Origin of the sequence: Bradyrhizobium sp. CCGB20, assembly GCF_024199855.1 — a bacterium.
In the GTDB taxonomy this organism is placed as follows: domain Bacteria; phylum Pseudomonadota; class Alphaproteobacteria; order Rhizobiales; family Xanthobacteraceae; genus Bradyrhizobium.
Genome location: NZ_JANADN010000001.1, coordinates 7,470,965 through 7,580,050 on the forward strand (window position 1 = coordinate 7,470,965; position 109,086 = coordinate 7,580,050).

The 109,086-nt window shown below is 65.1% G+C and carries 116 protein-coding genes, 1 other RNA gene and 1 riboswitch (2 of these 118 only partly in view); of the genes, 58 read left to right on the forward strand and 59 right to left on the reverse strand.

Features of this window, described 5'->3' with window-relative positions:
• The 7 genes from murD to rsmH all read right to left on the reverse strand — a co-directional run.
• Positions 1–560, reverse strand: the beginning of a protein-coding gene (murD, locus tag NLM15_RS35085; protein WP_254122487.1) for a UDP-N-acetylmuramoyl-L-alanine--D-glutamate ligase. It extends 841 nt beyond the left edge of the window; only the first 560 of its 1,401 coding nucleotides appear in the window; its start codon is at positions 558–560; its stop codon lies off the left edge, out of view.
• A gap of 10 nt (positions 561–570) precedes the next feature.
• Positions 571–1,674, reverse strand: a complete 1,104-nt coding sequence (mraY, locus tag NLM15_RS35090; RefSeq protein WP_014492955.1) for a phospho-N-acetylmuramoyl-pentapeptide-transferase — start codon at positions 1,672–1,674, stop codon at positions 571–573.
• Between the two features lie 152 nt (positions 1,675–1,826).
• Positions 1,827–3,206, reverse strand: a complete 1,380-nt coding sequence (gene murF / locus NLM15_RS35095) for a UDP-N-acetylmuramoyl-tripeptide--D-alanyl-D-alanine ligase (RefSeq protein WP_254122488.1) — start codon at positions 3,204–3,206, stop codon at positions 1,827–1,829.
• Positions 3,203–4,660, reverse strand: a complete 1,458-nt coding sequence (locus NLM15_RS35100) for a UDP-N-acetylmuramoyl-L-alanyl-D-glutamate--2,6-diaminopimelate ligase (protein WP_254122489.1) — start codon at positions 4,658–4,660, stop codon at positions 3,203–3,205. The genes murF and NLM15_RS35100 overlap by 4 nt, the downstream gene beginning before the upstream one ends.
• A gap of 83 nt (positions 4,661–4,743) precedes the next feature.
• A complete protein-coding gene (locus NLM15_RS35105; RefSeq protein WP_254122490.1) occupies positions 4,744–6,492 on the reverse strand; it encodes a penicillin-binding protein 2 in 1,749 nt (582 codons plus the stop codon).
• The gene (locus NLM15_RS35110) at positions 6,489–6,881 is read right to left on the reverse strand and encodes a hypothetical protein (RefSeq protein ID WP_254122491.1); all 393 of its coding nucleotides are present in this window, start codon (positions 6,879–6,881) and stop codon (positions 6,489–6,491) included. Before NLM15_RS35110 ends, NLM15_RS35105 begins: the two co-directional genes overlap by 4 nt.
• 3 nt (positions 6,882–6,884) lie before the next feature.
• The gene (gene rsmH, locus NLM15_RS35115; RefSeq protein ID WP_254122492.1) at positions 6,885–7,874 is read right to left on the reverse strand and encodes a 16S rRNA (cytosine(1402)-N(4))-methyltransferase RsmH; all 990 of its coding nucleotides are present in this window, start codon (positions 7,872–7,874) and stop codon (positions 6,885–6,887) included.
• Positions 7,875–8,303: 429 nt separating this feature from the next.
• On the opposite strand from rsmH, the gene NLM15_RS35120 reads away from it, so the two are divergent.
• The gene (locus NLM15_RS35120) at positions 8,304–9,167 is read left to right on the forward strand and encodes an N-acetylmuramoyl-L-alanine amidase (RefSeq protein ID WP_254122493.1); all 864 of its coding nucleotides are present in this window, start codon (positions 8,304–8,306) and stop codon (positions 9,165–9,167) included.
• 152 nt (positions 9,168–9,319) lie between these two features.
• Here the strand turns inward: NLM15_RS35120 and NLM15_RS35125 are convergent, their stop codons facing one another.
• Positions 9,320–10,552, reverse strand: a complete 1,233-nt coding sequence (locus NLM15_RS35125; RefSeq protein WP_254122494.1) for an RNA polymerase sigma factor — start codon at positions 10,550–10,552, stop codon at positions 9,320–9,322.
• Positions 10,553–10,574: 22 nt separating this feature from the next.
• Positions 10,575–10,928: a YciI family protein gene (locus NLM15_RS35130; protein ID WP_254122495.1), complete on the reverse strand. Its 354-nt coding sequence runs from the start codon at positions 10,926–10,928 to the stop codon at positions 10,575–10,577.
• A gap of 150 nt (positions 10,929–11,078) precedes the next feature.
• On the opposite strand from NLM15_RS35130, the gene rnpB reads away from it, so the two are divergent.
• Positions 11,079–11,510, forward strand: an RNA gene (gene rnpB / locus NLM15_RS35135) — RNase P RNA component class A.
• A gap of 184 nt (positions 11,511–11,694) precedes the next feature.
• Here the strand turns inward: rnpB and NLM15_RS35140 are convergent.
• Together NLM15_RS35140 and NLM15_RS35145 are read right to left on the reverse strand one after the other, a co-directional pair.
• On the reverse strand, positions 11,695–12,408 hold the full coding sequence (locus NLM15_RS35140) for an alpha/beta fold hydrolase (RefSeq protein WP_254122496.1): 714 nt from the start codon (positions 12,406–12,408) through the stop codon (positions 11,695–11,697).
• A 72-nt stretch (positions 12,409–12,480) separates the two neighbouring features.
• On the reverse strand, positions 12,481–12,915 hold the full coding sequence (locus NLM15_RS35145; protein ID WP_254122497.1) for a DUF983 domain-containing protein: 435 nt from the start codon (positions 12,913–12,915) through the stop codon (positions 12,481–12,483).
• Positions 12,916–12,994: 79 nt separating this feature from the next.
• Here NLM15_RS35145 and NLM15_RS35150 point away from each other — a divergent pair, with 79 nt between their 5' ends.
• Complete coding sequence (locus NLM15_RS35150) at positions 12,995–14,365, forward strand: PLP-dependent aminotransferase family protein (RefSeq protein WP_254122498.1); 1,371 nt, start codon at positions 12,995–12,997, stop codon at positions 14,363–14,365.
• Between the two features lie 5 nt (positions 14,366–14,370).
• On the opposite strand, the gene NLM15_RS35155 is transcribed toward NLM15_RS35150, so the two are convergent.
• Entirely contained in the window at positions 14,371–14,628 is a 258-nt protein-coding gene (locus NLM15_RS35155) for a hypothetical protein (protein ID WP_254122499.1), read from the reverse strand.
• A gap of 231 nt (positions 14,629–14,859) precedes the next feature.
• On the opposite strand from NLM15_RS35155, the gene NLM15_RS35160 reads away from it, so the two are divergent.
• Positions 14,860–15,603: a sulfite exporter TauE/SafE family protein gene (locus NLM15_RS35160; RefSeq protein ID WP_254122500.1), complete on the forward strand. Its 744-nt coding sequence runs from the start codon at positions 14,860–14,862 to the stop codon at positions 15,601–15,603.
• Positions 15,604–15,798: 195 nt separating this feature from the next.
• On the opposite strand, the gene NLM15_RS35165 is transcribed toward NLM15_RS35160, so the two are convergent.
• From NLM15_RS35165 to NLM15_RS35180, 4 genes are all read right to left on the reverse strand, one after another.
• Positions 15,799–17,205, reverse strand: coding sequence for an MATE family efflux transporter (locus NLM15_RS35165; RefSeq protein WP_254122501.1), 1,407 nt, complete (start codon positions 17,203–17,205; stop codon positions 15,799–15,801).
• Between the two features lie 55 nt (positions 17,206–17,260).
• Positions 17,261–19,060: an ABC transporter ATP-binding protein gene (locus NLM15_RS35170; protein WP_254122502.1), complete on the reverse strand. Its 1,800-nt coding sequence runs from the start codon at positions 19,058–19,060 to the stop codon at positions 17,261–17,263.
• 499 nt (positions 19,061–19,559) lie between these two features.
• Positions 19,560–21,143: a DHA2 family efflux MFS transporter permease subunit gene (locus NLM15_RS35175; protein ID WP_254122503.1), complete on the reverse strand. Its 1,584-nt coding sequence runs from the start codon at positions 21,141–21,143 to the stop codon at positions 19,560–19,562.
• 29 nt (positions 21,144–21,172) lie between these two features.
• Positions 21,173–22,510, reverse strand: a complete 1,338-nt coding sequence (locus NLM15_RS35180; RefSeq protein ID WP_254122504.1) for an HlyD family secretion protein — start codon at positions 22,508–22,510, stop codon at positions 21,173–21,175.
• Between the two features lie 197 nt (positions 22,511–22,707).
• Between NLM15_RS35180 and NLM15_RS35185 the strand changes: the two genes are divergently transcribed.
• Together NLM15_RS35185 and NLM15_RS35190 are read left to right on the forward strand one after the other, a co-directional pair.
• Positions 22,708–23,343 carry a TetR/AcrR family transcriptional regulator gene (locus NLM15_RS35185; protein ID WP_254122505.1) on the forward strand — a complete coding sequence of 212 codons (636 nt, stop codon included), beginning with the start codon at positions 22,708–22,710 and terminating at the stop codon, positions 23,341–23,343.
• A 54-nt stretch (positions 23,344–23,397) separates the two neighbouring features.
• On the forward strand, positions 23,398–23,739 hold the full coding sequence (locus tag NLM15_RS35190) for a DUF6665 family protein (RefSeq protein ID WP_254122506.1): 342 nt from the start codon (positions 23,398–23,400) through the stop codon (positions 23,737–23,739).
• Between the two features lie 16 nt (positions 23,740–23,755).
• Here NLM15_RS35190 and NLM15_RS35195 read toward each other — a convergent pair whose 3' ends face one another.
• A complete protein-coding gene (locus tag NLM15_RS35195) occupies positions 23,756–24,337 on the reverse strand; it encodes a histidine phosphatase family protein (RefSeq protein WP_254122507.1) in 582 nt (193 codons plus the stop codon).
• 102 nt (positions 24,338–24,439) lie between these two features.
• Positions 24,440–25,639 (reverse strand): extensin family protein, encoded by a 1,200-nt coding sequence (locus NLM15_RS35200; RefSeq protein ID WP_254122508.1) that lies wholly within the window; start codon positions 25,637–25,639, stop codon positions 24,440–24,442.
• 39 nt (positions 25,640–25,678) lie between these two features.
• Between NLM15_RS35200 and NLM15_RS35205 the strand changes: the two genes are divergently transcribed.
• Entirely contained in the window at positions 25,679–25,909 is a 231-nt protein-coding gene (locus NLM15_RS35205; RefSeq protein ID WP_254122509.1) for a hypothetical protein, read from the forward strand.
• Positions 25,910–25,975: 66 nt separating this feature from the next.
• Here NLM15_RS35205 and NLM15_RS35210 read toward each other — a convergent pair whose 3' ends face one another.
• Entirely contained in the window at positions 25,976–26,854 is an 879-nt protein-coding gene (locus NLM15_RS35210) for a DUF2147 domain-containing protein (RefSeq protein WP_254122510.1), read from the reverse strand.
• A 196-nt stretch (positions 26,855–27,050) separates the two neighbouring features.
• Between NLM15_RS35210 and NLM15_RS35215 the strand changes: the two genes are divergently transcribed.
• Together NLM15_RS35215 and NLM15_RS35220 are read left to right on the forward strand one after the other, a co-directional pair.
• Positions 27,051–27,830: a DUF2147 domain-containing protein gene (locus NLM15_RS35215; RefSeq protein ID WP_254122511.1), complete on the forward strand. Its 780-nt coding sequence runs from the start codon at positions 27,051–27,053 to the stop codon at positions 27,828–27,830.
• Between the two features lie 222 nt (positions 27,831–28,052).
• Entirely contained in the window at positions 28,053–29,492 is a 1,440-nt protein-coding gene (locus NLM15_RS35220; RefSeq protein ID WP_254124586.1) for a FecR domain-containing protein, read from the forward strand.
• 193 nt (positions 29,493–29,685) lie between these two features.
• On the opposite strand, the gene NLM15_RS35225 is transcribed toward NLM15_RS35220, so the two are convergent.
• Both NLM15_RS35225 and asd read right to left on the reverse strand, forming a co-directional pair.
• Complete coding sequence (locus NLM15_RS35225) at positions 29,686–30,255, reverse strand: NUDIX hydrolase (protein WP_254122512.1); 570 nt, start codon at positions 30,253–30,255, stop codon at positions 29,686–29,688.
• A gap of 66 nt (positions 30,256–30,321) precedes the next feature.
• Positions 30,322–31,185 carry an archaetidylserine decarboxylase gene (asd, locus tag NLM15_RS35230; protein ID WP_254122513.1) on the reverse strand — a complete coding sequence of 288 codons (864 nt, stop codon included), beginning with the start codon at positions 31,183–31,185 and terminating at the stop codon, positions 30,322–30,324.
• 35 nt (positions 31,186–31,220) lie between these two features.
• On the opposite strand from asd, the gene NLM15_RS35235 reads away from it, so the two are divergent.
• Complete coding sequence (locus NLM15_RS35235) at positions 31,221–32,885, forward strand: aminotransferase class III-fold pyridoxal phosphate-dependent enzyme (protein ID WP_254122514.1); 1,665 nt, start codon at positions 31,221–31,223, stop codon at positions 32,883–32,885.
• Positions 32,886–33,175: 290 nt separating this feature from the next.
• Here NLM15_RS35235 and NLM15_RS35240 read toward each other — a convergent pair whose 3' ends face one another.
• The 3 genes from NLM15_RS35240 to NLM15_RS35250 form a co-directional block, all read right to left on the reverse strand.
• Entirely contained in the window at positions 33,176–33,835 is a 660-nt protein-coding gene (locus tag NLM15_RS35240; RefSeq protein WP_254122515.1) for a hypothetical protein, read from the reverse strand.
• 155 nt (positions 33,836–33,990) lie between these two features.
• Complete coding sequence (locus tag NLM15_RS35245; protein ID WP_254122516.1) at positions 33,991–34,680, reverse strand: methyltransferase domain-containing protein; 690 nt, start codon at positions 34,678–34,680, stop codon at positions 33,991–33,993.
• A 33-nt stretch (positions 34,681–34,713) separates the two neighbouring features.
• A complete protein-coding gene (locus tag NLM15_RS35250; RefSeq protein ID WP_254122517.1) occupies positions 34,714–35,766 on the reverse strand; it encodes a glycosyltransferase family 1 protein in 1,053 nt (350 codons plus the stop codon).
• Positions 35,767–36,040: 274 nt separating this feature from the next.
• On the opposite strand from NLM15_RS35250, the gene NLM15_RS35255 reads away from it, so the two are divergent.
• Complete coding sequence (locus NLM15_RS35255) at positions 36,041–36,757, forward strand: L,D-transpeptidase (RefSeq protein ID WP_254122518.1); 717 nt, start codon at positions 36,041–36,043, stop codon at positions 36,755–36,757.
• A 111-nt stretch (positions 36,758–36,868) separates the two neighbouring features.
• A complete protein-coding gene (locus NLM15_RS35260; RefSeq protein WP_254122519.1) occupies positions 36,869–37,288 on the forward strand; it encodes a cytochrome c family protein in 420 nt (139 codons plus the stop codon).
• A gap of 9 nt (positions 37,289–37,297) precedes the next feature.
• On the opposite strand, the gene NLM15_RS35265 is transcribed toward NLM15_RS35260, so the two are convergent.
• Positions 37,298–37,693, reverse strand: coding sequence for a nuclear transport factor 2 family protein (locus NLM15_RS35265; protein ID WP_254122520.1), 396 nt, complete (start codon positions 37,691–37,693; stop codon positions 37,298–37,300).
• Between the two features lie 132 nt (positions 37,694–37,825).
• On the opposite strand from NLM15_RS35265, the gene NLM15_RS35270 reads away from it, so the two are divergent.
• Positions 37,826–38,305 (forward strand): Lrp/AsnC family transcriptional regulator, encoded by a 480-nt coding sequence (locus NLM15_RS35270; RefSeq protein ID WP_254122521.1) that lies wholly within the window; start codon positions 37,826–37,828, stop codon positions 38,303–38,305.
• Positions 38,306–38,307: 2 nt separating this feature from the next.
• Positions 38,308–38,817: a GNAT family N-acetyltransferase gene (locus NLM15_RS35275; RefSeq protein ID WP_254122522.1), complete on the forward strand. Its 510-nt coding sequence runs from the start codon at positions 38,308–38,310 to the stop codon at positions 38,815–38,817.
• A gap of 13 nt (positions 38,818–38,830) precedes the next feature.
• On the opposite strand, the gene NLM15_RS35280 is transcribed toward NLM15_RS35275, so the two are convergent.
• Together NLM15_RS35280 and NLM15_RS35285 are read right to left on the reverse strand one after the other, a co-directional pair.
• On the reverse strand, positions 38,831–39,106 hold the full coding sequence (locus tag NLM15_RS35280; protein WP_254122523.1) for a hypothetical protein: 276 nt from the start codon (positions 39,104–39,106) through the stop codon (positions 38,831–38,833).
• Complete coding sequence (locus NLM15_RS35285; RefSeq protein ID WP_254122524.1) at positions 39,099–39,893, reverse strand: DUF899 domain-containing protein; 795 nt, start codon at positions 39,891–39,893, stop codon at positions 39,099–39,101. The genes NLM15_RS35280 and NLM15_RS35285 overlap by 8 nt, the downstream gene beginning before the upstream one ends.
• Before the next feature lie 150 nt (positions 39,894–40,043).
• Here NLM15_RS35285 and NLM15_RS35290 point away from each other — a divergent pair, with 150 nt between their 5' ends.
• The 8 genes from NLM15_RS35290 (at position 40,044) to NLM15_RS35325 (ending at position 49,684) form a co-directional block, all read left to right on the forward strand.
• On the forward strand, positions 40,044–41,264 hold the full coding sequence (locus NLM15_RS35290) for a helix-turn-helix domain-containing protein (RefSeq protein WP_254122525.1): 1,221 nt from the start codon (positions 40,044–40,046) through the stop codon (positions 41,262–41,264).
• Positions 41,265–41,295: 31 nt separating this feature from the next.
• The gene (locus NLM15_RS35295; RefSeq protein WP_254122526.1) at positions 41,296–41,934 is read left to right on the forward strand and encodes a PQQ-binding-like beta-propeller repeat protein; all 639 of its coding nucleotides are present in this window, start codon (positions 41,296–41,298) and stop codon (positions 41,932–41,934) included.
• 136 nt (positions 41,935–42,070) lie between these two features.
• The gene (locus NLM15_RS35300; protein WP_254122527.1) at positions 42,071–43,639 is read left to right on the forward strand and encodes a DUF4403 family protein; all 1,569 of its coding nucleotides are present in this window, start codon (positions 42,071–42,073) and stop codon (positions 43,637–43,639) included.
• A gap of 136 nt (positions 43,640–43,775) precedes the next feature.
• Positions 43,776–44,900 (forward strand): ABC transporter ATP-binding protein, encoded by a 1,125-nt coding sequence (locus NLM15_RS35305; protein WP_254122528.1) that lies wholly within the window; start codon positions 43,776–43,778, stop codon positions 44,898–44,900.
• 69 nt (positions 44,901–44,969) lie between these two features.
• Positions 44,970–46,028, forward strand: a complete 1,059-nt coding sequence (locus tag NLM15_RS35310) for an ABC transporter substrate-binding protein (protein ID WP_254124588.1) — start codon at positions 44,970–44,972, stop codon at positions 46,026–46,028.
• A gap of 220 nt (positions 46,029–46,248) precedes the next feature.
• A complete protein-coding gene (locus NLM15_RS35315; RefSeq protein WP_254122529.1) occupies positions 46,249–47,502 on the forward strand; it encodes an ABC transporter permease in 1,254 nt (417 codons plus the stop codon).
• On the forward strand, positions 47,499–48,329 hold the full coding sequence (locus tag NLM15_RS35320) for an ABC transporter permease (RefSeq protein ID WP_254122530.1): 831 nt from the start codon (positions 47,499–47,501) through the stop codon (positions 48,327–48,329). The genes NLM15_RS35315 and NLM15_RS35320 overlap by 4 nt, the downstream gene beginning before the upstream one ends.
• 140 nt (positions 48,330–48,469) lie before the next feature.
• Entirely contained in the window at positions 48,470–49,684 is a 1,215-nt protein-coding gene (locus tag NLM15_RS35325; RefSeq protein WP_254122531.1) for an ABC transporter substrate-binding protein, read from the forward strand.
• 220 nt (positions 49,685–49,904) lie between these two features.
• On the opposite strand, the gene NLM15_RS35330 is transcribed toward NLM15_RS35325, so the two are convergent.
• Entirely contained in the window at positions 49,905–50,435 is a 531-nt protein-coding gene (locus NLM15_RS35330) for a PRC-barrel domain-containing protein (protein WP_254122532.1), read from the reverse strand.
• 218 nt (positions 50,436–50,653) lie between these two features.
• On the reverse strand, positions 50,654–51,223 hold the full coding sequence (locus NLM15_RS35335; RefSeq protein ID WP_254122533.1) for a hypothetical protein: 570 nt from the start codon (positions 51,221–51,223) through the stop codon (positions 50,654–50,656).
• 180 nt (positions 51,224–51,403) lie between these two features.
• Between NLM15_RS35335 and NLM15_RS35340 the strand changes: the two genes are divergently transcribed.
• Positions 51,404–52,144 carry a response regulator gene (locus NLM15_RS35340; RefSeq protein WP_254122534.1) on the forward strand — a complete coding sequence of 247 codons (741 nt, stop codon included), beginning with the start codon at positions 51,404–51,406 and terminating at the stop codon, positions 52,142–52,144.
• Positions 52,145–52,155: 11 nt separating this feature from the next.
• Positions 52,156–53,481 carry an ATP-binding protein gene (locus tag NLM15_RS35345; protein WP_254122535.1) on the forward strand — a complete coding sequence of 442 codons (1,326 nt, stop codon included), beginning with the start codon at positions 52,156–52,158 and terminating at the stop codon, positions 53,479–53,481.
• Positions 53,482–53,556: 75 nt separating this feature from the next.
• On the opposite strand, the gene NLM15_RS35350 is transcribed toward NLM15_RS35345, so the two are convergent.
• Complete coding sequence (locus tag NLM15_RS35350) at positions 53,557–53,757, reverse strand: hypothetical protein (RefSeq protein ID WP_254122536.1); 201 nt, start codon at positions 53,755–53,757, stop codon at positions 53,557–53,559.
• A gap of 229 nt (positions 53,758–53,986) precedes the next feature.
• Between NLM15_RS35350 and NLM15_RS35355 the strand changes: the two genes are divergently transcribed.
• The 12 genes from NLM15_RS35355 to NLM15_RS35410 all read left to right on the forward strand — a co-directional run bounded on the left by NLM15_RS35355 (position 53,987) and on the right by NLM15_RS35410 (position 64,161).
• Positions 53,987–54,523: a lytic transglycosylase domain-containing protein gene (locus tag NLM15_RS35355; protein ID WP_254122537.1), complete on the forward strand. Its 537-nt coding sequence runs from the start codon at positions 53,987–53,989 to the stop codon at positions 54,521–54,523.
• 133 nt (positions 54,524–54,656) lie between these two features.
• Positions 54,657–54,785, forward strand: a riboswitch (TPP riboswitch).
• A complete protein-coding gene (locus tag NLM15_RS35360; protein WP_254122538.1) occupies positions 54,773–55,783 on the forward strand; it encodes an FAD-dependent oxidoreductase in 1,011 nt (336 codons plus the stop codon). (Overlaps the previous riboswitch by 13 nt.)
• Positions 55,774–55,971 (forward strand): sulfur carrier protein ThiS, encoded by a 198-nt coding sequence (thiS, locus tag NLM15_RS35365; protein ID WP_063981493.1) that lies wholly within the window; start codon positions 55,774–55,776, stop codon positions 55,969–55,971. Before NLM15_RS35360 ends, thiS begins: the two co-directional genes overlap by 10 nt.
• Positions 55,972–55,975: 4 nt before the next feature.
• Complete coding sequence (locus tag NLM15_RS35370) at positions 55,976–56,758, forward strand: thiazole synthase (protein WP_254122539.1); 783 nt, start codon at positions 55,976–55,978, stop codon at positions 56,756–56,758.
• Positions 56,745–57,353 carry a thiamine phosphate synthase gene (locus NLM15_RS35375; protein ID WP_254122540.1) on the forward strand — a complete coding sequence of 203 codons (609 nt, stop codon included), beginning with the start codon at positions 56,745–56,747 and terminating at the stop codon, positions 57,351–57,353. The genes NLM15_RS35370 and NLM15_RS35375 overlap by 14 nt, the downstream gene beginning before the upstream one ends.
• A gap of 180 nt (positions 57,354–57,533) precedes the next feature.
• On the forward strand, positions 57,534–59,432 hold the full coding sequence (thiC, locus tag NLM15_RS35380; protein ID WP_254122541.1) for a phosphomethylpyrimidine synthase ThiC: 1,899 nt from the start codon (positions 57,534–57,536) through the stop codon (positions 59,430–59,432).
• Positions 59,433–59,620: 188 nt separating this feature from the next.
• Complete coding sequence (locus NLM15_RS35385; protein ID WP_254122542.1) at positions 59,621–60,202, forward strand: hypothetical protein; 582 nt, start codon at positions 59,621–59,623, stop codon at positions 60,200–60,202.
• Between the two features lie 90 nt (positions 60,203–60,292).
• Positions 60,293–60,805 (forward strand): mismatch-specific DNA-glycosylase, encoded by a 513-nt coding sequence (locus NLM15_RS35390; protein WP_254122543.1) that lies wholly within the window; start codon positions 60,293–60,295, stop codon positions 60,803–60,805.
• A 255-nt stretch (positions 60,806–61,060) separates the two neighbouring features.
• A complete protein-coding gene (locus tag NLM15_RS35395; protein ID WP_254122544.1) occupies positions 61,061–61,711 on the forward strand; it encodes a glutathione S-transferase family protein in 651 nt (216 codons plus the stop codon).
• A 218-nt stretch (positions 61,712–61,929) separates the two neighbouring features.
• A complete protein-coding gene (locus tag NLM15_RS35400; RefSeq protein ID WP_254122545.1) occupies positions 61,930–62,322 on the forward strand; it encodes a hypothetical protein in 393 nt (130 codons plus the stop codon).
• Positions 62,323–62,333: 11 nt separating this feature from the next.
• Entirely contained in the window at positions 62,334–63,026 is a 693-nt protein-coding gene (locus NLM15_RS35405; protein WP_254122546.1) for a glutathione S-transferase family protein, read from the forward strand.
• Between the two features lie 310 nt (positions 63,027–63,336).
• Complete coding sequence (locus tag NLM15_RS35410) at positions 63,337–64,161, forward strand: hypothetical protein (protein WP_254122547.1); 825 nt, start codon at positions 63,337–63,339, stop codon at positions 64,159–64,161.
• 62 nt (positions 64,162–64,223) lie between these two features.
• Here NLM15_RS35410 and NLM15_RS35415 read toward each other — a convergent pair whose 3' ends face one another.
• Positions 64,224–64,658 (reverse strand): hypothetical protein, encoded by a 435-nt coding sequence (locus NLM15_RS35415; protein ID WP_254122548.1) that lies wholly within the window; start codon positions 64,656–64,658, stop codon positions 64,224–64,226.
• A gap of 62 nt (positions 64,659–64,720) precedes the next feature.
• Here NLM15_RS35415 and NLM15_RS35420 point away from each other — a divergent pair, with 62 nt between their 5' ends.
• From NLM15_RS35420 to NLM15_RS35435, 4 genes are all read left to right on the forward strand, one after another.
• Positions 64,721–65,068 (forward strand): hypothetical protein, encoded by a 348-nt coding sequence (locus tag NLM15_RS35420; protein ID WP_254122549.1) that lies wholly within the window; start codon positions 64,721–64,723, stop codon positions 65,066–65,068.
• A gap of 78 nt (positions 65,069–65,146) precedes the next feature.
• Positions 65,147–65,530 carry a RidA family protein gene (locus tag NLM15_RS35425; RefSeq protein WP_254122550.1) on the forward strand — a complete coding sequence of 128 codons (384 nt, stop codon included), beginning with the start codon at positions 65,147–65,149 and terminating at the stop codon, positions 65,528–65,530.
• 154 nt (positions 65,531–65,684) lie between these two features.
• Positions 65,685–65,945 carry a hypothetical protein gene (locus NLM15_RS35430; RefSeq protein ID WP_254122551.1) on the forward strand — a complete coding sequence of 87 codons (261 nt, stop codon included), beginning with the start codon at positions 65,685–65,687 and terminating at the stop codon, positions 65,943–65,945.
• Between the two features lie 236 nt (positions 65,946–66,181).
• A complete protein-coding gene (locus tag NLM15_RS35435) occupies positions 66,182–66,433 on the forward strand; it encodes a hypothetical protein (RefSeq protein ID WP_254122552.1) in 252 nt (83 codons plus the stop codon).
• Between the two features lie 213 nt (positions 66,434–66,646).
• On the opposite strand, the gene NLM15_RS35440 is transcribed toward NLM15_RS35435, so the two are convergent.
• Positions 66,647–67,132, reverse strand: coding sequence for a J domain-containing protein (locus NLM15_RS35440; protein WP_254122553.1), 486 nt, complete (start codon positions 67,130–67,132; stop codon positions 66,647–66,649).
• 111 nt (positions 67,133–67,243) lie between these two features.
• Here NLM15_RS35440 and NLM15_RS35445 point away from each other — a divergent pair, with 111 nt between their 5' ends.
• The 3 genes from NLM15_RS35445 to NLM15_RS35455 all read left to right on the forward strand — a co-directional run bounded on the left by NLM15_RS35445 (position 67,244) and on the right by NLM15_RS35455 (position 69,088).
• Positions 67,244–68,011: an SDR family NAD(P)-dependent oxidoreductase gene (locus NLM15_RS35445; RefSeq protein WP_254122554.1), complete on the forward strand. Its 768-nt coding sequence runs from the start codon at positions 67,244–67,246 to the stop codon at positions 68,009–68,011.
• Between the two features lie 214 nt (positions 68,012–68,225).
• On the forward strand, positions 68,226–68,474 hold the full coding sequence (locus NLM15_RS35450) for a helix-turn-helix domain-containing protein (protein WP_247330096.1): 249 nt from the start codon (positions 68,226–68,228) through the stop codon (positions 68,472–68,474).
• 113 nt (positions 68,475–68,587) lie between these two features.
• The gene (locus tag NLM15_RS35455) at positions 68,588–69,088 is read left to right on the forward strand and encodes a collagen-like protein (protein WP_254122555.1); all 501 of its coding nucleotides are present in this window, start codon (positions 68,588–68,590) and stop codon (positions 69,086–69,088) included.
• 9 nt (positions 69,089–69,097) lie between these two features.
• Here NLM15_RS35455 and NLM15_RS35460 read toward each other — a convergent pair whose 3' ends face one another.
• Positions 69,098–69,313, reverse strand: a complete 216-nt coding sequence (locus tag NLM15_RS35460; protein ID WP_254122556.1) for a hypothetical protein — start codon at positions 69,311–69,313, stop codon at positions 69,098–69,100.
• Between the two features lie 97 nt (positions 69,314–69,410).
• On the reverse strand, positions 69,411–69,677 hold the full coding sequence (locus tag NLM15_RS35465; protein ID WP_254122557.1) for a DUF2277 domain-containing protein: 267 nt from the start codon (positions 69,675–69,677) through the stop codon (positions 69,411–69,413).
• A gap of 123 nt (positions 69,678–69,800) precedes the next feature.
• On the opposite strand from NLM15_RS35465, the gene NLM15_RS35470 reads away from it, so the two are divergent.
• Complete coding sequence (locus NLM15_RS35470) at positions 69,801–70,862, forward strand: alpha/beta fold hydrolase (RefSeq protein ID WP_254122558.1); 1,062 nt, start codon at positions 69,801–69,803, stop codon at positions 70,860–70,862.
• Between the two features lie 132 nt (positions 70,863–70,994).
• Positions 70,995–71,348 (forward strand): hypothetical protein, encoded by a 354-nt coding sequence (locus tag NLM15_RS35475; RefSeq protein ID WP_254122559.1) that lies wholly within the window; start codon positions 70,995–70,997, stop codon positions 71,346–71,348.
• Between the two features lie 26 nt (positions 71,349–71,374).
• Here the strand turns inward: NLM15_RS35475 and NLM15_RS35480 are convergent, their stop codons facing one another.
• Together NLM15_RS35480 and NLM15_RS35485 are read right to left on the reverse strand one after the other, a co-directional pair.
• Positions 71,375–71,617 carry a hypothetical protein gene (locus tag NLM15_RS35480; RefSeq protein ID WP_254122560.1) on the reverse strand — a complete coding sequence of 81 codons (243 nt, stop codon included), beginning with the start codon at positions 71,615–71,617 and terminating at the stop codon, positions 71,375–71,377.
• Between the two features lie 45 nt (positions 71,618–71,662).
• Positions 71,663–73,060, reverse strand: a complete 1,398-nt coding sequence (locus NLM15_RS35485) for a S8 family serine peptidase (protein ID WP_254122561.1) — start codon at positions 73,058–73,060, stop codon at positions 71,663–71,665.
• Between the two features lie 192 nt (positions 73,061–73,252).
• Here NLM15_RS35485 and NLM15_RS35490 point away from each other — a divergent pair, with 192 nt between their 5' ends.
• Entirely contained in the window at positions 73,253–73,855 is a 603-nt protein-coding gene (locus NLM15_RS35490; RefSeq protein WP_254122562.1) for a pyridoxamine 5'-phosphate oxidase family protein, read from the forward strand.
• Positions 73,856–74,068: 213 nt separating this feature from the next.
• Here the strand turns inward: NLM15_RS35490 and bfr are convergent, their stop codons facing one another.
• The 3 genes from bfr to NLM15_RS35505 all read right to left on the reverse strand — a co-directional run bounded on the left by bfr (position 74,069) and on the right by NLM15_RS35505 (position 75,430).
• A complete protein-coding gene (gene bfr / locus NLM15_RS35495; protein WP_008556076.1) occupies positions 74,069–74,557 on the reverse strand; it encodes a bacterioferritin in 489 nt (162 codons plus the stop codon).
• Positions 74,558–74,690: 133 nt separating this feature from the next.
• On the reverse strand, positions 74,691–74,963 hold the full coding sequence (locus NLM15_RS35500) for a bacterioferritin-associated ferredoxin (RefSeq protein WP_254122563.1): 273 nt from the start codon (positions 74,961–74,963) through the stop codon (positions 74,691–74,693).
• A gap of 161 nt (positions 74,964–75,124) precedes the next feature.
• Positions 75,125–75,430: a hypothetical protein gene (locus NLM15_RS35505; protein ID WP_254122564.1), complete on the reverse strand. Its 306-nt coding sequence runs from the start codon at positions 75,428–75,430 to the stop codon at positions 75,125–75,127.
• Between the two features lie 137 nt (positions 75,431–75,567).
• Between NLM15_RS35505 and NLM15_RS35510 the strand changes: the two genes are divergently transcribed.
• Positions 75,568–75,894: a hypothetical protein gene (locus NLM15_RS35510; RefSeq protein ID WP_254122565.1), complete on the forward strand. Its 327-nt coding sequence runs from the start codon at positions 75,568–75,570 to the stop codon at positions 75,892–75,894.
• Between the two features lie 211 nt (positions 75,895–76,105).
• Complete coding sequence (locus tag NLM15_RS35515; RefSeq protein WP_247323010.1) at positions 76,106–76,390, forward strand: hypothetical protein; 285 nt, start codon at positions 76,106–76,108, stop codon at positions 76,388–76,390.
• A gap of 101 nt (positions 76,391–76,491) precedes the next feature.
• Here NLM15_RS35515 and NLM15_RS35520 read toward each other — a convergent pair whose 3' ends face one another.
• Both NLM15_RS35520 and ettA read right to left on the reverse strand, forming a co-directional pair.
• A complete protein-coding gene (locus tag NLM15_RS35520; RefSeq protein ID WP_254122566.1) occupies positions 76,492–77,718 on the reverse strand; it encodes a lytic murein transglycosylase in 1,227 nt (408 codons plus the stop codon).
• A 7-nt stretch (positions 77,719–77,725) separates the two neighbouring features.
• Complete coding sequence (ettA, locus tag NLM15_RS35525) at positions 77,726–79,375, reverse strand: energy-dependent translational throttle protein EttA (protein WP_254122567.1); 1,650 nt, start codon at positions 79,373–79,375, stop codon at positions 77,726–77,728.
• A gap of 234 nt (positions 79,376–79,609) precedes the next feature.
• Between ettA and NLM15_RS35530 the strand changes: the two genes are divergently transcribed.
• Positions 79,610–79,825 (forward strand): hypothetical protein, encoded by a 216-nt coding sequence (locus NLM15_RS35530; RefSeq protein WP_254122568.1) that lies wholly within the window; start codon positions 79,610–79,612, stop codon positions 79,823–79,825.
• Between the two features lie 132 nt (positions 79,826–79,957).
• The gene (locus NLM15_RS35535; RefSeq protein WP_254122569.1) at positions 79,958–80,920 is read left to right on the forward strand and encodes a D-2-hydroxyacid dehydrogenase family protein; all 963 of its coding nucleotides are present in this window, start codon (positions 79,958–79,960) and stop codon (positions 80,918–80,920) included.
• Between the two features lie 57 nt (positions 80,921–80,977).
• Here the strand turns inward: NLM15_RS35535 and NLM15_RS35540 are convergent, their stop codons facing one another.
• Positions 80,978–82,180, reverse strand: coding sequence for a L,D-transpeptidase (locus NLM15_RS35540; RefSeq protein WP_254122570.1), 1,203 nt, complete (start codon positions 82,178–82,180; stop codon positions 80,978–80,980).
• Positions 82,181–82,544: 364 nt separating this feature from the next.
• Between NLM15_RS35540 and NLM15_RS35545 the strand changes: the two genes are divergently transcribed.
• Entirely contained in the window at positions 82,545–83,342 is a 798-nt protein-coding gene (locus tag NLM15_RS35545) for a hypothetical protein (RefSeq protein ID WP_254122571.1), read from the forward strand.
• Between the two features lie 2 nt (positions 83,343–83,344).
• Here NLM15_RS35545 and sseA read toward each other — a convergent pair whose 3' ends face one another.
• From sseA to NLM15_RS35560, 3 genes are all read right to left on the reverse strand, one after another.
• Positions 83,345–84,196 (reverse strand): 3-mercaptopyruvate sulfurtransferase, encoded by an 852-nt coding sequence (sseA, locus tag NLM15_RS35550; RefSeq protein WP_254122572.1) that lies wholly within the window; start codon positions 84,194–84,196, stop codon positions 83,345–83,347.
• 195 nt (positions 84,197–84,391) lie between these two features.
• Positions 84,392–84,805: a rhodanese-like domain-containing protein gene (locus NLM15_RS35555; RefSeq protein WP_254122573.1), complete on the reverse strand. Its 414-nt coding sequence runs from the start codon at positions 84,803–84,805 to the stop codon at positions 84,392–84,394.
• A gap of 110 nt (positions 84,806–84,915) precedes the next feature.
• Positions 84,916–86,091: a VWA domain-containing protein gene (locus NLM15_RS35560; RefSeq protein WP_254122574.1), complete on the reverse strand. Its 1,176-nt coding sequence runs from the start codon at positions 86,089–86,091 to the stop codon at positions 84,916–84,918.
• A gap of 123 nt (positions 86,092–86,214) precedes the next feature.
• On the opposite strand from NLM15_RS35560, the gene NLM15_RS35565 reads away from it, so the two are divergent.
• The 3 genes from NLM15_RS35565 (at position 86,215) to NLM15_RS35575 (ending at position 88,147) form a co-directional block, all read left to right on the forward strand.
• Positions 86,215–86,460: a GlsB/YeaQ/YmgE family stress response membrane protein gene (locus tag NLM15_RS35565; protein WP_128927390.1), complete on the forward strand. Its 246-nt coding sequence runs from the start codon at positions 86,215–86,217 to the stop codon at positions 86,458–86,460.
• Between the two features lie 96 nt (positions 86,461–86,556).
• The gene (locus NLM15_RS35570) at positions 86,557–87,399 is read left to right on the forward strand and encodes a MoxR family ATPase (protein ID WP_254122575.1); all 843 of its coding nucleotides are present in this window, start codon (positions 86,557–86,559) and stop codon (positions 87,397–87,399) included.
• A gap of 118 nt (positions 87,400–87,517) precedes the next feature.
• Positions 87,518–88,147 (forward strand): hypothetical protein, encoded by a 630-nt coding sequence (locus NLM15_RS35575; protein WP_254122576.1) that lies wholly within the window; start codon positions 87,518–87,520, stop codon positions 88,145–88,147.
• A gap of 125 nt (positions 88,148–88,272) precedes the next feature.
• On the opposite strand, the gene NLM15_RS35580 is transcribed toward NLM15_RS35575, so the two are convergent.
• The 4 genes from NLM15_RS35580 to NLM15_RS35595 form a co-directional block, all read right to left on the reverse strand.
• On the reverse strand, positions 88,273–89,919 hold the full coding sequence (locus NLM15_RS35580) for a GMC family oxidoreductase (RefSeq protein ID WP_254122577.1): 1,647 nt from the start codon (positions 89,917–89,919) through the stop codon (positions 88,273–88,275).
• Positions 89,920–89,935: 16 nt separating this feature from the next.
• Complete coding sequence (locus NLM15_RS35585) at positions 89,936–90,529, reverse strand: GNAT family N-acetyltransferase (protein WP_254122578.1); 594 nt, start codon at positions 90,527–90,529, stop codon at positions 89,936–89,938.
• Positions 90,530–90,742: 213 nt separating this feature from the next.
• Positions 90,743–91,669, reverse strand: coding sequence for an SMP-30/gluconolactonase/LRE family protein (locus tag NLM15_RS35590; protein ID WP_254122579.1), 927 nt, complete (start codon positions 91,667–91,669; stop codon positions 90,743–90,745).
• Between the two features lie 133 nt (positions 91,670–91,802).
• Positions 91,803–92,648 (reverse strand): AraC family transcriptional regulator, encoded by an 846-nt coding sequence (locus NLM15_RS35595; protein WP_254122580.1) that lies wholly within the window; start codon positions 92,646–92,648, stop codon positions 91,803–91,805.
• Positions 92,649–92,816: 168 nt separating this feature from the next.
• Here NLM15_RS35595 and NLM15_RS35600 point away from each other — a divergent pair, with 168 nt between their 5' ends.
• Entirely contained in the window at positions 92,817–93,920 is a 1,104-nt protein-coding gene (locus tag NLM15_RS35600; RefSeq protein WP_254122581.1) for a mandelate racemase/muconate lactonizing enzyme family protein, read from the forward strand.
• 9 nt (positions 93,921–93,929) lie between these two features.
• On the opposite strand, the gene NLM15_RS35605 is transcribed toward NLM15_RS35600, so the two are convergent.
• Entirely contained in the window at positions 93,930–94,286 is a 357-nt protein-coding gene (locus NLM15_RS35605) for a hypothetical protein (RefSeq protein ID WP_254122582.1), read from the reverse strand.
• Positions 94,287–94,471: 185 nt separating this feature from the next.
• Here NLM15_RS35605 and NLM15_RS35610 point away from each other — a divergent pair, with 185 nt between their 5' ends.
• Positions 94,472–94,696: a hypothetical protein gene (locus tag NLM15_RS35610; protein ID WP_254122583.1), complete on the forward strand. Its 225-nt coding sequence runs from the start codon at positions 94,472–94,474 to the stop codon at positions 94,694–94,696.
• Positions 94,697–94,976: 280 nt separating this feature from the next.
• On the opposite strand, the gene NLM15_RS35615 is transcribed toward NLM15_RS35610, so the two are convergent.
• Positions 94,977–95,633, reverse strand: coding sequence for a glutathione S-transferase family protein (locus tag NLM15_RS35615; protein ID WP_254122584.1), 657 nt, complete (start codon positions 95,631–95,633; stop codon positions 94,977–94,979).
• Positions 95,634–95,802: 169 nt separating this feature from the next.
• On the opposite strand from NLM15_RS35615, the gene NLM15_RS35620 reads away from it, so the two are divergent.
• Positions 95,803–97,026 carry a polyhydroxyalkanoate depolymerase gene (locus NLM15_RS35620; protein ID WP_254122585.1) on the forward strand — a complete coding sequence of 408 codons (1,224 nt, stop codon included), beginning with the start codon at positions 95,803–95,805 and terminating at the stop codon, positions 97,024–97,026.
• A gap of 41 nt (positions 97,027–97,067) precedes the next feature.
• On the opposite strand, the gene NLM15_RS35625 is transcribed toward NLM15_RS35620, so the two are convergent.
• On the reverse strand, positions 97,068–100,445 hold the full coding sequence (locus NLM15_RS35625) for an adenylate/guanylate cyclase domain-containing protein (protein ID WP_375166951.1): 3,378 nt from the start codon (positions 100,443–100,445) through the stop codon (positions 97,068–97,070).
• A 188-nt stretch (positions 100,446–100,633) separates the two neighbouring features.
• Complete coding sequence (locus NLM15_RS35630) at positions 100,634–101,230, reverse strand: hypothetical protein (RefSeq protein WP_254122587.1); 597 nt, start codon at positions 101,228–101,230, stop codon at positions 100,634–100,636.
• A 470-nt stretch (positions 101,231–101,700) separates the two neighbouring features.
• On the opposite strand from NLM15_RS35630, the gene NLM15_RS35635 reads away from it, so the two are divergent.
• On the forward strand, positions 101,701–102,627 hold the full coding sequence (locus tag NLM15_RS35635; RefSeq protein ID WP_254122588.1) for a catalase family peroxidase: 927 nt from the start codon (positions 101,701–101,703) through the stop codon (positions 102,625–102,627).
• A 22-nt stretch (positions 102,628–102,649) separates the two neighbouring features.
• On the opposite strand, the gene NLM15_RS35640 is transcribed toward NLM15_RS35635, so the two are convergent.
• The 6 genes from NLM15_RS35640 to NLM15_RS35665 form a co-directional block, all read right to left on the reverse strand.
• On the reverse strand, positions 102,650–103,576 hold the full coding sequence (locus NLM15_RS35640; RefSeq protein WP_254122589.1) for an AraC family transcriptional regulator: 927 nt from the start codon (positions 103,574–103,576) through the stop codon (positions 102,650–102,652).
• Between the two features lie 274 nt (positions 103,577–103,850).
• Positions 103,851–105,719, reverse strand: a complete 1,869-nt coding sequence (locus NLM15_RS35645; protein WP_254122590.1) for an ABC transporter ATP-binding protein — start codon at positions 105,717–105,719, stop codon at positions 103,851–103,853.
• A 9-nt stretch (positions 105,720–105,728) separates the two neighbouring features.
• Positions 105,729–106,655, reverse strand: a complete 927-nt coding sequence (locus tag NLM15_RS35650) for a glyoxylate/hydroxypyruvate reductase A (RefSeq protein ID WP_254122591.1) — start codon at positions 106,653–106,655, stop codon at positions 105,729–105,731.
• Between the two features lie 7 nt (positions 106,656–106,662).
• Positions 106,663–107,991 (reverse strand): FAD-binding oxidoreductase, encoded by a 1,329-nt coding sequence (locus NLM15_RS35655; RefSeq protein WP_254122592.1) that lies wholly within the window; start codon positions 107,989–107,991, stop codon positions 106,663–106,665.
• A 40-nt stretch (positions 107,992–108,031) separates the two neighbouring features.
• The gene (locus NLM15_RS35660) at positions 108,032–108,907 is read right to left on the reverse strand and encodes an ABC transporter permease (RefSeq protein ID WP_254122593.1); all 876 of its coding nucleotides are present in this window, start codon (positions 108,905–108,907) and stop codon (positions 108,032–108,034) included.
• Positions 108,908–108,909: 2 nt separating this feature from the next.
• Positions 108,910–109,086, reverse strand: the 3' portion of a protein-coding gene (locus NLM15_RS35665) for an ABC transporter permease (RefSeq protein WP_254122594.1). It continues 774 nt past the right edge of the window; 177 of the gene's 951 nt are visible here — the last part of the coding sequence; its start codon lies off the right edge, out of view; it ends in the stop codon at positions 108,910–108,912.

A 109,086-nucleotide genomic window follows, 5' to 3' on the forward strand; every position in this document is an offset into this window, starting at 1 on the left:
AAAATGCCGACGGAGGGATCGAGCGAGGGCGTGAGGTCGATCTGGTAGGACGACATCTCGATGACGTGGACGCGGCCCATGCGCGGCGGCTCCAGCGACAGGATCGCGGTGCCGATATTGCCGCCCATCTGGGTGTCGTAGCCGGCGACCTTGGTGAGATGCGCGATCAGCGCCGTCGTGGTCGACTTGCCGTTGGTGCCGGTGATGGCGACGAACGGCGCGTTCGGCGCGTGCCGTCGGCGCTCACGGCAGAACAGCTCGATGTCGCCGATCACCTCGACGCCGGCCTCGCGCGCCTTCAGCACGCTCCAGTGCGGGACAGGATGGGTCAGCGGCACGCCGGGCGCGAGCACGAGTGCTGCGAAATTCGCCCAGGAGACGTTGCGCAGATCCGCGGTGATGAAACCGGCCTGCGCGGCCTTGGCGACGTTCTCGGCATTGTCGTCGGCGGCGATCACCTCGGCGCCGCCGGCCTTCAGCGCGTGGCAGGACGCGAGCCCCGAGCCGCCGAGACCGAACACCGCGACCGTCTTGCCGGCGAAGGATGTGACCGGAATCATCGTGGTACCGTCAGCGCAGCTTCAGGGTGGACAGGCCGGCGAGCGCCAGCATCACCGAGATGATCCAGAACCGGATCACGATCTGCGGCTCGGTCCAGCCGAGCTGCTCGAAATGGTGATGGATCGGCGCCATCCGGAAGATGCGCTTTCCCGTGAGCTTGAACGACACCACCTGCACGATGACGGAGACCGCTTCCAGCACGAACAGGCCGCCGATCACCGCGAGCACGATCTCGTGCTTCACCGCGACCGCGATCGCACCCAGCATGCCGCCGAGCGCGAGCGAGCCGGTGTCGCCCATGAAGATCGAGGCCGGCGGCGCGTTGAACCAGAGGAAGCCGAGACCGGCGCCCAGCAGCGCGCCGCAGAGCACCGCGAGCTCGCCGGTGCCGGCGACATATTTGATCTGGAGATAGTCGGCAAACACCGCGTTGCCGGCGAGATAGGCGATCATCGCAAAGCTCGCGGTCGCGATCATCACGGGAACGATGGCGAGGCCGTCGAGACCGTCGGTGAGGTTCACGGCATTGCCGGCGCCGACGATGACGAAGGCGCCGAACACGACGAAGAACCAGCCGAAATGCAGCACGGTGTCCTTGAGGAACGGAATCGTCAGCGCGGTCGACGCGGGATCGCGGTTCAGCCGCACCAGCGCGTAACAGGCGACCAGCGCGATCGCCGCCTCGATCAGCAGGCGCAGCTTGCTGCCGAAGCCGGTCGTGGTCTGCTTGGTCACCTTGAGGTAATCGTCGTAGAAGCCGACGAAGCCGAAGCCGAGCGTCACCGCCAGCACGATCCAGACATAGGGGTTGAGCGGATTGGCCCACAACACCGTGCCGACCGTGAGGCCGGACAGGATCATCAGGCCGCCCATGGTGGGCGTGCCTTTCTTGGCGAGATGCGATTGCGGGCCGTCGGTCCGGATCGGCTGGCCCTTGCCCTGGCGGATGCGCAAGTGATCGATGATCCAGGGTCCGAACAGGAACACGAACAGCGCGCCGGTGACGACGGCGCCGCCGGTGCGGAAGGTGATGTAGCGGAAGACGTTCAGGAAGGTGCGAACGGCACCGAAGCCCGGAAATGTGTTGGAGAGCTCGATCAGCCAGTAAAACATTCAGACGGTCCTATGGCGCCTTTGCACGCGGCCTTGGCTTGGCCTTTGCCTCACGCGCATTCGCTGGTCTTCATCATGCGGTCTGGCGGCCTCTGGGAAAACGCTTCGCGCCGCAAAAGGGTGGGATTCGGGAACAGCGCCTTCCAAGCAGTTTACGCCTTTGCCTGCAAGGCGGCCACTAGGCCCGGCACAAACTTGTTGATCCAGAACATCTTCTTGCTGCCCTTGACAACCACGACATCGCCTGCCCTCAGCAGATTTGCGACCTCGCCCGGCTTCAATGTGGCGGGATCGTCGTGCCAGCCGAGGCCCTTGCCAGCCGGCAGCACATCGTAGAGGTGGCGCATCAGCGAGCCGACACAGTAGACGCCGTCGATGCCGTCGAGATGTTTGGCGAGGCCGGTATGGTAGCCCGGTGCATCATCGCCCAGTTCCAGCATGTCGCCGAGCACCGCAATGCGGCGGCCGCCGCTCATGTTGCGCGCCTGGAGGCTTTGCAGCGCAGCGGCCACGCTGGCCGGATTGCCGTTGAAGCTGTCGTCGATCACGGTGACGCCGCCGACCGCCTGCTCGACGCCGCGGCCGGTCATGATGCCGACCCGGTCGAGCTTGATCGCGAGCGTCGCGGCATCGAGGTTCGCGGCGCGAATCGAGGCGAGCGCTGCGAGCGCATTCTGCACGCGATGCGGCGCGCCCGGCGTCAGGCTGAAGGCGATCTCCTTCTTGCCGAGCGCGGCCACGACCTGCCAGCTCTCGCCGTGCGGCGCGTGCGCGACCTCGTGCACCTCGGCCTTCTCGCCGAAGCGTACCACCTTGCCCTTCCAGTCCGGCGCCTTGATCCCGGCAGGCAGCACCAGCACGCCATCCTCGGGCAGGCCGAGCGCGATCGACACCTTCTCGCGCCGGATGGCTTCGAGCGAGCCGAGCTTTTCCAGATGCACGGGCTGGACGTTGACGACGAGCGCGACCGTCGGCCGGGTCAGTTCGCTGAGCCGCGCGATCTCGCCTTGCTGGTTCATGCCCATCTCGACGACCCAGAGACTGGCGTCGGGCCTGGCATTGCACAGCGTCAGCGGCACGCCCCAGAAATTGTTGAAGCTCGACGGGCTCGCATAGGCGTTAGGGTAGGCGGCGAGGAATTCCTTGGTGCTGGTCTTGCCCGCGCTGCCGGTGAGCCCGATCACCGGACCGTTGAAGCGCGCGCGTGCGGCGCGCGCGAGGCCCCAGAGGCCGTCGATCAGCGTATCCTTGACGACGATCTGGGGAATGCGGATGCCCGCGATCTCGTGCGGCACGATCATCGCGACGGCGCCCGAGGCTTCCGCCTTGTCCGCAAACTCCCAGCCGTCACGCGCACTGGCGAAGGCCGAGATGAAGCCGCCGCTCGGCGTGCCGCTGAGCGCGACGAACAGGCTGCCCGGTTTCACCAGCCGGCTGTCCTGCGTAATGAAATCGATCGGCGTGTCCGGGAATGACCCCGCAGCGCCCAGCGCGCGCGCCACCTCGGCCACCGTCCATATTGGCGCGCTCATGCAATCCTCGACGTCAATGCTGCGGCGACCGCCTCGTGATCACTGAAGGGCAGCACCTGGCCGCCGACGATCTGCCCGGTCTCGTGGCCCTTGCCGGCGATGAGCAGCGCATCGCCGTCTTGCAACTCCTCGATCGCCGCGCGGATCGCCGCGGCACGGTCGCCGATCTCGCGGGCACCTTTTGCAGTTGCGAGGATTTCGGCGCGAATGGCTTCCGGCTTCTCGCTGCGCGGATTGTCGTCGGTGATGATGATGCCGTCGGCGTTCTCCGCCGCGATCTCGCCCATGATCGGACGCTTGCCGGCGTCGCGGTCGCCGCCGGCGCCGAACACGACGACCAGCCTGCGCCTGGCGTAAGGACGCAGCGCCTGCAGCGCCTTCGCCAACGCATCCGGCTTGTGCGCATAGTCGACGAAGATCGGCGCGCCATTGCGCTCGCCGACGCGTTCCAGCCGACCCTTGGCGCCTTCGAGATGTTCGAGGCTCGCGAACACATTGGCGGCATCGCTGCCGGTGCCGATGGCAAGACCGGCAGACACCAGCGCGTTCTCGATTTGAAATTCTCCGACCAACGGCAACCGGACGGAATAGCGCTTGCCGCGATGCTCGAGCGCGAGCAGTTGCGAAAATCCTTCGACCTCGGCGCTTGCGAGTCGAATGCCCTCGCCCGCCCCATCGCCGATGCGGCCGACCGCCATCACGCGCAAGCCGCGCGACTTCGCCGCATCCATCGCTTCCGCCGAGCATTCGTGATCAGCCGAGATCACCGCCGCTCCATGAGGGGCGACCAGCTCGCGGAACAGCCGGAGTTTTGCGGCGAGGTAGTGCGCGACGGTTGGATGGTAATCCATGTGGTCGCGCGAGAGGTTTGTGAAGCCGCCGGCGGAGACGCGCACGCCGTCGAGGCGGTACTGGTCCAGCCCGTGCGAGGAGGCTTCGAAGGCGAGATGCGTCACACCCTCGCGCGCGATCTCGTCGAGCTGCCGGTGCAGCGCGATCGGATCGGGTGTGGTCAGCGAGCCATAGACCGTGCGCTTGGGCGAGACGAGGCCGATGGTGCCGATGCTGGCGGAGGCATGCCCCAGCCGTTCCCAGATCTGGCGCGTGAACGCGGCGACCGAGGTCTTGCCGCTGGTGCCGGTCACCGCGGCAATCGTTGCGGGCTGGGCGGGGAAGAATCTTGCCGCGGCCAGCGCCAGCGCGCGGCGGGGGTTGGCGACGGCGATGAACGGCACCTTGCCGGCCGGCGGCGCGTGGTCGCCGACGACCGCCAACGCGCCTGCGGCCATCGCGGCATCGATGAAGCGCGCGCCGTCGGTCTTGCTGCCCGCGAGTGCGAAGAAGAGATCGCCTGGCCTGACCACACGGCTGTCGAGCGCAATACCGGTCACCTCGAGCGCCGCGACAGCGGGCTCGAGTGCGGCATCATTGCCTAGAAGTTCGCGCAGCTTCATGGTCGTCCAGTCGACATGCCGCGCCGGAAAGCCGAATCGTCAGGAAAAGCCGACTCAGCACCGGCGATGGCCACCCCGGTTGATTACTGGGTTGTCCTGGATGCTGCAAGAATAAGGCGGTCGGACGGCGGCAGGTCGAACCGTGGCTCGACGCCCAGAAGCGGCGCGATCCGCTCGATCACCTTCCCGCCGGTCGGCACCGTGTTCCAGCCCGAGGTGATGAAACCCTTCGTTTCGGGAATTGCCTGCGGCTCGTCCAGCATGATCAGTATCTGATACTTTGGATTGTCGGAGGGCATGATCGCCGTGAAGGAGTTGAGCACCCGCTTCTTGGCGTAGCGGCCATTGATGACTTTCTCGGACGTGCCGGTCTTGCCGCCGACATAGTAGCCCTTGACGTCCGCTTGCCGCGCCGAGCCGACCTCGGCGTTGAGGCGCATCAGGAACCGCATCTTGTCGCTGGTCTCCGGCTTGATGACGCGTTTGGCCATCGCCGCCGCTTCGGCCTCGCTGCGCTTCATGAAGGTCGGCGGAATCAGATAGCCGCCGTTCACCAGCGCGTTGATCCCCATCACCGCCTGGAGTGGCGCCACCGACATGCCCTGCCCGAACGCGATGGTCACCGTGTTCAGCTCACCCCAGCGGCGCGGGATCAGCGGCGCCGCGCTCTCCGGCAGCTCGGTGCGCAGCCGCGTCAACTGCCCCATCTTGGCGAGGAACGCCTTGTGCGCCTCGACGCCCTGGCCGAGCGCGATCCGCGCAGCGCCGATGTTGGAGGAATAATAGAACACCTCCTTGGTGTTGATGAAACGTCCGAGCGGATGGCTGTCGTGGATGGTGAACTTGCCGTAGTGCAGGTTCCCGCGTGCATCCCACATCGAGTTCAGATTGATCTTGCCGGAGTCGAGCGCCATCGCCAGCGTGAACGCCTTGAAGGTCGAGCCCATCTCGTAGACGCCCGTCGTCAGGCGGTTGATGCGATCGGGGTCGTGCGCTTCCTTCGGATTGTTGGGATCGAAGTCCGGCAGCGAGACCATCGCCACGATCTCGCCGGTCTTCACATTGGAGACGAGGCCGGAGGCGGCCTTGGTATGGTACTTCTCCTTGGCCTTGAGCAGTTCGTCGCGCAGCGCGTGCTCGACGCGCAGATCGACCGAGAGCTCGATCGGCTTTTGCAGCCGGTCGGTCGCAAAGCCTGCGCGATGGAGATCGGCGAGGCCCTGATTGTCGAGCCACTTCTCCATGCCGGCAATGCCCTGGTTGTCAATGTTGACGAGACCGATGAGGTGGGCGACCTCGTTGCCGGTCGGGTAGACGCGCTTGTTCTCGCGCAGGAAGCCGACGCCGGGAATGCCGAGCTTGTGGATGTCCTGCTGCTGCTTCGCCGTGACTTCGCGCTTGAGCCAGACGAAACCCTTTCGCCCCGACAGGCGCTCGCGCACCTCGGCCTCGTCGAGATCGGGCACGGTCGCGGTCAGCAGCTCGATCGCCTCGTCCTTGTCGATGATGCGACGTGGCTCGCCGAACAGGCTCGCCGCCTTGACGTCGGTCGCGAGGATCGCACCGTTGCGGTCGACGATGTCGGGGCGTGCGGTCGCGACCACCTCCTGCGAGGCGGCGCGGCGCGCACTGTGGGCGTCGGCGCCGATCGCGAACATCACGAGCCGGCCACCGATCAGGACATAGACCGAGGTGAAGGCCAGCATCGCGAGGCCAACGCGCGCGCGGGCCTTCGCCTGGCGGTCGACGTTGCGCCCGTAGAGCAGGCTGCGGATCAGCCGCTGCCGCCAGGGTTCAGTCGGCTTGGGTTTGGCCGGAGTCGCAGCGCTCATTGCTTGTCCTCGGGCTGAGGCAGGGAGCCCGTCACGGTGTCAGGGTCGCTCGCGGCTTCGATGGTGTTGAGCATGGCCCCGATCGGGTCGGGCTCGCCCGGCCTGAACATCCGCGGCGGACGCTCGGGCAGGTTCTTCAGCGAATCATATTGCGTGGCGTTGACCGGCTTGAGCGGCAGGTGCCGGTCGGACAGGCCCTGCAGACGCAAGGGCGCATCGAGCTTGGCCCATTCGGAGCGCAGCGATGCGATCGCATCGCGCTGCTCGCGGATCTCCGCATGCAGCCGCAGCACCTTCTCGGTGCGCGCCGTGGAATCCATCTTGATCCGGTAGACATAGGCCGCCGCGAAGATCAGCGCGCCGATGACGAGGAGGTGGATGAAGCGCATGTGCTAGCCCCCCCTCATCACGTCGGAGAGTTTTGGCCAGGACGATGGCTCGCCGTCGTCATGCGCGGGCGCAGACGTGCGCTCGGCGGCGCGCAGTTTTGCGGAACGCGCGCGCGGGTTATGGGCGACTTCCTCTTCACCGGCGACCACCGGCCGTCGCGTCAGGAGCTGGAAGCTGGGAGCGACTTGCGCCACTTCCGGCAGATGCCGCGAGCCGCCGCCGGTCTTGCTGCGCTCGGCCAGGAAATTCTTGACGATGCGGTCTTCCAGCGAGTGGAACGAGACCACCACGAGGCGGCCGTCCGGCTTGAGCACGCGCTCGGCCGCAGCGAGCGCGGTCTGGAGTTCCTCGAGCTCTTCATTGACGAAGATGCGCAGGGCCTGGAACGTCCGCGTCGCCGGATGAATGTCGCCGGGTTTTGAGCGCACGACCCTGCCGACGAGATCGGCGAGCGCGCGGGTGGTCGTGAACGGCGTCTCCTGCCGGTCCGCCACGATGGCGCGGGCGATGCGCCGCGACTGCCGCTCCTCGCCGAACAGATAGATGATGTCGGCGAGATCGCCCTCGGAGGCGCGCGCGACGACATCGGCCACGGTCGGCCCCGTCTGCCCCATCCGCATGTCGAGCGGACCGTCGAGACGGAACGAGAAGCCGCGGCCAGCCTGGTCGAGCTGCATCGAGGATACCCCGACATCCATCACGACACCGTCGACTGCATCGACGCCCTGCGCCGCGCAGACCTCGGCGAGATTGGAGAAGCGGTCCTCGACCAGCGTCAGCCGACCCTCGGAGCGTTCGACCAGCTCGGCGCCGCCGGCGATCGCGGTACGGTCGCGGTCGATCGCGATCAGCCGGGTTCCCGGCACGTCGAGGATGGCGCGGCTATAGCCGCCGGCGCCGAAGGTGGCATCGACATAGACACCGCCCTCGCGCGGGGCGAGATGATCAATGGCCTCGCGGCCAAGAACGGGGATGTGCGGAACCGAGCTCATGCGCCAAGCCTGCCGAACGTCCAAACGAGATCGGGGACGAACAAGCCCATAACGCCTCGAATAATTCCGCGTCGCGGCGGTTCCACGACAAAGCCCTTGTCCAGCATGGTTACCTGGCCCGGTCGTCCCGGGCCGCCAGCCCAGTGTTCCCAGTGGAATTTGTCGGGCAGCCATGGGATTTCGAGCCAAAATACGCTTTGGCCGCCTCCGGACGCGGGTCGGCTCTTCATCTCTCAGTAACGGCCCTTAGCGTTAAGAAAGCGTTGATCGGCTCGTTACAAGTCGAAAAGGTGACGCGTCGGTGATGCCTCATCCACACACTGCGCCAAAATGCATCCGTTAACCGCGCCGCACGATTGCGCGCGGCGGAGGGTAAAGGAATAGTAAAGAGAAGGGCTTGGCCCACTCTCTATCCGACTTGAGCTGTCTATGTCGTCCGGTCCGTCTACGCCGTCTGGATCTGATTCGAAGCGTCAACGCGTTCTCCCGGTTCCCAAGGCCGCGGCGAACACGCGGACGTTCGAGCCGGATTCCTCGATCGTCTCCGACATCATTCCCTCGCCGAACCATGGCGACCGCAACAAGGGACGGCAGCCGGATATGATCGTGCTGCACTACACCGGCATGCCCGATGTCGAGGGCGCGCTGGCGCGGCTGTGCACGGCGGGCACCGAAGTGTCGGCGCATTACGTCGTGCTCGAGGACGGCCGCATCGTGCAATGCGTGCCCGAGGCCAGGCGCGCCTGGCACGCCGGCGTCTCGGCCTGGGCCGGCGAAGACGACGTCAACTCCTGCTCGATCGGCATCGAGATCATCAATCGCGGCCATGACTGGGGCTATCCGGAATATCCGCTGCGCCAGATCGCCGCCGTGATCGCGCTGTGCCGCGGCATCATGCTTCGCCGCAAGGTGCCGGCGCACCGCGTGCTCGGCCATTCCGACGTCGCGCCTGCGCGCAAGAAGGACCCCGGCGAAAAATTCCCGTGGCATTCGCTGGCCAATTCCGGCGTCGGCCACTGGGTGACGCCCGCGCCGGTCGTGCGCGGCGAGAGCCTGATGCTCGGCACCATCAGCGACGAGGTGCTGAGCCTGCAGCAGGCGCTCGCCCGATACGGCTACGGCGTGCCGCTGACCGGCAAATACGACGCCGCGACGATGGAAGTCGTCACCGCGTTCCAGCGCCATTTCCGCCCGGCGCGGCTGGATGGTGTCGCGGATCATTCGACGCTGTCGACATTGCAGGCGTTGCTGGAAAGTTTGCCGGCGGATGCGGCGGTCGTCGCGACGAAGTGACGGCAGCAGCCGCACCTTCCCTCATTGCGAGCGCAGAACCTAGACCTCACCCTGAGGAGCCGCGCTTGCGCGGCGTCTCGAAGGGCGAGGCCACCAGCCGGGCCTTCATCCTTCGAGACGCGTGTTCCGCGCTCCTCGGGATGAGGAATGACCTAGCCCATCTCCCTCACCCGCCGCGCATACAAACGCCGCAACGGCTCCAGCTGCGTCGCCTCCGTCGCGAGACGATACGCCTCGCGCGCTTCATCTTTCCGCCCCAACCGCCGCAGCAAATCCGCACGCACCGCTGGCAACAGCTCATAGCCACGAAGCCCGCCGCGCGCGGCGACCGCATCGACGAGAGCGAGCGCGCGCCCCGGACCGTCGACCATCGACACCGCCGCGGCGTGGTTGAGCTCGATCACCGGAGACGGGCTGATGCGCAGCAGCACCTCGTAGAGTCCGGCGATCTGCGGCCAGTCGGTCTCCTCGAAACTCGGCGCACGCGCATGCAGCGCGGCGATCGCGGCCTGCACCGCATAGGCTTGCGGCAGCCCGGGCAGGCGCAGCGCATCGTCCACCAGTCGCAGACCGTCCTCGATCTGCGCGCGATCCCAGAGCGTGCGGTCCTGCTCTTCCAGCAGCACGATATCGCCGGCCGGCGTCTCGCGCCCGGCGCGGCGCGCATCGTGAAGCAGCATCAAAGCCAGCAGTCCCTTGATCCCGGCCCGATCGGGCATCAACCGGTCGAGCAGCCGGCAGAGCCTGATCGCCTCGGCCACGAGATCGGGCCGCATCAGATCCGCACCCGACGTCGCCGCATAGCCTTCGGTGAAGACGAGATAGATCACGGCGAGCACGCCGTCGAGCCGCGGCGCCAGCGCGTCGCGCTCGGGCACCTCATAGGGAATGCCGGCGAGCCTGATCTTCTGCTTGGCGCGGACGAGGCGCTGTGCCATCGCCTCTTCGCCGACCAGGAAGGCGCGCGCGACCTGCGAGGTCGAGAGCCCGCCGACGGTGCGCAGCGTCAATGCGACCTGGACCTCGGGCGCGAACGCGGGATGGCAGCAGGTGAAGATCAGCCGCAGCATGTCGTCATCGAGCATCGCCGGCGGCTCGTCGGGCGCTTGCGCGTTCAGCTCGAGCTCGTGCACGAGCGCCTGCTGCCTGCCGCGAAAGGCGATCTGGCGGCGAATCCGATCGATCGCTTTGTTCCGTGCGACGTTGACAAGCCAGGCGCGCGGATTGTCCGGCACCTCGCACGCCGACCAGCGCTCCAGCGCGACCGCAAAGGCGTCCTGGAGCGCATCCTCGGCGAGATCAAAATCGCCGACGAGGCGGATCAGGGTGGCCAGCGCCCGCCCCGCCTCGTCGCGGAAGATTTTTTCGATCTCGCTGGGAGTCATGCGGCGATGCGCGGCTGCGCCGTCACTTCTCATACACCCAGATCGGCCGGACCTCGATCGAGCCGATCCGCGCCGACGGAATCCGGGACGCGATCTCGATCGCAGCATTGAGATCCCTGGCCTCGACCAAGTAATAGCCGCCGAGTTGTTCCCGCGTCTCCGCAAACGGCCCGTCGGTCGTCAGCAGCTTGCCGTCGCGCACGCGCACCGTCGTCGCCGTCGTGGTCGGCTGGAGCCGGTCGCCGGCCTTGAAATTGCCGCTCTGGACGATGCCTTGCGTGAAGGTCTGGTATTCGGCCATCATCTTCTGGGCCGTGGCAGCGTCGTTCTTCGCGTATTCGACCTCGTTCTGGTAGATCATCAGCAGATATTGCATGGCTCAACTCCTGTTGTCCGGCTGTGTCGCCGACATCCAGTCGAACGGGGCGCGCTCCAAACGACATCTTCAGGATAAATTATTTCGGGCAAAGCGTGCCCTTCGATATCGGCTTGACGGAACCGTCACAAATGCTCCATGCGTAACCGGTCAGTCGGCCGGACGGCCGCTCCAGCAAGTGCCGAAAGGCCGCCGGGGAGGAAAGTCCGGGCTCCCTTGACATGCGGTGCCGGATAACGTCCGGCGGGGGCGACCCCAGGGAAAGTGCCACAGAGAACGAACCGCCCGCCTTTGCAGCGCAAGCTGCGCAGACGGGTAAGGGTGAAAAGGTGCGGTAAGAGCGCACCGCGGATCCGGCAACGGAGCCGGCATGGTAAACCCCACCGGGAGCAAAACCGAATAGGGACGGCGTAGCGGGCTGTTCGCTTTGAGCGATAACGCCGCGGGGCGATGTCAGGCCCGCCGTCCGGGTAGGTTGCTCGAGGCCATGTGCAAACATGGTCCCAGAGGAATGGCCGTCACGTATCGTTCGCGCAAGCGGACGGTGCCCTACAGAACCCGGCTTACAGGCCGGCTGATATCTTGCAACGAGGGGTTCGATGCCAACGCATCGGGCCCCTCACCATTTTGGCGCGAGCGCGCAGCCATTCAAATGGCGTCATTCCGGGGCTCGCGAAGCGAGAGCCCGGAATCCATCGTGCGGTAGTGCCAGTCGGTGAATGGATTCCGGGCTCGTGCTGCGCACGCCCCGGAATGACGGCGAAAGTTACGCGACGATCTTCTCCAACACGCCCATCAGCGCCTCCGGCGCCGTCACGTTCGGCGCATGACTCGCATCGAGCTCGAAATAGCGCCAGCCATCTTCGCTCTTCGTGCGCTTGGCGAATTGCCCGAACACGTCACCCGGCGGAATGCGCGTGCAATAGATGTAGCTGCGCGGCATTGCGGGTTCGCCGTGGTCGAGCTTCAGCCTGGTCTCGAAACATTTGATCGGCATCGCGACCCGGCGCGCGTTGAGCCAGTCGAGATCGGCTTGCGGGGTGTCAGGCGGCGGCGGATTCGGCGGGATACGGTAGCCGTCAGTCGAGGCTGCGGCCTTGCGCATCGGCTCGCGCCCGCCTTCGTTGAGATCGAACAGCGACTGTCCGTCGCGCGGCACGAAGGCGTCGAGATAGATCAATTGCGTCACGCGCTCGCGCGCGCGATCGGCAACGCCGGTCGCGACCATGCCGCCATAGCTGTGGCCGAGCAGCACGATGTCGCCGAGATCCTCGAACTTGATGACGTTGAGGATGTCCTGAATGTGCGTGTCGAGATCGACCGCGGGACTTGCGAGATGCGCGCGCTCGCCGAGCCCGGTGTAGGTCGGCGCGATCAGCCGATGACCGGCCTGCGCCATCAACGGATGCATCTTCTTCCGGGCCCATCCGCCGGACCATGCGCCATGACAGAGCAGAAAAGTCTTCGAGCGTGCGGCCATCGGCATTTCCATCGTTCTTGCTTGTACGATGGAGTGTAGCGGCCGAACGCGCGATGTAAACGCTGCGGCCGCTCAGGCCGCGCGCGTGTCCGCCTTCACCAGCACCGGCGCAAGCTCAGCAGCCTCGCGCCGCAGCTTGCTCGCCTCGAAGCCGTGCATGCCGACCTGCCATTGCAGGCCGACGATGGCGCCCTTGGTCGGTTGCAGCAGTGCGAGCGAAGCGAACAGCGTCACCGGCAGCCACACCGCCAATTGCAGCCAGACGGCCGGCGCATAGGCGGTCTCGACCGCGAGGATCGCCGGCACCACGAGATGGCCGACCACGACGATCACGAGATAGGCGGGAAAGTCGTCGGCGCGCTGATGAAACAGCTCCTCGCCGCAATGGTCGCAGCTGTCTGCGACCTTCAGGAAACGGCCGAACAGATGACCCTCGCCGCAGTTCGGGCACTTGCCCCGGAAACCGCGCCACATCGCCTTCGCCAGAGAGATTGAACCGGTCGCCATGACCACACCTCTTCCTTTTCACCGATCCATACAATAATATCTTGCATCCATACATTCAAAGGATATGGGCCCAAATTGCATGGATTGGACTCCTACAATCTCGGAGCTGAGCGGGCCGCGCTACCAGCGCATCGTCGAGGCCATGGAGGCCGACATCGCTGCGGGCCGGCTGGTGCGAGGCCAGCAGCTGCCGACCCAGCGCGCGCTGGCCAAGGCCCTCGGCATCGACCTCACCACCGTGACGCGCGCCTACACCGAGGCGCGGCGCCGCGGCATCATGGAAGCCCGGGTCGGCCAGGGCTCGTTCGTATCCGAGACCAGCGCGCGCCGCGCGGTCGACCTGCCGCATCCCGTCGCGATCGACCTCTCGATGAACGTTCCGCCGCATCCGCTGGAAGCGCAGCTCGACGAGCGGATCATCGCCGGGATGGAAGCCATCCGCGCGCAATCGGGCCTGACGGCGCATCTCAACTACCAGCCGCCGGGCGGCAGCGCGCATGAGCGCGAGGTCGCGGCGCGCTGGATGCGCGCACGCGTTCCGCACGCGCATGCCGACAAGCTCGTGATCTTTCCCGGCGCGCAGACGATCCTGTTCAACCTGCTCGCTCATCTCGCGCGGCGCGGCGACGTCGTGCTGACGGAAGCCCTCACCTTCCCCGGCATCAAGGCCGCCGCGGCGCGGCTCGGCGTCAAGCTCGTGAGCGTCGCCATGGATGACGGCGGCATCCTGCCCGATGCGCTGGCGAAGGCCTGCCGCACCCACAGGCCGAAGGCCGTCTATCTCATTCCGACGCTGCACAATCCGACCACCGCGACGCTGTCAGCCGAGCGGCGTAGCGCCATCGCGAAGATCATCAGCGATGCCGATACGATTCTGATCGAGGACGACGCCTATGGACTGCTCGACCGCTCGGCATCGCCGATCGCCAACCTCATTCCGGAACGGACGTATCTGGCGACCACGCTGTCGAAATGCATCGCGCCGGCACTGCGCGTCGCCTATCTCGTGACGCCCGACAGCGCCGCGCAGCAGGAGATGCGGACTTACCTGCAGGCCACCGTGCAGATGCCGGCGCCGCTGATGGTCGCGCTGGTGACGCATTGGATCGAGAGCGGCATTGCTGATCGCATCATCACCGCCATCCGCAACGAAGCCATCGGCCGGCAGCAGCTGGCGCAGCGCGCGCTGAAAGGATTTCAGTTCCTGGCCAGGCCCGCCGCCCATCATCTCTGGCTACGGTTGCCGGACGACCGTCCCGACGTCGCGTCGCATCTGTTGCGGAACGGACTCGCGATCGTCGCCGGCGATGCCTTCACCGTGGACGGAACACCGCCGCACGCAGCGCGGGTCTCGCTCGGCGCAGCGCGCAACAGGGCGGAATTGACGGAAGCACTGCGCATCCTGGTCGGCGCGCTGCACAGGCCCGCCGACACCAGGCAGATCGTCTAGGCGAGCTAATGATGGCGGCGATGGCGCGGGCGGACCGCCGGCGCAACGGCTGACGGATAGGATGCGTAGGCATCGCTCGGCGTTCCCTGCAGGCCACGAGCCGCTCGGCCTGCAGGCGTGAGCTGGCCGCCATTCAGCACGTCGCGGTCGGGATGAGCGGCCTGATAGGCCGCAGGCTCGGAAAACTGCGCTTGCGCCATCGTCGGCATCAGGGCCGCCGCCGACAGGAGGGCGGCCGCAACGGCAATCTTCGCGCGGGACATGGTCATTCTCCATCATCTCGTTCGGGAACAGGCCAATCGGAGCGCATCATGGCGTCGGGCGGGCCCCCAGATTGAAGTACGACCATCATGTAGGCCCGTCCTCCGCGAACGCCCGCCTCCGGGGATCACGCTTGCGTGCGGTTTTGAAATTGACCTCCACGGCAGCGGCTGTGCTATGCGGGCAGTGGCGATCAACAATTCGGGATCGCCCATTGCGACAAGGACAATCGGTTGGAAACGCTTCACTACGCGCTGCTGCTGTTTGGCGCATTGGCCGGCGGCTTCGTCTCGGGCCTGGCCGGCTTCGGCACGGCGCTGATGGCGCTCGGCATCTGGCTCTACGTGCTGCCGCCCTCGCTCGCGGTGCCCCTGGTGCTGATCTGCTCGGTGATCGCGCAGACCTCGACGCTGCCGTCGATGTGGAAGAGTTTTGACCTGTCGCTGGTCTGGCCGTTCCTGATCGGAGGACTGATCGGCGTGCCGCTCGGCACCATGCTGATCGCCTCGGCCGATCCAAAAATATTCAAGCTGAGTGTCGGCGTGCTGATCCTGATCTTTTCGAGCGCGCTGTACCTCAACAAGACGCCGCTCGCCGTCAAATTCGGCGGACGCATCGCCGACGGTGCGATCGGCTTTGCCGGCGGCATCCTCGGCGGCCTTGCCGGATTGTCCGGGCCGCTGCCGATCCTGTGGGCCAACATCCGCGGCTGGAACAAGCATGAGCGGCGGGGCATCTTCCAGCTCTTCAATTTTACCGTGCTCGCCACCGCTTTGGTGTTGCAGACGGCCTCGGGCCTCGTCGAATTCAAAGTGGTCTGGCTCGCGCTGGTTGCCTTTCCCGGCACGCTGATCGGCGCATGGGCCGGCGCGCGCGTCTACCACGCGCTGAACGACAAGCATTTTGGCGACGTCGTGCTCGGCCTGTTGTTCCTGTCGGGCCTTACCCTCGTCTGGAACAGTATTGCCGCGCTCTAGCTCCGTGTCTTCTTCGCGGCGAGCGCCATGCCGCCGGCGACGCCGACACCGAGCACGTAGATCCAGCCCGGGGTGAAATCGAGTCCCTGCTCGTTCAACATTTCGGTCATTCAGGTCCTGAGCAGATTTTGGCCACCCACGGCGCGGCAAAACTAGCCGGAGCCGTGGGTGGAGGACAAGCGCGTCTGCAATCCGCTATGCGGGCTCGCGTACGGCAGGCACGACCGGCTCGGGATTTTCCGGCTCCGCAACCTTCTCCTGTGCTGGCAGCGCGAGACGTTTTCCGAACTCGCGGTGCAACAGCCACACGCTCAGGCCGGCCTGTAGCGTGGTCGTCGCGATCGACAAATACCAGACATGCTCCATCCGGAAGCCCGGCCACGTCGAAAGCCAGATCGACGGCAGGGAATAGGTGAGGACCCGCGTTGCCGAGGTCCACAGCACCGGCTTGGTGTTGCCAAGCCCCTGAAACATGCTGGAGCAGGTGAAGATCAGTCCCTGCGCCACCATGTTGAGCGAGACGATGCGCAGAAAAAGCGACGCAACCGCCATCGTCTCCGGATCGTTCGAGAAGCCGGCGAGCAACAGACCAGGCGCGAGCTGCGCGAGGATCAGGAAAACGATCATCACGGCGGTCGCGATCAGCGCCGCCTTGACGAACGTCTCCCGCACGCGCGCGCCGTTGCCAGCGCCGAAATTCTGGCCGGCGATCGGCCCTGCCGCGAGGGCGACCGCGAGCGCCGGCATCTGGATCAGGCCAAGGAGACGCGTCCCGATGCCAAATCCGGCCTGCGCCGCCGGACCGAAAACGCTCAGCACGTAATAGCCCACGGCCATGATGATGAAGACCATCACGAACTCGCCGCCCGCGGGCAGGCCGACATTCAGGATCCGCTTCCATTGCCGAAGCTGCGGCCGCCATTGTGCCGGATGGAAGGCGACATAGCGCTCCAGCTTCAGGAAATACGCGAGCAGCATCAGCACGCCGATGAAGACCGCGATCGAGCTGGCGAGGCCCGCACCGGCAACGCCGAGCGCGTGGCCGGTGCCCCAGCCCGAGATCAGGACCGGCGCCAGCGCGATGTTGATGACCACGGCGACCGCCTGCACCAGCATGCTTGGCCGCACGATGCCGGTCGCCCGCAACGCGGAGGCCATCACCTGCGTTGCGAATTGCAGCGCCAGCGCCGGCATGAACCAGAGCAGATAGATCGTGCCGGCTTCAACCGTAGCCGCGTCGGCCGCAACCGCGCGCATATAGGGGCGCGACAGTGCGAAGCCCGCCACCAATGTCAGCAGCCCGAGCAGCACCGACAGGACGACCGACTGGTTGAAGACGAGATTGGCATCGTCGCGGTCCTTGCGGCCCACGGCGTGCGCGATCAACGCCACCGCGCCGACGCCGAGCACCTGCATCAGCGCGTTGACGAGAAAGCCGGCATTGCCGGCCGCAGCAACGCCGGCGATCGCCGCCTCGCCCAGCCCCGAGACGAAGTACAGGTCGACGAGCTGGCAGATCATGATCGTGATCATGCCAACCACGATCGGAGGCGCCATGCTCAGGATATGGCTCACGATGGAGCCGCGCGTCAGGTCCTTCATCTCATTCCATCCTTGACGGCGTGACCGCGGGACTTGCGCCCCGCTGCCGCGCGCCTCACTCCGCTGCTGCGATGTGTCCGAGCTCCACCACTTGGCGCTCGAACAGACCGCGATAGATGCCGCCTGGCTTGCCCGCGAGCACGGCATGCGTTCCCTGCTCGACGATCTCGCCGCGGTCGAACACCAGGATCCGATCGAGGCTGCGCACCGTCGACAGCCGGTGCGCGATCACGATCGAGGTACGGCCCTTCATCAGCCGCTCCATCGCCTGCTGGATCAGCGCCTCCGATTCCGAATCGAGGCTCGATGTCGCCTCGTCCAGGATCAGCACCGGAGCGTCCGCCAGGAAGGCGCGCGCCAGGGCCACGCGCTGCCGCTCGCCGCCCGACAGCTTCACCCCGCGCTCGCCGACGAGCGTGCCGTAGCCCTTCGGCAGGCGCAGGATGAAGTCGTGCGCATTGGCGAGCCGCGCCGCCTGCTCGATCGCCTCGAGGCTGGCACCGGGCCGGCCATAGGCGATGTTCTCGGCGAGCGAGCGATGAAACAGGATCGGGTCCTGCTGCACGATCGCGATCTGGCTGCGCAGCGATTGCTGCGTGGCCAGCGCGATGTCCTGCCCGTCGATCAGCACGCGGCCGCCGGAGACGTCGTAGAGCCGCTGCACCAGCTTGACGAAGGTCGTCTTGCCGGAGCCCGAACGGCCGACCAGACCGACGCGTTCGCCGGCGCGGATCGTCACCGACAGCCCGTCATAAAGCGGCGCGGGATGGCCGCCATAGTGGAACGTGACGTCGTCGAACACGATCTCGCCGCCCTCAATCGCGATCGGCCGCGCGGCGGCCGCATCGGCAATGCCGATCGGCTCGTCATGGATCGCCACCAGCTCCTCCATGTCGTTCACCGAACGCTGGAGGTTGTTGATGTGCATGCCGACGTCGCGCAGATAGGCGTGAATGACGTAGTAGCTCGTCAGCACATAGGTGACGTCGCCGGGCGAGGCGTGCCCGTACATCCACAGCAACACCGAGCCGCCGATCACGGACGCCCGCAGGCATAGCAGCAGCGAGAGCTGCGCCGTGGCGGTGTAGTTGTAGCGGAACCAGGTCCGTCGCACGCGCACGCGCCAGCGGCTGATGACGCGGGCGAGCCGCGTATCCTCGCGCGCTTCCGCACCGAAGGATTTCACCACGGCATTGCATGTCAGCGCATCCGCCAGCGTGCCGCCGACCTTGGTGTCCCAGGCATTGGAGACACGCGCGGCCGGCGCGATGTAGCGCGTCGAGAACAGCACCGTCATCGTGACATAGGCGAGCGCGCCGAGCGCGATCACCGCGCCGAGCGAAGCCCAGTGCACGCCGAGCAGCACCATCGACCCGATCAGCACGACCAGCGAGGGCAGAAGCGCCAGCAGAATGGTATCGTTGAGCAGGTCGAGCGCCCACATGCCGCGCGTGATCTTGCGCACGGTGGAGCCTGCGAACGAGTTGGCGTGCCAGTCGGTCGAGAAGCGCTGCACACGCATGAAGGCGTCCTGTGCGACCTCCGACATGGTCTTCAGCGTGAACGGCACGATCGCCTGCAGGCCTGCCAGCCGCAGCACCATCGAGGCCGCGCCCAGCACAACGATGGCGCCAAACGCAACAAGTGCCGCGTGGCGCGCCTCGGGATCGGACGGTCCGCGGATCAACGCGTCGATCAGCTGCCCCGAGAAGACCGGCATGAACAGGTCGGCGGCGGTCGCACCCAGCAGGCCGGCGACGATGGCAATCGTCCGCCCCGGCTGCTTCAGCCAGTGCCTGAACACGAAGGGCAGCACCACGCGTATCGCCGCGGGCTTCTTTGACAGAATGGTCATGGCGTCATCCGGCCGCTGTTGGCGCGGGCCGGCTCCATCGATGGACGCAGGCCGGCCGCGAGGGCCGGGACGGCGTCACTTCAAGCTGATTTTGACTTGGGAAGCGGGGCGATCGGGACGCTTGGTCGAAACCTTGGCCCAATCGAAGCTGGCGAAAATGGACCCTAGAGGGTCGAGCACATACCGAGCCAGAACATCATCGAGCGCGGGCGTGCGATCTGCGAATGCGACGAAATCATGCAAATCTCTCCCCGGTTCGATTGAATAAGGTGCGCTTTATAGATGTGTCGTTCGCGCTTTGCAACGGGGCTTCCGCGAGATCACGGACGAGTGTTGCAATTTGGTTCGGTGGTGGCGCGCCACTCTCCGCTGTCATGCCCCGCGAAGGCGGGGCATCCAGTACGCCGGGACGGATGTGGTGAGAGCGAGCTCTCCAACGCCGGCCTCTGGAATACTGGATCGCCCGGTCAAGCCGGGCGACGACACTGAATGTGTGGCGTCAGTGCGCGTCGCCGCCGCCGGTCATAGAGGCCGGCTTGTTCAGGAGCGTGACCAGCAGGCTGAGGCCGAGATAGAACACGGTCAGCACGAAGAAGGCATCGCCAAAGCTCATCACCACGGCCTGGCGGTGCACGATCTGGCTGAGCTGCTTCATCGCCATCAGCGTGGAATCGCCGAGCCCCTGGAACTTCTGCATGAACATGGTCAGGGTTTCGGTCGCGGTGGCGTTGCCCCAGGTCACGCGCTCCTGGAGGCGCGTGATGTGCAGATCGGTGCGGTCGTTGAGCACGGTGTTGATGACGGCGAGTCCGACCGCGCCGCCGAGATTTCGCATGAGGTTGAACAGGCCCGAGGCGTTCTTCACCCGGTCAGGCGCCAGCGTGCCGAGCGCGATGTTGTTGGTCGGCACCATCGCGAACATCATGCCGACGCCGCGCAGGATCTGCGGCACGAGCAGCTCGTAGAAATCGTAGTCGCGCGTGATCCAGGTCATCTGGTAGGAGCCGATCGCGAACACGACGAGACCGAACGCGATCATGTAGCGCATGTCGATCTTCACCATGAGGCGGCCGACCAGCGGCGCGACCAGGAACATGGTGATGCCGGACACGAACATGGTCTCGCCGATCATCAGCGCGCTGTAGCCGCGCACCTCGGCGAGGTAGCGCGGATAGATGTAGGTCAGGCCGTAGAGGCCGATGCCGATGCAGAACTGCAAGACGCAGCCGACCGCGAAATTGCGGTTGGAGAAGGTGCGCAGATTGACGATCGGCTCCGCCGCCGTGAAGACGCGCCAGAAGAAGGCGATCGCCGCGATCGCGCAGATCCAGGCGCAGATCGCAACGGACGTGTCCTGCATCCATTCGTGCTGAGGACCCTCCTCCAGCACATATTCCAGCGTGCCGAGGAAGCCGGCCATGAACAGCAGGCCCCACCAGTCGAAGCGATCGAGCAGCTCGAAATGCGGCTCGTCGAAATCGACCAGCGCCAGCACGCCGAGGGTGATACCGATGCCGGGCACGACGTTGATGAAGAACAGCCAGTTCCAGGACATCAGATCGGTGATGTAGCCGCCGACCGTCGGTCCGATCGTGGGAGCCAAGGTCGCAACAAGTCCGATGATGGGACCGACGATGTGGAACTTGGAGCGCGGGAACACGGTATAGGCCGAGGCGAACACCGTCGGGATCATGCCGGCGCCGAGGAAACCTTGCAGCGCGCGCCAGAGGATCATCTCCTCGATGGTCGAAGCGAAGCCGCACAGCAGGCTCGAAACGGTGAAACCCGCCGCCGAGATCGCGAACAACAGCCGCGTGCCGAACGCGCGCGAGAGAAAGCCCGACAGCGGGATCGCGATCACTTCGGCGATCAGATACGCGGTCTGGACCCAGGCGACTTCGCTGGAGCTTGCCGACAGGCCGGCCTGGATCTCACTCAGCGACGCCGAGACGATCTGGATGTCCAGGATCGACATGAACATCCCGAACACCATGATGATGAAGGCGAACAATCGCTTCGGCGCGATACGCTCCGAGGCGGGGTCCGCCATCATGGCAGGTGAAGCAGTCGTGGCGTTCGCCATGGTCCGGCCTCGCAGCGCTCGTAGCGCGCCTACTGCGGATGGATCGCGGTGGGATCGTCGAGATCGACCTCGCTGTCGGCGTCGGCCGCGCCCTTGTTGGTGTCGACGGTCGCATAGACCGACATGCCGGCGCGGAGCAGGTTCTGCTTCGCCACCGACTTCGGCACGCGAATGCGGACCGGCACGCGCTGCACGATCTTGGTGAAGTTGCCGGTGGCGTTGTCAGGCGGCAGCAGCGTGAACACCGAGCCCGCGCCCGCCGCGATGCTGTCGACGACGCCGGAGAACTTGCGCATGCCGTAGGCATCGACCTTGATCGTCACCGGCTGGCCGGGACGGATGCGCTTGAGCTGCGTTTCCTTGAAATTGGCGTCGATATAGACGTCATTGAGCGGGACGATGTTGCCGAGCCGCTGGCCTACCGCGACGAAGTCGCCGGCGCTGACCAGGCGGTTCGAGAACGTGCCGTCGACCGGCGCGCGCACCGCGGTGAAGGCGAGATCGCGCTCGGCCTTGGCGAGCGAGGTCTTGAGCTCGGCGAGCTGCGCCTGCGCTTCGGCCTGCTGTGCCTTGGTGACATCGACATTGCTGACCGCGACGTCGTAGGCGGCCTGCGCGGCCTTGACCGCGGCGGCGCCCTGGTCGCGTCCGGCTTCCGAGCTTTCGAACGTGGCGCGCGAGGCGAAGCCCTTGCTGCTCAGCGCCTGCTGGCGCTCATAATCGAGATCGGCGCGCTTGAGACCGGCTTCCGCCGAGACGAGCTGCGCCTTGGCCTGCGCGACCTGGCTTTCGAGCGCCGCAATCTGGCGGCCGATGCGATCGATGGTGGCCTGCTGGGTCGCGATCCTGGTCGCGGCGGCATCGACCGCGATCTTGTAATCGCCGTCGTCGATGCGGAAGACGATGTCGCCGGCGCGCACGGTTGTGTTGTCGCCCGCGAGGATCGAGGAGATGTGGCCGGCAACGCGCGCGCCCAGCATGGTGTTGTTGGCGCGGACATAGGCGTCGTCGGTGGCGACGTAGAAGCGGCCGACCAGCGTGTAGTAGCCGGCATAGCTCGCGACCGCGAGCGCCAGCAGGAGGCCGACGCCCATCAGGACGAATTTGCGCTTGCCCGACTTGGGCGTATCGGACTTGGGCGCGCCGGCAGCGGCGGGCCCGTTCGGCGCAGGCGCGGCCGGCTTGTCGGTCACGGGCTTCTCCGGCGCCTCGGCGATGCGGCGCTTGGTTTCGTCGGCCACATGAGAGCGCAACTGCTCGGCAAGGGCGGCGGATTTCTCGGTCGCAGCCTCACTGCCCGCCTGCTCCGGCGTCTCCACCGTGTCCTGGCGAAGAACGCGCGCAGCCTGGTCTCTCGATACGGCCATAACGGCCTCCCCAACAAAAAAGCGCGATCGAGGACGGCCGTCCAGCGGACGGTTCCCTCTCGCCTGCTCCAAATATCATTGACCGAACGGTTCGGTCAATATACATAATGTTCCCGTGCAGACCCTACTGGCCCGAATCCTTTATTTGGGTTTCATGGGTCGGGCCCGATCCAAAAACCTTCCGAGACGCTGAACCAATGGTTGTAGCTGCCAGCGAACATCTGCACGTCATCCAGGAGGAGGACAGTTCCAAGCGCCGCCAGATCCTGGACGGAGCCCGCAAGGTGTTCATGGATCTTGGTTTCGACGGCGCCAGCATGGGCGAGATCGCGCGTGCCGCGCAGGTCTCCAAGGGCACGCTCTACGTGTACTTCGCCGACAAGAGCGCGCTGTTTGAAGCCATCCTCGAGGAGGAAGCGCTCTTTCACGGCCAGGTCATGTTCAATTTCGATCCGGCGCGCGACGCCGAGACCACGCTGAAGGATTTTGGCCAGGTCTACATCCACTTGCTGTGCCGGCCCGGCGGCGGATCGGCGATCCGCACCGTGATGGCGATCGCCGAGCGCATGCCCGATGTCGGCCGCCGCTATTATCTGCGCGTGCTGGACAAGACGATCAACCGGCTCTCCGAATATCTCAAAATCCATGTCGCCGCCGGCGATCTCAAGATCGACGATTGCGACCTTGCGGCCTCGCAGTTCATGGAACTGTGCAAGGCCTCGCTCTTCCTGCCGTTCGTTTTCCAGGCCGCGCCCGCGCCGTCGGAAGAGCGCATGACCGAAGTGGTCGACAGCGCGACGCGGATGTTTCTCGCGGCGTACCGGGCGAAGTAGCAGCAGCAGGCCACGCGTTGCGCGGGCCTGTCCCGCGGCACTATATTGAGTGCCATGTCCCGTGATCTTCGCCCGCCGGTCGATATCCTTCATTACGAAATTGTCCAGGAACAGGCCTCGGCGCTTGGACGGATGGGCCACACACTCGAGCAGAGCCTTGCGCGCTTGCGCGAATTCGATGCCGCTCATGCGCTTCCGGAGACGCCGGCCTCGATGCAACCGGCAAGGCGCAAGCTTGTGCTGGAAGCCGGCCAGGCGCTCTGGATGTTCGTGGTGCAGCGTGAGGCGTCCGGCTTGCGCGACAGCCGCCATATCATGCGGACCTACAACGTCCCGGGCGAGGTGCAGCGGTGCATGGGGCTGGTCCCGGCACCGTCGAAGCCGACCGCGAAGTGACGGTGGCGTCCTGTAGCTAGGCCCCGATCTCTTCCATCTTGCGCCACCCATGCAGGACACGGCGCCCCTCCAGCGTGAACGCGAAGCAGTTGCCGCCGCCGCCCAACTGATCGTGAACGCGATCGATGGGATGGCCGGCAGTATGGCAGAACAGTAGTGTGCCGACGGCACCGTGGCCGACGAAGAGAACGTCGCCGGGACGCTTGCGCGCCAGCACCGCCTCGGTCTCGCGCACGATGCGCGCCTGCGCATCGACGGCGCGCTCCCAGCCGCGGACGCTGAGATGGGGCTGCGCGAAAAACTGGTCGGCGACTTGCTCGAACTCTGCCGGCTTCAGGAAGCCCGTCGCCGAACGATCGTTCTCGTGCATGGCCTCGCGGATCTCGATCATGATGCCGAGCCTGCCCGCGATGATCTCGGCGGTCTCGATCGCCTTGCGTTCGGCACTGGAGATGATCTGAGTGGTGTTTGCGAGCCAGCTCGCATTCACCAGGGCTTCGGTGCGCGCGCGGCCGACCGGGCTGAGGCCCCATTGCGGCACCGGCACATCAGGATCGATTTGCACCTGCGGATGCGTGAGATAGCGGACGATGGACATTCGAGTTGACGCGATCGTAGCCCGCATGAGCGAAGCGATATGCGGGAACACGGCCCCGGATATCGCTTCGCTCATCCGGGCTACAAGAAAAGCTTCCTCTGCCTATTCGTCGGCGTAGTCGTCTTCTTCATGCTTGCGCGTCGTTATCTTGCGACCGAGCGAACCGGTCACGGACGGCTCACGCGCGCTCGCATAGGGCCGGCGCGATTGCGCGCGCGCGGCGACCTCGTCGCCGGAGACGGCAGCCGGCTGGCAGATCAGGCGGCGGCTGGCGCGGCGCATCAGATCAACGTGAATGTGATCGTAATGATAGACGTTCGATCCCGGCGCCAGCACCGTGGTGAAATGCGCGCAGGCACCTGACTGCACATCGCGCAAGAATCCCTGCTCTTCCGGCATGCCCCGCCAGCCGTCCTTCACGGTGACGCGGCGGCCATCGGCGAGCACGAAGGCCGCGATGTCGAGCGCGTTGCCGAAGGCATGCTCGGAGATGTGAGCATGCGAATTTCCGTTCATGCCGCGGCAGGAATAGGCCGAGATCTGCTTGATCTCGGCAACCCGAACGCCGAACCAGCGCATCGCCGAGGGCTGCACGGTGTCGGCGAGCCAGCGGTCGAGCTCGGACACGATCGGACAGGCCAGCGTCGCAGTCGGCTTGATCGCAACGGGGCCGACGGCGGTGACGGGATTGCCCTGCGCGGGACCGAGGCGCGGCAACGGCTGCTGCACGGGCGCCTGCGAGTAAGGCGCCGGTCGCGCCGGATAGCTCGGCGCATTCATGTAGCGCGCAGCGCCCGCAGCATCGGTGCCATCGGGCGGCAAATCGATCTCGTCCTCCTGCGCCGCCACGCCGGGCGCATTCAGCGGCATCGGTCCGGACGTTGCGCCATAGCCGGAAGGCTGGCGCACCGCGCTCTCGGGATAGTTCGATCGCTGCGGATAGGACGATGGATAGTTCTGGCTCTGCGGAGTGTTCGATCGCGGCTGCGTCACCGGCCAGCGCGGCTGGTTGCCGATGCTGCCCGGCGGGCGCAGTTCCTCGTCGGCAAAGCCATAGCTGCTCGAGGCTTCGCCGAGCGCTGCGACCTTCAACGGGAACTCGGCGCCGCACTGTCCGGGGCCGGAGATCGGGTCGATGCGGACGATGTCGGCGCTCTCTTTCACCGCGCCCGATTTCAGGCAAGCGGCTTCGGCCTCGGCCCGCCACGGTTCACGCTCGGCCTGGAAAAAGCCACGTCCGCAACCCGCAAGCGAAACAAGGACGATGGAGCCGACGAGATACAAACGAACTCCGCGCGTCATGCACGCACGTTCGGTGAATTTACTTAAAGACTCTTCAACGTGTTGATTTCAGTGTTCTTTAACCATACCGGCGCGCATGCATCTGCGCGGCCCGGCACGAGCGGCAGCGAGGCTGCCTTTTTCGGAGAGAGACTTCCTGTTAACCATGATGCTCTCGCGCAGGGCGGCAACAGAGGGAGCGACCTCATGACGTTTGCCGGAAGACTGAGCGTGATCACCGCGTACATTGCCCTGGCCTTCGTCGGCGCCATCGTGCTCGGCATGATCTAGCGGCACATCAAACGCATCGAAGGCTGCCGCTCTTCACGTCCCTTCTTGGGCTTGCGTCGCGATCCGTTACGACCGCGCGCCCCATTGCCGCGAGGTCGTGACCACTTCCTCCCGCGGCTCCTCGACCCGCCTCCAGTCGTTCCCGGAGCACCAGAAGCGGCCGAGCGCGCAGGCTTCGACATGGAGCCTGCCGGAGGCCTTCAGCGTCATCGTCGCATAATAGGTGCTGCCGCTGGAGCGGCTGTAGATGCTGCCGGTCCAGACGTCGTGTGTTTTCGGCTTCATGTTGACGAGCACGCTCTCGCCCCGGTTAGACGCTTCGGCCAGCGCATAGCCGCACAGCGCGGGGCCGCAGCGTTCGATGCGAACCGTGCCCTTGGCGCCTGCGCTCTCCCATTCACCGAGCGGCGAATAGGCCGGCTCGTCATTGCCGCGCTGTGCGATCGATGACGTTTGCTTGATCTCGGGACTCGGGGCGATAACCGGCGGATCGAGCGTAGCAGCCTTCGGCGGATCGACGCGTTGGAGATCAACACGCGGTGGATTGGGGCTCAGCACCTCGGCTCTTGGTGCCTCCAATCTTGGCGCAGGCGCCGGCACAACGGACTGCGACGTCGCCGCGGCCAGAACGGGGGCAGGCGGCGCCGGGGGCGGTGCAACGGCGACGGTCGGTTGTGGCGGCCGGACCGCGGCCGGATAGACCGGCTGCGGCGCTTGGACGACCGGCGCTGGCGCAGGCGGCGGCGCCGGTGCCTTGCCGACATCTTCCTTAGGCCTGAAGCTGCGACTGGAGATCGACACGCAGGAAGCCGATCGGCAATTCCTGGGCGCCTCGACACGAAACCGGTGGCCACCGATCGAGAAGCTGTAGGAACCGGCCTCGGCGGAGGGCGCAATCGCCATCAAAGCGATCAATGTGCCAAGCGATGTCGCAAGCCGCTTCATCGGCGCCTCCTTCTGTGTCGCGACGACGTTACGCGGGATGGATCGCGGCTGAATGTGCGCTGGCTCACCCAGGCGGCCGCGAGCCGTAGTGACGTCCATCACAGAAGGCCGGACGGAGCAGGCCTAGGGTCGAACCACGCCTCATCCACCCGCGACACCAGTCCATACCGGGCCCGCACAAATTTCGGAGGTTGTCATGAGCAAGCTCACCATCGCCGCCACCGCGCTCTTCCTCGCTTCGGCCACCGCCGCGCATGCCGGCAATTCGATCTCGTTCCAGATCGAGGGCCAGCACATCCGCATCGAGACACCGCGCAACTGCGCCTCGCTCAATTGCGTGACCATCGTCGCGCCGGGCCTGTCGAACAAGCCGATCAAGCTGAACAACATCAACCTCAACGGCCTCGGCTCCAAGGACGATGACGTCGACGACACGCCGGCTCCCACCACGACCGCGCCGCCCGCACCGGCTCCGGTGCAGCAGCAGCCCGTGCAGCAGGCACCGATCCAGGCAACCGTGCCGGCCGCGCCTGCGGTCGTCGCGCCCACGGCTCCCACCACCACCGTTACCGCTGCTCCGGCCGCCAGCTACGACACCACCGCGCAGCCCGCGCCCGTCGCGGCTCCCGTTGCTGCGCCGGTCGCTGTTGCACCCGCTCCGGCTCCGGTGGCCGCCACGCCCGTGGCGGTTGCCAACTCGCCGATCGGCGTGTGGGCGACGGAGGAGAACAAGGGCAATGTCCGCGTCGAGCAGTGCGGCGCCAATCTCTGCGGCTACGCCGTGAAGTCCAACGAGCGCATCCTGATCAACATGAAGCCCGACGGCGCGAAGTGGAGCGGCCGCATCCACGATCCCGACTCCGGCCGCAATTACGACTCGACCGTCACGATGAAGGGCCCGAACGCGATGCGCGTGCAGGGCTGTGCCTTCGGCGGCATGTTCTGCGGCGGCCAGACCTGGAAGCGCGTGAGCTGACGCGCTGAGCGCGTCATCCCGTACGATCGTCATCCCGGGCGATGCAGAGCATCGACCCGGGATCTCGCGCGACAGCCTCACTCTATCTCCTCACCCTGAGGAGCCTGCCCTTGAACGTCCGCCCCTCCCCTGCGACAATATGTTCATCCACCATTCAGCTGCCCCCGGCTGAAATCCGCCGCTCTCGCCTCGCGTTCTCACCGGGATCCCCTCGTGACTTCATTGGTAGCCTGGCGCCGCTTCGCCGTTGCGCTTGCCCTGCTGGCCTTGCCTCTGGCCGGCGCCGACGTGGCGCTGGCATCCGACGCCATCGAGCTTGCGCAGGCGCAGACACAAGCGCAGCCGACGCCCGCCCCCTCGCCGACGCCATCGGCTTCGCCTGCGCCCGCCGGGGACGCCCAACCCGCCGCCGTCGAGCCGATCGGCAACGTCGCGACCGTGACGGGAATCGCGACCGTGGTCCGCGACAAGAACTCGTATCCGCTGCGCGCGCGCGACGACATCTATCTCAACGATATCGTGCAGACCTCGTCGAACTCCACGCTCGGCATCACCTTCAATGACGCGACCACGTTCAACCTCTCCGCCAGCTCGAAGATCACCATCGACAACTACGTCTATGAGGACGGCGGCAAGCAGAACTCCGGGATATTCGACATCGGCAAGGGCACGGTCGCCTTCGTCGCGGCAGCCGTGGCGAAGACCGGCGACATGAAGATCACGACGCCGACAGCAACGCTCGGCATCCGCGGCACCACCGGCGTCGTCGACGTGCCCGAAGGCGCCGCGGCGAACAGCGCGAGCAACGTCAACATCAAACTCTATCCCGATGCCGATGGCCGCGTCGGGCACATCGACGTCGACGACCGCAGCAGCGGCACGCGGCTCGGCGCGCTGACGCAAGCCTCCAGCGGCTTTGCGATCCGGCCGGGCGCAGCCACGGCAGGCGTCATGCGCTTTGCCGCGGTGCCGATCACGATTCCACCGCAGCAGATCGCGCGCGACCGCGGCTTCGTCAGCCAGGTGCATCTGGCGCAGACCACGGGCCGCCAGATCGTCACCGAGCAGCGCGACTTCCGCCGCGCCAATCCGACCGCGAGCCCGCGCATCCCGCGGCCGTTCCAGCCGCAACAGCAGCAATTGCGGCCGAGCACGACGCCGGGTCAGCAGCCGCAGCGGCCGAACGGCCAGCCCGGTCAGGACAACCGACGAGGTCAGCAGCAGCCGGGCACGCCAAACCGTCAGGGCGCGCAGCCGCCGCAGCGGCAGGGCCAAGGACAACAAGGCGGCGCAGTGCAGCCGGCCGCCCCGCGCGCGGGTCAAGGTCAACAGCGGCAAGGCCAGCAGCAACAGGGCAAGCCGCAGCCCGGCCAGCAGCAAGGCGCGGGAGGTCCGCCGCGCGCCGGACAAGGCACACCGCAAACCCAGCCACAACGCGGGCAGAATCAGCCCGGAGGAGTCGTGCCGTCGCAGCCAGGCGGACCGCAGCAGCAGCCGGCCACGCAGCCGCACACCGGCGCGCAGCCCGGCCAGCCGCCCGCGGCTCAACAGCCGGGCCTGCAACGCCCCGGCGGATTGCAGCAACGCCTCCCCGCCGCGCAACGTCCTGCGGCACCACGAAGGCCAACGCCCGCTCCGAAGGAGAAGAAGGAGCGGCGGTAACCCTTCGCTCTCTCGTTGCGGGAAAAGGCGCCTCGTCAGCGTGGCGGCGGCTTCTGAGGAAATAGTGCGAAAGAGGCTCGCTCAGCCACGTCCCCGTCATTGCGAGGAGCCCTTGCGACGAAGCAATCCAGAATCTTTCCGCGGATAGATTCTGGATTGCTTCGCTGCGCTCGCAATGACGACTTGGAGAGACTCACGCGTCGCCGCGCAGCCAAGCCTTCACCTTCTGCAACAAGCCGTGCCGCAGTTCGTCGACAGAAGCAGCTTCCGCCGGCGTCAGTGTCTGCAGGGCTGCATCGATGTGGTCTGCCGCCAGCGGCGGCGTCGGCTCCGGATCGGGCGACGACGCCAGCCCAGCCGCCGCAAGCGCGATCGGGCCGATCTGGGTCAGGAACGCGCGCTCGTATTCGCGCGACAGGCGCGCGAGCGCATCCTCCAGCGTCAGCCAGTCCACCGCCTTGATGTCGTTCATCAGCTTGCGGACGGGACCGCCATTGGCCTCCATGCGCCAGAAATGCACGACCTTGGAGCGGCCACCGGATTGATAAACCAGCGTGCCCAAAAATTCGTGGATGGCGACGTCGTGGCCGGTCTCCTCCAGCACCTCGCGATGCGCGGCTTCCTTCGGCGTCTCGCCATCGTCGAGCTTACCCTTGGGCAAGACCCATTCATTACGCTTGCGCTGGCGGACGACAGCAACCAGCGGCGGCGCACCACGCCGCAGCACAATACCACCCGCCGCCATGACCGGCGCCCGCGCCATCACCAAATCCGTATCGTCGAAGTGCCCCCGCCGACCATATAGGCGGCGGGGACGGCGGATTGAAGGCTAGTTTCGCTTCAACAGCGCTTGACCTGCACGAATGCGCGTACCCTCGGCGATACCGTCGCAAAACGTGAAATCGCCAGGCGCCAGGATGATGATGGTCGAGCCGTGCTCGAACCAGCCGAGCTCCTCTCCTTTGGTGACGTTGACATCGCAGGGGAAATTGACCGGACCGCGTGTCTGCGCGTTCAGCACCATGTCGAGGAAGTGCAACCGGATGCTCGCGACCAGGATCGCGGCAACCGGCACGAGCGTCACCGCCTCGCCCGTCGACAGATGGGTACGGATCACGGCGCGCTCGTTCTTGCAGAACAGGCGCTCGACCCGCTTCAGCGCGATCGGATTGACGTTCCAGACGTCGCCATGGATCAGCGTGACGCGCTCGATATGCGCGTCAAAGGGCGCATGGAAGCGGTGATACATGCTCGAGGTCAGCCGTAGCGTGACGAAGGAGCCGTTACGGTGCTGGTCGACCAGCGCGGAATCGCCGACGAGGTCCAGCAGCGAATAGGGCGCGCCCTTGACCTGGAACAGCTCGGTGTCGGCGATGCGTCCGTGGGCGCCGACGATGCCGTCCGACGGGCTGGCGACGACGGAGGGATCAAGATCGAACGGCCGCAATCCCGGCTTGAGCTCCCGGGTGAAGCAGTCGTGCAGGCTCTTGAAATGGGACTTGCGCGCCTCCGACAGATCGAGGTCGGAGAACAGCTTCCACAGCGCGATCGAGCCGTCCCGCACCAGGGGATTCTCGATCTTGGAAAACCAGCCCATGAAGCGGGTGAGCGCCGCGCGGGGGATGCGGTTGGTCAACAGGAAGTTGAGGTCTTCCTGCTGGGTGAAAGAGGCGATGAGGGCTTTGACTGTCATGAATCTGTCAGCTCGCAGGGTTAGCGCTTGTTGTCATGGAAACGACACTCCCGATTCTCTCATTTTCCGTGGCCGCCGCAGCGTCCGCTGCCGCCGTCCTCCCGAAGATCAAGGCGCGGGTCGAGTTGTCCCGCGCCAAGCATCGCTCGCTCGCCGGGCACTCCAAGATGTCGCGACGGGTGGCAAAGCTGCTCCCGTTCTACGAGTTCGAGGGTGATCGCTATTTCGGCTGCGACGGTGCGCCGGCGAATGTGGTGACGCAGCGCAAGGACGCCTTCTTCCGTCTCGCAGCTCTCTACGCCGAGCGCTACCCCAAGGGTCGCGCGATGACGAAGGAAGCGGCGGAGACGATCTCCGACCTGCACTTCACCGAGACCTACCGCGTGCCGTTCCAGTTCTCGCGTCTCGTTCGCGAGCATCTGGGCACCTCGACCTTCATGGAAACGTCCAGCGGCGTCACCGTCACGGATGTCGACGGCAACACCTCCTACGACCTCACGGGGTCCTACGGCGTCAACATCTTCGGCAACGACTTCTACAAGGAGTGCATCGAGGGCTCGGAGAAGCGGGCGCACGCGCTCGGTCCCGTGCTCGGCCCCTACCATCCCGTCATCCTCGAGAACGTGCAGAGGCTCTGCCAGATCTCGGGCCTCGACGAAGTCTCCTTCCACATGTCCGGCACCGAGGCCGTGATGCAAGCGGTGCGGCTGGCGCGCTACCACACCAAGCGCACGCATCTGGTTCGTTTCGCCGGCGCCTATCACGGCTGGTGGGGCGACGTGCAGCCCGGCGTCGGCAACCCGATCGCCGCGCACGAGACCTACACGCTGTCCGAGATGTCCGAGAAGACTCTGCACGTCCTGCGCACGCGCAAGGACATCGCCTGCGTGCTGGTCAATCCGCTGCAGGGCCTGCATCCCAACGCCAACGCGCCCGGCGATTCCTCGCTGGTCGACAGCTCCCGCGGCGGCAATTTCGATCGCGCGGCCTACACGGAGTGGCTCACGAAGCTGCGCGAGGTCTGCACCGAGCGCGGCATCGTGCTGATCTTCGACGAAGTCTTCGTCGGCTTCCGCCTCGCCGCCGGCGGCGCCCAGGAATATTTCGGCGTCAAGGCCGACATGGTGACCTACGGCAAGAGCCTCGCCGGCGGCCTGCCGGTCGGCGTGGTCTGTGGCAAGCGCGAGCTGATGCGGCGCTTCCGCGACGATCGTCCCGCCGACATCTGCTTTGCCCGCGGCACCTTCAACTCGCATCCCTACGTCATGACCGCGATGGACGAGTTCCTGAGCCGGCTCGCCAGCCCGAACTTCCGCGCCATCTATGACGGGCTGGACGCGACCTGGAACGGCCGCACGCAAAAGCTCAACCAGATGATGACCGATGCCGACCTGCCGGTGCGGTTCGCCAACTTCTCGTCGATCTGGACGGTGAAGTACACCACGCCGTCGCGCTACAACTGGATGCTGCAGTATTATCTGCGCGCCGAAGGCCTGTCGCTGAGCTGGGTCGGCACCGGCCGGCTGATCTTCAGCCTGAACTACACCGACGCCGACTTCACCGAGGTCGCCGAACGCTTCGTCCGCGCCGCCGGGAAGATGAAAGCCGACGGCTTCTGGTGGCACGACGGCGTGCTCACCAACAAGAACATCAAGCGGCAGATCCTGAAAGAGATGCTGGCTAAGCGCTTCGGGCGCTGAGGCTGGTTCGTCCGCCCCGAACACCGCCCTCTCCTCTCCCTCTCCCCGCCTGCGGGGAGAGGGTCGGGGTGAGGGGGACTCTCCGCGAGCGCGGTGAGAGTTGGCGGACACCCCACTAGCAACGCCCCCGCGGATAGCCCCCCTCACCCGAATTCGCGCTGCGCGCAAATTCGGCCTCTCCCCGCACGCGGGGAGAGGCGAAGAAGAAGCCCCCAAGACGTGGATGCCCGGCACGAGGCCGGGCATGACGTAACCATCAGACATCGGAGTGTATTGTGTACGCGGCGCGCTCAGGCGTGCTGCTCTTCGAGCGTGGGCTCGGAGATGAGGCCCAGCGTGTGCTCGGGGTTGAGGTGCAGGCCGGGGTCCATCAGCTCGCCGCGCATCAGGGCGAGCGGAGCACTGCGATAGAGCATCAGATCGTGGAAGGGGTCGGTCAGGATCTTGGTCATCCAGACGAGGCCGGTCTCGACGTCGCGGATGAAGAACAGGTGCACGGTGCGGAACAGAAGACCGCCGCCGCCGATCACCAGCCAGATCTTGGCGACCTGACGCATGAAGTCGGTCGCGGAAGCCCAGGGCGTGAACAGACCGAACAAGGTCGGATCGACGACCAGCACCAGCGGCGACAGCGCCCAGACCGCCATCAGCACGACCTTGCGCTGAAGGTTGTAGCCGACCTTGATGTCTTCCTTGTACTCATGCGTCGCCTGGTTGATGTGGTCGTAATCGTGCGGTTCGAAGAAGAAGTGACCGGCCTGGCGCGAGGTCATTGAGACCAGCCAACCGACCAGCGCGGAGATCATGGGATCGACGAACAGCCAGACATAGGCGAAGAGGAAGCTCAGCGCGCTGACGAAGTGCAGGCTCTGATTGATGCGGCTGTGGTGATAGTAGCGATGGTCGTCCCAGCGCTGGATCCGCAGCTGCTCGAGATAATTCTTGATCATGCTCTCCCCCAAAATGCTTTCGGGTTCTGGATTTACAGGGATTCGATGTAGGCCGTGTGACATCATCATTTTGTCATGTGACGATGTGCAGCGGCGCGATGACGCACGTGAACGCGTGAGCGGCGGATCGCACCGCCGCTCCTACGCAGCCTCGCTCAGGCCGCCTTGGCGACGTCGACCTTGCGGAAGCGCACCAGCGAGAAATGGCCGAGCGGCGGAATCAGGCGGCGCTCGGCGAGCTCGATGCCCTTGGCACCGGAGAGCCACTTCGCATAGCGCGACCAGGCGAACTCGGCGGTACGGAAGCCGAGCGGACGCACCACCGGCTGGAGCTTCTGCTCGATGAAGCGGCGCACGCCGGTGTCGGCGCTGACGCGGGTGAGGATGATCAGCTCGCCGCCAGGGCGCAGCACGCGGGCGAATTCGTCGAGCGCCACTTCCGGATTCGGCACGGCGGTGACGACATACTGCGCCATCACGACGTCGAATGAATTGTCGGGGAATTCGAGCTTCTCGGCGTCCATCACCGCGAGGCCCTCGACGTTCTTCAGATTGCCCTCGGTAACGCGCTGGCGCGCCTTGTCGAGCATCGCTTCCGAAATGTCGGTCCCGAAGATGCGCAGATGCGGCGCGTAAAGCGGCAGCGAGATGCCGGTGCCGACGCCGACCTCGAGCACGCGGCCGCCGATCTTGTTGGTGGCCGCGATCGCGGCCTGACGGCCCTTGGCGAACACGCCGCCGAACACGAGATCGTAGACGGGCGCCCAGCGGTCATAGGCCTGCTCGACCGTGCCACGGGTGAGGTCAAGCTGCTGGGTGCCGTCAAGGTTCATGATCTTAGCCATCGATGAGGTTCTCGCTGTGGTTCAAAGGTTCGATCAACCGCGCACTGGCCGCCGCGCCATGACCGGCGAGGCGCGCAAGACGCGGCTGGGCTGAAGTGAGGTGAGGTTGCCGACGAACTGGCGCGCGCTGTTTTCCCAGGAGCGCTCCAGCGCGAAGTTGCGGCAGGTCTCGCGCGACATGGTCAGCGCGCGCAGGCACGCGGTACGCAGATCATGGTCGATCGCGCCGATCGGATGATCGGCGATGACGTCCTTCGGACCCGTCACCGGAAACGCCGCAACCGGCGTGCCGCAGGCGAGCGCCTCGAGCTGCACCACGCCGAAGGTGTCGGTCAGGCTCGGGAACACGAACACGTCGGCGGCGGCGAGATGCGCGGTGAGGTCCGCGCCCTTCTTCTCGCCGAGGAACACGGCATCCGGATACTTCTTCTCCAGCGCGGCCTTCTGCGGGCCGTCGCCGACGACGACCTTGGTGCCGGGAAGGTCGAGCGAGAGGAACGCTTCGAGGTTCTTCTCCACCGCGACGCGGCCCATGGTCATGAAGATCGGCCCCGGCAGGTCGAGCTTTGCCGGCGCGTCGGGATGGAACAGCTCGGTGTTGACGCCGCGCGTCCAGAAGCCGAGCCGCTTGAAACCGCGCTCGGACAGCTCCTGCCGCAGCGACGGCGTCGCCACCATGGTCATGGCGGCGGCATCGTGGAAGTGGCGCAGCACGGCATAGCCTACGCTCGCCGGGATGCCGGTCCGCACCGAGACGTATTCGGGAAAGCGCGTCGTATAGGAGGTGGTGAACGCGAGCCGGTTGCGGCGGCAATAGGCCCGCGCGGCCCAGCCGATCGGGCCTTCGGTCGCGATGTGCAGCGCTTCGGGCGCCGCCTTCTCTATCCGCCGCGCGATCTCCTTTCCGCTCGGCAGCGCAATGCGCAGGCCCGGATAGGTCGGCAGCGGCCACGACCGGAAGCCGTCCGGCGTCAGGAAATCGATCTCGACATCGAGGGCCTTGGCCGCATTCGCCAGCGAGGTCAGCGTCCGCACCACACCGTTAACCTGCGGATGCCAGGCGTCAGTCGCGATTAATACCCGCATGGGGGAATCCCGAGAGTTGATGATTCTCGGCTTAGGACCATCAACGAAGGATATTTCAGGCGTGTGACGTCACAGAAGTGTCGGCCCACTGTTTTGTTCGTTAACGAACCCCTGCGGCCACGAAACTGTCATGAAACAATCCTTTCCGCCACGAAACCGTTTTCGGTTTTCCGCGCAAATGTCCCGAAACGTTTTGCCGTTAGTGATCTTGGGCAACGGAGCACCGCAACGGTGCCGCGGTGGTCAAAAACACCGAGCAAACAGGGGCGATCAAATGTTCAATCTGGACACGTTCAAGACGTATTCGCGCGCCGTTGCTTTTGGCGCAGTCGCGATCTCCGCAGTGGCGTTCGCCGGCACGGCAAAGGCCGCGCCGGTGCAGTTCTTCCCCTTCTTCCAGCCGTTGCCGCCGATGACCGCGCCGCAGCCGCTGCAGCCCTATCAGCCCTACCAGGCGACGCCTTATCAGGCCGCGCCTTCGGAAGATCAGGACGCGGTGGAGATGCCGGCGCGCTTCCGCCGCCAGACCGTCTCCTACGCCACGCGCGAGGCGCCGGGCACCATCATCATCGATACGCCCAACACCTATCTCTATTACGTGCTCGGCAACGGTCAGGCGCTGCGCTACGGCATCGGCGTCGGCCGCGACGGCTTCACCTGGTCCGGCGTCCAGTCGGTGACCAGGAAGGCCGAGTGGCCGGCCTGGACCCCGCCGCCCGAAATGATCGCCCGCCAGCCCTATCTGCCGCGCCACATGGCCGGCGGCCCCGGCAACCCGTTGGGGGCCCGCGCCATGTATCTCGGCGGCACCATCTACCGCATTCACGGCACCAACGCTCCCGACACCATCGGCAAGCGCGTCTCCTCCGGCTGTATCCGCCTGACCAACGACGACGTCTCGGACCTCTATTCCCGCGTCAACGTCGGCACCAAGGTGATCGTGCTGCCGATGACGGAGCGCAGGGCGGATCTCGGCAGCGCAACGCGCTGAGCGACAGGACATTCTGACGCAAACGGCCCCGGAACCCACCGGGGCCGTTTTCGTTTGCCCTCGACATCTCGCGTGCGTGCTGCGGCGCGAGCACCAATTATGGAGGCGCCCATGCAATCACGCCTGCAAACCTCGCCAGGTCCATGGCCCCGCACGACCGCCTGCGCCGGTGTCTTGACGCTGCTCTTGTCCGCGCCCTCCGCGCTCGCGCAGCAGCCGGCGAGCGACGAGGCGGCCCAGCAGGCCTTCAACAATTCATGCCGCACCTGCCACTCCGTGAAGGAAGGCGACAATCGCCTGGGTCCCAACCTCAGCAAGATCGTCGGACGCAAGGCCGGCTCGCTGCCGAACTACAACTACTCTTCGTCAATGAAAGAGGCCGGCTTCACCTGGGACCAGGACAAGCTCACCCGCTTCATGGTCAAGCCGGACGAGGTCGTCTCCGGCAACAAGATGCAGCCCTATGGCGGCGTGTCAGCGGAGGAAGCGGGCAAGATCGTTGCTTATTTGCAGGCGGCGGGCGGGCAATAGGGCCCGGCGCTACGCGGCAGCCGGCTCATACCTCCGCTCGACGTGGAACGACTTCGCTGTGATCAGCCAAGTGTCATTGATGCAGTGAAACGCGAGATAGTCGACATATTGGAGCAGATCGATCCGAACGCGAACCTTCACCAGGGCTTGCGCAGGCGAAGTCACATCGATCAGCAATATCTCCTGAAGGCGCGGTGCATTCTTCGATTTCGGCGACGGGGCCGACGCCAGCATCGCTCGATAGTCGTTCACCGGCAATATCCGCAAGTCGGCATCGCGAAACCCATGGAGCTGTGCCGTCGGCGCAAAGACGCGGTCGAACTGCGAAACGTCACTGTCGTACATCAGCGTGAAATAGCGTTCGACAGCCTCCAGCAGAGGCGCGACATCAGGGCTTACGGTCATGGCTCACTCCATCAGCAGCAAGGTCGGCGCCATCCTTCCCACGGAAAGCCGAGGCATGTCCTAGCGAACTAGGCTAGTCTCGCCGGCTCGGGCGCAACATTGTGCCCTTCATGGTCCAACAGGATGCAGTTCATGCCAAAATGCGAGCTGGATGCGATCGACCGGCGCATCGTCACCGAACTCCAGAGCAATGCCCGGCTGAGCAATATCGAACTGGCGGACAAGGTCGGATTGTCGCCATCGCCCTGCCTGCGGCGGGTCCGGCGGTTGGAGCGGGACGGCTATATCGACGGCTACCGCGCCGCCTTGCGGCGTGGCCGCCTCGGGCTAGGCTTCTCGGCCTTCCTCGGCGTCAAGATCAACGACCATGCCAACGATCAGGCGCTGAGCTTCGAGCGGACGGTCGTGGCCATGCCCGAGGTCGTTGCCTGTCACCTCGTTTCCGGGGAGGCTGACTACCTCCTCGAAATCGTCGTGCCGGAATTGGAGGATTACCAGCGCTTTCTCGTCGACAAGCTTCTTAACCTGTCCATCGTGCGGGAGGTGCGCAGCAGCATCGCAATCCAGACCTTGAAGGCTGGCGCGCCATTGCCGCTGGCGCATCTCTCATAGCCATGATCAGACTGCTCACGCCCGCCGACGCAGCTCTCTACCGTCCTGTCAGGCTGGAAGCCCTCGCGGCCAATCCCGAAGCTTTCGCCAGCACGTTCGAACGCGAGCAGGACATGCCGCTTGCCTGGTTCGAGGAGCGCCTCTCGATATCGGACGTCTTCGGAGCGTTCATCGCAGGCGAGCTCGTGGGGACCGCTGGCTTCCGGCGGGAGGACGGCGCGAAGACCGCGCACAAGGCGATGCTCTGGGGGATGTATGTGCAGCCCCCGGCGCGGAAGTCCGGCACGGGGAGACTGCTCGTCGATGCGGTGGCAGCGCACGCTGCGCAGCGCGTCGAGCAGCTCCATCTCGTCGTCGTTAGCGAGAACGTCGCCGCCTTGCGGCTCTACACGGCAGCCGGCTTCGTCGAATACGGTCGCGGCATGAAGGCGTTGAAGGTGGGCGACAGATACTACGATGAGATCCTGATGGTCCTGTTCTTCGACGGAAGCGACGTGACGCGGCCCCGGTGATGCCGGGGCCGCATTAGCGACCGACCCCGCGCCGCCGCTCCGAAATCAACCTCAGCCACGCGGCCGAGTGAAACGCGCTCATCAAGAGATACATCGGCACCATCCCGCCGAGCACGGATCCATGCCCGGCGGTGCACAGCATGTCCTGCCCGCCGCCGAGCATGGCCGTCAACGCGGCCATGCTCGCACAGGTCGGCGTGGCCGCCAGCCCAAGCCATCTGGCGAGGTGGCGCGCGGCCACGACGCCATCGCGGCTGGCGCCGGCAGTTGCGCTGACGGGGCTAGTCACGTCCTTCCGCAGCCTCCTCGCGAAAGGCCTTCTCGCCGGCGTCGGAGATCTCGACCCACTTCTTGTCGGGCGCGGCCCCTTCGGTGTAGCTGTCGTGCCAGTTCCACCATTTGTAGGTCGGCGTCTGCGGATAGCCTTTTGGCGAGTCCTCCCAGACCTCCTGCCGACCAAGCGGCGTGATGTCGAGGTAGTTCCAGGTGCCGCCCATCTGCTCGTCGCCGCGGCTCTTGACGAAATAGGTGCGGAAGATGCGCTTCCCGTCGCGGTAGAACACGTTGGTGCCGTGCCATTCGTCGACGCCGAAATCGGCGTCAAAGCTGTCAGTGACGGTGACCCACGGCATGGTCCAGCCCATTCGCTTCTTCAGCCGCGCGATGTCCGCCTGCGGCGCGCGCGAGGCGAACACGAGCGTGGTGTCGCGGGCGTTGAGATGCGAGACATGGGCGACCTGGTCGGCCACCATGGAGCAGCCGCGGCAGGCATGATCGGGCCAGCCGAACACGCCCGGCTCGAAGAAGGCCCGGTAGACGATCAGCTGCCGCCGACCCTGGAACAGGTCGGTCAGACTGACCTTGCCGCCGGGCCCCTCGAACGCATAGGTTTTGCTGACTTCCATCCACGGCATGCGCCGGCGCGCGGCGGCCAGAGCGTCGCGAGCACGGGTATGCGCCTTTTCCTTCACGAGCAGTTGCTGACGGGCGGCCTCCCAGTCCTGCGGCGACACCACCGGCGGTGTCTGCATGGCGGTCTGTCCGTTCGTCCCTGCTTTGTCTGCTGATGTCATCATGCCTCTCCAAACCTCTTGCTTGACGTCTTGCCGGGGCGGCCATTCCGCGTCGCGCGGAACCGCGCGCCCCTCACCGCACATTGTCGGTCGTCAACGATTTCTGGCACCAAGCGGTTGCGCGGTGGGAGTAACAAGTGTGGCGGGATTGTCATGGAGTCGCTGATCACGGCCGCCGCGCGCGCGTTGGAGGCCGGCGATCCGCTCGGCGCGCTGAACCGCGTTGCGCTGCGCAATGATGCACCGTCGCTGGCGCTGCGCGGCATCGCGATGGCGCAGCTGGGCGATCTCGCGAAGGCGAAGACGCTGCTGCGCAGCGCCGCACGCGCGTTCGGTCCAAGAGAGGCGGTGGCGCGCGCAAGATGCGTGGTCGCGGAAGCCGAGATCGCGCTCGTCTCGCGCGACCTGAACTGGCCGGTGAAAACGCTCGCTGCGGCGCGCGCGACGCTCGAAAAGCACGGCGATCTCGCCAATGCCGCCCATGCGGGTCACATCGAGGCGCGCCGCCTCCTCCTTGTCGGGCGTCTCGACGAGGCCGAGCGCACGCTGGCCGAGCTCGGCGCTGCCCCGCTACCGCCCGCATCGCAAGTCGTGCGCGAGCTCGTGGTCGCCGGCATCGCAATCCGGCGGCTCCGAACGAAAGACGCGCGCGCGGCGCTCGGCCGCGCGGCACGTGCAGCGCAGCTGGCCGGCATTGCTGCGCTCACGGCCGAGGTCGAAAGTGCGAACCTCGTGCTCGACACGCCCGCGGCACGCCTGATCGCGCGCGGCAAGGAGCATCCGCTGCTGCTTGGGCAGGTCGAAGCGCTGGCGGCGTCCAAAGCGCTTGTCGTGGATACGTTTCATCACACCGTTCGCAAGGGAGGCATCGTCGTGTCGTTCGGAACGCGGCCGGTGCTGTTCGCGCTTGCCCGCCCGCTGGCGCAGGCGTGGCCCGCGGACGTGTCCAGGGAGGCGCTGATGACCGCGGCGTTTCGGGCGAGGCACGTCGATGAATCGCATCGCGCCCGGCTCCGGGTCGAGATCGGCCGGCTCCGCGCCAAGCTCAAGCCCCTCGCCGACGTGAGCGCAACGAAGCAGGGCTTTGCGCTGTCACCGCGCAAGACGCGAGAGGTCCTCGTGCTGGCGCGTCCCGTCGAGGAAAAGCACGCCGCGGTGCTCGCCTTCCTCTCCGACGGCGAGCCCTGGTCGAGCTCGGCGCTCGCGCTGGCGCTGGGAACGAGCGCGCGCAGCGTGCAGCGGGCGCTCGAAGAGCTGGCACGGTCGAACAAGGTGCAGTCCTTCGGACACGGGCGGGCCCGGCGCTGGATGACGCCGCCCGTTCCGGGTTTCCCGACAGGCTTGTTACTCCCCGGACCGCTCTTGAAGACGTAAGATTGCGAGCACATCACAGGGAACCAAGCACATGAAGCGTTCAGCCGCCGAGATCGTCAGGGAGTACGGACCGTTTGCGGGTGTCGAGGCCGTGCATGGCGTCACCTATGACGGCACCCATGTCTGGTTCGCATCCGGCGACAAGCTGAATGCGGTCGATCCCGCCAGCGGCACGATCGCACGCTCCATCGACGTCGCCGCGCATGCGGGGACAGCGTTCGACGGCCGGCACCTGTTCCAGATCGCGGAGGATCGCATCCAGAAGATCGACGCCGCCACCGGCAAGGTGCTCACCACCATCCCTTCACCCGGCGGCGGTGGCGATTCGGGATTGGCCTGGGCGGAGGGTTCGCTTTGGGTCGGTCAATATCGCGAGCGCAAGATCCATCAGATCGATCCGGAAACGGGAAAGATACTCCGCACCATCGAGAGCAGGCGCTTCGTGACTGGCGTCACTTGGGTCGACGGCGAGCTCTGGCATGGCACGTGGGAGGGCGAGGACAGCGACGTCAGGCGGATCGACCCGGAGAGCGGCAAAGTGCTGGAGCAGCTCGACCTGCCCGCCGGGACGATGGTTTCAGGGCTGGAATCCGACGGCGGCGACCGGTTCTTCTGCGGAGGCGGCCCTCGCGGCAATGTGAGAGCGGTCCGCCGTCCCCGGCGCAGCTAGGTGCGCGCTGACGAACGCAAGGCACCGGCGCGTTCGCAACCGTTAACCTGTTCGCCCCAATTCCACCCCACCGGTGCGCTCTAGCGCCCTCCTCGCCCGCCCTGTAAAATCCCCGCCGGGGCGGCTTGGGGGATAGATGCGTCTGACGTTGAATTTCAAAACCGTCCTGATCGCCGTGGCGGTGCTCGCGGCGTCGTTTTTCATCAGCCTGAAAGCGATGGACTGGCTGTCGCCGCGCGCAACCACGACTGCGCCGCCGGTCGCGCAATTGCCGCCGCTGCCGCCGGTCTCGAAGAGCTCGATCGTGGTCGCGCCGGTCGCCATCGCGATATCGGCGATCCGGGAGCAGGCTGAGAAAGCCGCCCCGCGCAATTTCGCCGGCAAGGCCGACAACCCGATCTCGCAGATCCTGGAGAACGCCGACATCGGCTGGAGCGCCGTGCGCGGGCCGATGGCGGCCGCCGGCGACAAGGACGTGCTGACGATCTCGACGCCGCTCAATGGCAAGCTGAACGTAACGGGCTCGCTGTCGTCCAAGGCCACCGGGGCGCTCGGCGACGCACTCGGCAGCGTGCTCGGCGGTGACGCAGCGAAACGGATCGGCGCGGTCAACATCAAGAATTTGAACGCCAGCGCCGAGATCAAGGGCAACGTCGTCGTCACCTCGCGCCCGAAGCTCGCGGCCAACTGGCATCTGGAACCCAATCTCGGCGCCCAGGTCAATCTCGGCGACACCAACCTCAACGTCTCCGGCGCCAAGGTCAACGTGCCGGCGCAGGTGAAGCCGCTGATCGACAAGAACGTCGGCGAGCAGATCAACATCGTCTCCGAGCGGATCCGCAACGATCCGTCGCTGCGCGAGAATGCGAAGCTGCAATGGGCCAAGGCCTGCCGCTCGATCCCGCTGCAAGGCTCGAGCTCTTCGGCCGCGCTGCCGCCGCTCTGGCTCGAGATGAAACCGACCCGCGCCATCGCGGCGCAGCCGCGCGTCGACGCACAGAACGTGACGCTGCTGCTCGGCCTCGAGCTCGAGACGCGCGTCACCTCGACGTCCACCAAGCCGGACTGCCCGTTCCCCGACAAGATCTCGATCGTGCCGCCGACCGGCACCGGCGTGAACATCGGCGTGCCGATCGACGTGCCCTTCACCGAGATCAACAAGCTGATCGCCGCGCAGATGGTCGGCCACACCTATCCCGAGGACGGCTCCGGCCCGGTCGACGTCACGGTCAAGAGCGTCAACGTGGTCCCGTCGGGCGACCGGCTGCTGATCTCGCTGCTGGTGCGCGCCAAGGAAAAGAAGAGCTGGCTCGGCCTTGGCGCCGAGGCGACCGTGCACATCTGGGGCCGGCCGATGCTCGACCAGGCGCAGCAGACGCTGCGGCTCGCCGACATCCAGCTCGCGGTGGAATCCGAGGCCGCCTTCGGCCTGCTCGGGGCCGCCGCACGCGCGGTGGTGCCGCAGATGCAGCAGGCACTGGTGCAGAAAGCGACGCTCGATCTGAAGCCGATCGCCGCCAATGCGCGCGAGAAGATCGCGGCCGCGATCGCCGACTATCAGAAGAGCGAGGACGGCCTCAAGGTCGACGCGAAGATCGACAGCCTGACGCTCGCCGACATCGCCTTCGATTCAAAGACGCTGCGTGTGGTCGCGGAAGCCGGCGGCACGCTGAACGTGTCGGTGACGAAGCTGTCGGGGATGTGAGGTTGCCTTCACTCCCCTCGCCTCTCCGCGTCTCCGTCGCTTGCGCCGCTGGCATTCTCGTCGGAGGATGCTAAGCTGCTCCTCGCAACCTCGAACGAGGTGTTGACAGCACGATAGCTGATAACGCGAGGGCAATATGGAAGCCGGCATGGTCACGCCTGCGCCGGCACTGGTGCGGTTTTCCGGCATTCAGAAGACCTATGATGGCGAGCACCTCGTGGTGAAGAACCTCGATCTCGACATCAGGAAGGGCGAGTTCATCACCCTGCTCGGTCCGTCGGGCTCGGGCAAGACGACCACGCTGATGATGCTGGCTGGCTTCGAGGTTCCGACCCATGGCGAGATCTACCTCGCTGACCGGTCGATCAAGAACGTGCCGCCGCACAAGCGCGACATCGGCATGGTGTTCCAGAACTATGCCCTGTTTCCGCACCTGACGATCGCGGAAAACATCGCCTTCCCGCTGTCGGTGCGCAAGATCGACAAGGCGGAAGCGCAGGAGCGCGTCAAATCGGCGCTGCGCATGATCAAGATGGAAACCCTGGCGCAGCGGCGGCCCGGGCAGCTGTCCGGCGGTCAACAGCAGCGCGTGGCGCTGGCCCGCGCGCTGGTTTTCAATCCGCAGCTGGTGCTGATGGACGAGCCGCTTGGCGCTCTGGACAAGCGCCTGCGGGAACAGATGCAGCTGGAGATCAAGCAACTGCACGAGACGATGGGCATCACCGTCGTCTACGTCACCCACGATCAGAGTGAAGCGCTCACCATGTCGGACCGCATCGCCGTGTTCAACGACGGCGTCGTGCAGCAGATCGACAAGCCCGACGCGCTGTATGAGCATCCGGTGAACAGCTTCGTTGCTCATTTCATCGGCGAGAACAACGTGCTGGCCGGCACCGTCGAGACGGTCGAAAGGGAATATTGCCGCGTCGTCCTGGCCGGTGGCGGCGCCGTGACAGCACGGGCGGTCAATGTATCGGGCGTGGGCGCATCGACTTCGCTGTCGGTGCGGCCGGAGCGGATCGCCATCATCCCGGATGGCAGCTCCAGCGACGGACCGAACCGGCTGCCGGCCAAAGTGCAGAACACAATATACCTCGGCGACCACGCGCTGGCCGTGCTCGATGTCGCCGGCAACGGGGAATTCATGGTCAAGCTTCAGCCGGGAGTGCATGACAGCCTGCGACATGGCCGCCTAACACCTGGCGAAAGCGTGTTCATTACGTTCCGCCCCGAGGACTGCCTGGCCCTCGATCCCGTCTGATCCTGACATGAGCGAACCTGCATCGATTAACGTCAACGCAACAACCCATATGAAGAAGGAACAATGACCATGCTGAAGCGCAAGACTGGCAAGATTGCTCTGGGTTTCGTCGCGGCGTTCACTGCCAGCGCAGCGCTGGCCACGGTCGCGCAGGCGCGTGACCTCACAATCGTATCGTGGGGCGGCGCGTATCAGGACGCCCAGAAGAAGGTCTATTTCGAGCCGTTCAAGAAAGCCGCCGGCGTTGCGATGAACGACGAGTCCTGGGACGGCGGCGTCGGCGTGTTGCGCGCCAAGGTGCAGGGTGGCGCCGCCACCTGGGATGTCGTCCAGGTCGAGAGCGACGAACTCGCGGTCGGCTGCGAGGAAGGCCTGTTCGAGAAGATGGACTATACGAAGATCGGCGGCGAGGCCGCCTATATCCCGCCGTCGGTCAATCCCTGCGGCGTCGGCGCCATCCTCTATGATTTCGTGCTCGGTTACGACAAGGACAAGCTGAAGGAGCCGCCCAAAGGCTGGGCCGACTTCTTCGACACCAGGAAGATTCCCGGCAAGCGCGCCTTGCGTCAAGGCCCGAAGACCACGCTTGAGATCGCCCTCATGGCCGACGGCGTTCCGCCGAAGGACGTCTACAAGGTGCTGGCGACCGACGAAGGCATCGATCGCGCGTTCAAGAAGCTCGACACCATCAAGGGTGACCTCGTCTGGTGGAAGGCCGGCGCGCAGCCGCCGCAATTGCTCGCCTCCGGCGAGGTGGCGATGACCTCGGTCTACAATGGCCGCATCGACACCGCGAACAAGAACGAGAAGAAGAACTTCGGCATGGTGTGGGACGGAGCGCTCTTCACCCTCGACAGCTGGGTCATCCTGAAGGGCAGCCCGAACAAGGACGCCGCCTACAAATTCCTGGACTTCGCAGGCAAGGCGGAGAACCAGTCAAAACTGTCGGAGAACATCGCCTACGGCACCTCGAACAAGGACGCGGCCGGTAAGCTCGCGCCCGCCGTTCTGAAGGACCTGCCGACAGCGCCCGACAACATCAAGAACGCGGTCGAGATCAACGTTGGATTCTGGCTCGAGAACATCGACCGCTTGACCGAGCGCTTCAACAAATGGGCCGCAAAATAGCGCGCGACCGAATGGGCGCTGAGGGAAAGACGTGGCGGATAGGTCGGCCGCGGCACATCCTTCGAGACGCCCGCCTACGGCGGGCCCTCAGGATGAGGTCTGAATCTGTGGCGGCGATTTTACAGACACGGATATCAAAGAGCCTCATCCTGAGGAGACCGCGAAGCGGTCGTCTCGAAGGACGAGGCGCTTGCTCGGGCCGCTCCACGAGGCTCCTCCCATGACGGCAGCCTCCGCCAATGCATCGACAGAAGTGCCGCTCAAGCGCCGCCTGAAGCGGGCGGAGCGCACGCGCCAGGTCAAGGCATTGGCACTGGTTCTGCCGCTTCTGCTGTTTCTGCTCTTCACCTTCGCCGGGCCCATCGCCGGCATGCTGTGGCGCGCGGTTGATGACCGGGAGGTGCGACAGGTTCTGCCGCAAACGATCGCTGCACTCGCCAGTTGGGACGGCAAGGACCTGCCGAATGAGGCGGCCTACGCGGCGCTGGCAAGCGACATCCTGGCGGCGCGCGCCTCCGGCACCATCGCCATCGCGGCCAAACGGCTCAATTACGCCCTGAACGGCTTTCGTACGATCCTGATCAGCACGGCGCGCAATCTGAAGGCGATGCCGGAGCCCGGCACGGCCGCGGAGACGCTGGGCAAGATCAACCCGGCCTGGCGCGAACGCACCACCTGGACGACGATCAAGAACGCCGGCGGTCCGGTGACCGGCTTCTACCTTCTCGCGGCGCTCGACATGACGCGGAACGCGGACGGCGCGATCGTCGCAGCCCCACCGGATCAGGCCATCTACCGCGACGTTTTTGCGCGCACCTTCCTCATCAGCCTCGGTGTCACCGCGCTCTGCCTGATCCTCGGCTTCCCGGTCGCCTACTTGCTGGCGGCACTGCCGCCGGGCCGGTCGAACCTGCTGATGATCTTCGTCCTGCTGCCGTTCTGGACGTCGCTTCTGGTTCGCACCTGCGCCTGGATCGTGCTGTTGCAGAGCAAGGGCGTCGTGAACGACAGCCTGCACTGGCTTGGCATCATCGATGAGCCGTTGCGACTGATCTACAACCGCTTCGGTGTCTGCGTGGCCATGACCCACGTTCTCCTGCCGTTCATGATCCTGCCGCTGTACAGCAGCATGAAGGCGATCTCGCCCGCTTACATGCGTGCCGCCGCCTCGCTCGGTGCGCCACCCCTCACCGCCTTCCTGCGGATCTACCTGCCTCAAACCCTGCCCGGCATCGGCGCGGGAAGCCTGCTCGTCTTCATCCTGGCGCTCGGCTACTACATCACGCCGGCGCTCGTCGGGGGCGCCGCCGACCAGATGATCAGCTACTTCATCGCGCTCTACACGACCGAGACGGCCAATTGGGGCCTTGCTTCGGCTTTGGGTGCGGTGCTGCTGCTGGCAACGCTTCTGCTCGCTCTCGTCTATGGCAAGCTGGTGCAGGGACAGCAGGTCACGGGAGGCATGAAGAATTGAGCGATCAATCCTCCCTCCGCACGCCCAGCCAGCGCATTGCGTGGACCGCGACCATCGTCATCTCCACGCTGGTGTTCGTCTTCCTGATCGCGCCGATCCTGGCGATCATGCCGCTGTCCTTCAGCTCGGGCTCGTACCTCACCTATCCGCTGCCGGGCCTCTCCCTGCGCTGGTACGACGACTTCATCAATTCGCCGCGCTGGATGAATTCGCTGAAGAACAGCATGATCATCGGTGTGGCCTCGACCCTGCTGTCGATGGTGCTTGGCACGCTGGCCGCGCTCGGGCTCGCGCAGTGGAAGAGCCGGTTCAAACCGCTCGTGCTGGCTTTCGTGCTGTCGCCGGTCGTCGTGCCCGGTGTCATCACCGCGGTCGGCCTGTATTTCTTCTTCGCGCCGATCGGACTGACCGGCAGTTATCTCGGCTTGATCCTGGCCCACACCGCATTGGCGACGCCGTTTGTGGTGATCACGGTCGGCGCGACGCTGCAAAGCTTCGACACCAATTTAGCGCGCGCCGCCGCCTCGCTCGGCGCCTCGCCGCTTGAGGCGTTCCGCCGTGTGATCCTGCCGCTGATCCTGCCCGGCCTCGCGTCGGGTGCGCTGTTCGCCTTCGCGACCAGCTTCGATGAGGTGGTGATCGTGCTCTTCATGGCGGGTCCCGAACAGCGCACCCTGCCGCGCGAGATGTTCAGCGGCATCCGCGAGAACATCAGCCCGACCATCACGGCAGCGGCGGTGATTTTGACGACGGTCTCGGTCATCCTCCTCGCCACCCTGGAAGGCCTGCGCCGACGCAACGAACGGCTCAAGGGCAACAGCGCCTGACCGGCAGCGAAGGAACCCCGCTCGCCCCTTCCCTTTTTGCATCCCGCCACGGCGCGGATTGCTTAGCTGCCGCGACCGATTGTCGCTAGAACCTCCCCTGCAACAACGCCCAAACAACAACACACAGGGAGAAAACAACCATGCAAAAACTCGTCGCCGCCATCGCGGCCGGTCTCGCCCTCGCCGCCACATCAGGCACGGCGCAGGCGCAGATCTCCGACGACGTCGTCAAGATCGGCGTGCTCACGGACATGTCGAGCCTCTACGCGGATGCGACCGGCAAGGGCTCGCTCGCGGCCGTCGAGATGGCGGTCGCCGATTACGGCGCCAAGGTCGCCGGCAAGCCCGTGCAGGTCGTCGCCGCCGATCACCAGAACAAGCCCGATGTCGGCGTCAACATCGCCCGCAACTGGTACGACAACGACAAGGTGGACGCGATCTTCGACGTGCCGACGTCCTCGGTCGCATTGCCGATCTCGGCGCTGACCCGCGAGAAGAACAAGATCAACATCAACTCCGGCGGCGGCTCGTCCGACATCACCGGCCCCGCCTGCTCGCCCAACACGGTGCACTGGACCTACGACACCTATGCGCTGTCGAACGTCGCCGGCAAGGCGATGGTGAAGCGCGGCGAGGACACCTGGTTCTTCGTCACCGCCGACTATGCCTTCGGCATGGCGCTGCAGCGTGACGCCGCCAACGTCGTCAAGGAGAGCGGCGGCAAGGTGCTCGGCGAAGTGCGCCATCCCCTCAACTCCTCGGACTTCTCGTCCTTCCTGCTCCAGGCCCAGGCCTCCAAGGCCAAGGTGGTCGCGCTGGCGAACGCCGGCGGCGACACCACCAACGCGCTGAAGCAGGCGGCCGAGTTCGGCCTGACCCAGGGCGGCCAGAAGATGATCGCGCTTTTGCAGGAAATCACCGACACGCATTCGCTCGGCATCAAGGCCACGCAAGGCCTGATCGTCACCGACGCGTTCTACTGGGACATGAACGAGGAGACGCGCGCCTTCTCGAAGCGGTTCAACGAGAAGGTCGGCCACATGCCGACCATGATCCAGGCCGGCCTCTATTCGGCGACCATGCACTATCTGAAGGCGATTGATGCCATCAAGACCGACGAGGCGCCGAAGGTGATGGAGCAGATGCGCAAGACGCCGGTCAACGACTTCTTCGCCAAAAACGGCAAGATCCGCATCGACGGCCGCATGGTGCACGACATGTATCTGTTCGAGGTCAAGAAGCCGGAGGAGTCCAAGGGCGAGTGGGATCTCTACAAGCTGATCGCCACCGTGCCCGGCGACGAAGCCTTCCGTCCCCTCGACAAGGGCGGCTGCCCGCTGGTGAAGTCGAATTGAGCGACCGACGGCCGGCGCCAATTCCTCATCCTGAGGAGCGCATCTTCGCGCGTCTCGAAGGATGAAGGCCCGGCTGGTGGCCTAGCCCTTCGAGACGCGCGCGAATTGCGCGCTCCTCAGGGCGAGGGTCAAACATATCGCAATGACGGGAGAGAAAAAACGACACGACAGCGCGCCCGGTGAAAACCAGGCGCGCTTCGTTCAAGTGGCTAGAAGCCCATTACTCCGAGTACTTGAACTCGGGCATGTTCTTCAGCTCGTCCTTGCTGGCGTTGAACACGGCGTGGTCCGGATACCATTTCGACGAGGACGTCGTCGTGGTCGCAGCGGGCTTGTCGGTGCCGGTCGCAGCGCCCGTCGTCGTGGTCGCGGCGGGCTTGGCACCCGGGTTCGTGCCGGTGCCGGTATAGGCCACGGCCTGGTTGACGAACTTCAGCTTCTCGTAGGGGACGGCGACCAGATGCTCGCCCATGCCGAGGAAGCCGCCGACACCAATCACGGCGATCTTGACGGCGCCGTTCTTGTCCATCAGCAGGTCGTTGATCGAGCCAATGTTCTCGTTGGCCTCGTTGTAGATCTTCAGGCCCGCCATCTTCGAGGCACGCCACTCGCCCGATGCTGTCGTCGTCGTGGCCGTGGTGGTGGCGGCAGGAGCCATCTTGTCGCCGGTGGCGGTCGGCGATTGCGCGAACGCAACTGTCGCAAGCAGCGCGGTGCCGGCGAGGCCGGCGGCGATCGATTTCATCAACATTGTTGTCCTCTCCTTCAGCAGAAAACTTGTGCGGAGAAAACAGTCCTGATCACGTGCAGTTCCTTGCGTGCTGCAATTTCGTCGCGCGATGCGCGAACCTGCAATTGTTCCTAAGTCACTCAGGAACATTTTGCAGCGCACGATTCCTCGCCGACGATCGCGCGCCCTGGGTGAAGCACGATCGCGGCGAGGAACGCGCAGACCTGCGTCGCTTCAGGTCAGCTCTTGTAGTCGATGAGAAGCGCGGAGAAGTCGGAGTTGCTCGATGAGCTGCCGGTGGCGCCGTAGGACGATGCCGACGATTGCGACTGCTGGAGCGCCTGGAGGAACTGCTGGAGGATCTCGGCCGTCGTCGAGTCAGTCGACGTGCTGCTGGTCGAGCCCGTCGACGACGAATCCGAAGTGCTGTCATCCGGCGGCGGACCGGGCGGCGGCCCGCCCGCACCACCGGGACCGCCGGCGCCGCCGGGACCGTTGGCGAAGGCGGACTGGAACACGTTCTTCAGCTCGTCGGCCTGATCCGAGGTCAGCGTCCCGTTCGACACCTCGTTGGAAATGAGGTCATCGATCTTCGACTGCATCTCGTCCTTGGAGGGACGCGTGCCGCTCGACTGATCGCTGGACCGGCTCGACTGCAAGGCCGTGTCGATGTCGGTCAGCGCCGTCGAAAGCGCCGACTGGTCCGACGACGAGATCGTGCCCGCGGAAACTTCCGATTGCAATTCCTGCTGCAGCCGCTGCAGGGGCGACTGGTAGTTACCGGCGGAGGCCGCCGAAATCGAGGTCATGAGGGCTCCGGGGTTCTTGCGGGGTTTCGTTGCTGACACCGCCACGGTATGGTTAACGGCCTTAACGAGACCTTGCTGTTTCCCTGCCCAGGTATTGCCGGGTGTTGCGTCCCGGCAGACAGAAACAATCCGAAACAAAAATCTTCGCCATTTGGCCCGAATCTTGGACAAACAAAGCTCATGGCCATTCCCAATCCCAACATCCTGGTCGTCGAGGACGACCGCGAAACCCGGACGTTGATTGCGAAGTATCTGCGCAACAACGCCTGCAACGTCACCGCCGTGAGCGATGGCCGCGAGATGTCGCGTGCCATGGCCGATCACAGGGTCGACCTCATCATCCTCGACGTCATGCTGCCCGGCGAGGACGGCTTGAGCCTGTGCCGCAAGGTACGCTCGGAGGCGCAGACGCCGATCATCATGCTGACCGCGCGCGGCGAGGACGTCGATCGCATCGTCGGCCTCGAGATGGGCGCGGACGACTATCTGCCAAAACCCTTCAACCCGCGCGAGCTGCTCGCACGCATCAACGCGGTGCTGCGCCGCCAGGCCGCAGCTCAAGCGGCAAGCTCGATCGAGGGCGCCTCCACGCTTGCCTTCGAGGGCTGGCGCATCGATCTGCGCCTGCGCGAGCTGCGCAATCCGGAAGGCGCGCGCGTCGCGGTGACCAGCGCCGAGTTCGATCTGCTCAGGACCTTCTGCGAACGGCCCGGCCGCGTGCTGTCGCGCGACAGCCTGCTCGACCTCACGCAGGGCCGCAACACCGGCTCGTTCGAGCGCTCCATCGACGTGCTGGTGAGCCGCATCCGCCGCAAGATCGAGCCCAATCCGGCCGACCCGACCATCATCAAGACGGTGCGCTCCGGCGGTTATCTGTTCACGCCCAGGACCGAAGCGGTTGCGGCGCCTCTGAGCAGTTGAGAGCGCCGACGATGAAGCCGTTCGGGTTCTTCCACCTCAAGGGTATCGGCGGGCAGATCGCCGCGCTGGTGCTGGCTTCGACCGTCGCGCTGCATCTCGTCGTCACCACCGCCTTCCTGATCACCCGGCCGGACCGCCCCGACGCGCCGCCGGACGGCGCCCGTCAATTGACCGATGCCGCGTTGCTGCTCGGCTCGGCCGATGACAGCGAGCGGCCGCGCCTCATGGCCGATCTCACGCGCGCCTTCCCGAAGCTCGGCCTCGAGAGCATCGTGCCCGGCACGGTGGCGACCGTCGACGAGAGCGAAGGTATGCACGTGCACGGGGTGCGCCGCCACCTCGGCCACGCCTACAAGGTGACGCAGCTCGCGCCCGAAGGCGGTGCGCGGCGCATCGGCGTGGAATTGCCCGACGGCGCCATGATCGCCGGCCATGTCGAGGGCGGGCCGCGGCCGTGGTTCTGGGGCGCACCGTGGCTGGTGACGCTGATGACCGCCTTCATCTGCATCAGCGTGCTGGGCCTGTGGGCGGCGCGCGCGCTGGCCGCGCCGCTGTCGTCCTTCGCCAGGGCCGCCGAGAACTTCAGTCTGGACGGGGCGGCCGATCCGCTGCCCGAGCGCGGCCCGGAGGAGATCCGCTCGGTCGCGCGCGCGCTCAACCGCATGCATGAGCGGATCGCAGGGTTGATGTCGGATCGCACCCGGATGCTGGCGGCGATCAGCCACGACCTGCGAACGCCGATCACGCGCCTGCGCCTGCGCGCCGAATTCATCGAGGACGAGGGCAACCGCAAGCGCATGCTGATCGACCTCGACCAGATGCGCTCGATGCTGGAATCGGTGTTGTCGCTGCTGCGCAACGATCGCAAGATCGAGGCGGTGACGCTGGTCGACATCGCGAGCACGCTGCAGCTCATCGCCGACCAGTTCGGCGACATGGGCCACGTCGTGCACTATGACGGGCCCGCTTCGGCGACTGCCGCCGCGCGGCCCGACGATCTGCATCGCGGCATCACCAATCTCGTCGAGAACGCGGTGCGCTTCGGCGCCGAGGTGACGATCCGCCTCGATATCTCAAGCACCACGCTCGTCATCGACGTCGAGGATGACGGCCCCGGCATCTCGGATGCGCGCAAGCAGGAGATGCTGGAGCCGTTCGTGCGCGGCGACGACGCGCGCACCATGGACGATTCCACCGGCTTCGGGCTCGGCCTGTCGATCGCGCGCGCGATCGCGCTCGCCCATGGCGGCGAGCTGTCGTTGCACGACCGCGATCCGCACGGACTGATCGTGCGCATGCAGTTGCCGGTGTGGCAGCAGCCGCGGCTGGCCGCGTAGGCACGACCCGGAGCGCCGCGCTAGCGCAAAGTGCGCAGCGGCCTTCCGAACAAGATCATGCCTTGGGACAACGCCTCAGGCGGCGAGCGGCGGATGCTCGATCGCGTGCGCGTCGAAGATCGCCACCGCCTCGAAGCGGTAGCCGCAGGCGTGGCACTTCCAGAGATAGGAAACGCGGCCTTCGCCCGGCTCGATCCAGTCGGGAGACGGGATCGGTGTCGCACATTGTGCACACGGGTTCTGCTTGGGGATGTCGCCGATGTAAGCCCGAGTCATGGACGTCCTCCCGAATGCTGGTTTTGAATAGCGATTTTTGGGCGAATTCACCAATGGACAGACCTGCTGTCGCGTAAGGCACTCCGCCAGCCTCAAACTTAACTTAGGTTTAAGTCGTAAAAACGACGGCCTGGCGAAAATCGCCGAAGGCGGCGTTTCGCCACATCATCGCCGTGTTCCCACGGCCTAACGCGCACGGGTGCAGGTGAGTTCTGCCGAGGAATATTTCATGAAAATTTTGCGTATTGCCGTGCTCGCTGCAGCGGGGCTGATGATGGCGCAGACGGCGAATGCCGGCGAAGCCGAATACGCCGAGATGGTCGCGGCCCATGCCCGCGCCAATGGCGTGCCGGAGGCGCTGGTGCATCGCGTGATCATGCGCGAGAGCCGCTATCAGCCCGGCCTCGTCGGCCATGGCGGCACCATCGGCCTGATGCAGATCAAGCTCGCGACCGCCCGCGGGGTCGGCTACACCGGCGACGCCGCCGGCCTGCGCGATCCCAACACCAACCTCACCTACGCCGTCAAATATCTCGCCGGCGCCTATCACGCCGCCAATGGCGACCACGCCCGAGCCGTGCGTTATTTCGCGGGCGGCTATTACTACGTCGCAAAGCGACAGCGGCAGGAACAGACGATGGTGCAGCAGGCCAGCGCCGGCACCTGGCTCGAGCCCAACGGCAACCCGCAGCCGATGTTCGGAACCGCGCCGCACAGGAAGCTTGCCCAGCGCGTCCGTAACGCGCGGGCGCAGGTTTCTCACTGACATCGTCATTCCGGGGCGGTCCGCTAGGACCGAACCCGGAATCTCGAGATTCCGGGTTCGATGCTTCGCATCGCCCCGGAATGACAGCATTGTGGCTAACGCGTTGACACCAGCGCCCACTGGCATACATTAGAGCCGTTCCGAGGGGTGCTCCGAGGAGGAGCTGAGATACCGCTAAATGGGCAAATCCGCCCAAGACCGCGGTGACCCTTTGAACCTGATCCGGGTCATGCCGGCGAAGGGACAGGGATGTTGCAGACGACCAAGCGACCGGATTCCCCGGTATCCATCATCGGCGCAGGCATTGCAGGCGCTTGGCAGGCGCTATTGTTCGCGCAGGCCGGCCACGCCGTGACCCTACACGAGCGCGGTGACGCGGCGATGACCGATTCCACCAGCCATTGGGCCGGCGGCATGCTCGCGCCCTGGTGCGAGGCGGAGGTCGCCGAGCCCATCATCTCCCGGCTCGGCCAGCGCTCCCTGGACATCTGGCGGCGCGAGCTGCCCGACACGCCCTTCAACGGTTCCCTGGTCGTCGCCCACCCGCGCGAGCGCAACGATTTCGAGCGTTTCGCGCGGATGACCGAAGGCCACCGCCGGCTCGATGCCGCGGCGCTTGCCGAGCTCGAGCCGTCGCTGGAGGGCCGTTTTCGCGATGCGCTGTTCTTCCCGACCGAAGGCCATGTCGAGCCGCGCCGCGTGCTGCCGAAGCTGCACGAGCGCATCAAAGCTGCCGGCGGCACCATCAAGTTCTCCAGCGACGTCTCCGCCGCTGATCTGGACGGCATCGTGATCGACTGCCGCGGCCTTGGCGCGCGCGAGGAGCAGCCGGAGCTTCGCGGCGTCAAGGGCGAGATGATCCTGATCGAGACCGGCGAAGTGCAGCTTTCGCGCCCCGTGCGTCTGATCCATCCGCGCTGGCCGCTCTACGTGATCCCGCGCGAGGACAATCTGTTCATGCTGGGCGCGACCTCGATCGAGGCCGAGGACACCGGCGTCAGCGTGCGCTCGGCGCTGGAGCTGCTGGGTGCGGCCTATGCCGTGCATCCGGCTTTCGGCGAGGCGCGGATCGTCGAATTCGGCTCGGGTCTCCGGCCCGCCTACCCCGACAATCTGCCGCGCATCGGCGTTCGCGGCGGCCGGATCAGCGTCAACGGGCTCTACCGCCACGGCTTCCTGATCGCGCCGGCGCTCGCCGAGCTGACGCTTGGCTATGTCGAGCGCGGCCAGATCGACAATGAGGTGATGCAATGCGGGTGATCGTCAATGGCGAGCAGCGCGAGGTGAATTCAGCCAGCGTCGACGCGCTGCTGAGCGAGCTCGACTACGAGGGCACGCATTTCGCCATCGCGCTGAACTACGACGTCGTGCCGAAGAGCCGCTGGGCCGAGACCCACCTCAAGGCCGGCGACGAGATCGAGATCATCACGCCGCGGCAGGGAGGGTGAGGACATGGTGACCTTCTACGGCAAGACCTTCGCCTCGCGCCTGCTGATCGGCAGCGCGCTCTATCCCTCGCCGGCGATCATGCAATCGGCGATCCGCGCCTCCGGCTCGAACATCGTCACGGTGTCGCTGCGGCGCGAATCCGCCGGCGGCAAGACCGGTGATGCATTCTGGAATCTGATCCGCGAGCTCGACGTCACCGTGCTGCCGAACACCGCCGGCTGCCGCACCGTGCGCGAGGCCGTGACGACCGCCAAGCTCGCCCGCGAGCTGTTCGGCACCAGCTGGATCAAGCTGGAAGTGATCGCCGACAACGACACGCTGCAGCCCGACGTCGTCGGCCTTGTTGAGGCCGCCGCAATCCTGATCAAGGACGGCTTTGAGGTGTTTCCCTATTGCACGGAAGACCTCTCGGTCGCGAACCGCCTGGTCGATGCCGGCTGCAAGGTGGTGATGCCCTGGGCAGCCCCGATCGGCAGTGCCAAAGGCATCACCAACCGCGACGCGCTCAAGCTGCTGCGCGAACGGCTGCCCGACATCACGCTGGTGGTCGACGCCGGCTTGGGGGCGCCCTCGCATGCGGCGCACGCGCTCGAACTCGGCTACGACGCCGTGCTGCTCAACACCGCCATCGCCAAAGCCGCCGATCCCGTCGCGATGGCCAATGCCTTCCGGCTCGGCGTCGAAGCCGGTCGCACCGCTTACGAGGCCGGGCTGATGAACGCCCGCGACTTCGCCTCCCCCTCCACCCCTGTCGTTGGGACCCCGTTCTGGCATGCCGTATCCTGATCGTTTCTATCCCGTCGTCGACAGCCTCAAATGGGTCGAGCGACTGACCAAGCTCGGCGTCGGCACCATCCAGCTGCGCGCGAAAGATCTCAACGACGCCGACGCGCTCCAGATCGTCAGCGACGCGCTGGCGATCACGAACGGCACGCAAGCCAAGCTGGTCGTGAACGACTATTGGCGTGCGGCCGTCGTTGCCGGCGCAAAATACCTGCATCTCGGCCAGGAGGATCTGGCCGACGCGGACCTCAAGGCCATCCGCGAGGCCGGCTTGTCGCTCGGCATCTCCACCCATGACGATGCGGAGCTGGCGACCGCGCTCGCGGCAGAACCCGATTACGTCGCGCTGGGCCCGATCTTCTTCACCACGCTCAAATCGATGCGCTTCGAGCCGCAGGGCATTCCGAAAATCACGGAGTGGAAGAAGCGCATCGGCACCATCCCGCTGGTCGCGATCGGCGGCATCAAGTTCGAGCACGCCGCGGAGATCTTTGCCGCGGGCGCGGATTCCATCGCCGTCGTCAGCGACGTCACCCAAAATGCCGACCCGGATGCGCGGGTGCGGCAGTGGCTCGGCCAGTCGAAGGAGGCGGCGTGATGCGCACGCTCTCGCTCCACACTCCACTGTCATCGCCCGGCTTGACCGGGCGATCCAGTACGCCGCAGCCGCTCGGCTCTAGCCGCACCGCCTCGGCGTACTGGATCCCCGCCTTCGCGGGGATGACATCGGTATTTGCCTCTCGCTCAGCGACATCAACGAATTAAACCGGAGGATCCCATGAACATCCGCTCCAACCCCGACAAGACAGTCCCCGCCGTCACCACCGGCCCGCTCGCCTCCTCGCGAAAGATCTTCGCATCGCCTGATGCCGCGCCCGACCTGCGCGTGCCCTTGCGCGAGATCATCCTGTCCGAAGGCGCGGGCGAGCCGAACCTGCCGGTGTACGACACCTCGGGCCCCTACACCGACCCGAGCGTGACGATCGACGTCAACGCCGGCCTTGCCCGCGACCGCAAGGCCTGGGTGCTGGAGCGCGGCGGCGTCGAGGAATATGACGGGCGCCAGATCAAGCCGGAGGACAATGGCAGCGTCTCCACCGACAAGGCCGCGCGCGCGTTCAGCGCCTATCACAAGCCGCTGCGCGGCCTCGACGGCCACAAGATCACGCAGCTCGAATTCGCCCGTGCCGGCATCATCACCAAGGAGATGATCTACGTCGCCGCCCGCGAAAATCTCGGCCGCAAGCAGCAGCTCGAGCGCGCCGAAGCAGCGCTTGCCGACGGCGAGAGCTTTGGCGCGTCGGTGCCTGCCTTCATCACGCCGGAGTTCGTCCGCGACGAGATCGCGCGCGGCCGCGCCATCATTCCCTCCAACATCAACCACTCCGAGCTCGAGCCGATGATCATCGGCCGCAACTTCCTCACCAAGATCAACGCCAATATCGGCAACTCGGCGGTGACGTCGTCGGTCGAGGAAGAGGTCGAGAAGATGGTGTGGGCGATCCGCTGGGGCGCCGACACCGTGATGGACCTCTCGACGGGCCGCAACATCCACACCACCCGCGAATGGATCTTGCGCAACGCGCCGGTGCCGATCGGCACAGTGCCGATCTATCAGGCTCTGGAGAAGTGCAACGGCGATCCGGTCAAGCTGACCTGGGAGCTCTACAAGGACACGCTGATCGAGCAGTGCGAGCAGGGCGTCGACTATTTCACCATCCACGCCGGCGTGCGCCTGCAATACATCCACCTCACCGCCAGCCGCGTCACCGGCATCGTCAGCCGCGGCGGCTCGATCATGGCGAAGTGGTGCCTGGCGCATCACAAGGAGAGCTTCCTCTACACCCATTTCGACGAGATCTGCGACCTCATGCGCAAGTATGACGTCTCGTTCTCGCTCGGCGACGGCCTGCGTCCCGGCTCGATCGCGGACGCCAACGACCGCGCGCAGTTCGCGGAGCTGGAGACGCTCGGCGAGCTCACGAAGATCGCGTGGGACAAGGGCTGCCAGGTCATGATCGAGGGCCCCGGCCACGTGCCGATGCACAAGATCAAGATCAACATGGACAAGCAGCTCAAGGAGTGCGGCGAAGCCCCGTTCTACACGCTTGGACCGCTGACCACCGACATCGCGCCGGGCTATGACCACATCACGTCAGGCATTGGCGCGGCCATGATCGGCTGGTTCGGCTGCGCCATGCTCTGCTACGTCACGCCGAAGGAGCATCTCGGCCTGCCCGATCGCAACGACGTCAAGACCGGCGTCATCACCTACAAGATCGCAGCCCACGCCAGCGATCTCGCCAAGGGCCACCCCGCAGCCCAACTGCGCGACGACGCCCTCTCCCGTGCCCGCTTCGAATTCCGCTGGACCGACCAGTTCAACCTCGGCCTCGATCCGGACACCGCAAAAAGCTTCCACGACGAGACCCTGCCGAAGGAAGCCCACAAGGTCGCCCATTTTTGCTCGATGTGCGGGCCAAAATTCTGCTCGATGAAGATCACGCAGGATGTGAGGGATTACGCGGCGACGCTGAATGACCCGAACTCGGTGGGGATGTCGATGAGTGGCACCGCCGAGGACGGCATGAAGCAGATGAGCGCGAAGTTCAAGGAGATGGGCTCAAGCGTGTATCTGGATGCGGAGAAGGTGAAGGAGAGCAATCGGGTGCTGTGAGGACCCTCTCCGGGTATCACCAGACCGAAAAACCAAGGCCGGGCGAGAGCCCGGCTTTTCTTTGAGCAAACGCAGCAGAGAATTAACGGCCATCTCGCGAGTTGCGGCGTTCAGCCAACAATCGGTCTCTACCGATGCCGTTGAAATTTCCTGCATGCATCACGAGCTTGCCAAGAGTGGATCGATCGATGTCCCGGGACCACATGAGCGATTTGGAACTTCGCGCTTACGGCGAGATCGCACGGACACTCGCAATGGTAGCCTTCTCGATCGCGGATGGTGTACCGGCGACAGAGGCGGCATCGCTGGCCTCGCATTTCCCTGATGCTCCGCGGCCAATCTTCAGACAATCGGTCTTCAAGCACCTCGGACGTGATCTGTGGCGGCTTCGCATTCTCCGGCCATTAGATGATACCGGGAAGAATTATGCCTATCATTTCGTATTCGAGTGCGACGCGAAGGAGGCCAATCATGTCGCCAAGCGCAATTGGAAAGATGGTCCGAGCCTCCCGGAGTTACTCGAGACGTTCATCTTTCATTTTGAAAACTACGGCAAGGAATACCACGACTTTTCGAGCGAGATAGGCGATCCATTCGGACGCAATGGCCGACTGACGCCCGTTCTGGATGCCTTAGCTTCGATCAGCTACGTCGAGAAGACGGCCGAAGGTTATATCTGGACGGACGTCGAACCTGTCGTACGCATATTGGAGAGATTGAGAAGCCACTATCCAACTCTGTGGCCTTCGGAAGAAGAGGACAGTTCGTAGCAAGCGGAGCGCCAATGAACGCAGCGACATCCTGGGCTTTGCTGTCCCACTTATCGATCCGCTCATGCGGGCTACACGTGGATCATTGACTTGCCCGAAGCCTCTTCTAACCGCCTCCCCGACCAGCTCCGTCCCAACCTCCGTCTCGTCTTCGTCGGCACCGCCGCCTCGACGCGCTCGGCCGAGCTTGGGCACTACTACGCCCATCCCGGCAACCGCTTCTGGCGCGCGATCCATGAGGCCGGGATCACGCCGCGGCGCTATCAACCGGGCGAGTTCGCAGGCTTGATCGAGCTCGGGATCGGCTTCACTGATCTCTCCAAGTCGGGCGCGGGGATGGATTACCAGATCGCGGCGGAGTCGATCGATGTGCCGGGGTTCAGGGCGAAGATCGAGACGTACCGGCCGCTGACGGTTGCGTTCACGAGCAAGAAGGCGGCGAGCTTGTTTTACGGCAGGCCGTCGAGCGGGATTTCGCTGGGGCGGCAGCCGCGCGATGAGAGCCTGCCGGAGATATTCGTGCTGCCCTCGCCGTCCGGCGCTGCGTCCGGGCATTGGACGCTGGAGCCGTGGCGCGAGCTTGCGGCGTGGGTCGGGTCGTAAGTTGTGTTCGGGATAGCGCCCACTCTCAGTCGTCGTCCCTGCGAACGCAGGGACCCATACCCCCGGGAAGCGTTTGGCGAAGACCCGTCGTTCGGTACTGGGACCGTCCGAAACAGATAAATCACGCGGTATGGGTCCCGGCGTCCGCCGGGACGACACCATTGGTTTGGCGGCCTACGCGATAAGTCGGATCATTGTCGGAATCCACCCGGCCAATTCGTCCTCAGGATACATCGCAACACCCGGAGCCCCCAGATGCACCCCACCATCACCGCCTTCGAAAACTCTCCCGACCGCGGCCGTGGGCAGGCCCGCGACATGCGGGTGCGCTGGGCGCTGGAGGAGGTCGGCCAACCCTACGACGTTCGTCTTGTCTCGTTCGCGGCGATGAAGGAACCAGCGCACCTTGCGCTGCATCCGTTCGGGCAGATCCCGACCTATGAGGACGGCGATCTCGCGCTGTTCGAGTCCGGGGCGATCGTGCTGCATATCGCCGAGCGCCACGCCGGGTTGCTGCCTGACGACACGAACGCGAGGAGCCGCGCGATCGCGTGGATGTTTGCCGCGCTGAGCACGCTGGAGCCGCCGATTGTCGAGCTCGGGATGGCCATGCTGTTCGAGCGCGACAGGAGCTGGTACGCGGAGCGCCTGCTCATGCTGCAAGATCGCGTCCGTATCAGGCTCGGCGAATTGTCCCGGCGCCTTGGCGATGCCGACTGGCTCGATGGCGCGTTCAGTGCCGGCGACCTCATGATGGTGACGGTGCTGCGCCGGTTGAACACCTCCGGCCTGCTGGACGAATATCCTGAGATCGCCGCCTATGTCGCGCGCGGCGAAGCGCGGCCGGCGTTCCGGCGCGCGTTCGATGCGCAGTTGGCGGTATTTAGCGCTGCGTCGCGTTCGTAGGGTGGATTAGTCCGGCGGCTGCGCGAAGCGCAGTCCGCCCGGCGTAATCCACCAACTTCGTCCGGCAAACGCGGGAGCATGGTGGGTTACACCTCCTCCGATCGAACGACACCGCGCATAACGCGCGCCACTGTTGCAAGCACGTCACTCCGGCGATACGACTTGAGGTGGAAGAGCCTGATATCAACCGGCCCGCATCATCCAGGGAAGCGACCGCAATGAGCGACGATCTCTCCGGTATCTGGGATGGCAGCTACATCCAGCCGGGTGTCGGAATGATCACGTTCACGGCGACGCTCGCCGAGATCAATGGCGCGCTCGGCGGAAGTGTCACCGAGCCATGCATGATGCCGGGCTGCCCGCTGAGCACGCACAACGCCTCGATTGCCGGTCATCGCTCCGGGAGTGCCGTTTCGTTCGTCAAGCATTACGAGCCGCCCGGCTACGGCTATGACAGCGTGACCTATGAAGGCACGGTGAATGCCGAGGCAACCGAGATCGACGGACGCTGGCACCTGCCGGGCCATTCGGGATCGTTTCTGATGATCCGCTCGAGCAAGCCTGCGCAAGCGGTCACGACGGAGCAACGAGCCAAGATACCATCGCGCTGAAGGGAGCTACCATGCTGACCCTCTATTCCTATCCGGAACTGTTCGGCGTCGCCGACAACAACGGCTACGGCCTCAAGGTCTACGCCTTCCTGAAGCTCGCCGGCGTGCCATTCGTGCACGAGCATGTCTTCGATGCCTCCGCCGCGCCGCGCGGGCAGCTGCCTTATGTCGTCGACGAGGGCGAGACCATCGGCGACAGCGAGACCATCATCGCGCATGCGATCGCAAAATATCGCCTGAGCATCGATGCCGGGCTATCCGCTGTACAGCGGCGGACAAATCATCTCGTCACCCGCATGCTCGACGATCTCTACTGGGTGATGTCGTACTCACGCTGGAAGGACGAGCGCTTCTATCCCGCGTTCCGCGACGCCTTCATCGCGCAGCATCCGCAGATCAATGCCGAGGGGTTCGAGAAGGCCAAGGCGTACAACGCGCAGCGCTATCATTTCCAGGGCATCGGCCGCTACACGCCCGAGCAGGCTTACGCGCGCGGGCTCGCCGACTTGCAGGTGCTGGCGGAGATCGTTCCCGCGCAGGGCTTCGTCCACGGTGCGGCGCCGACCAGCTGCGATGCCGGCATCTACGGCTTCATCGCCAACATCTATTATTTTCCGATCCCGACACCGCTGAAGGCTTTCGTCGATGCGCACGCAAATCTCGTCGCGCATTGCGAGCGGATTCATGCGGCGATCGGATCGTAGGGTGGGTTAGCCCTGCAGATGCGCAAAGCGCACCTGCAGGGCGTAACCCACCACTTCCGTCACTGCGGAAACCAAAGAGGTGGGTTACGCTGAGCGTCTGCGCTTCGCACAGCCGCACAGCTAACCCACCCTACGGGACCTTGTGACGGCTAACCTCCCGCTTCCGTCTGCGACTGACAGGCTATCGCCCCAAATCGGCCCCAGAGTTTCCATGCCTCAGTCTTGCTTTGGTCAAAGCTGCACGAGGGAGTATGCAAAGCAGATTCGGACGACCAACCTCATTCAGCGTCAACCCGGGCAGGAGGCGCAGATGCAGTCCACGTCGGAAGTGCAGTCCACCTCGGAAATCAACAAGCCAGCTGATCCACCCGCTGTTGATCCCGGACCGTCCACGCAGAGATCGGGACTGTCCGCGCCGGACAAGGAGCTGGTTGCGCGCGCGGATGAAAGGCTCGCGCATGCCTATCAACAGATCGCGCTCGCCGATGAACAGCTCGCGCGTATGAACCAGCAGATGTCCAGGTTGGGGCCCGAGGCCGGCGACCAGCCCGGCCGACAGCCTCCCCGACACGGGTCAGCGCTCCGCGGCGTGATCGGCCTCTTGCTGGCGGCGTGCATCTTCAGCGCCGCCTTTGCCTCGCAGTTCGCCAGCGACGCGACGCTGCACATGATGTCCCGCTGGGCGCCGCAAGCGGTTTCCGCCTCGATGCTACCGCAGGGCGAGGCGCAGCTCTCCACCGAGACTGGCCCGGCCGTACAGGTGGCGACTGCGGACGATACGACCCCTTTGCCACCCGCAGCTCAGGTTCAGCAAGAGGCAGCGCCGATAACCGCCCAGATGCCGCCCGAGCTGACGCAATTGCTCCAGACGATCTCGAACGACCTCGCAAACGTGAAGCAGACGATCGACGAGCTCAAGGCCAGCCAGGAACAACTGACCCGAGATCAGGCAGCGACCGCCGAACTCGTGAAGGCGAACCAGGAACAGGTCGCGCGCCTGCTTGCTGCCAGCGCGGAACAGAACCAGCGATCCGCGGCGGTGCCGCAGCCACGACCGGTCACCGCCCCGGCGCGCAAGCCGGCGTCGACGCAAGCCGGAATGCAGCCGATACAACTGCGGCCCACGCAACGGTAACAAGCCCGACCCGAGATTGACGCGACAGCCGCATCATGCGGCCGTCGCCCTACGCACCCGCCCTACCGCATCGTGATCGCAAGGCCGCTGAGATCCGCATTCGCCATCAGGCCGACCTGCGTGCCGGTCAGCTCCAGCACGGCGCCCTTCTGGTTGGTCAGCACGATCGCGCGCGCGCCGCGGCCGACGGCAAGGCCGGCACCGGCGGCACCGTAGACGCCGGCAACGTCGGAGGGACGGTTGATGTTGGAGACGCGGCCGCGCAGCACGGTCTTGGAGCCGCCGAAGACGAGGCCGTAGTCGAGCCCGCCGGTCGACAGCCCATAGGAGCGGCCGCGGAAGTTGAGCACGCCCGAGCCGCCGGAACCGCCGATGATCCAGCCCGCCTTGTAGATCGTCAGCACCACGGTGCCGCCGTCGGCCATCGCCGAGGTCGAAAGGCCGGCCAGCGCGGCAATGGCGACCAGCGCGGCGCGGAAGGTGGTGGCGATCTTCATGGGGCGTCTCCGGGGGCTATTTTTCAAGAAGGGAATCGAATCAGACGGGGCGAATCTACCCGATGGATCGCGGCGGCAAAATGATGGGATGGACGTGTGGCGTGAGGTGCAGCAGCGCTCTCAGCCGTCATCGCCCGGCCAGTGCGCAATTGCGCACTGGGAACGGGCGATCCAATATTCCAGAGGCGCCAACGATTGAATTGAGGGGCCGCGGCGTACTGGATGCCCCGGTCAAGCCGGGCATGACGGCGGAGTTTGGCGCAACAAGACACAATCGCCCTCATGCCATTCTGTCCCTGTTTTGCCCGACGGAGCAACCGATTATTTCGCCATTCCCGAATCTGAAAAAGATCAATGATTTCTGCTTGATCGCTACTGTGCATGGGTTGTTTTTCGCATTTTTTGTTTAGCCCCCCTCTCTCAATGCCGATTGCAACTCCCCCGCATGCCGCTACGCTCGTGGAAACCGCTCTACCCGAGGTGATCCCATGCCGATCCAGCATTTCGCGCCCCCGCCGCACGTCAAGGCGCCGCCGCTGTCCTTTGCCACGCGTGTCGGCGATCTCCTGTTCGTCTCGGGCATTCCCGGCTTCGACGGCCATGGCGCGCTGCCTGATGGCTTCGAGGCGCAGTTCGCCAATGTCGCCGTCAACATCAAGCGCGTGCTCGACGAAGCCGGCGCGACGGTTCGCGATCTCGTCAAGGTCAACGTGCTGCTCACGCGCGCTTCCGACGTCGCCGCGATGAACGCGCTCTATGCCGGCGCCTTCGGACCGCCGCCCTATCCGGCACGCACCACCTGCGTGGTGCAGGCGCTGCCCGATCCGAAGATGTTGATCGAGATCGAGGCGGTGGCGTCGCTTTCGAAGTGAGCCGCGCCTCGCGCGTGTGACTTGCAGGGCACGCGGCCAAACCAAGTGGCCGCGTCCGTCTGACATATCCGTGAACGGCCGCTCCCCGGCTTGCCAAGGTCCTGCTTTTCCCGCACGAACTTTCGCGTCACACTTCCCCACAAGGAGATACTTCATGCGTCGCGTGCTCGCCCTCTGTGCCGTTGCCGGCATCGCCACTTCCGTCTTTGCCGTGCCGGCTTCGGCGGCGGTCGGCTATTACGTGATCCGCTGGGACAACACCGGCATCTGCCAGGTCTGGAACGAGGATCTGAAGTACAAGCCGTTCCAGTGGGGCGCCTCGACCTACAAGGTCGTCAGCAAGCCGCTCCCGACCTTCACCGCGGCTTCCGACCTCCAGATCAAGATGCGCGCGGAGCGCCGCTGCACGCTCTGAGCGTCACGCGACGAATTTGATTTCGAAGGGCGGGCCGCGCGAGCGACCCGCCCTTTTTCTTTGCGGGCGCGCGCGAGTTTTCCGGCTCAAATGACGCATTTTCCGGCGCGCCTTGTTTGAACCTGATCAGCCGGCGGAACTACTCACATCTTGTCCGGGGCGCATCCCCAAAAGCGCCCCATCCCTCCCAACTATTGTCGGGAGGCGCATCACACCTTTCATTTGAGGAACTGATCATGCGTCGTATTTCCGTGCTGTGCGCTGCCGCCGGTCTTGCCGTCACTGCGTTCGTCGCCGCGAGCCCTGCCGAGGCCAGCTATCACCTGATCCGCTGGCAGGACACCGGCTTCTGCCAGATCTGGGACGAGAGCATCCCGACCGCGCCGTTGTTCTCCGACTACACCCGCGTCAGCGCGACCGTGCCGACCTTCGTCGACGCACTCGTGCTGAAGGATCACGCGTTGAAGAACGGCCACTGCAGCTGGTAAGACTTCGATCGGCGGACCAGGAGCGGGCAAGGACGCATCACGTCCTTGCCCGTTCCGCTTTATCCGAGCTGCGTGAACAGCTGAGGCCACGTCGAGCACCGACGCCGTAGGGTGGGCAAAGCGAAAGCGTGCCCACCAATTCCATCCATCACGAAGACGGTGGGCACGGCGCAACGCGCCTTTGCCCACCCTACGAGATATCGCTTGTTGCCCTCACGCGTCCTTGTGCGCGCCGGGATGGATCAGGATGTCGCGCGCGGCGGCGAGGTCGATGAAGGCTTCCGCGCTGCCGCCCCGGTCGGGATGCATGCCCTTGGCGGCGCGGCGATAGGCCTGGTTGATATCGTCGCAGGTGAGCTGCACGGCGAGCGGCAGGCCGAGCATCCTGCGGGCACGATCCTCGCTGGAGAGCTTCTTCGGCATGGCGTTGCGGCGGCCGAAGCGCGGCGCGGTGAGATCATGGACGACTTCGAGGATCACGCCGACGCGGCGTTGCGCCGCCAGCGTGACGCCGTGATCGTCATTGTCCACGGCCTGACGCAGCACCGGAAGCGCCTGCTCGGCCGCCTGCCGCAGCGTGGCGTCCGTGCTCATGCGCACGATCTCGGCCACCAGCCGGCCCGCCTCGGCCCAGTCGGCCGATCGCGCCGACCGCAGGCGTTCGAGAGCCAGTTTCCAGGATTCAAGCCGTTCCATCATGCGCGCAACGTTTAGCAATGAAGATCAGTATGCCAAGGCCGCCGTTTCCGACCCCTTAATTTCGAGTTAGCCTTTCATGAAACTTCGAAACGAATCCGGGAGGAAATTGTCATGGCATTGCTCGCAAACCACATCGCCGTCGTCACGGGCGCCGGCTCCGGCATCGGCCGGGCGATCGCCGCCGGCTACGCCCGCGAAGGCGCGCAGGTGGTTCTGCTCGACGTCAATGCCGACACGGTCGCGGAGGCCGCCCAGGAGATCCGCAAGGCCGGCGGCAAGGCCGAGATCTTCGCGCTCGACGTGACGAAGCGTGACGACTGCTTCGCGCTCGCCAGGCAGGTCACTGAGAAGGTCGGGCAGGTCTCGATCCTCGTCAACAATGCCGGCATCACCCGCCGCAATGCTTTCACCGCGGAGACGGAGACGGTGGCGAAGGATTGGAACGACATCATCTCGCTCAATCTCAACGGCGTCTTCAACGTGACGCAGGCGTTCCTCGCGCCGCTACGCGCCAGCAAAGGCCGCATCGTCAATATCGGCTCGATCCAGTCCTTCGTGCATCTGCGCACGCCGAGCTCGGCGGCCTACACCACCTCGAAGCACGGCGTGCTCGGCTTCACCAAGGCGCTTGCGGTCGAGCTCGGCAAGGAAGGCGTGCGGGTCAACGCGATCGGGCCGGGCTTCATCGAGACCAACATCAACGCCAATGTGCGCGCGACCAATCCGGCGCTGGTGCAGGCCTTCGTCGATCACACCCCGCTGGCGCGCACCGGCAAGCCCGAGGACATCGTCGGCCCCGCGATCTTCCTTGCCTCGGACCTGTCGGCCTATGTCACGGGAACGATCGTGATGGTGGATGGCGGTTACCGGACGGTGTGAGGCGCGGCACGCCCGCGCGCGAGATCGTCCCGCATCGCTATGCATCTCGTGCCAATCGCGGCGCCATCGCGGCATTCCCAAGGTCATCTGGTGCGATCGCCCGCGATTAACCTTTCATTAACCAAACCCGCCCACCGTAGATTCACGGCTTGGGGGCCGTTTGTTCTCGATCGCTTCCAAAGATGGAAGCGGGCGTTGATCGGGAGGTGTGTTGATGACCACTGTTCATGTCGCTGCGTCCGAGCCGGGCGCGCAATTCCTGGCCCCCAACCAGATCGTTCCGCTGTTGATCGGGGCGACCGTCGACGAGGTCGAGCGCGAGCTCGTGCTCCAGACCCTCGCACGCTGCGACGGCAACCGCACGCGCGCTTCTCGCGTGCTCGGCCTGTCGGTGCGCACGCTGCGCAACAAGATCAGGATCTATGCGGCGTCCGGCATCGAGGTGCCCGCGTATCACGACTAGCGCGCAAGGTACGGGACGATTGATGTTGATCAGGCCCGGCGCAGCGGGCCGGCAGAATTGCTGCTGTCGTCAAACGCCGCTAAGTAGCTTGCTTCCGGTCAAGGGAGCATGGCGTGGCAGACGAACAGAAACGGCAGGGACCGCAGGGTCCGCGCGGACGGCAGGGCGAACCGGGACGGCCGGGACCGCAGGGTCATCCGGGCAAGCGTGGCCCGGACGGCGCGCGTGGCAAGCCCGGGCCTCAAGGCAAGCCCGGAGCGGCCGGAAAGGCCGGAGCGCAGGGCAAGGCGGGTCTGTCGGGTAAGCCCGGTGAAGCCGGTGCGCGGGGAGCTGCGGGACCGCAAGGACCGGCTGGCCCGCAAGGCCCGCGCGGCGAGGCCGGACCGCCCGGCCAGTTGCCGTCGATCGAGCAGGTGCTGCCGTGGCTCGAGCAGCTCTTCGACGCCTGGGACGAGCGCCGCCGCCAGCGCGAGCAGGAAGCGGCCGAGCGCGCGGCGCTCGAGGCCGCGGTGCATGAGGCTGACGAGGCGATCGTCGATGACGAGAGCGACGACGGCGAAGGCGACGATCACAGGAAAAAGAAGAAAAAGAAGAAGCACGGCCACAAGGACTAGCAGGGCCGCCTATTTCGCCTGATCCTCACGTGGCGGCAGCATGCCCATGCGCTCGAACTGCCAGCGCATGGCGCGGTACCAGAGATAGCCGACCAGCGTGCCCAGCAGCGTCAGGATGACGAGGTTGACGCTGCTGTAGGAGCCGCTCCACCACATCATCCATGCGGTCCACAGCGCCGTGAAGGTGACGGCGCCTGCTTTGAGAGGAATAAGGGGGCGGCTCATGCTCGTGCTCCGGGCGGTCAAAATCCCGGCAGACATCATCGCAAGCCGAGGCCGCTCTCACCGTGAGCCGGATCACGGAACGGACGCAGGAGGCCGGCTAACCGAAGCGCAACCGCGAGCGCTCCTTGGCCTTTTCCGCCTCGACCTCACGGTCGCGCGCCGGCGCATGGGTGTGCAGTGAGGTCAGCAGCTTTCGCGCGGCCTCCGAGACTTCGGCCACCGCGAGGTCGAACGCCGCCTCATTGGCCTGCGACGGCTTGTTGAAACCCGACAGCTTGCGCACGAACTGGAGCGCGCTGGCATGGATCTCGTCTTCGGTCGCCGGCGGCTCGAAGTTGAACAGCGTCTTGATGTTGCGGCACATGCACTCTCTCCTGATGCTTCCCTCAAGGACGATCGACCGAACCGAAATCCTACATCCTCCAGGACACTTCTGCTAAGTTCCCGTAACGCGGCCGCCGATCATGAGCCGCATGGGGAGAGAAACATGAGAGCTTGTTGCGCGGCGCTGTCAGCCGTTCTGCTGTCCATCGCAACGTCGGCGGTCGCCGCCGACTATCCGGCGCCGAAACAAGGCGACTGGGTCGCCAGGGATTTCAAGTTCCACACCGGCGAGACCATGGCGGAGCTGAAGCTGCACTACACCACCATCGGCGAGCCCAGCGGCCAGCCGGTGCTCGTGCTGCACGGTACCGGCGGCTCGGGCGCGAGCATGCTGTCATCAGCCTTTGCCGGCGAGCTGTTCGGCGCGGGACAGCCGCTCGACGCATCCAAATACTACATCATCCTCCCCGACGCGATCGGCCACGGGAAATCGTCAAAACCGTCCGACGGCATGAAGACGACTTTCCCGAAATACAATTACGACGACATGGTCGAGGCGCAGCATCGTCTCGTGAAGGAAGGCCTCGGCATCAAGCATCTGCGGCTCGTGATCGGCAACTCGATGGGCGGGATGCAGACCTGGATGTGGGGCGAGAAATATCCGCGGGAGATGGACGCGCTGGTGCCGATGGCCTCGCAGCCGACCGAGATGGCATCGCGCAACTGGATGATGCGGCGGATCATGCTCGACACCATCCGCAACGACCCCGACTACAATGGCGGCAACTACACCAGCCAGCCGCGCATGATGAAATACGCTGTCGCCGCCTATGGCGTTGCCAGCATCGGCGGCACCCTGGCCTATCAGCAGCAGGCGCCGACCGCGACCAAGGCCGACAAGATCGTCGACGAGCGGCTGGCCACACCGATCACGGCGGATGCGAACGACTTCGTCTATCAGTGGGAGTCCTCGCACGACTACAATGCCGGCGAGAAGCTGGAGCAGATCGAGGCCTCGCTGCTGCTGATCAACTCCGCCGACGACGAGCGCAACCCGCCCGAGACCGGCATCACGGACGCTGCGATGAAGCGGGTCAAGAACGGCCGCCTGTACCTGATCCCCGCGAGCACCGAGACGCGCGGTCACGGCACCACCGGCAATGCAAAGTTCTACACCGAGCCTGTCAGGCAATTGCTGCAAGCCGCGCCGCAACGGACGATGTAAGACGGCGGACTGCGTATCCCGCAACGCATCAAATGCGGCGCCCCGGCGCCGCATATTATTTGAGCATGCAATGCGCTGACGGCTCGGGCTTAATCGTAACAACCAGAATCGAGACGCGGTGAGGAGGTTCGCATGCACAGGCTGGCACTGTGCGTTTGGCTGGCCGCAATGGCGGCGCAGACGAGCGCCGCGTTCGCGTTCGACAACGGCCAATATGACCACGTCCCGCCCGACATCCGCGCCTGGTTCAAGAGCGTGATCGCACCGAACGGCGTGCCGTGCTGCGACATCTCCGACGGCCATCGCACGGAATACGACGTGCGGGGCGGCGCCTATTGGGTGCCGATCGAGGGACAATGGATGGAGGTGCCCGATCGCGCCATCATCCGCGATCGCGGCAATCCGGTCGGTCAGGCCGTGGTGTGGTACGTCCACCACCGCGGCGCGATCATCATCAGCTGCTTCGTGCCGGCGGATGCGGTGTAGAGCGATTTCGAGCGACGTGAACGCACTCAGGCCTTGAGGCCTCGCTTGGGAGAGGCCTCGACATATTCGATGTCATCGCCGAAATCGCCGAGCGCGGCGCGAACGGATTTGGCGTCCCCTTCGGCGACGGTGAAGATCGCGGCGAGAGCTTGCCGCTTCTGTCCCGGAAACAGGCTCTCGGCCGCATAGCCGGCATCCCCAAGCGTCTTGATGATCTGTCGCCGCCGGCGCTGATCGACGCGATCATGGAATTTGAACTGCACGGACATGCCGAGAAGCTAACCGTTCGCGGCGCCCGATCAAGGTCATGGCGCCTATTTTCGGCTCTTTCTCGCCTTGGCTGTCTTCCTGCGCGATTTCTTCGCTTTCGCGCGGGGCAGAGCAGCCGCAACATCCAGGAGGCCCGCGCCATATGCCGGCGTAAAATCCTTCCCCCGCATCGCCGGCAATTTCGTCGCAGTCGCAATCAGGCGCTTCGCGACCGCAAGCCCCGCTGCTTTGGATTTCGGCTTGTCGATGTAAACGAGCGCAGCGGCACCCGTGACGTGCGGCGTCGCCATCGACGTCCCGGGCCAGGAATCGTAGCTGGTATGGTCGGCGAAGCTTGCCTGCACCCGGGGCACCGTCGACAGGATGTTGACGCCCGGCGCGACCAGCTTGATGTGTTTCCCCGTATTGGAGAACGAGGCACGTCGATGGGACTCGTCGACGGCGCCGACACCGATCGTGTCCGGGTAGCCCGCCGGATACTCCTTCGGATTGCCGCTCTCAAACTCGTTGCCCATCGCGGTGGAGACGACGACGCCGGCATCGATCAGCTCGGCGAAGATCGTCGCTTCCGCCTTCGAACGGTCATCACCACCGATGCTGAGGTTGATGACCTTGATGTTGGAATCGAGCGCGGCCGCGAGAGCCTTGCTGTAGAACTCGAAGTTGAAGTTCTCGTCGGCGCCCGGGCGTTTGGGATCGTCGAACACCTTCCAGCAGTGCAGCCGGCAATTGGCGAGGCCCGCGACGCCGGCCGAATTATTGATCACGGCCGCGATCGTGCCGCTGACATGTGTGCCATGGCCGAGAAAATCGCGCGCGCCGTTGCCGTCGTGACGATATTCCTCGATCGCTTCTGCGAGATCGGGATGTCCGGCATCGACACCGCTGTCGAGCACGGCGACATGAACCCGCCCCGCGCCCGGCCGCGGTCTATCGAACCATCTGATGGCGCGAAGTCCCCACTGCCGGATCTTCATGGGATCGGCGGCGGCACTGAGCCACCGGTTGGGAACGGGCTCGACCAGATCCACCGCCCTCGAGGCACTCAGGCGCTTCAGGACGCCTGCATCGACCTTGCTGTCCACCTGCACGATCTGAAATCCGGCCAGCGCCTCCCGCGGTACCGCCGTTGCGGAGCGTGCGATCGAACGATGAGCTGCGGCCAGGGCCCTCGCCTGCGGCTGCGCGGGCGCATCACCGTCACCGACCACGAACAGCGGCTTCATCGACTGAAGCCCGAGATTGTCGCTCAGGAAATCGATCGGACCTCTGACGTCATCGGGCATCGCGGCTCTCAGCGCGCGCTGCGTTGTCGCCTGAGGCGAGGTCGCCGCGATCTGCCGGGCGGCCTCCGGCTTCAACCGAACGATGAGCTGTCCCGGGACATGCTTGCGATGGCGCGGCCGCTCGCCCGCGACCCGCATTGCCTGCGTGGGAGCCATGACAAATTCCTTCCTTGAAAAGCGAAAAAATACGACACCCGTTATAAGGGAAATTTTAATTCAGCGCTACCTGTACCATCCAGGCGCGCCTGCTCCCGGTCGTTCTGCAGTCCGGTGGCTGGTCCATGCCGCGCGTGCTATCTTGCCGATGGAGTCCGATCTCGCCAACGCCACTCAATCAGGGAGACCTTCGTGACCGATCTTTGCGCCGAAGACCTCGCCGCCATCTATGCCAAGCCGAGCCCGCGCGTGATCGCAAAGGCGCGTCCCGCGATCGACGCGCATGCGAAGAAGTTCATCGAGATGTCGCCGTTCTGCGTGCTTGCAACGTCAGGCGTCGACGGCAGCGTCGATGCTTCGCCGCGCGGCGGCGGGGTGGGCTTCGTCCATGTCGCCGGTCCCAACCAGCTGCTGATGCCCGACCGTTCGGGCAACAACCGGATCGACAGTTTTCGCAACGTCGTCGAAGGCTCGGGCTTCGTGCATCTGTTGTTCTTCGTGCCGGGCATCGACGAGACGCTGCGCGTCGGCGGACGCGGCTCGCTATCGGCCGATCCGGACCTGCTCGCATCGATGGTGGAATTCGGCAAGCCGCCGCGCGCGGTGCTGAACGTCGCGGTCAGCGAAGTCTATTTCCACTGCGGCAAGGCGCTGATGCGCTCGAAGCTGTGGTCGCCTGAGAAGGTGCAACGCTCGGTGATGCCGAGCATCGGCCAGGTCATTCACGACCAGACAGGCCTGGGCGAACCGGAGAGCCAGGAAGTCGTGGAAGAGCGTTACAAGACGCAGTTGTAGGCGGTGCGCCAATCACGGCGTCGCCCCGGACAAGCGCAGCGAAGCGGAGCGCTGATCCGGGACCTCCGCTCGAGCGCTCGCGCTCGTCGCGATAACCACAGGACGCCGTTTGGCGAAGGCTCGGAGTTGGCATCGCGCGCCACATTCCTCCCTGGGGCTATGGGTCCCCGCGTTCGCGGGGACGACACGGGAGTATGCGGCTAACGCCGGAGCTCAGTGCCCCTCGCCCTCGAGCCCGCCGACGTGCTTCTGCGTGTAGAGTTCGAGGCCGATGCGGCCGATCAGGTCGAGTTGGGTTTCGAGGAAGTCGATGTGGTGCTCCTCGTCGCTCATCAGCTTCTCGAACAGGTCACGCGTGACGTAGTCCTTGGCGCCATGGCAGTAGGTCGCCGCTTCCTGATAGAGCGCCCGCGCGCTCATCTCGGCGGCGAGGTCGCATTCGATGATCTCCTTGACGTTCTGGCCGATGCGCAGGGGATCGAGCACCTGCATGTTCGGGAAACCGTCGAAGAACAGGATACGCGCGGTGAGCTTGTCGGCGTGCTCCATCTCCTCGATGGACTCCTTGCGCCAGACCTTGGCCATGTCGAGGAGGCCCCAATTGTCGAGGAAGCGGTAGTGCAGCCAGTACTGGTTGATCGCAGTCAGCTCGTGACGCAGCGCCTTGTTGAGATAGTCGATGACTTTTGCGTCGCCCTGCATGGTTCACTCCAGCTTTTGCAGTCCAACTCGGCCCTAAACCGAATTTAGAACGCTTCTAAATGAGTTTAAGGACGAGGGCAACCGGCTACGGGGACGCAGCCGGGGAAAAGCTCAGCCGGGGTTGCGGAAGTTTTCAGCAGGCCGCGAGGGCGAACTGGGCGGGCTCGGCCGTCTCGTCATTGGCGGCCACGGTATGACTGTGCGGACAGCCGGAGCAGCAGGACTTGGCACAGGGACCAAGCGCTTCGTCGATGATGGTCTTGATGGTGCGGGCGCAGCGGCCGCATTCGGCGCTACAGCCGAGGCATCCATAGACCTGCTTGGCATGACGTACGGCGTCGTCGGAGTCAGCGACGGCGGCGCGGATGTCGTCATCGCTCAGCACGTTACAGGAACAAACGATCATGGAAGCGGCAGGCCCTTCGGTGATGCGTCATCATCGATATTTAAGGGGCCGTCCGGATGCAAAGGGAAAAACCGGTATTTGAAGCTATTCCAAACTGGCCGGAAAACAGCCTAGAACGGCTCTAAAATAGGGTGTTGCGCTGAATCAAGATTTTGGCGGACCTAGTCACCGCCGCCGCCTCCACCACCATCGCCGCCACCTCCGCAATCCCCGCCACTGCTGCCGCTATCGCCGCTGGAACAGCTGCCACTGCCGGTCGAGCTGCCTGAGCTGTCGCTGGAAAACCAGCTCCCCAGCGAGAAGCCGTCGCTGGCCCCCGAATAGCCGTCGCCGCCACTTCCTCCATCACCGCCGGCCGCAGCGCGCGAGCGCCGCTGGCCCCGGTTCTGGAGATGGGTGAACCAGCCATAGCCGATCGCGAAAATGACCCCGGCGGCGATCAAGGTATTCATCATCGCGTTACCCATCGTCGTCTCCCTCGCGGACCTGCGATCCATGTTAATTGGTCGCCCCCGGCAAAGGTGCCGTTCATTGATCATTCAAACGAAGTATGGAACCTTACCCCCCAAACAGTTCCCGCGTGTATCAGCGAAAGGTCAAGCCAATGAAGAAGTCGCTCCTGACGGTCGCCGCCGTCGCCATCCTGGCCCTCACGGCCGGGACACCGGCCCATGCCCAGCGTGGTGTCGCCGCCGGCGTGGCCGCGGGGATCATCGGAGGCGCCATTGTCGGCGGCGCGCTGGCGTCTCCGTATTATTACGGACCGGGCCCCGGCTACTCCTATGGCCCCGGCTATTACCCGCCCCGCTACTACGCGCCGGGTCCCGGCTATGTCGCTGACGACTATTATGGCGATGGCTGTGTCTGGCAGAAGCAGCGCTTCTGGGACGGCTATGCCTGGCGCGTCCGTCGCGTCCGAGTCTGTGGCTGAGACGACAATGCCGGTTCACTACGGATGCGCCGTTCATCTTGGGGCCCGAAAAAGACCGCTTTTTCTCGTCACAGCTCCGTGCGCGTTTACCGTGGATTGACCAATTGCGCGCTTCCTAGCTGCACGGTCACTTCCATCAGCGTGTTGCGTGAACCTTTGAAACCCGGGCGCCTCTAACAAGAGGAGCCCATCTCCCAGGAGAGCCTAGAGCATGAAGAAGACTTTAGTTGCCGCCCTTACGGTAGCGACGGTTGCTGCTTCGCTGGTGACGGTCACGCCGCCCGCGAAAGCTGGCGACAACATTGGCGCCGGCATCGCAGCGGGCCTGATCGGCGGCGCCATCGTCGGCGGCGCCATCGCGTCGAGCCGCCCGGCCTATGGTGGTCCGGTTTACGTCGCCGAGCCCGGCCCGCCGCCCCCGCCCTGCTACTGGCAGCGCCAGCGCTACTGGGACGGTTACGGCTGGGTCGTCCGCCCGGTTCGCGTTTGCTACTGATCTGATCGCAAGATCTGATCGCATGGCGCATCCGCGCCGCGATCGAAGCCCGGCCGAGACCATCGGCCGGGCTTTTTCTTTTGGCGAAGATCTGCGCGCATTTAGCGCGCCGACTGGATCGAGCGCAGCACGTCTTCGCTCGGCCAGCAATCGACCTTCAGGCCAGCCGACTTCTGATAGGCGCCGAGCGCAGCGCGCGTCTGCATGCCGGCCTTGCCGTCGATCTTGTCCTTGTAGAGCCCGACACGCGTGAGCCCGCGCTGCATGGTCTCGACGTCCTTGGTGCGCAACTGCTTGGATGCCGCCCATTGTGTCGCGAACGGCAGCGGGCTCGTCATGCGGTCGCTGAGATGGCCGACGAACAGCACGTAGAGATCGGAGAAATTGTATTCCTTGATGACGAAGTAGTTCTTCGTGGTCAGGAATGACGGGCCGTAGATGCCTTCCGGCTGCAGCAGCGAGGCCGGCTGCGCCTGCTCGGCGGCACTAAGCCTCGCGCCGCGCACCGGCACAAAGCCGTCGCGCAGCCACTGGCCAATCGGCTTCGTCACCTCGGGCACGCCGGTGGTGCAATCGACCTTCGCCGGCGCCTGCACCTCGTAAGCCCAGCGCACGCCGCTCTGCCAGCCCTTGTTGACGAGCTGCTGCGCGGCGGACGCCAGCGCATCCGGCACCGAATGCCAGATGTCGATGCGGCCGTCGCCGTCGAAATCGACGCCGTGCTTGTAATATTCCGACGGCAGGAACTGCGTCAGCCCGGTCGCGCCCGCCCAGGACGAGCGCATGTCCTTGCGCGTCACCACGCCCTCGCCGAGGATCTTCAGCGAGAGGATGAACTCGCCCCGATAGGTGTCCTTGCGGCGACCGACATAGGCCTGCGTCGCCAGCACCCGCACGAGATCGTAAGGCAGCGTGTAGCGGCCGTAATCGGTCTCGCGGCCCCAGATCGCGAGCATCACGGTGGCGGGCACGCCGGAGGTCTTCTCGATTTTCGTCAGCGCGGGATTGTATTTTTGCAGCAACCGCTGCCCCTCGCCCGCGAGCCGCGCGATCGAGGCCTCCCTGACATAGTCGGCAGGCACCTGCACGAACTCGGCCTGCGACGGTGCGCCGGTCGCGGGCCGTCCGGGCAGGATCAGATCGGGCAGCTTGTAATCAGGCTCGAGCCCGCGCGTCTGCTCATCGAACGTCGCACGCGACACGCCGGCCGCCTGCGCCTCCGGCCAGAGCGAGGCGACGAACTGCGTGAAGGCGGCATCGGCGGCGCGGGCGGACGACCAGCCGGAGGTGACCACAATCACCGCAGCTATGAGCGCCCGCCGCATCATGCCGGAATCACCGCGTCAGCTTCTTGTACTTCACGCGGTGCGGAATGATGCTGTCCTGGCCGAGCCGGCGCATCTTGTCCTTCTCGTAATCCTGGAAGTTGCCTTCGAACCATTCGACGTGGCTGTCGCCCTCGAAGGCCAGGATGTGGGTCGCGATACGGTCGAGGAACCAGCGATCATGGCTGATGATGACGGCGCAGCCGGCAAAATCCTCCAGCGCCTCTTCGAGCGCACGCAGCGTGTCGACGTCGAGATCGTTGGTCGGTTCGTCGAGCAGCAGCACGTTGGCGCCGGACTTCAACATCTTGGCGAGATGCACGCGATTGCGCTCACCGCCCGAGAGCGCACCGACCTTCTTCTGCTGGTCGGCGCCCTTGAAGTTGAACGACGAGCAATAGCCGCGCGAGTTGACTTCCTTCTTGCCGAGCAGGATCAGCTCGTTGCCGCCGGAGATCTCCTCCCAAACGTTCTTGTTGCCGTCGAGCGCATCGCGCGACTGGTCGACATAGCCGAGATGCACCGTCTCGCCGACCGTGATCGTGCCCTTGTCCGGCGTTTCCTGCTTGGTGATCATCTTGAACAAGGTGGTCTTGCCGGCGCCGTTGGCGCCGATCACGCCGACGATGCCGCCGGGCGGCAGCTTGAAGGTGAGATCGTCGATGAGGAGACGATCGCCATAGCCTTTGCTGAGCGCTTCGAAATCGACCACGTTGGCACCGAGCCGCTCGGCGACGGGGATGATGATCTGCGCGGTCTGGGTCTGCTTCTCGCTCGCCTGCTTGAGCAGCTCCTCGTAGCGCTGATAGCGCGCCTTGGATTTGGCCTGACGTGCCTTCGGCGAGGACGCGACCCATTCCTGCTCGCGCGCGATCGTCTTCTGATGCGCGGCGTCTTCACGGCCTTCCTGCTCCAGCCGCTTCTGCTTCTGCACCAGCCAGGACGAGTAATTGCCCTCGTAGGGAATCCCCTTGCCGCGGTCGAGCTCGAGAATCCAGCTCGTGACGTTGTCGAGGAAGTAGCGATCGTGGGTGACGATCAGGATCGCGCCGGGATAGTTGCGCAAATGGCCTTCGAGCCACGACACCGACTCGGCGTCGAGATGGTTGGTCGGTTCGTCCAGCAGCAGCAGTTCGGGCTGGTCGAGCAGCAGGCGGCACAGCGCGACGCGACGGCGTTCACCGCCGGAGAGCTTGGTCACATCGGCATCGTCGGGCGGGCAGCGCAGCGCGTCCATCGCCTGGTCGACCTTGCTGTCGAGATCCCAGAGGCCCTGGGCCTCGATCTCGTCCTGCAGCTTGGTCATCTCGTCGGCGGTTTCCTCGGAGTAGTTCATCGCCAGCTCGTTGTAGCGATCGAGGATGGCCTTCTGCTTGGCGACACCCAGCATGACGTTCTCGCGCACCGAGAGCGCGGGATCGAGATGCGGTTCCTGCTCGAGATAGCCGACGCGGGCGCCCTGGGCGACCCAGGCCTCGCCGTTATACTCCTTGTCGAGGCCGGCCATGATCTTGAGCAGCGTCGACTTGCCCGAGCCGTTGACGCCGAGCACGCCGATCTTGGCGTCCGGGTAGAACGACAGATGAATGTTATCGAGCACCTTCCGGGTCGGGTAGCTCTTGCTCAGGCCCTGCATGAAATAGATGAACTGGCGCGCCATCGGTCCCGTGAAACCTTCGATTTGAGGAAATTTGCTTGCCGCCGATGTAACGATCCCGCCCCCAAAGGGCAATGTTTTCCCTCCGTTCACCACGGATCAATACGGGATGGTCACCATCCGGCCATCGATCCGGACAATTGAAACCTTTTTTTAATAAAGCAGGCCAAAGCTCGTCATGGCGCCAAAAAGACGCCACCCGCGGCAGAAGCGGCGGGGAGAACAGCGAGGCCGACCATGGCTCTGATCGAGACTCATTCCATCGCCGTTCCGGTCGAGGCCGGGAACGCGTCCGGACTCGTGTCCGAGGTCAAGGGCTTCTGGAAGCGCTTCCTCACCACCGCTTTCAATCCTTACCGTCCCGAGCTGCACTACATGCGTGGTCCCGGCCCCGCCTGGCGCGCCAAGCACGGCATGGATGCGCCGCTCCGCCTCAGGCCCCGCGACCTCTGAGCCTTGCTCTTCTAGCGGATTTTTGAACACGTTAGCTGCTTGCGCGCGGCCCCGATTGCGCGCAACCATGGCCCGGTTCCGACGATGGCGCCCTCGCCTCGCGCCATCACCTCTCGCCATGGATGAACGCTGATGACGCGGCTGCGCTGTGCAATTCTCGACGACTATTTCAACCTCGCCCTCGACGTCGCCGACTGGCAAAGACTGTCCGACCGCGTCGACGTCACCGTGTTCAGCCATCCCTTCGCCTCGGAGCAGGCCGCGGCGAGCGCGCTCGCCGACTTCGAGATCGTCTGCGCGATGCGCGAGCGCACGGCATTCCCCAAGAGCCTGTTCGACAGCTTGCCGAAACTGAAGCTGCTTTTGACGTCCGGCATGCGCAATGCCTCGATCGACATGGAGGCCGCCAAGGCGCGTGGCGTCACGATCGGCGGCACGCAATATTCGCGCGATCCGACCGCCCCGCTTACCATGGGCCTGATCCTGGAGCTGACCCGCGGCATCGGCCGCGAGAACGCGCGGATGCATGCGGGCGAGCCCTGGCAGACCTTTGCCGGCGTCGAGATCGAGGGACTGACGCTCGGCATCGTCGGGCTCGGCAAGCTCGGCAGCAAGATGGCCGCCATCGCCAAGGCCTTCGGCATGAACGTGATCGCCTGGAGCCCGAACCTCACGCCGGAGAAATGCGCGGCGGCCGGCGTCGGTTATGCCACCAAGGAGGAGCTGTTCGCCAAGGCCGACATCGTCACCATCCATGTGGTTCTGAGCGATCGCTCGCGCGGTCTGGTCGGCCGTGAGGACCTCGCGCGGATGAAGACGACGGCGTTCCTCGTCAACACCGCGCGCGGGCCGATCGTGGACGAGCAGGCGCTGCTGGAAGCCTTGCAGCAGCGGAAGATCGCGGGCGCCGGCATCGACGTCTTCTCGGTCGAGCCGCTGCCGGTCGACCACCCCTTCCGCAAGCTCGACAATCTCGTGCTGACGCCGCATCTCGGCTACGCCACCGAGGACGGCTTGCGTATCCATTACGGCCAGATGGTCGAGGCGATCGACGCCTTCACCAAGGGCAGCGAGCTGCCACGGAAGCTGGCCTGAAATGAAAAGGGCGTGCCGACGGCACGCCCTTCGCAAATCTGAATGGTCTCGCAGCGCCTAGCGCACGGTGACCGGCGCGGGCAGCGGCGGCACCACCGTCGGCTGCGTGCCCGGAACGGGGCCAGCCTGGGCGGACATCGGAGCCGGTGCGGCTGCACCCGGCGGCGGCGCGTTGGAGGCGGTCGCCGTTCCCGGCGGCGGGCCACCCGGCATCACCACCACGCGGGTGCCGACCTTGACGCGATCGAACAGGTCGGAGACGTCCTCGTTCAGCATGCCGATGCAGCCGGACGACACGAACTTGCCGATGGTCGAGGGCTGGTTGGTGCCGTGGATGCGGTACACGGTCGAGCCGAGATACATCGCGCGGGCACCGAGCGGATTGCCGGGGCCGCCGGCCATGAAGCGCGGCAGATAGGGCTGGCGCTCGATCATTTCGGTCGGCGGATGCCAATCCGGCCACTCGGCCTTGCGGGTGATCTTCTGCACGCCGGTCCAGGTGAAACCGTCGCGGCCGACGCGGACGCCGTAGCGGATCGCACGGCCGCCTCCGAGCACGTAATAGAGGTAGGTGTTCGGGGTATCGACCACGAGCGTGCCGGCCGGCTCCTTGGTCTGGAACGAGACCTCCTGGCGGCGCAGGTTCTGCGGCAACTGCGCCGGCGCAGCATCGGGCTGCTCCTCGGGCGGCAGCGAAGCGATCGTCATCGGCCGGCCATCGGCGCCAACGGGCGGCTGGCCGGACTGGACCGTGCCGGTCGCGGCGGGACCACCAACGGCCTCCGGCGGACGCAGACCGTCATTGGCGGGGGCCTGGCCCTGCTGACCGGGACGGTTGGCATAGATCACCGGCGGCGGACCGGCGGGGCGGCCGTAGCGAGGATCGTCGGGCGACATCACGGGGCCCTGCGGGGGCGCGGCCGAGTAGACCGGCGGAGCGCCAGCCGGACGACCGTAGCGGGGATCATCGGGCGACATCACCGGACCCTGCGGCGGGGCGGCGGAGTAGACCGGCGGGCCGGCGGGGCGGCCATAACGCGGATCATCGGCCGGGCCGGGCGGCGGCAGCGAGGCCTGCGGCATCGCGTCGTCTTCGTCTTCCAGCGAGTCGAAATTCGGGGTGCGGTCCCCGGGGCGATATTCGGCGGGGGCGCCGTAGCCCGGCGCCTGCTGGACCGGATAGCTCTGCGCCTGTGCGAGCGAGGTTCCCGCCGCAGCGACTGTTGCGGCAGCGCATATCGTCAGAAAATGTTTGATCATCATCGCTCTTGCAGTGTCCCCGGGCCCCGTCCGGACCGTTAACGGCCAGATGACCGAAGATAGCGGCACATTCAAGACATTACAGGCTGTTTGTCCCTGATTTAGCGATTTGTGATGCAGACGCACACAGTTGCCCCATTGCATCACGGGGCGGAAATCGCATCGGGCCGTAGATCGCCGGAGTCCCGGGCCCCGAATTTAAGGGAACGACGCAGAGGCGTTGCGATATGTTCGAATCAGCCTGATTCGCCGCCGCTTTGAGCTCCAATTTCCGCGTGGCGAAGGCGGCAAGCAGTACCGTCACCGCGTTCAGATGGCTCTTGGGCCCTGGCCACCGCCGGGGCGGAAACTTGTAACCCGTCCGATGCTTCCCGGCTTTCGCTTCCTGTTTGCCGCGATCCTGCTGTCAGCCTCCATCCTGGTGTTCGGCCTGGGCGCCGCCGCGCTGCTGCGGGCGACCCATGAGCAGTATGTCAACAACCCCTCCTGGCGGAACGGACCGCAGGAGCAGGTGTTTGCGCAGGTGCCCGAGCCAGCCCAGCCGGTGCTCGCGGCGTTTCGGGCCGAGCCGGAGGTGGCCGCCGAGCCGGTCCCGTCGCTGCGGGACCAGGTGCCGTCCATCGCGCTGCCGCTGAGCGGGCCCGAACAAGTCGCCGCGCTGACGACCGAGCCCGACGTCCAGGCTGAGGTCGCCGCGCCGCCGGCTGAAGCCGCGGCCGCCGAGCCGGCGAAGGCCGAGACGACCGCGGAAGCCGCAGCGCCCGCGCCTACCGACACGCTGACCCCTGCCGACACCGCGGCATCGATCCCCGAGGCCATGCCTGCGGTGACCGCCAGCGAACCGGCTCTCGCTGATCCGAGCGCCGCCCTCACCGCCCCGGCGCTCGATGTTGCTCCCGCCAAGGTGGCCGCGCTGAGCGATCCCACGACGGCAGCCTCGAAGGATCCGCCGACGAAGGCCAAGACTGAGAATAAAAAGGCCGAGAGCAACAAGGCCGACGGTAGCGCCTCTGACGGCAAGGCGACCAAGCGCCAGGCGAAGGCGAAGAAGCGGCACCGCGTGGTGCGGCGTCCGCCACCGCCTCAGCAATTGCAGCAGAGCTTCGATCCGTTCGGGCGGCAGCAGATGCTGGCGACAACCGCCACGCGCGCGCGCCAGTAAGCTCAGGCCGGCCCGGTTGCGATCGGCGGGCCCTTTTCCTGGCCCCATTCCGACCATGAGCCGTCATAGAGCGCGGTGTCGGTAATGCCCAGGCGATAGAGCGCAAGCGTCAGCACGCCGGCGGACACGCCCGAGCCGCAGCTCGTCACGATCGGCGCGTCGAGCTTGACGCCGGCGCTCGCAAAGGCGGCGCGGAGATCGTCGAGCGGCTTCATGGTGCCGGTCGCGGCATCGAACAACAGATTGTAGGGCACGTTGCGGGCGCCGGGGATGTGACCGGAGCGGATGCCCGCGCGCGGCTCGGGCGCGCGGCCCTCGAAGCGGTCGGCGGCACGCGCGTCGATCACCTGTTCGGCACGGCTTTCGACGTTGGCGATGAGCTGCTGCATGCTGCGCACGCGCTTGGAATCGTAGCTCGCCTTGAAGCTCGCCGGCTTCGGCTTCACCTCGCCGCTCTCGACGGGACGCCCTTCGGCACGCCACTTCTTCAGGCCGCCATTGAGGATGCGCACATTGCCGTGGCCGAAGGCCAGGAACATCCACCACGCGCGCGGCGCCGCGACCCAGCCGCCGGCATCGTAGAGCACGACGGTGTCGCTATTTCCGATGCCGAGATTGCCGATGTCGCGACCGAACTGCTCGGCGCTCGGGTACATGTGCGGCAGCGGGTTGGAATGATCCGAGACGGCATCGACGTCGAAGAACACCGCGCCCGGCAGATGCGCGGCGAGATAATCGTCCTTCGGCAGCGGCAGCACGCCCGGCAACTTGAAGCTGGCGTCGATCACCTTGACGTTGGCGTCGTTGATATGGGCGGCGAGCCATTCGGTGGAGACGAGGGGGTCGGTGGTCATTGCATGCATTTCCTTTTCGTCATTCCGGGCCGTGCGCGCCAAGCTCCGCTGTCATCGCCCGGCCAGTGCGCAATTGCGCACTAGGAACGGGCGATCCAGTACTCCGAGACGGTTGTGATTGAACCGAGAGGCTGCGGCGTACTGGATTCCCCGCTTTCGCGGGGAATGACGGGTGGAGAGAGCAGTGGCTACACTCTACCCCTTCTTCTTCGGCTCCCACTGCTCCACCGGCCCGCCGGCGTCGCGCCAGGCGGCGTAGCCGCCGGCGATGTGGGCGACGGGCTTCAGGCCCATGTCCTTTGCGGTCTTGGCCGCGAGCGCGGAGCGCAGGCCCCCGGCGCAGTGGAAGACGAACTTCTTGTCTTCCTGGAAGATCGGCTTGGCATACGGGCTCTGCGGATCGATCCAGAATTCGAGCATGCCGCGGGTGCAGGCGAACGCGCCGGGGATGCGGCCGTCGCGCTCGATCTCGCGGGGATCGCGGATGTCGACGATGACGACGTCGCCGTTCTTGGAGATCTCGATGGCGTCCTTGGCGTTGAGCGTCTCGATCTCGGCATTGGCCTCGTCGATCAGCGCCTTGATGCCGCGGGTGATGTTTTGGGGCATGTGTTTCTCCCTTCTTCTCTTCCGTCGTTCCGGGGCGATCGCGAAGCGAGCGAACCCGGAACCTCGAGATTCCGGGTTCGCGCTGCGCGCGCCCCGGAATGACACCAGCGCTAGTGCGTCAATTCCTTCATCGCACCCTCAAGCCCCTCGATCGTGATCGGGTACATGCGGTTGGCGAAGATGCGCTTGATGATGGTGGTCGATTCCGAATAGTCCCAGTGCTTCTGCTGCACCGGGTTCAGCCACACCGAATGCGGATAGGTGTGGATGATGCGATCGAGCCAGACCGAGCCGGGCTCCTCGTTGACATGCTCGACCGAGCCACCGGGCACCATGATCTCGTAAGGCGACATCGAGGCGTCGCCGACGAACACGACCTTGTAGTCGTGCGGGTATTTGTGCAGCACGTCCCAGGTCGGGGTACGGTCGGTGAAGCGGCGCTTGTTCTGCTTCCACACGCCTTCATAGAGGCAGTTGTGGAAGTAGAAATACTCCATGTGCTTGAACTCGCTCTTCGCCGCCGAGAACAGCTCCTCGACCTGCTCGATATGCGCGTCCATCGAGCCGCCGATGTCGAAGAACACCAGCAGCTTCACCGCATTGCGCCGCTCCGGGCGCATGTGCACGTCGAGATAGCCGTGATTGGCGGTCTCGCGAATGGTGGTGTCGAGGTCGAGCTCGTCCGGCGCGCCGGTGCGTGCGAATTTGCGCAGCCGGCGCAGCGCCACCTTGATGTTGCGGATGCCGAGCTCGACATTGCCGTCGAGGTCCTTGAACTCGCGCTTGTCCCACACCTTCACGGCGCGGTTGTTGCGGTTCTTCTCCTGGCCGATGCGGACGCCTTCGGGATTGTAGCCGTGGGCGCCGAACGGCGAGGTGCCGGCCGTGCCGATCCATTTCGAGCCGCCCTGGTGGCGGCCCTTCTGCTCCTCGAGGCGCTTCTTCAGCGTCTCCATGAGCTTGTCCCAGCCCATGGCCTCGATCTGCTTCTTCTCTTCCTCGCTGAGGTACTTTTCGGCGAGCTTCTTCAGCCACTCCTCGGGGATCTCCGCCTTCTCCATGGCGTCGAGCAGGCTTTCCAGCCCCTTGAACACCGAGCCGAAGACGCGGTCGAACTTGTCGAGGTTGCGCTCGTCCTTCACGAGGGACGCGCGCGACAGATAGTAGAAATTCTCGACCGTGTAGTCCGCGAGGTCAGCGTCGAGCGCCTCCATCAACGTGAGGTATTCGCGCAGCGTAACGGGGACCTGCGCATCGCGCAGGGAAGTGAAGAATTGCAGGAACATGGGTGACAGATTGCCCGTCGGGGGGCGAACGTCAAGGGGCCGAGCCCACCGCTCTGCGCTGGACCGGGAGGCTTTTTGCTCTAGAATTGACCGTCTCAAGGGGTTGTTTGGGGGACGTTTGCAATGGGAATTCTCGCAGCGCTCATCATCGGCGCGATCGCCGGCTGGCTTGCCGGCAAGATTGTCCATGGGGCGGGATTTGGGCTGATCGGCAACATCGTCGTCGGCATCATCGGTGCCCTCGTGGCGAGCTGGGTGCTGCCGCAGCTGCATATTGCGCTGGCCACCGGCACGCTCGGCGCCATCGTGGATGCCACCATCGGCGCGGTGATTGTGCTGGTGATCCTTTCGCTGATAAGACGGGTCTGAAAGCCTGACCGAACCAGGAACGGCCGCCACGAGCGGCCGTTCCCTTGTCGCGACGGAGGCGAGCGCCTCGCGCCGACGATTACCTAAGGACACGCAATGAAATTTACCGGCACCAAGGACTATGTTGCGACCGACGATCTCAAGGTCGCCGTCAACGCCTCGATCGTGCTGGAGCGCCCGCTCCTGATCAAGGGCGAGCCCGGCACCGGCAAGACCGTGCTGGCCGAGGAAGTGGCCAAGGCGCTGAACGCGCCGCTGCTGACCTGGCACATCAAGTCCACCACCAAGGCGCAGCAGGGCCTCTACGAATACGACGCGGTGTCGCGCCTGCGCGACAGCCAGCTGGGCGATGCCCGCGTCTCCGACATCAGGAACTACATCAAGCGCGGCAAGCTGTGGGAAGCCTTCACGGCCGAGCAGCGCCCGGTGCTGCTGATCGACGAGATCGACAAGGCCGACATCGAATTCCCGAACGATTTGCTGCTCGAGCTCGACCGCATGGAATTCCATGTCTACGAGACCGGCGAGACGATCAAGGCCAAGCAGCGCCCGATCATGATGATCACCTCCAACAACGAAAAGGAGCTGCCGGACGCGTTCCTGCGCCGCTGCTTCTTCCACTACATCAAGTTCCCCGACGCCGACACGATGGGCCGCATCGTCGACGTCCACTTCCCCGGCATCAAGAAGCGCATCGTCGAGGAAGCCTTGCGCATCTTCTTCGAAGTGCGCGAGGTGCCCGGCCTGAAGAAGAAGCCGTCGACCTCGGAACTTCTGGACTGGCTCAAGCTGCTGCTGAACGAAGACATGAGCGTCGAGCAGCTGCGCGAGCGCGATCCGCGCAAACTGATCCCGCCGCTGCACGGCGCGCTGCTCAAGAACGAGCAGGACGTGCATCTGTTCGAGCGGCTGGCGTTTCTGAGCCGGCGGGAGGTTTAGGTTCTTGCCACGAGGGCGCTGCTGATCCCGCCATCCTGAGGCATGCGCAGTATGGCACAAGTCTGCCGTGTAGCGCGTCTTGAAGGATGAGCGGCGGTGTGTTGCGAACGAGGGGCTGATGATGCGGGTTTTCGTCTTGCTTCTGGCGATGCTTGCGAGCGCAACTGTCGCCGCAGAGCCGATCGACTGCAACGCGATCGAGAACACGACGGCACCGGTCGAATTGACCTATCACGATGGAAAGGACAGCTCGGCTGTCATCCAGGTCTACAGGGACAAATCAGCGAATTCTGTCGCCTGGATCAAAACCCTGGACGGCAAGTTGGTTACCAAGGTGGCACTCGTTGCCGGGATTCTGGCGACAGCCGAAACCACATCGGCCTTCGCCGGCAAGTTCAAATCCTCGAAGATCACGTATACCGTCGACGGCATGCCGAAGCTCTTCGATCATAGACAGGATCTGAAGTACACCATCGCACATTCGACAATTTATGCCGACAGCAGCACGGATCTGTCCTCCGTGACGTTTGACTACAAGTTCAGATCAGCAGGCAAGGAGCCCGTTGGTCCGTGCATGCTGGACGTCGTTCACGGTGAAACCGACAGCGTCAACGAAAAGACGGGCAAGACATCGCACTCCTATTCCGTTTATTTCCCGGCGCTCATGGCAGTGATGACCGGACGGACGGCAGAGCCCGTTCTCGACGACATCAAGACCAGTTTCGTTCCGATGACGCCGATCCCGTAAGCAAAGCTGGGTGGGTTGGCCAAAGGCGTAGTCCGCCTCTGTTTGTCTCCGGATCGGCAGAAGCGGTGGGTTACGCGAACGGCCGCGCTTCGCGCCACCGTTCGCTAACCCACCCTACGAAGATGTCACGCCACCACGGCATCCGGAATGCGGGCGGCTTCCATCGGCGTCTTGCCGCGGATCAGATCCGACGCACGATCCGCGATCATCATGGTGGAGGCGTTGAGGTTCGCCGAGATCATGCGCGGCATCACCGAGGCATCGATGACGCGGAGGCCTTCGAGGCCATGGACGCGGAGCTGGTCGTCGACCACCGCCCAGGTCGAATCCGCCGGGCCCATACGGCAGGTGCAGCCGGGGTGGAAGGTGGTGGTGCCGCGTTCGGTGGCGGCAGCCAGGAACTCGTCGTCGGTGTTGATGTTGGGGCCCGGGAAATCCTCGTAGGCGTAATAGGGCGAGAGCGGTGCACTCTTCAGCAAGCGCCGCGCGAGCTTCATGCCGCCGACGATGACGCGGCGGTCCAGTTCGGCGTCGAGATAGTTGGTCTGGATGATCGGCGGCGCGAACGGATCGGATGAGCGGATGCGGACATAGCCGCGACTCTCGGGACGCTGCTGCCAGGAGGCGACCGTCATGCCGGGCTCGTCCTCGAGCTGGCCCTGCACGCCTTCCTTATAGCTCGCCGGCGTGAAGGTGAGCTGGAGGTCGGAGCTGTCGGCGCTCTCGCCGGAATGCCAGAAGCAGTAGACCATGGTCGGCGACAGCGAGAGCAGACCCTTGCGCTGGGTTGCCCATTTCATCGCCTCGATCCACAGCGAGAAGCCGCGGCGGAGCTCGTTGATGGTCTTGATGTCCTTCACGCGCGCGACCGTGCGCGGCGCGTAATGGTCCTGCAAACCCTCACCGACGGGCAAGGCGTGACGCACCTGGATGCCGTGGGCGCCGAGCAGATCGGGCGAACCGACGCCGGAGAGCTGCAGCAGCTGCGGCGAATTATAGGTGCCGCCAGAGAGGATCACCTCCTTGTTGGCACGCACTTCCACCGGCGTGCCGCCACGGCCGCCCTTGGTGTAGCGCACGCCGACGGCGCGCTTGCCCTCGAAGATGATCTCGGTCGCGTGCGCATGGGTGTGCACATGCACGTTGGGCCGCTTCATCGCGGGCTTGAGGAACGCGGTCGAGCCTGACACGCGCAGGCCCTTGTCGATGGTGCGCTGGCAGTAGGAGACGCCTTCCTGGGTCTTGCCGTTGTAATCGGGGTTGCGGGGAATGCCGAGCGAGACCGCGCCTTCCATGAAGGCTTCGCAGAGCGGGTCGCGCCAGTCCATCGTCGTCACGGTGAGGTTGCCCTCGCGGCCGCGATAGGTGTCCTCCCCCTCGCCGACCCGCTTCTCCAGCCGCTTGAAGTAGGGCAGCACGTCGGCATAGCCCCAGCCGCGATTGCCCATCTGCGCCCAGGTGTCGAAATCCATGCGCTGGCCGCGATTGTAGATGTGGCCGTTGATCGAGGACGAGCCACCGAGCGTCTTGCCGCGCGGCGCGTAGATGCTGCGCCCGCCGGTCCAGGGCCCCGGCTCCTGCTGGTAGGCCCAGTTGATGCTCTTCATGTGGAAGGTTTTGATGAAGCCCGCCGGCAGATGGATGTAGGGGTGCCAGTCGCTCGGCCCCGCTTCCAGCACGCAGACGCTGACGTTCGGATCTTCGCTCAGCCGGCTGGTGAGCACGCAACCCGCCGAGCCCGCGCCGACGATCACATAATCAAATCTGTCCATGGTGCCTCGGCCGCTCCTAGCGCGGCTTGTCGTTGAGTTGATAATTCAAATGCGTCTGCACCGTCGGCCATTCGGCCGCGGTGATGCTGTAGACCACGGTGTCGCGCAGCGTGCCGTTCGGCGCGACCTGGTGGCTGCGCAGGATGCCGTCCTGCTTGGCGCCCAGGCGCTCGATGGCGCGGCGGCTCTGATGGTTGAAGAAGTGCGTGCGGAATTCGACCGCGATGCAGTTCAGCGTCTCGAAGGCGTGGGTGAGCAGCAATAGCTTGCACTGCGTGTTGAGCGGACCGCGCTGGGCGCTCTTGCCGTACCAGGTCGAGCCGATCTCGACGCGGTGATTGGCGGCATCGATGTTCATGTAGGTCGTCATGCCGACGATCTTGCCGCTGCCATCGAACACGGTGAAGGGGAGCATCGAGCCCGCGACTTGCAAGGCCAGACGGCGGTCGATCTCCTTGGCGACGTTCTCCGGCGTCGGGATCGCGGTGTACCAGATCGTGTAGAGATCGCCGTCCTTCACGGCCTCCACCAGGCCCTCGCGATGCTGCTGCGACAGCGGCTCGAGACGGGCGTGCTGTCCACGCAGGGTGATGGGATCAGGCCAGGGCATTTGAGACTCTCTCTTTTGTCATTGCGAGGCGCGAAGCGACGAAGCAATCCAGACTGCCAATTCCTCATCCTGAGGAGCGCGGAACGCGCGTCTCGAAGGATGAAGGCCCGGCTGGTGGCCTCGCCCTTCGAGACGCGCGCGAAGGGCGCGCTCCTCAGGGTGAGGGTCTGCTGGTTGCTTTGCCTCGCTCGTCAGGACCGTAACTAGCACCGTTTATTTGTTTAGGAAATTGAGAGGCAAACCGCCGCGCGGCCAGTCCATGGCAACCAGTTCGCCCTTGCCTGACAGCGTGATGTAGGCCGTCTTCAGCCCCTCGCCGCCGAAGGCGATGTTGGTGGTGACGCGGTCGCCGGTCGGGACCTGCTCGACCAGGGTCCCATCAGGCGCGATCACCGAGATGCAGCCGGAGACGAGGGTGGCGACGCAGACATTGCCGCCAGCCTCCACCGCGAGCGAGTCGAACATCTGGTAGCCGCCGAGGCCACAAATCGGCTTGCCCCGCTCGCCGCGATAGATCACGTCGCGCGGCTTCAGCGTGCCGGGCGCGGAGAGCTCATAGGCCCAGAGCCGCCCCGTGGGCGTCTCCGCGATGTAGACGGTGTTCTCGTCCGGCGACAGGCCGATGCCGTTCGCAGGCAGCACGCCGTGCACGACCTCGACAATCTCGGTCATGCCGGGCTTGAGGTAATACATTCCGCCGACGTCCATCTCGCGGTGGCGGCGCTTGCCGAGATCGGAGAACCACAGGCCGCCGTGCTTGTCGAAGACGAGGTCGTTCGGCCCGCGCAGATCGTGCTCGCCGCATTTGGTCACGACGATCTCGACCTTGCCCGATTGCAGGTCGACGCGCTGGATCGAGCCGCCGAGATAGCCGTCCGGCTGCGGGCCGGGCATGATCATGTTGCCGGTCGGAATCCAGGAGAAGCCGCCATTGTTGCAGACGTAGATCTTGCCGTCGGGACCGAGCGCGGCGCCGTTCGGGCCGCCCGGAATTTTCGCGACGATCTCCTTGCGGCCGTCGGGATAAACCCGGGTCAGGCGCTGGCCGCGGATTTCCACCAGCACCACCGAGCCGTCCGGCATCACGACCGGCCCTTCGGGAAATTCGAGGTCGGTGGCGAGAACGCGGACGTTGGACATGGAGACCCTCCCGGCTGCTTGTTATGACTTGCACGGGATGTCCGGCACGGCCCCACACGCAAGATTTGCCTGCGGTTATGACAAAGTCACCGGGGCTTGCCAAGCAATCGGGACGGTATGCCAGCGTTGCGCGTTACTCTCTGACCGGCACCCAGATTTCGAAGCCACCATTGCCGGTTGCGGGATCGAACTTTTCGTCATAGCGCTCGAAGTTCGGGGCGTCCGCGGCCTTCAGGCCGGAGGCCGGCAACCACTGATTCCAGATCGTGTTGACCGTGCGGCGGATCGAGGCGACGTGCTCGGTGTGGGTAAACACCGCATAGCGCTGCTCGGGGATGCGGACGCGGCCGAAGCGCCGCGGCAGATCGGAGAAATCGGCGACCTCGACACCGGCGATGTAGTCGAAATTGCCGGCATCGTCGCCGTTGCAGCAGACGCCGTAGGCGACCTGATGATTGCCTTGGCCGACGCATGCAGGGATATCGGCGGCCTCCTGGTGGAAGCGCTGCCACAATCCCGGAATGGCCGCACCGTTGTCGCAGGAGATGCGCTCGGCGGGACCGGCGACCAGGAAGGTCTTTGCGGTTTCGAAGCGCGGGGCGTTGAGCTTGTCGAGCATGGTGGAATCCATGAGGATCGGCTCCTGAAGCTTGAGGTGACCAGTGCAAGTCGCGGTGCGGACCGCTTCGGGCGTGGTGCCGAACTGGTCCCGGAACGCGCGGGTGAATGCTTCGTGGGAGCCGTAATCCGCCGCCAGCGCCAGCGACAGGATGTCCGGCGCACCGTTCGCAAGATTGCGCGCGGCTTCCGTCAGCCGCCGCGCGCGCACGTAACGCATCACGGACAGCCCGGTGGCTGCGGCAAACGCGCGCACGATGTGGAACCGCGACACGCCCGAGACCACGGCGATCTCGTCGAGCGTCATCGGCTCCGCCAGATGGCTCTCGACATACCAGAGCGCGCGCTGGGCTGGGTTCATGGTTCAGGTTCTCATTCGAAGCGCGGCGATGATGCACCGATGCGCGCCGCCTCGCTTGATCGGCATTGCGGTCCGCGCATGAGGATAGTCCGGGAATCGCCGCTGGCAACGCCATGCCATTCGCAGCTACACTCGCTGAAACCGCTCACGAGAAAGAGGAACCGCGCCATGGAAATCACCGATGTGCGGGCGCACCATGTCCGCATCCCCTATGACGCCGGTGTCGCGAGCTTTCGCCAGGGCGCGTCCGCCATCTCCGCGCTCGACATGGTGCTGGTCGAAGTCACGACCGATGCCGGGCTGACCGGCTGGGGCGATGCCTTCGCCTATGTCTGTCCCCGCACCACGCACAGTGCCGTCGAGGAGATGATCGCGCCGCAGGCCCGCGGGCTGAAGGTGCCCGACGCCGCCGGCATTCCCGCGGCCATGGAGCAGATCCAGCGCAATTTGCATCTGTTCGGCCGCTACGGCATCACCATGTTCGCGATCTCGGGTCTCGACATCGCGCTGTGGGACCTGGCGGCGAAGGCCAAAGGCGTGCCGCTGCATCGCCTGCTCGGCGAAACCAGGCGCGCAAATATTCCCGCCTATGCAAGCCTGCTGCGGATCGGCTCGCCCGAGAACATCGCCGGCGAATGCAGGAAAGCGCTCGCGCTCGGCTATGGCGCGATCAAGCTGCACGAGACTACGACACCCGCGGTATTTGCCGCGCGCGAGGCGATCGGGCCCGGCGTTCCTCTGATGGTCGATATGAACTGCCCGCTGACCGGCGAGCAGGCGATCGCGTTCGCGAAGGCGTGCAAGGACGCGCAACCGATGTTCCTGGAGGAGCCGGTCTGGCCGCCCGAGGATTTTGCCGCGCTTGCAGAAGTTCGCAGCAAGGGCGGGCTCGGCGTCGCCGCCGGCGAGAATGCCTGCACCGAATATCAGTTCCGCCAGATGATGAAGGCGGGCGCGGTGAGCCATGCCCAGCCATCGGTGATCAAGGTCGGCGGCATCACGGAATTTCTGAAGGTTGCGGCGCTGGCCGATCAGCTCGGCGTCAAGATCGTCCCGCACTCCCCCTATTTCGGTCCGGGCCTTCTGGCAACGCTGCACCTGCTGGCGACACGCGACGACGGGCTGGTCGAGATGTTCTACCTCAAGCGCGAGGCGTGCCTCTGGGGCGGGCGCGCCGATGTCGATGCCACCGGCCATGTCGCTGTGCCCACAGGCCCCGGACTTGGGTACGAGCCCGATCGCAGCGTGATGGAGCGCTATCGCGTGGCGTAATCGCCGCGCTTATTTCTGCGCATCCTTCGGCGGCGGTGCGTCCTGCTTCTTCTTCAGATCCTCCGCGATCTTCGCCTGGGCAGACTGGAGGTCACCGAGCGTCTTCTGAAGGCCGGCGACAACAGTCTTCAGCGCGTCGATCTGACGATTGGCCGCATCGAGCTTCTGCTGATGATCGAGCGTCAGCTTGGTGATGGTCTTCTGGAGGAAGTCGACGTTACTCTGCAGGCAGCTCGTGCGCCGCTCCATGGTCTTCTCGACCGTGCAGATCTCGATGCCGGGCACGTCCTGCGCGCGGACCGGTGGAGTCGCCAGCGTGGCGAGCAGCAACATCGCGAAACAAACGCCGGCGCTTCGAAGCAGCATGCAGGTTCCTCGTCCAATCGATCACGGCAATGTGCGCTTTTTGCGCGCCGCACACCGACGCTACCACACTCGTACCGCATTCTCGCGTTGAGCTTGCAGTTGCTCCCTTGGACGGGGAGCGATGATCTGCACGCGGGGAGAATTGGGCACTCTCTTCGCGGCTTTGTTTAGGGGAGATTTTTGGAATGGCAACGCGCGATAGACGACTGGCGGAATTCGATGGCGCCGGAGAACCACCACCTGGCCTGCCGGTCGAGGTGCTGTGCGAGGACCATAGCGGAACGTACCAACTGCCCTTCGCGTGCCGCTATGTCGAAGGACGCTGGCAGAACCACGAGGCCGGCATCGCGGTGGAAGCCACCGTCATCGGGTGGCGTCGGCCACGGGTGAAGCAGTCGGGCGTGGCCTGATCACCAGCCTTTGTCTCAAAATGCAACGAGGCCGCGCTCCGCCTTAACCTTCGGAACGCGGCCCGAACGAACCACGTCCGAATCAGCTGTGAGGCCGTGTCCACGCCTGTTCACGGCTAGATGTCGCAATGCGGGCGCGCGCGCATACAATATCTGCGCAGCGTATGAGCAAGCCTGAGCGGGCCACGGCGCCAAAAGTTAACGGCCTCAATGACATGGCTGCCGGACGCGGCGGCTAAAGCCCTCGCTCCCAAAACAGGCAGGGCGGCCCCTGGCCTGCCTAATATTCGACCTCGAGCTCCTCGATCTCGGCCGGCTCGTCCTTCGCAGCCGCGACCCAATCCTTCATCTCCGGCATGGCCATGATGGTATCGGCATAGGCCTTCAGGAGCGGCTCGAGCTTCACGTCATAGGTGACGAAGCGCGTCACCACGGGGGCGTACATCGCATCCGCCATGGTGCGCCTCTCGCCGAACAGGAAGGGACCGCCGGACTTCTCCAGACAGTCGCGCCAGATGGACCACACGCGGTCGATATCGGCCTGCGCGCGCGACCAGATCTTGAAGCCGGGGAAGTGCCCCTTCAGATTCACCGGCAGCGAAGCGCGCAGCGTGGTGAAGCCGGAATGGATTTCGCCGCAGATCGAGCGGCAATGCGCCCGCTGGACGCGGTCATCGGGCAACAGGCCGGCATCCGGCATCGCCTCGTTGAGATATTCGGCGATCGCCAGCGTATCCCAGACCACGGCGCCCTCGTGGCGCAGGCACGGCACCAGGATCGACGACGACAGCAGCAGGATCTCCGCACGCGCCGACGCGTCGTCCGGCGCGGTCACGACCTCCTCGAAATCGAGCCCGGAAAACTTCGTCAGCAGCCAGCCGCGCAGCGACCAGGACGAATAGTTTTTGCTGCTAATGGTCAGTGTCGCCTTTGCCATAGGGCCCTTCCCTCACGCCTGATCGCGGGCACCGCTCCGCCGCGCGGGCGTGCGCATTGCCTGTGCTTCCCGCGAAGAGAGCAGCAAGCGACGTGCCAATTCCGAGGGCGGCCTACCGCCCGCTTGGCGTCGATATTGCATAGCAGCAGGGGGCAACCGGGCTTTCAGTATGATGTCGATGTATTATCAGGCCTATCAGAACCATATGGACCTGACGGCGCCGTGGCGGGCGGGAGCCTCGTCCGCGCTCAAATTCCTCAATCTGGTGCCGCAGGGCCTGTCGGATCAGGTCGTCGGCCGGCTCTCGGCCGCTCTGGAGCTGATCTCGCGCTCCACCCTCACGTACCACCGCCCGGCCTACGGCATCGACAGCGTGATGGTGGGCAACCGCGAAGTCGGCGTCACCGAGGAGGTCGCCTACGCGACGCCGTTCGGCTCGCTGCTGCACTTCAGGAAGGACGGCGCGCCGGAGCAGCCGCGCATGCTGCTGGTGGCGCCGATGTCGGGCCATTTCGCCACACTGCTGCGCGGCACCGTGAAGACGCTGCTCCAGGATCACGACGTCTACATCACCGACTGGCACAATCCGCGCGACATTCCGCGCAGCGAGGGCCGTTTCGGGCTCGACGATTACACCGATCACCTCATCGATTTCCTCGGCCAATTGGGCCCGCGCCCGCATATGGTCGCGATCTGCCAGCCCTCGGTCTCGGCACTCGCGGCCGCCGCAATCATGTGCGAGGGCAACCACCCCTCGCGGCCCGCGACGCTCACGCTGATGGCAGGCCCGATCGACACGCGCATCCAGCCGACCAGGGTCAACGAGTTCGCCAAGAGCAGGCCGATCGACTGGTTCGAGCAGAACCTGATCAACTACGTGCCGATGCAGTGCCGCGGCGCGCTCCGCAAGGTCTATCCCGGCTTCGTGCAGCTCACCGCGTTCGTCTCGATGAATCTCGAGCGCCACATCAAGCAGCACATGGATCTCGCCAACCACATCGCCAAGGGCGAGAAGGAGAAGGCCGCAACCATCAAGACCTTCTACGATGAATATTTTGCCGTGATGGACCTGCCGGCGGAGTTCTATATCGAGACCGTGCGTGACGTGTTCCAGGAGCACCTCCTGCCGCAAGGCAAGCTGATGCATCGCGGCCGTCCCGTGAACACCAAGGCCGTCAGCCGCATGGGGCTGATGACGGTCGAAGGCGAGAAGGACGACATCTGCTCGATCGGCCAGACGCTCGCCGCGCAGGACCTCTGCACCGGCGTGCGCGCCTATCGCCGTGTCCACCACATGCAGGCCGGCGTCGGCCATTACGGCGTGTTCTCGGGCAAGCGCTGGAATAACGAGATCTATCCGCTGCTGCGGGACTTCGTGCACGTGAATTCGTGATCCGTTATCCTCTGGCCCGGAGATAGGGAAGCGGCACGCGCCTAATGCCCGGACTTGAGCAGCTCTTTCGCTTCTTCGACTTCGGGAAGATTTCGCTCCGCATCGAACTCAGCGAGCACGGGAGCGAGCACCTCGGATACCGCGCCCGCTCGGCCTCTTGTCTTGTGCAGCCGCGCAAGTCCAAGGGCGCTGCGCAACTCGAAAGTCTTCGCTTGTTGGTGTCGTGCGATCTCCAGTCCTCGCTTGAGGGCATTTTCGGCAGTGGAATCCTCTCGCGGGTCACGACGCAGCAAAAGCTCGCCATGGACGCGATGCAGCTCGGCATCGAGCCAATGCTGCCCGGATTGCCCCGTCCATGAGATCAACTCGCTCAAGATCTCCAGCCCGTTTTCGAGTTGACCCGACTCTGCGTCCGCCATGGCGACATGCATCCCCCAAAACGGTTCACAGAGGTAGCAGTCATTCTCGTGCAGTAAAGTCCAGCCGCGACGCATTTCGCTCAGTCCGGCCATTCGGTCGCCGGCACGCCACTTGGCCAGGCCATTTAGATAGGTGCCGGCGGCCACATACAGCGGCATCGTGTGATCGCGCGCGAGACCGAGCGCCAGAATCGTCTCTGTTTGCTGCAACATGCCTCCGCCTAGTCCGTCGAACACAGCTCGATGAACAAGCGCATTGGCCCGGGAAAGCGCCCCTTTTTCTCCCGAAGCACTCACCGCTTCGGCCGCGAGCTGGCGTGCGCGAGCGATCCCGCCAAGTGGCCAAAGCACCAGGGCAAGAAACCTCATGATCACGAACGGCAGATCCAGCGCCGAAGCCCTGAACTTCGCGGAATCCGGCTCGGCGCCATAGATCTCCAGTGCATGCTCGAGATGCGTTCTCGCGTTCAAGTAGTCGCCCCCGAACCAGCAGGTAACCCCGCCCGTCCAATGTGCAACCACGGCGGCCACCGGCGAGTCCGGCCGTCGGTCCGCCGCGCTCTTGATGGCGTCCGCCAGTTCCCGCATCGGAGCGAGTTCGCCGTGTGTCAGGCAGGCATTGAAGAGACCCGAATGGATCGGCGCAAGTTCAACCGGATCATTGATGTCGGCCGCGAATTGCCGGGCGCGCGTCCATGCGGCTACGGTTTCGGGAGCGCTGTGCCCGAGGCCGCCCCGTAAGGCGCGGCCATACGCGATTTGAAGATGCAGCCTATTCATCATCCGGTGGGGCTCATCGCGCAGTTCATCGGCCGTCGCAATCGCCTTGCCGAGATGTGCGATCGCCTCGGAATAAGCCGAGCGCTTCAGCGCCTGCTGACCCGCCTTGCGCCACCACTCGAGGGCGACTTCGCTCAGCCCCGCCTCAGTGAAGTGATGCGCCAGAACTTCCGGCTCGGTCTCGGCGACGACTGGAAACTTCTCGCGCAGGACATCGCCGATGCGCTTGTGAAGCACCTGCCGCTTGCTCTTGAGCAGGCCCTCGTAGGCTGCTTCCTGAACGAGAGCGTGCCTGAAGCTGTAGTTTGCTTCGGGCGGAGCCCCGCGGCGCACCAGCAGTTCCGCCTCTTCGAGTTGCGCTAGCGCGGAGCCCAGCGTCAGATCATCGCGTCCCGCCACATATCTCAGCAGCGCGTACGAAAAGTCGCGGCCGATGGCGGCGCCTATTTGCGCCACCTCCTTGACTGGAGCCAGCCGGTCGAGCCGTGCCATCAGCGAATCCTGCAGCGTCGCCGGAATAGCGAGCGGCGGGAGTGGACTATCGAGGCGATAGCGCCCGGGCTCTTCAACGAGCAATCCGGACTCCAGCACCATCTTGGTCAGTTCCTCGACGAATAGCGGGATGCCATCCGTCTTGTCGATGATCTGCTTCATCATCTCGCGCGGCAGCTGGCGACCAACGGTCACCTGCTCGACCAGCGCACGCGTATCCTGCCGGTCTAACCGGTCGAGCCGCAACAGACTGACGTTGGCAAGGCCCGACCAGGAGGGCTCGAACTCCGGCCGGGACGTCATGAGCATGAGGATCGGCAGCCCCCTGATCCGGTCGACCGCGAGATCGAACAGTTCAAGTGTCGTGGCATCGGCCCAATGCATATCCTCGCAGACAATCAGCAGCGGCTGCTCTCGCGCCAACCCCTCAAGCTGGTCAAGGAGCGAGGCAAACGTCTGTCGCCGCTGCTGCGGCGGGCTCAAGCCAAGCGGGGGGCAATGGTCGCCGGTTGGAATCGACAGGAGTGCCGCGATGAGAAGCGTCGCTCGGGCGACCTGCTGTGTTCCGAGAGCCAGCATCGCCTCAAGCTTGTCCAGCTTTTGCCTCGGCGTGTCGTGCGAACGGATGCCGGCAGCGCGCTCGAGCTGCGCGACAAAGGGATGGAGCGCACTGTTGGTATGGTAGGGCGAACACTGATATCGCACCCGACGGTGCGCCCCCAACAAGGGGCTTTCGGACAGCGTTGCGACAAGACGCGACTTGCCGATGCCCGCTTCGCCAGAGATCAAGACCATCTGGCCCTGCCCCTGCCATGCCAGCCGCTGGCGCGAGAGAATGAATTCGATCTCGTCCTTGCGCCCGACAAAACCGATCGACCGCGCCGCGCGGACCGCCTCGAAGCGACTCTCGGATGCGATCGCTCCTTCGACCGCCCAGACTGCGATGGGTTCAGCTATTCCCTTGACCTCACGGCGGCCGAGGTTGCGAAAAGTGAAGAGATCACCAAGCAGCCGGCGCGTCGACGAAGCAACGACGACCGCCCCCGGTTCCGCCAGGCTCTGGAGCCGAGCGGCGAGGTTCGGTGTATCGCCGACGGTTGCGTGCTCCTCTGACGCATCTCCGCTGATGAGGTCGCCGACCACCACGAGCCCGGTCGCAATTGCGATCCGCAATTCAACCCGTTCGTCGGCGCCTGTTTTGAGTTGCCCAATCGCAGAGATGGTGTCGAGGCCCGCCCGCACTGCCCGCTCCGCATCGTCCTCGTGGGCGCGGGGATAGCCGAAATAAACGAGTATTCCGTCACCCACGAACCTGGCTATCCTGCCGTCGTAAGCGGTAACGACTCTGGCGCAGGCGGCGCGGTACGCACGGATCACTTCCCACATGTCCTCCGGATCGAGACGCGCCGAGAGCGCAGTCGAGCCGACCAGATCGCAAAACATGACGGTGAGGTGGCGCCGCTCGGCGTCATGAGGAGGCGCCGGCGATGCGATCGACGCGGCGGGATCGAGGTCGGCAATGGCACGCAGCATTTTGCGGCGATGGCCGAGCAGAACTCCGAGCTTGTCGAAGTCCTCGTCCATCAGCTCGGGAAGGACGCCCATGTCGATCCCATTTTGGGCAAAACGCTCTGCGTATTGCCCAAGCCCCAGCTTCTCGAGCCACTCCGCAATCTGCATTGGCTCCCACCGATCGTGTGGTTGGCGGTTAGCAGAATCTTGGACCACGGCGCGCTCGGACAATATCCCAACGCCACCGCCATGGCACGTTTTCTCTGTTGCGCGACAACTTAGGTTGCTCAGTACCGTACCTCTTCCAGGGAGGGACAGTGCTCGATGCGAACGACTGCGCTACTAGAAATCGTCTGCACGCAGTGTTGGACGAAGAGGTTGCGATGAGTCTCAGCTACGCACTTTCAGTCCTGAGCCGAATCCGGCACTGCGTGTGTGCCGACGTCATGACGCCATGCAGACGCCTCTCCGCGAGCACCGTTGTCCTCACTCCTGTCCATGGGCACTTCGTAGTTGCGCGCCATCGTACCCGCCGCAACTTGAAGCGAAGAACCAACCGCCCAACAGCCGGCAACAAAAACTATCAGGCCATTGGGCAGGTTTTGATCAAGGACAAGGATGCTGACGGACAGGGTCGCAGCAATCGCGGCGCCGAACGTTCCGGCCGCGCTCATGATCTCGACGGCCTCGGACCCGTTGTATTCTTCCGAGGTACTCGAAATCGACTTCCGGGCGACAGAGCGAGACAAATCAATTCCGACATAATAGCTGAGGGCGCCGTAGAGCATCGTCAGCAGCACGATCCAGCCGCTTTCAAACAATCCGCCTTTCTGACGTAACAGGGTCGCCCCTACATAAAGACCGCAGGAGGCCCCAACGGCTGCGAGCCCAATTCTTTCAAGAAGATGGGCCGACCTGATGAGACTGGAACGGGCGATCCGAAGATTGCCGGCGTGCCTTGTCATGGAAAATGCGGCGGAGATTGCGTTGCTTATCTTCATGGGGGCTCCTTCTAAATAAGTAGCAGCCTACCCGCCGACCCCGAGCTGCGTGGACGCGTTTCGCGATTCCCTCGATTCCAACTTCTGAAAAATATGTGGTGAGTGATGGGGCTGGCTCGCTCGTGAACAGGACGAGAGCCAATCCAAAGCTGCGAGCACGCGGCGTCGCAGGCATTGCAACTCACCCGTGTCTGTCAACTGGCTTCGGGTGCGGCAATTTCTTGCGGTAGTGATAGCTCGAAAAGAAAGTGTCGGAATATGAGACGGTTCACATACCGTGGTTCTCAGTCCCTCCATCCAATCACAATTTCAGGACTAATCTGCATCGTAGCGTGCACGAGAGCACGGGAGCGGTGAAGCCGCAGCAATTCCTTTAGCAGGATCAAGCAAAGCAGCGCGGCTTTGGGAAAGACGCCGGCGCTGCGCGACACCTACAACACGGACATGCCGCTCGAGCCGGAGGCCTTGCCATGTCCGAATTGCCCACCCCCGCGGCCACACCGGCGGCGATCGTCGACGCGCTGAAGGCGGTCGCAGGCAATCCGCCGAAGGTGCGTGCGAGCTTTGCCAAGGGCCGATGCGTGCGCGGCACCTATACTCCGTCCGACCGCGCGGCGGAGATCACGCGATCGCTGAGCTTCACCAAGCCGTCGCGCGTGCTGGCGCGCTTCTCCGTCGGCGGCGGCAATCCCGGGGTAGCCGATACCAACAACCTCGTGCTGCGCGGCTTCAGCTTCAGGCTTGGCGACGACGATCATCGCTCGGACATCCTGGTGGAAAGCGCTCCGGTGCATTTCGCAAGGACGCTCGACCAGATGCTTGCCTTCCTGAAGGCGCGCATTCCCGGCGCGGACGGCAAGCCGGACGCAGAGAGGGTCAAGGCGTTCTCCGCAGCGAACCCCGAGACGCTGAATCAGGCGAAATACATCGCCGCACGCCGGCTGCCCGCAAGCTTTGCCGGCACAACCTATTGGGGCGTGCACGCCTTTCCCGCGACGAATGCGAAAGGCGAGACCCGCTTCATCAAGTTCAGGGTTGCGCCTGTCGGCGGCGACATCACGCTGAGCGAGGACGAAGCCAGGGCGAAGTCCGCTGACTTTCTGCACGAGGATCTCGCGCAGCGGATCGCAGCCGGCGACGTCCGCCTCAACGTGATGGCCCTGCTCGACCGGCCCGGCGATCCCGTCATGGACGCGACCATGCGATGGCCGGACGACGACAATCGCGAGGAGGTTCGGCTGGGCACGATCGTCATCACCAGCCTTGAGACCGACGATGCCTGCGACGGGTCCATCTTCAATCCGGCCAATCTTGCCGACGGGATCGGCCATCCGCCTGACGAGATTTTTGCGGCGCGCCGCGTCGCCTACGCCATCTCGCTGGCGAAGCGGCGCTAGACTTTCATGTTGACGCGTTTCTTCAGGTCTCGCTCGGCCCGCCATGCCTTTCACGGCGCCACGCGCCCGGGCTGACGCCGACCACCTGCGAAAACACCCGCGTGAAATGGCTCTGATTGGCAAATCCGGCCGAGATGGCGATCTCGGACAGCGGCAGGTCGCGGACCGTCATCAGCTGCTTGGCCGCCTTCACCCGCTGCTGGAGCAGCCATTGATGCGGCGGCAGGCCGGTCGAGATCCGGAACGCGCGTGAGAAGTGACTGATCGAAAGGCCAAGCTCGGTCGCGATCTGCTGGAGCGCGATCTTGCCTGAGAGATCCGAGTCGAGCCGGTCGCATGCCCGCTTCACCTGCCATGGCGCGAGGCCGCCGCGGTTCAACTCTGCCCCGGACTTCAGCCCGCCATAGGTCTGGGCGACATGGGCGGTGAGCGCGAGCATCATGTGATCGACGAAAAGCTGGTTGGTCTCGTCAGGCCGACGAAGCCCTTCCAGCAGCGTGGCGCCGATATGACGGATCACCCCGTCATCATGACCGACACCGGGCTCGTAGCTGAGTTCGCCGACGCGCGGCGCGCCGGGTTGCCTGGCGAGGTCGCGAAGCGCCGGGCGCGGCAAATAGAAGAAGAGCGAGTGAAACGGCTTGTCGATCACATAGCGCGGATCGCGCTTGAGGTCGTACAGATAGGTCGCGCCGGCCCGGACATTCGCCTTGGTGACAAAGCGGCCGTTCTCCCAGCACTCGCAATCCGGATAGTCGCGGATCTTCAGGCTGACGAGATAGGCATCTTCCGCCGGCAGCGAGCCGGAAAGATCCCGCCTCGGATCATCATTGCGGACTTCGGTGACCGCGAGCTCGGCGCTACGCAGCGAACGCGTGACCAGGACCGGGGCTTGCTTCACGTGAAGGCCCTGCCCGAGCTTCCGTCCGTAGACGCCTGCTTGTGTCATTTCAATAAACCCGTCCGTAGAGGCACGTCTTCGTCGGCCTTCCCGAGGTCCGCGCATTATCGGAGATCACCGGCCAACGGTCGAGTTATACCGCATAACACGACGCTGTTGTGGCAAGCCATCGCATCGACTCGCGACGAGATGATTTCATTGTGATTTCAGCGTGATATCGCGAGCCCGACAGCGCGCACGACAACCCGTTAACATGCTCGGCAAATCACCGCGCGATTTTTATCGTGCGTTCTTGAAATTCTTCGCAACGCGCCTTCGCGCGTTAGGCTTGCCACTCCTCGCCCCAGACCTGGACGACGTGGCCGGGCGACACTTCGCGATATTGCCGGACCGGCGGCTGATAATCCGGCGCCCGCACCGGGCTTCTGATCTCGTCGTTGGATGCTTCACGCCGCGTGCCGCGACGCGCGGGGTCCGGCACCGGCACCGCTGCCATCAGCTTCCTGGTGTAGGGATGCTGAGGATTGCCAAACACGGCGGCGCGCGGGCCGGTCTCGACGATCTCGCCGAGATACATCACCGCGACGCGATGGCTCATGCGCTCGACCACCGCGATGTCGTGGGAAATGAAGAGATAGGCAAGGCCCATGCTGGCCTGGAGGTCGAGCATGAGGTTGACGACCTGCGCCTTGACCGAGACGTCGAGTGCGGAGACCGCCTCGTCCGCAACGATCAGCTTCGGCCCGAGTGCGAGCGCACGCGCAATGCAGATGCGCTGGCGCTGGCCGCCGGAGAATTCGTGCGGGAAACGCGCGGCCATGTCGGCGGTCAGGCCGACGCGCACGAGGAGGTCGGCGACGTTGTCGCGCGCCTGCGACGCCGTGGCGAGCCCGTTGGCGAGCAGTGGCGCTGCGATCGCCGTTCCCACCGACATGCGTGGATTGAGGCTGGCGAACGGATCCTGAAACACGATCTGCATATGCTTGCGGAAGTCGCGCAGAGTGCGGCCGTTCATGGCGAGCACGTCCTTGCCGTCGATCAGGACGGTTCCGCTGTCCGGCTCGGTCAGCTTGAGGATCGAGCGGCCGGTCGTCGACTTGCCGCAGCCGGATTCGCCGACCAGCGCCAGCGTCTCGCCGGCGCGCAGGGTGAAGGAGATGTTCTCGACCGCGTGGACGCGGCCCGAGACCTTGCCGAACAGGCCCGAGCGGATCGGAAAGCGCGTGGTGAGGTTTGCTACTTCGAGCAGCGGACGCTCGGCCATCGAGACCGTGTCCGGCGTCTCCGTCGGCTCGTCCGAGGTCCCCGTCACCTTGTCCACGATCGGAAAGCGCATCGGCCGCGTGCGCCCGTCCATCGAGCCGAGCCGGGGCACAGCGGCGAGCAACGCGCGCGTATACGGATGCGAGGGCACGGCGAAGATGCGCGACGTAGCGTCAGTCTCCACCGCCTGCCCGCCATACATCACCACGGTGCGGTCGGCGATCTCGGCGACCACGCCCATGTCGTGGGTGATGAAGAGGATCGACATCCCCTCCTCCTGCTGAAGCTCCTTCAGCAGCTCCAGGATCTGAGCCTGGATGGTGACGTCGAGTGCCGTGGTCGGCTCGTCGGCGATCAGCAGCTTCGGCTTGCAGGCCAGCGCCATCGCGATCATGACACGCTGGCGCATGCCGCCGGAGAAACGGTGCGGATGCTCGTGGAAGCGGAATTTCGCCGCCGGAATGCGGACGCGATCAAGCAGGCGGATGGTCTCGGCCTCCGCCGCCGCGCGCGAGAGGCCGCGATGCTGGATCAGCGCTTCGGCGATCTGGAAGCCGATGGTGAGCACCGGATTGAGGCTCGTCATCGGCTCCTGGAAGATCATGGCGACGTCGTTGCCGCGGATGTCCTTCATATCGGCTTCGGGCAGCGTCAGCAGATCGCGACCCGCCAGCGTAACGCGCCCCTCGATGCGGCCGCTCTCCTTCGGCACGAGACGCATGATCGACAGCGCGGTGACGCTCTTGCCCGAACCGGACTCGCCGACGATCGCCACGGTCTCGCGCGGCGCGATGTCGAACGAGACGTTGCGGACGACAGGGATCCATTCCCTTTCGCGCGCGAACGACGTGGTGAGGCCCGTGACCGACAGCACCGGGGCCTGCGCGGCGGCGATGACGTGATCAGGTCTGCTTGCGCCGGTGCTCATGCGATTGCCCTAATAGCCGCGCGTACGATCGACGCGCCCCGGCAGCTCTTCGCCGCGGCGGTGGCGTTCGATGACGTCGAGCACGAAATCGACGGCCGTATCGGGTGTCGTCATGCTGGCATTGTGCGGCGTCAGCAGGATGCGCCGGTGGCTCCAGAACGGATGTCCCGCAGGCAGCGGCTCGGGATCGGCGACGTCGAGGACGGCGCCTGACAACGCGCCGCTGTCGAGCGCCGCGAGGAAATCGGCCTCGACGAGATGCGGACCGCGCCCGACATTGACGAGGGATGCACCGCGCGGCAGGCGCGCGAACAGGTCGGCGTTGAGAATGCCGCGGGTCTCATCGGTCAGCGGCAGCAGGCAGACGAGAATGTCGGCCTCCGCGAGGAATTCCGGCAACGTGTCCGCACCGGCGTAGCAGGTGACGCCCTCGATCTCGCGCGGCGAACGATTCCAGCCGAGCAGCGGGAAGTCGAACGCCCTGAGCCGTTCGAGCACGGCCTGGCCGAGCTGGCCCAGGCCCATCACACCGACACGCCGCCGCTTCGCCGGCGTAATCCGGATCTCGCGCCAGACCTGCTCCTTCTGCTGGCTGATGAAGTGCAGGAGATCGCGATGCAGCGCGAGCACCGCCATGGTGACGTATTCCACCATGGTCTCGGCGATGCCGGGCTCCAGCATGCGCACCAGCGGAATGTGCGCCGGAACTTTCGTGGTATCGAACTGGTCCACGCCCGCGCCGACCGAGAAGACCAGCTCGAGGTTGGGGAATGTCGTCGCGATGTCGTCAGGCGGCACCCATGCCACCAGATAACGAACATCGGCGGGATCGCCGATGTCGGGCCAAAGGCGGAACGGCACATTGGGCGCGCGCTCGGCGAAGAAGGTCGCCCATTCCGCGCCGCGCACCATGTTGGCCTTGTAGAGAACCGTCATGCCGCCCTCAGAACGGACTGACCGGCGCGAGGCGCCGGCCGTCGATCATGCGCTTGTGGCTGTAGGCCGCGGGATCGACCAGCGGCGTCGCGCCGGTGACGATGTCGGCGGCGAGCTTGCCGGCGGCAGGACCGATACCAAAGCCATGGCCGGAGAAGCCGGTCGCGAGGAAGAAGCCCGGCAGGGCATCGACCGGCGAGATCACCGGAATGGTGTCCGGCGTGCAATCGATCGTGCCACCCCAGGCCTCCGCGATCTCGATGTCCTTCAGTTCGGGGTTCGACTTGATCAGCGAGGCCAGCGCCGCATTGACCAGCGACATGTCAGGCTCGGGATCGCGCACACGCTCGGCCTCGAACGGCGACGGCTTGTCAAAGCTCCAGCTGGTGCCGCGGACGATCTGGTCGAAGAACGACTTGCCGAACGACAGCTTCAGACCGTTCTTGCGGTGCAGATAGGTCGGCCAGAAGGTGCGCGCGTAGCGGAACAGGTCGGGCGACAGCTCAACCGTGCCGCGGTTGCGCAGCGCCAGCGTGAATCCGCCGTCGAGGCGGCGGCGGATACAGTAGAAGTCGGTGCCGAGCGCGCCGGACGTGATTTCCGGTCCCGGCGTGGTCCGGCAGGCGGTGGCGTTGACGAGACCGATCGGCAGCTCGATGCCGTGACGGCGGCAGAACAGCGATGACCAGGCACCGCCCGACAGCAGCACCGCCTGCGTGCGGATGGTGCCCTTCTCGGTGACGACGGCGCTGACCTTGCCTCCGGTCGTCTCCAGTCCGCGCGCGGCGCAGCCCTGATGGATGGTGACGCCATGTTTTCGCGCGGCAGTGGCAAGCGCGGGCACGGCCATCGACGGTTCGGCGCGGCCATCGCTCGGCGTGTGCAGGCCGCCGACCCATTTCTCGGCATTGCCGGGCAGGCGCTCGGCGACTTCCGCCGGCGTCAGGACGGTCGAGTGCACCTGCATCTCGCGCGCCGTCGCGGCCCAGCGCTCCCAGCTGGCAAGCTCGTCCTTGCTTTTGGTCAGGAACAGAACGCCAGTGCGGCGGAAGCCGGCATCGACACCGGCATCGTTCTGCATGTCCTCCCACAGCCGCAGCGCCTCGCGGGCCAGCGGGATTTCCTCACGGGCGCGGCCCTGCTGGCGGCACCAGCCCCAATTGCGGCTCGACTGCTCGCCGCCGACATGGCCCTTCTCGACCAGTGCGACGGAGAGGCCCTTCCTCGCGAGATGATAGGCCGCGGAGACACCGATGACACCGCCGCCGATGACGACGACGTCCACCTGCGCCGGCAGGCGTTCGTCGCTGTTTATACGGGTGAGCGGCGGGGACATGGGGCACTCCTGGACTTCAGTTCGATCGAGTTCTTGCTCGTCATGGGATGTTCATCCGCGGATCGAGCGCGTCGCGCAGTCCGTCACCGAGGAAGTTGAAGCTCGTGACCGCGAGCGTGATGGCGAGGCCGGGCGCGATCGCGAGCCACGGCGCGCTGGTGAGGTAGATCTGCGCATTGTTGAGCATGTTGCCCCAGCTCGCGGCCGGCGGCTGGATGCCGTAGCCGAGATAGCTGACATAGGATTCCAGCAGAATCGCCTTGGCGACGTTCAGCGTCGCGGCCACCACGATCGGCGCGATCGCGTTGGGCACGAGCTCGCGGAACATGATCCGCAGGTTCGACGAGCCGAAGGCGAGCGCGGCAACCGCAAATTCGCGTTCCCGTAGCGAGCGCACCTGAGCTTCGACAACGCGGGCAACAGCCATCCACGCGGTCGCCGCGATCAGCACTGTTGTTGTGATCAGGCCGGGCTCGGTGAGCGCCGCCAGCGCGAGCAGCAGGAAGATCGTCGGGAAGCACAGCACGGCGTCGACCAGCCGCATCAGGACCGCGCCGACCACACCGCCATAGAAGCCGGCGAAAGCGCCGACGGCGATGCCGACCGCCATCGCGATCACCATTGCGACGATGCCGATCGAGAGCGAGACCCGACCACCCATCATCAGCCGCGCCAACACGTCGCGGCCGAGCTCGTCGGTGCCGAGAATGTGCGCGCCCGACAGCGGCGGCGCGAACCGCTTCATGATGTCGATATAGGTGTCGTCGAACGGCAGCAGATAAGGACCGAACGCCGAGCCGAGGACGAGCACCAGGATGATCACGGCGCCCGCGAGCGCGAGCCGGTGGCGACGGAAGCGCCGCCAGGCAGCCTGGCCGGGCGCGAGCTGAACGGTGGACAAGGTTGCAGTCGTCATCCCTAGCCCACCCGGATGCGCGGATCGACGACGGCATAGAGGATGTCGGCGAGCAGCGAGCCGATCAGAACCATGGTCGCCGAGAACATCAGGATGCCCATCACCACGGGATAGTCGCGATAGCCGATGGAATCGAGAAACAGCCGGCCCATGCCCGGCCAGGTGAACACGGTCTCGGC

What these genes read in the sequence shown, in the direction of transcription:
- NLM15_RS35450 (WP_247330096.1), top strand. Translation starts at nt 68,226, where the DNA reads ATGACCACTGTTCATGTCGCTGCGTCCGAGCCGGGCGCGCAATTCCTG.
- NLM15_RS35605 (WP_254122582.1), bottom strand. Translation starts at nt 94,286, where the DNA reads ATGCTGCTTCGAAGCGCCGGCGTTTGTTTCGCGATGTTGCTGCTCGCC.
- NLM15_RS35440 (WP_254122553.1), bottom strand. Translation starts at nt 67,132, where the DNA reads ATGATGGAACGGCTTGAATCCTGGAAACTGGCTCTCGAACGCCTGCGG.
- NLM15_RS35460 (WP_254122556.1), bottom strand. Translation starts at nt 69,313, where the DNA reads ATGAGCCGCCCCCTTATTCCTCTCAAAGCAGGCGCCGTCACCTTCACG.
- NLM15_RS35445 (WP_254122554.1), top strand. Translation starts at nt 67,244, where the DNA reads ATGGCATTGCTCGCAAACCACATCGCCGTCGTCACGGGCGCCGGCTCC.
- NLM15_RS35270 (WP_254122521.1), top strand. Translation starts at nt 37,826, where the DNA reads ATGCCAAAATGCGAGCTGGATGCGATCGACCGGCGCATCGTCACCGAA.
- NLM15_RS35305 (WP_254122528.1), top strand. Translation starts at nt 43,776, where the DNA reads ATGGAAGCCGGCATGGTCACGCCTGCGCCGGCACTGGTGCGGTTTTCC.
- NLM15_RS35645 (WP_254122590.1), bottom strand. Translation starts at nt 105,719, where the DNA reads ATGAGCACCGGCGCAAGCAGACCTGATCACGTCATCGCCGCCGCGCAG.
- thiS (WP_063981493.1), top strand. Translation starts at nt 55,774, where the DNA reads ATGCGGGTGATCGTCAATGGCGAGCAGCGCGAGGTGAATTCAGCCAGC.
- NLM15_RS35465 (WP_254122557.1), bottom strand. Translation starts at nt 69,677, where the DNA reads ATGTGCCGCAACATCAAGACGCTGTTCAACTTCGAGCCGCCGGCGACC.
- NLM15_RS35420 (WP_254122549.1), top strand. Translation starts at nt 64,721, where the DNA reads ATGGATCGCGGCGGCAAAATGATGGGATGGACGTGTGGCGTGAGGTGC.
- NLM15_RS35100 (WP_254122489.1), bottom strand. Translation starts at nt 4,660, where the DNA reads ATGAAGCTGCGCGAACTTCTAGGCAATGATGCCGCACTCGAGCCCGCT.
- NLM15_RS35315 (WP_254122529.1), top strand. Translation starts at nt 46,249, where the DNA reads ATGACGGCAGCCTCCGCCAATGCATCGACAGAAGTGCCGCTCAAGCGC.
- NLM15_RS35635 (WP_254122588.1), top strand. Translation starts at nt 101,701, where the DNA reads ATGTCCGAATTGCCCACCCCCGCGGCCACACCGGCGGCGATCGTCGAC.
- NLM15_RS35335 (WP_254122533.1), bottom strand. Translation starts at nt 51,223, where the DNA reads ATGACCTCGATTTCGGCGGCCTCCGCCGGTAACTACCAGTCGCCCCTG.
- NLM15_RS35255 (WP_254122518.1), top strand. Translation starts at nt 36,041, where the DNA reads ATGTTCAATCTGGACACGTTCAAGACGTATTCGCGCGCCGTTGCTTTT.
- NLM15_RS35475 (WP_254122559.1), top strand. Translation starts at nt 70,995, where the DNA reads ATGCACAGGCTGGCACTGTGCGTTTGGCTGGCCGCAATGGCGGCGCAG.
- NLM15_RS35295 (WP_254122526.1), top strand. Translation starts at nt 41,296, where the DNA reads ATGAAGCGTTCAGCCGCCGAGATCGTCAGGGAGTACGGACCGTTTGCG.
- NLM15_RS35650 (WP_254122591.1), bottom strand. Translation starts at nt 106,655, where the DNA reads ATGACGGTTCTCTACAAGGCCAACATGGTGCGCGGCGCGGAATGGGCG.
- NLM15_RS35555 (WP_254122573.1), bottom strand. Translation starts at nt 84,805, where the DNA reads ATGCCCCAAAACATCACCCGCGGCATCAAGGCGCTGATCGACGAGGCC.
- sseA (WP_254122572.1), bottom strand. Translation starts at nt 84,196, where the DNA reads ATGACCACCGACCCCCTCGTCTCCACCGAATGGCTCGCCGCCCATATC.
- NLM15_RS35660 (WP_254122593.1), bottom strand. Translation starts at nt 108,907, where the DNA reads ATGACGACTGCAACCTTGTCCACCGTTCAGCTCGCGCCCGGCCAGGCT.
- NLM15_RS35610 (WP_254122583.1), top strand. Translation starts at nt 94,472, where the DNA reads ATGGCAACGCGCGATAGACGACTGGCGGAATTCGATGGCGCCGGAGAA.
- NLM15_RS35535 (WP_254122569.1), top strand. Translation starts at nt 79,958, where the DNA reads ATGACGCGGCTGCGCTGTGCAATTCTCGACGACTATTTCAACCTCGCC.
- NLM15_RS35595 (WP_254122580.1), bottom strand. Translation starts at nt 92,648, where the DNA reads ATGAACCCAGCCCAGCGCGCGCTCTGGTATGTCGAGAGCCATCTGGCG.
- NLM15_RS35630 (WP_254122587.1), bottom strand. Translation starts at nt 101,230, where the DNA reads ATGAAGATAAGCAACGCAATCTCCGCCGCATTTTCCATGACAAGGCAC.
- NLM15_RS35640 (WP_254122589.1), bottom strand. Translation starts at nt 103,576, where the DNA reads ATGACACAAGCAGGCGTCTACGGACGGAAGCTCGGGCAGGGCCTTCAC.
- NLM15_RS35200 (WP_254122508.1), bottom strand. Translation starts at nt 25,639, where the DNA reads ATGACGCGCGGAGTTCGTTTGTATCTCGTCGGCTCCATCGTCCTTGTT.
- NLM15_RS35180 (WP_254122504.1), bottom strand. Translation starts at nt 22,510, where the DNA reads ATGGCCGTATCGAGAGACCAGGCTGCGCGCGTTCTTCGCCAGGACACG.
- NLM15_RS35355 (WP_254122537.1), top strand. Translation starts at nt 53,987, where the DNA reads ATGAAAATTTTGCGTATTGCCGTGCTCGCTGCAGCGGGGCTGATGATG.
- NLM15_RS35580 (WP_254122577.1), bottom strand. Translation starts at nt 89,919, where the DNA reads ATGGACAGATTTGATTATGTGATCGTCGGCGCGGGCTCGGCGGGTTGC.
- NLM15_RS35600 (WP_254122581.1), top strand. Translation starts at nt 92,817, where the DNA reads ATGGAAATCACCGATGTGCGGGCGCACCATGTCCGCATCCCCTATGAC.
- NLM15_RS35405 (WP_254122546.1), top strand. Translation starts at nt 62,334, where the DNA reads ATGCTGACCCTCTATTCCTATCCGGAACTGTTCGGCGTCGCCGACAAC.
- NLM15_RS35300 (WP_254122527.1), top strand. Translation starts at nt 42,071, where the DNA reads ATGCGTCTGACGTTGAATTTCAAAACCGTCCTGATCGCCGTGGCGGTG.
- NLM15_RS35325 (WP_254122531.1), top strand. Translation starts at nt 48,470, where the DNA reads ATGCAAAAACTCGTCGCCGCCATCGCGGCCGGTCTCGCCCTCGCCGCC.
- NLM15_RS35275 (WP_254122522.1), top strand. Translation starts at nt 38,308, where the DNA reads ATGATCAGACTGCTCACGCCCGCCGACGCAGCTCTCTACCGTCCTGTC.
- NLM15_RS35110 (WP_254122491.1), bottom strand. Translation starts at nt 6,881, where the DNA reads ATGCGCTTCATCCACCTCCTCGTCATCGGCGCGCTGATCTTCGCGGCG.
- NLM15_RS35245 (WP_254122516.1), bottom strand. Translation starts at nt 34,680, where the DNA reads ATGGCTAAGATCATGAACCTTGACGGCACCCAGCAGCTTGACCTCACC.
- NLM15_RS35590 (WP_254122579.1), bottom strand. Translation starts at nt 91,669, where the DNA reads ATGTCCAACGTCCGCGTTCTCGCCACCGACCTCGAATTTCCCGAAGGG.
- NLM15_RS35585 (WP_254122578.1), bottom strand. Translation starts at nt 90,529, where the DNA reads ATGCCCTGGCCTGATCCCATCACCCTGCGTGGACAGCACGCCCGTCTC.
- murF (WP_254122488.1), bottom strand. Translation starts at nt 3,206, where the DNA reads ATGAGCGCGCCAATATGGACGGTGGCCGAGGTGGCGCGCGCGCTGGGC.
- NLM15_RS35260 (WP_254122519.1), top strand. Translation starts at nt 36,869, where the DNA reads ATGCAATCACGCCTGCAAACCTCGCCAGGTCCATGGCCCCGCACGACC.
- NLM15_RS35410 (WP_254122547.1), top strand. Translation starts at nt 63,337, where the DNA reads ATGCAGTCCACGTCGGAAGTGCAGTCCACCTCGGAAATCAACAAGCCA.
- NLM15_RS35560 (WP_254122574.1), bottom strand. Translation starts at nt 86,091, where the DNA reads ATGTTCCTGCAATTCTTCACTTCCCTGCGCGATGCGCAGGTCCCCGTT.
- bfr (WP_008556076.1), bottom strand. Translation starts at nt 74,557, where the DNA reads ATGCAGGGCGACGCAAAAGTCATCGACTATCTCAACAAGGCGCTGCGT.
- NLM15_RS35435 (WP_254122552.1), top strand. Translation starts at nt 66,182, where the DNA reads ATGCGTCGTATTTCCGTGCTGTGCGCTGCCGCCGGTCTTGCCGTCACT.
- NLM15_RS35530 (WP_254122568.1), top strand. Translation starts at nt 79,610, where the DNA reads ATGGCTCTGATCGAGACTCATTCCATCGCCGTTCCGGTCGAGGCCGGG.
- NLM15_RS35120 (WP_254122493.1), top strand. Translation starts at nt 8,304, where the DNA reads ATGTCGTCCGGTCCGTCTACGCCGTCTGGATCTGATTCGAAGCGTCAA.
- NLM15_RS35620 (WP_254122585.1), top strand. Translation starts at nt 95,803, where the DNA reads ATGATGTCGATGTATTATCAGGCCTATCAGAACCATATGGACCTGACG.
- NLM15_RS35140 (WP_254122496.1), bottom strand. Translation starts at nt 12,408, where the DNA reads ATGGCCGCACGCTCGAAGACTTTTCTGCTCTGTCATGGCGCATGGTCC.
- NLM15_RS35285 (WP_254122524.1), bottom strand. Translation starts at nt 39,893, where the DNA reads ATGATGACATCAGCAGACAAAGCAGGGACGAACGGACAGACCGCCATG.
- NLM15_RS35350 (WP_254122536.1), bottom strand. Translation starts at nt 53,757, where the DNA reads ATGACTCGGGCTTACATCGGCGACATCCCCAAGCAGAACCCGTGTGCA.
- NLM15_RS35425 (WP_254122550.1), top strand. Translation starts at nt 65,147, where the DNA reads ATGCCGATCCAGCATTTCGCGCCCCCGCCGCACGTCAAGGCGCCGCCG.
- NLM15_RS35105 (WP_254122490.1), bottom strand. Translation starts at nt 6,492, where the DNA reads ATGAGCGCTGCGACTCCGGCCAAACCCAAGCCGACTGAACCCTGGCGG.
- NLM15_RS35510 (WP_254122565.1), top strand. Translation starts at nt 75,568, where the DNA reads ATGAAGAAGTCGCTCCTGACGGTCGCCGCCGTCGCCATCCTGGCCCTC.
- NLM15_RS35340 (WP_254122534.1), top strand. Translation starts at nt 51,404, where the DNA reads ATGGCCATTCCCAATCCCAACATCCTGGTCGTCGAGGACGACCGCGAA.
- ettA (WP_254122567.1), bottom strand. Translation starts at nt 79,375, where the DNA reads ATGGCGCGCCAGTTCATCTATTTCATGCAGGGCCTGAGCAAGAGCTAC.
- NLM15_RS35165 (WP_254122501.1), bottom strand. Translation starts at nt 17,205, where the DNA reads ATGAAGGACCTGACGCGCGGCTCCATCGTGAGCCATATCCTGAGCATG.
- NLM15_RS35385 (WP_254122542.1), top strand. Translation starts at nt 59,621, where the DNA reads ATGTCCCGGGACCACATGAGCGATTTGGAACTTCGCGCTTACGGCGAG.
- NLM15_RS35615 (WP_254122584.1), bottom strand. Translation starts at nt 95,633, where the DNA reads ATGGCAAAGGCGACACTGACCATTAGCAGCAAAAACTATTCGTCCTGG.
- NLM15_RS35360 (WP_254122538.1), top strand. Translation starts at nt 54,773, where the DNA reads ATGTTGCAGACGACCAAGCGACCGGATTCCCCGGTATCCATCATCGGC.
- NLM15_RS35540 (WP_254122570.1), bottom strand. Translation starts at nt 82,180, where the DNA reads ATGATCAAACATTTTCTGACGATATGCGCTGCCGCAACAGTCGCTGCG.
- NLM15_RS35195 (WP_254122507.1), bottom strand. Translation starts at nt 24,337, where the DNA reads ATGTCCATCGTCCGCTATCTCACGCATCCGCAGGTGCAAATCGATCCT.
- NLM15_RS35520 (WP_254122566.1), bottom strand. Translation starts at nt 77,718, where the DNA reads ATGATGCGGCGGGCGCTCATAGCTGCGGTGATTGTGGTCACCTCCGGC.
- NLM15_RS35575 (WP_254122576.1), top strand. Translation starts at nt 87,518, where the DNA reads ATGATGCGGGTTTTCGTCTTGCTTCTGGCGATGCTTGCGAGCGCAACT.
- NLM15_RS35515 (WP_247323010.1), top strand. Translation starts at nt 76,106, where the DNA reads ATGAAGAAGACTTTAGTTGCCGCCCTTACGGTAGCGACGGTTGCTGCT.
- NLM15_RS35480 (WP_254122560.1), bottom strand. Translation starts at nt 71,617, where the DNA reads ATGTCCGTGCAGTTCAAATTCCATGATCGCGTCGATCAGCGCCGGCGG.
- NLM15_RS35505 (WP_254122564.1), bottom strand. Translation starts at nt 75,430, where the DNA reads ATGGGTAACGCGATGATGAATACCTTGATCGCCGCCGGGGTCATTTTC.
- NLM15_RS35185 (WP_254122505.1), top strand. Translation starts at nt 22,708, where the DNA reads ATGGTTGTAGCTGCCAGCGAACATCTGCACGTCATCCAGGAGGAGGAC.
- NLM15_RS35130 (WP_254122495.1), bottom strand. Translation starts at nt 10,928, where the DNA reads ATGCAATATCTGCTGATGATCTACCAGAACGAGGTCGAATACGCGAAG.
- NLM15_RS35415 (WP_254122548.1), bottom strand. Translation starts at nt 64,658, where the DNA reads ATGAAGATCGCCACCACCTTCCGCGCCGCGCTGGTCGCCATTGCCGCG.
- NLM15_RS35400 (WP_254122545.1), top strand. Translation starts at nt 61,930, where the DNA reads ATGAGCGACGATCTCTCCGGTATCTGGGATGGCAGCTACATCCAGCCG.
- NLM15_RS35485 (WP_254122561.1), bottom strand. Translation starts at nt 73,060, where the DNA reads ATGGCTCCCACGCAGGCAATGCGGGTCGCGGGCGAGCGGCCGCGCCAT.
- NLM15_RS35430 (WP_254122551.1), top strand. Translation starts at nt 65,685, where the DNA reads ATGCGTCGCGTGCTCGCCCTCTGTGCCGTTGCCGGCATCGCCACTTCC.
- NLM15_RS35145 (WP_254122497.1), bottom strand. Translation starts at nt 12,915, where the DNA reads ATGGCGACCGGTTCAATCTCTCTGGCGAAGGCGATGTGGCGCGGTTTC.
- NLM15_RS35565 (WP_128927390.1), top strand. Translation starts at nt 86,215, where the DNA reads ATGGGAATTCTCGCAGCGCTCATCATCGGCGCGATCGCCGGCTGGCTT.
- NLM15_RS35370 (WP_254122539.1), top strand. Translation starts at nt 55,976, where the DNA reads ATGGTGACCTTCTACGGCAAGACCTTCGCCTCGCGCCTGCTGATCGGC.
- NLM15_RS35190 (WP_254122506.1), top strand. Translation starts at nt 23,398, where the DNA reads ATGTCCCGTGATCTTCGCCCGCCGGTCGATATCCTTCATTACGAAATT.
- NLM15_RS35175 (WP_254122503.1), bottom strand. Translation starts at nt 21,143, where the DNA reads ATGGCGAACGCCACGACTGCTTCACCTGCCATGATGGCGGACCCCGCC.
- NLM15_RS35155 (WP_254122499.1), bottom strand. Translation starts at nt 14,628, where the DNA reads ATGTCCCGCGCGAAGATTGCCGTTGCGGCCGCCCTCCTGTCGGCGGCG.
- NLM15_RS35500 (WP_254122563.1), bottom strand. Translation starts at nt 74,963, where the DNA reads ATGATCGTTTGTTCCTGTAACGTGCTGAGCGATGACGACATCCGCGCC.
- NLM15_RS35265 (WP_254122520.1), bottom strand. Translation starts at nt 37,693, where the DNA reads ATGACCGTAAGCCCTGATGTCGCGCCTCTGCTGGAGGCTGTCGAACGC.
- NLM15_RS35545 (WP_254122571.1), top strand. Translation starts at nt 82,545, where the DNA reads ATGCTTCCCGGCTTTCGCTTCCTGTTTGCCGCGATCCTGCTGTCAGCC.
- rsmH (WP_254122492.1), bottom strand. Translation starts at nt 7,874, where the DNA reads ATGAGCTCGGTTCCGCACATCCCCGTTCTTGGCCGCGAGGCCATTGAT.
- NLM15_RS35125 (WP_254122494.1), bottom strand. Translation starts at nt 10,552, where the DNA reads ATGACTCCCAGCGAGATCGAAAAAATCTTCCGCGACGAGGCGGGGCGG.
- NLM15_RS35345 (WP_254122535.1), top strand. Translation starts at nt 52,156, where the DNA reads ATGAAGCCGTTCGGGTTCTTCCACCTCAAGGGTATCGGCGGGCAGATC.
- NLM15_RS35330 (WP_254122532.1), bottom strand. Translation starts at nt 50,435, where the DNA reads ATGTTGATGAAATCGATCGCCGCCGGCCTCGCCGGCACCGCGCTGCTT.
- NLM15_RS35310 (WP_254124588.1), top strand. Translation starts at nt 44,970, where the DNA reads ATGCTGAAGCGCAAGACTGGCAAGATTGCTCTGGGTTTCGTCGCGGCG.
- NLM15_RS35375 (WP_254122540.1), top strand. Translation starts at nt 56,745, where the DNA reads ATGCCGTATCCTGATCGTTTCTATCCCGTCGTCGACAGCCTCAAATGG.
- NLM15_RS35225 (WP_254122512.1), bottom strand. Translation starts at nt 30,255, where the DNA reads ATGGCGCGGGCGCCGGTCATGGCGGCGGGTGGTATTGTGCTGCGGCGT.
- NLM15_RS35215 (WP_254122511.1), top strand. Translation starts at nt 27,051, where the DNA reads ATGAGCAAGCTCACCATCGCCGCCACCGCGCTCTTCCTCGCTTCGGCC.
- asd (WP_254122513.1), bottom strand. Translation starts at nt 31,185, where the DNA reads ATGACAGTCAAAGCCCTCATCGCCTCTTTCACCCAGCAGGAAGACCTC.
- NLM15_RS35655 (WP_254122592.1), bottom strand. Translation starts at nt 107,991, where the DNA reads ATGTCCCCGCCGCTCACCCGTATAAACAGCGACGAACGCCTGCCGGCG.
- mraY (WP_014492955.1), bottom strand. Translation starts at nt 1,674, where the DNA reads ATGTTTTACTGGCTGATCGAGCTCTCCAACACATTTCCGGGCTTCGGT.
- NLM15_RS35170 (WP_254122502.1), bottom strand. Translation starts at nt 19,060, where the DNA reads ATGACCATTCTGTCAAAGAAGCCCGCGGCGATACGCGTGGTGCTGCCC.
- thiC (WP_254122541.1), top strand. Translation starts at nt 57,534, where the DNA reads ATGAACATCCGCTCCAACCCCGACAAGACAGTCCCCGCCGTCACCACC.
- NLM15_RS35570 (WP_254122575.1), top strand. Translation starts at nt 86,557, where the DNA reads ATGAAATTTACCGGCACCAAGGACTATGTTGCGACCGACGATCTCAAG.
- NLM15_RS35395 (WP_254122544.1), top strand. Translation starts at nt 61,061, where the DNA reads ATGCACCCCACCATCACCGCCTTCGAAAACTCTCCCGACCGCGGCCGT.
- NLM15_RS35250 (WP_254122517.1), bottom strand. Translation starts at nt 35,766, where the DNA reads ATGCGGGTATTAATCGCGACTGACGCCTGGCATCCGCAGGTTAACGGT.
- NLM15_RS35290 (WP_254122525.1), top strand. Translation starts at nt 40,044, where the DNA reads ATGGAGTCGCTGATCACGGCCGCCGCGCGCGCGTTGGAGGCCGGCGAT.
- NLM15_RS35150 (WP_254122498.1), top strand. Translation starts at nt 12,995, where the DNA reads ATGGATTGGACTCCTACAATCTCGGAGCTGAGCGGGCCGCGCTACCAG.
- NLM15_RS35470 (WP_254122558.1), top strand. Translation starts at nt 69,801, where the DNA reads ATGAGAGCTTGTTGCGCGGCGCTGTCAGCCGTTCTGCTGTCCATCGCA.
- NLM15_RS35240 (WP_254122515.1), bottom strand. Translation starts at nt 33,835, where the DNA reads ATGATCAAGAATTATCTCGAGCAGCTGCGGATCCAGCGCTGGGACGAC.
- NLM15_RS35210 (WP_254122510.1), bottom strand. Translation starts at nt 26,854, where the DNA reads ATGAAGCGGCTTGCGACATCGCTTGGCACATTGATCGCTTTGATGGCG.
- NLM15_RS35235 (WP_254122514.1), top strand. Translation starts at nt 31,221, where the DNA reads ATGGAAACGACACTCCCGATTCTCTCATTTTCCGTGGCCGCCGCAGCG.